Source organism: Priestia megaterium, assembly GCF_009497655.1.
GTDB classification, from domain to species: domain Bacteria; phylum Bacillota; class Bacilli; order Bacillales; family Bacillaceae_H; genus Priestia; species Priestia zanthoxyli.
Genome location: NZ_CP023317.1, coordinates 1,625,249 through 1,740,591, shown reverse-complemented (window position 1 = coordinate 1,740,591; position 115,343 = coordinate 1,625,249). Strand labels below are relative to the sequence as shown.

The 115,343-nt window shown below is 34.7% G+C and carries 129 protein-coding genes and 1 pseudogene (1 of these 130 cut by a window edge); 47 read left to right on the top strand and 83 right to left on the bottom strand.

Annotated features, from left to right (window positions below; translation table 11 throughout):
* Positions 1-266: 266 nt before the first annotated feature.
* Positions 267-476 carry a VanZ family protein gene (locus CEQ83_RS27780; protein ID WP_154991773.1) on the top strand — a complete coding sequence of 70 codons (210 nt, stop codon included), beginning with the start codon at positions 267-269 and terminating at the stop codon, positions 474-476.
* Between the two features lie 619 nt (positions 477-1,095).
* Here CEQ83_RS27780 and CEQ83_RS08720 read toward each other — a convergent pair.
* Positions 1,096-1,599: a DinB family protein gene (locus CEQ83_RS08720; RefSeq protein WP_155017186.1), complete on the bottom strand. Its 504-nt coding sequence runs from the start codon at positions 1,597-1,599 to the stop codon at positions 1,096-1,098.
* A 284-nt stretch (positions 1,600-1,883) separates the two neighbouring features.
* Between CEQ83_RS08720 and CEQ83_RS08715 the strand changes: the two genes are divergently transcribed.
* Together CEQ83_RS08715 and CEQ83_RS08710 are read left to right on the top strand one after the other, a co-directional pair.
* Positions 1,884-2,336: a VOC family protein gene (locus CEQ83_RS08715; RefSeq protein WP_047751219.1), complete on the top strand. Its 453-nt coding sequence runs from the start codon at positions 1,884-1,886 to the stop codon at positions 2,334-2,336.
* A 203-nt stretch (positions 2,337-2,539) separates the two neighbouring features.
* Positions 2,540-3,013 (top strand): hypothetical protein, encoded by a 474-nt coding sequence (locus tag CEQ83_RS08710; RefSeq protein ID WP_028413794.1) that lies wholly within the window; start codon positions 2,540-2,542, stop codon positions 3,011-3,013.
* 349 nt (positions 3,014-3,362) lie between these two features.
* Here the strand turns inward: CEQ83_RS08710 and recA are convergent, their stop codons facing one another.
* Complete coding sequence (recA, locus tag CEQ83_RS08705) at positions 3,363-4,394, bottom strand: recombinase RecA (RefSeq protein WP_154991469.1); 1,032 nt, start codon at positions 4,392-4,394, stop codon at positions 3,363-3,365.
* A 512-nt stretch (positions 4,395-4,906) separates the two neighbouring features.
* Between recA and CEQ83_RS08700 the strand changes: the two genes are divergently transcribed.
* A complete protein-coding gene (locus CEQ83_RS08700) occupies positions 4,907-5,257 on the top strand; it encodes an ASCH domain-containing protein (protein ID WP_033579502.1) in 351 nt (116 codons plus the stop codon).
* An 18-nt stretch (positions 5,258-5,275) separates the two neighbouring features.
* The gene (locus tag CEQ83_RS08695; RefSeq protein WP_028413797.1) at positions 5,276-5,710 is read left to right on the top strand and encodes a DUF2269 family protein; all 435 of its coding nucleotides are present in this window, start codon (positions 5,276-5,278) and stop codon (positions 5,708-5,710) included.
* A gap of 267 nt (positions 5,711-5,977) precedes the next feature.
* Here CEQ83_RS08695 and CEQ83_RS08690 read toward each other — a convergent pair whose 3' ends face one another.
* From CEQ83_RS08690 to CEQ83_RS08680, 3 genes are all read right to left on the bottom strand, one after another.
* Positions 5,978-7,213: an MFS transporter gene (locus CEQ83_RS08690; RefSeq protein WP_372452327.1), complete on the bottom strand. Its 1,236-nt coding sequence runs from the start codon at positions 7,211-7,213 to the stop codon at positions 5,978-5,980.
* A gap of 20 nt (positions 7,214-7,233) precedes the next feature.
* Positions 7,234-8,340 carry a HesA/MoeB/ThiF family protein gene (locus CEQ83_RS08685; RefSeq protein ID WP_033578641.1) on the bottom strand — a complete coding sequence of 369 codons (1,107 nt, stop codon included), beginning with the start codon at positions 8,338-8,340 and terminating at the stop codon, positions 7,234-7,236.
* A 332-nt stretch (positions 8,341-8,672) separates the two neighbouring features.
* The gene (locus CEQ83_RS08680; RefSeq protein ID WP_154991470.1) at positions 8,673-9,584 is read right to left on the bottom strand and encodes a DNA-3-methyladenine glycosylase family protein; all 912 of its coding nucleotides are present in this window, start codon (positions 9,582-9,584) and stop codon (positions 8,673-8,675) included.
* A 160-nt stretch (positions 9,585-9,744) separates the two neighbouring features.
* On the opposite strand from CEQ83_RS08680, the gene CEQ83_RS08675 reads away from it, so the two are divergent.
* The 4 genes from CEQ83_RS08675 to CEQ83_RS08660 all read left to right on the top strand — a co-directional run bounded on the left by CEQ83_RS08675 (position 9,745) and on the right by CEQ83_RS08660 (position 13,417).
* Entirely contained in the window at positions 9,745-10,221 is a 477-nt protein-coding gene (locus CEQ83_RS08675; RefSeq protein ID WP_033578639.1) for a DinB family protein, read from the top strand.
* A gap of 96 nt (positions 10,222-10,317) precedes the next feature.
* Positions 10,318-11,163, top strand: coding sequence for an isocitrate lyase/PEP mutase family protein (locus tag CEQ83_RS08670; RefSeq protein ID WP_033578638.1), 846 nt, complete (start codon positions 10,318-10,320; stop codon positions 11,161-11,163).
* 428 nt (positions 11,164-11,591) lie between these two features.
* A complete protein-coding gene (locus CEQ83_RS08665) occupies positions 11,592-12,446 on the top strand; it encodes a hypothetical protein (RefSeq protein WP_028413803.1) in 855 nt (284 codons plus the stop codon).
* A 737-nt stretch (positions 12,447-13,183) separates the two neighbouring features.
* Complete coding sequence (locus tag CEQ83_RS08660; protein ID WP_028413804.1) at positions 13,184-13,417, top strand: hypothetical protein; 234 nt, start codon at positions 13,184-13,186, stop codon at positions 13,415-13,417.
* 346 nt (positions 13,418-13,763) lie between these two features.
* Here CEQ83_RS08660 and dhaK read toward each other — a convergent pair whose 3' ends face one another.
* Together dhaK and CEQ83_RS08650 are read right to left on the bottom strand one after the other, a co-directional pair.
* On the bottom strand, positions 13,764-15,527 hold the full coding sequence (gene dhaK, locus CEQ83_RS08655; RefSeq protein ID WP_155017185.1) for a dihydroxyacetone kinase subunit DhaK: 1,764 nt from the start codon (positions 15,525-15,527) through the stop codon (positions 13,764-13,766).
* 1 nt (position 15,528) lies between these two features.
* Positions 15,529-16,662 (bottom strand): glycerol dehydrogenase, encoded by a 1,134-nt coding sequence (locus CEQ83_RS08650; protein ID WP_028413806.1) that lies wholly within the window; start codon positions 16,660-16,662, stop codon positions 15,529-15,531.
* 311 nt (positions 16,663-16,973) lie between these two features.
* Between CEQ83_RS08650 and CEQ83_RS08645 the strand changes: the two genes are divergently transcribed.
* Positions 16,974-18,017: a PocR ligand-binding domain-containing protein gene (locus CEQ83_RS08645; RefSeq protein WP_098627273.1), complete on the top strand. Its 1,044-nt coding sequence runs from the start codon at positions 16,974-16,976 to the stop codon at positions 18,015-18,017.
* A 138-nt stretch (positions 18,018-18,155) separates the two neighbouring features.
* Here CEQ83_RS08645 and CEQ83_RS08640 read toward each other — a convergent pair whose 3' ends face one another.
* Entirely contained in the window at positions 18,156-18,962 is an 807-nt protein-coding gene (locus CEQ83_RS08640) for a carbon-nitrogen family hydrolase (RefSeq protein WP_155008675.1), read from the bottom strand.
* Positions 18,963-18,973: 11 nt separating this feature from the next.
* Positions 18,974-19,633, bottom strand: coding sequence for an MBL fold metallo-hydrolase (locus tag CEQ83_RS08635; protein ID WP_098627275.1), 660 nt, complete (start codon positions 19,631-19,633; stop codon positions 18,974-18,976).
* 102 nt (positions 19,634-19,735) lie between these two features.
* On the opposite strand from CEQ83_RS08635, the gene CEQ83_RS08630 reads away from it, so the two are divergent.
* Positions 19,736-20,113, top strand: a complete 378-nt coding sequence (locus CEQ83_RS08630) for a winged helix-turn-helix transcriptional regulator (protein ID WP_047751227.1) — start codon at positions 19,736-19,738, stop codon at positions 20,111-20,113.
* Positions 20,114-20,365: 252 nt separating this feature from the next.
* On the opposite strand, the gene CEQ83_RS08625 is transcribed toward CEQ83_RS08630, so the two are convergent.
* Together CEQ83_RS08625 and CEQ83_RS08620 are read right to left on the bottom strand one after the other, a co-directional pair.
* Complete coding sequence (locus tag CEQ83_RS08625; RefSeq protein ID WP_034264882.1) at positions 20,366-20,800, bottom strand: ArsI/CadI family heavy metal resistance metalloenzyme; 435 nt, start codon at positions 20,798-20,800, stop codon at positions 20,366-20,368.
* 50 nt (positions 20,801-20,850) lie between these two features.
* Entirely contained in the window at positions 20,851-21,180 is a 330-nt protein-coding gene (locus tag CEQ83_RS08620; RefSeq protein ID WP_033578631.1) for an ArsR/SmtB family transcription factor, read from the bottom strand.
* Positions 21,181-21,584: 404 nt separating this feature from the next.
* Here CEQ83_RS08620 and CEQ83_RS08615 point away from each other — a divergent pair, with 404 nt between their 5' ends.
* From CEQ83_RS08615 to arsC, 3 genes are read left to right on the top strand one after another with little or no spacing between them, the layout of a single operon-like run.
* Positions 21,585-21,932, top strand: coding sequence for an ArsR/SmtB family transcription factor (locus CEQ83_RS08615; protein ID WP_014460639.1), 348 nt, complete (start codon positions 21,585-21,587; stop codon positions 21,930-21,932).
* An 18-nt stretch (positions 21,933-21,950) separates the two neighbouring features.
* Positions 21,951-23,249: an arsenical efflux pump membrane protein ArsB gene (locus tag CEQ83_RS08610; RefSeq protein WP_034264885.1), complete on the top strand. Its 1,299-nt coding sequence runs from the start codon at positions 21,951-21,953 to the stop codon at positions 23,247-23,249.
* A 24-nt stretch (positions 23,250-23,273) separates the two neighbouring features.
* Complete coding sequence (arsC, locus tag CEQ83_RS08605; protein WP_049163975.1) at positions 23,274-23,696, top strand: arsenate reductase (thioredoxin); 423 nt, start codon at positions 23,274-23,276, stop codon at positions 23,694-23,696.
* Here arsC and CEQ83_RS08600 read toward each other — a convergent pair.
* Positions 23,669-24,055 carry a DUF1565 domain-containing protein gene (locus CEQ83_RS08600; protein WP_228123040.1) on the bottom strand — a complete coding sequence of 129 codons (387 nt, stop codon included), beginning with the start codon at positions 24,053-24,055 and terminating at the stop codon, positions 23,669-23,671. The two genes, arsC and CEQ83_RS08600, sit on opposite strands and share 28 nt — an antisense overlap.
* A gap of 175 nt (positions 24,056-24,230) precedes the next feature.
* Between CEQ83_RS08600 and speG the strand changes: the two genes are divergently transcribed.
* Positions 24,231-24,755 (top strand): spermidine N1-acetyltransferase, encoded by a 525-nt coding sequence (gene speG, locus CEQ83_RS08595; RefSeq protein WP_028413819.1) that lies wholly within the window; start codon positions 24,231-24,233, stop codon positions 24,753-24,755.
* 260 nt (positions 24,756-25,015) lie between these two features.
* On the opposite strand, the gene CEQ83_RS08590 is transcribed toward speG, so the two are convergent.
* The 5 genes from CEQ83_RS08590 to CEQ83_RS08565 all read right to left on the bottom strand — a co-directional run bounded on the left by CEQ83_RS08590 (position 25,016) and on the right by CEQ83_RS08565 (position 29,433).
* The gene (locus CEQ83_RS08590) at positions 25,016-25,489 is read right to left on the bottom strand and encodes a stress protein (protein ID WP_115653572.1); all 474 of its coding nucleotides are present in this window, start codon (positions 25,487-25,489) and stop codon (positions 25,016-25,018) included.
* 278 nt (positions 25,490-25,767) lie between these two features.
* On the bottom strand, positions 25,768-26,529 hold the full coding sequence (locus CEQ83_RS08580; RefSeq protein WP_155017184.1) for a class I SAM-dependent methyltransferase: 762 nt from the start codon (positions 26,527-26,529) through the stop codon (positions 25,768-25,770).
* Positions 26,530-26,753: 224 nt separating this feature from the next.
* Positions 26,754-27,572 carry a mechanosensitive ion channel family protein gene (locus CEQ83_RS08575; protein WP_042992192.1) on the bottom strand — a complete coding sequence of 273 codons (819 nt, stop codon included), beginning with the start codon at positions 27,570-27,572 and terminating at the stop codon, positions 26,754-26,756.
* 176 nt (positions 27,573-27,748) lie between these two features.
* On the bottom strand, positions 27,749-28,777 hold the full coding sequence (locus tag CEQ83_RS08570; RefSeq protein WP_155017183.1) for a serine hydrolase domain-containing protein: 1,029 nt from the start codon (positions 28,775-28,777) through the stop codon (positions 27,749-27,751).
* 86 nt (positions 28,778-28,863) lie between these two features.
* Positions 28,864-29,433: a MarR family winged helix-turn-helix transcriptional regulator gene (locus tag CEQ83_RS08565; RefSeq protein ID WP_028413823.1), complete on the bottom strand. Its 570-nt coding sequence runs from the start codon at positions 29,431-29,433 to the stop codon at positions 28,864-28,866.
* 243 nt (positions 29,434-29,676) lie between these two features.
* Here CEQ83_RS08565 and lgt point away from each other — a divergent pair, with 243 nt between their 5' ends.
* The 3 genes from lgt to CEQ83_RS08550 all read left to right on the top strand — a co-directional run bounded on the left by lgt (position 29,677) and on the right by CEQ83_RS08550 (position 33,215).
* Entirely contained in the window at positions 29,677-30,492 is an 816-nt protein-coding gene (gene lgt / locus CEQ83_RS08560) for a prolipoprotein diacylglyceryl transferase (protein ID WP_034264911.1), read from the top strand.
* Between the two features lie 245 nt (positions 30,493-30,737).
* Positions 30,738-31,784: a YeiH family protein gene (locus CEQ83_RS08555; RefSeq protein WP_155017182.1), complete on the top strand. Its 1,047-nt coding sequence runs from the start codon at positions 30,738-30,740 to the stop codon at positions 31,782-31,784.
* Positions 31,785-32,255: 471 nt separating this feature from the next.
* Positions 32,256-33,215 carry an aldolase catalytic domain-containing protein gene (locus tag CEQ83_RS08550; RefSeq protein WP_033578621.1) on the top strand — a complete coding sequence of 320 codons (960 nt, stop codon included), beginning with the start codon at positions 32,256-32,258 and terminating at the stop codon, positions 33,213-33,215.
* A 145-nt stretch (positions 33,216-33,360) separates the two neighbouring features.
* Here CEQ83_RS08550 and CEQ83_RS08545 read toward each other — a convergent pair whose 3' ends face one another.
* From CEQ83_RS08545 to CEQ83_RS08515, 7 genes are all read right to left on the bottom strand, one after another.
* A complete protein-coding gene (locus CEQ83_RS08545; protein ID WP_033578620.1) occupies positions 33,361-33,696 on the bottom strand; it encodes a L,D-transpeptidase in 336 nt (111 codons plus the stop codon).
* 74 nt (positions 33,697-33,770) lie between these two features.
* Entirely contained in the window at positions 33,771-35,033 is a 1,263-nt protein-coding gene (locus CEQ83_RS08540) for a glycoside hydrolase family 18 protein (RefSeq protein ID WP_033578619.1), read from the bottom strand.
* Between the two features lie 587 nt (positions 35,034-35,620).
* Positions 35,621-36,052, bottom strand: a complete 432-nt coding sequence (locus CEQ83_RS08535) for an ATP-binding protein (protein WP_033578618.1) — start codon at positions 36,050-36,052, stop codon at positions 35,621-35,623.
* A 117-nt stretch (positions 36,053-36,169) separates the two neighbouring features.
* On the bottom strand, positions 36,170-36,859 hold the full coding sequence (locus CEQ83_RS08530) for a Na-translocating system protein MpsC family protein (protein ID WP_033578617.1): 690 nt from the start codon (positions 36,857-36,859) through the stop codon (positions 36,170-36,172).
* A 139-nt stretch (positions 36,860-36,998) separates the two neighbouring features.
* Positions 36,999-37,214: a hypothetical protein gene (locus tag CEQ83_RS08525; protein ID WP_098999935.1), complete on the bottom strand. Its 216-nt coding sequence runs from the start codon at positions 37,212-37,214 to the stop codon at positions 36,999-37,001.
* A 177-nt stretch (positions 37,215-37,391) separates the two neighbouring features.
* Positions 37,392-38,087, bottom strand: a complete 696-nt coding sequence (locus tag CEQ83_RS08520) for a Na-translocating system protein MpsC family protein (RefSeq protein ID WP_014460656.1) — start codon at positions 38,085-38,087, stop codon at positions 37,392-37,394.
* A 445-nt stretch (positions 38,088-38,532) separates the two neighbouring features.
* Complete coding sequence (locus tag CEQ83_RS08515; RefSeq protein WP_014460657.1) at positions 38,533-38,850, bottom strand: DUF3243 domain-containing protein; 318 nt, start codon at positions 38,848-38,850, stop codon at positions 38,533-38,535.
* 254 nt (positions 38,851-39,104) lie between these two features.
* On the opposite strand from CEQ83_RS08515, the gene CEQ83_RS08510 reads away from it, so the two are divergent.
* Positions 39,105-39,509 (top strand): hypothetical protein, encoded by a 405-nt coding sequence (locus CEQ83_RS08510; RefSeq protein WP_098113362.1) that lies wholly within the window; start codon positions 39,105-39,107, stop codon positions 39,507-39,509.
* Positions 39,510-39,843: 334 nt separating this feature from the next.
* On the opposite strand, the gene CEQ83_RS27000 is transcribed toward CEQ83_RS08510, so the two are convergent.
* Positions 39,844-40,005: a hypothetical protein gene (locus tag CEQ83_RS27000; protein ID WP_194273206.1), complete on the bottom strand. Its 162-nt coding sequence runs from the start codon at positions 40,003-40,005 to the stop codon at positions 39,844-39,846.
* Positions 40,006-40,629: 624 nt separating this feature from the next.
* The gene (locus CEQ83_RS08500) at positions 40,630-42,225 is read right to left on the bottom strand and encodes an acetolactate synthase large subunit (RefSeq protein ID WP_155017181.1); all 1,596 of its coding nucleotides are present in this window, start codon (positions 42,223-42,225) and stop codon (positions 40,630-40,632) included.
* 355 nt (positions 42,226-42,580) lie between these two features.
* Here CEQ83_RS08500 and CEQ83_RS08495 point away from each other — a divergent pair, with 355 nt between their 5' ends.
* The 3 genes from CEQ83_RS08495 to CEQ83_RS08485 all read left to right on the top strand — a co-directional run bounded on the left by CEQ83_RS08495 (position 42,581) and on the right by CEQ83_RS08485 (position 45,274).
* Entirely contained in the window at positions 42,581-43,225 is a 645-nt protein-coding gene (locus CEQ83_RS08495; protein WP_108674578.1) for a glycosyltransferase, read from the top strand.
* A 750-nt stretch (positions 43,226-43,975) separates the two neighbouring features.
* A complete protein-coding gene (locus CEQ83_RS08490) occupies positions 43,976-44,176 on the top strand; it encodes a cold-shock protein (RefSeq protein WP_013056409.1) in 201 nt (66 codons plus the stop codon).
* A gap of 951 nt (positions 44,177-45,127) precedes the next feature.
* A complete protein-coding gene (locus CEQ83_RS08485) occupies positions 45,128-45,274 on the top strand; it encodes a BH0509 family protein (RefSeq protein WP_014460666.1) in 147 nt (48 codons plus the stop codon).
* An 81-nt stretch (positions 45,275-45,355) separates the two neighbouring features.
* Here CEQ83_RS08485 and CEQ83_RS08480 read toward each other — a convergent pair whose 3' ends face one another.
* Together CEQ83_RS08480 and CEQ83_RS08475 are read right to left on the bottom strand one after the other, a co-directional pair.
* The gene (locus CEQ83_RS08480; protein WP_033578610.1) at positions 45,356-45,874 is read right to left on the bottom strand and encodes a hypothetical protein; all 519 of its coding nucleotides are present in this window, start codon (positions 45,872-45,874) and stop codon (positions 45,356-45,358) included.
* Positions 45,875-45,989: 115 nt separating this feature from the next.
* Entirely contained in the window at positions 45,990-46,877 is an 888-nt protein-coding gene (locus CEQ83_RS08475) for a LysR family transcriptional regulator (RefSeq protein ID WP_155017180.1), read from the bottom strand.
* A 188-nt stretch (positions 46,878-47,065) separates the two neighbouring features.
* On the opposite strand from CEQ83_RS08475, the gene CEQ83_RS08470 reads away from it, so the two are divergent.
* The 3 genes from CEQ83_RS08470 (at position 47,066) to CEQ83_RS08460 (ending at position 48,385) form a co-directional block, all read left to right on the top strand.
* Entirely contained in the window at positions 47,066-47,404 is a 339-nt protein-coding gene (locus CEQ83_RS08470) for a DMT family transporter (protein ID WP_154972788.1), read from the top strand.
* Entirely contained in the window at positions 47,404-47,715 is a 312-nt protein-coding gene (locus tag CEQ83_RS08465; protein WP_154972787.1) for a DMT family transporter, read from the top strand. Before CEQ83_RS08470 ends, CEQ83_RS08465 begins: the two co-directional genes overlap by 1 nt.
* 172 nt (positions 47,716-47,887) lie before the next feature.
* Positions 47,888-48,385, top strand: coding sequence for a DinB family protein (locus CEQ83_RS08460; RefSeq protein WP_033578599.1), 498 nt, complete (start codon positions 47,888-47,890; stop codon positions 48,383-48,385).
* Between the two features lie 84 nt (positions 48,386-48,469).
* Here the strand turns inward: CEQ83_RS08460 and CEQ83_RS27385 are convergent.
* Both CEQ83_RS27385 and CEQ83_RS08450 read right to left on the bottom strand, forming a co-directional pair.
* Positions 48,470-48,692 (bottom strand): annotated as a pseudogene (locus tag CEQ83_RS27385) (cysteine hydrolase); the annotation flags it as partial.
* A complete protein-coding gene (locus CEQ83_RS08450) occupies positions 48,693-48,893 on the bottom strand; it encodes a DUF1272 domain-containing protein (RefSeq protein WP_028413848.1) in 201 nt (66 codons plus the stop codon). It abuts the pseudogene before it with no gap.
* 144 nt (positions 48,894-49,037) lie between these two features.
* On the opposite strand from CEQ83_RS08450, the gene CEQ83_RS08445 reads away from it, so the two are divergent.
* Positions 49,038-49,460 (top strand): Lrp/AsnC family transcriptional regulator, encoded by a 423-nt coding sequence (locus tag CEQ83_RS08445; protein WP_155017179.1) that lies wholly within the window; start codon positions 49,038-49,040, stop codon positions 49,458-49,460.
* A 19-nt stretch (positions 49,461-49,479) separates the two neighbouring features.
* Positions 49,480-49,791, top strand: coding sequence for a hypothetical protein (locus CEQ83_RS08440; protein ID WP_155017178.1), 312 nt, complete (start codon positions 49,480-49,482; stop codon positions 49,789-49,791).
* Between the two features lie 1,180 nt (positions 49,792-50,971).
* Here the strand turns inward: CEQ83_RS08440 and CEQ83_RS08435 are convergent.
* From CEQ83_RS08435 to CEQ83_RS08400, 8 genes are all read right to left on the bottom strand, one after another.
* The gene (locus tag CEQ83_RS08435) at positions 50,972-51,865 is read right to left on the bottom strand and encodes an ROK family protein (protein WP_155017177.1); all 894 of its coding nucleotides are present in this window, start codon (positions 51,863-51,865) and stop codon (positions 50,972-50,974) included.
* Positions 51,866-51,977: 112 nt separating this feature from the next.
* Positions 51,978-53,306, bottom strand: a complete 1,329-nt coding sequence (locus CEQ83_RS08430) for a PTS sugar transporter subunit IIC (RefSeq protein ID WP_098627288.1) — start codon at positions 53,304-53,306, stop codon at positions 51,978-51,980.
* A gap of 12 nt (positions 53,307-53,318) precedes the next feature.
* Positions 53,319-54,725 (bottom strand): GH1 family beta-glucosidase, encoded by a 1,407-nt coding sequence (locus tag CEQ83_RS08425; protein WP_155017176.1) that lies wholly within the window; start codon positions 54,723-54,725, stop codon positions 53,319-53,321.
* Positions 54,726-54,739: 14 nt separating this feature from the next.
* A complete protein-coding gene (locus tag CEQ83_RS08420) occupies positions 54,740-55,048 on the bottom strand; it encodes a PTS sugar transporter subunit IIB (protein ID WP_014460687.1) in 309 nt (102 codons plus the stop codon).
* A gap of 1 nt (position 55,049) precedes the next feature.
* Positions 55,050-55,391 carry a PTS lactose/cellobiose transporter subunit IIA gene (locus tag CEQ83_RS08415; protein ID WP_014460688.1) on the bottom strand — a complete coding sequence of 114 codons (342 nt, stop codon included), beginning with the start codon at positions 55,389-55,391 and terminating at the stop codon, positions 55,050-55,052.
* A gap of 142 nt (positions 55,392-55,533) precedes the next feature.
* Positions 55,534-56,247: a GntR family transcriptional regulator gene (locus CEQ83_RS08410; protein WP_155017175.1), complete on the bottom strand. Its 714-nt coding sequence runs from the start codon at positions 56,245-56,247 to the stop codon at positions 55,534-55,536.
* 658 nt (positions 56,248-56,905) lie between these two features.
* Positions 56,906-57,679: a TerC family protein gene (locus CEQ83_RS08405; RefSeq protein WP_033578590.1), complete on the bottom strand. Its 774-nt coding sequence runs from the start codon at positions 57,677-57,679 to the stop codon at positions 56,906-56,908.
* A 383-nt stretch (positions 57,680-58,062) separates the two neighbouring features.
* On the bottom strand, positions 58,063-58,683 hold the full coding sequence (locus CEQ83_RS08400; RefSeq protein ID WP_155017174.1) for a TetR/AcrR family transcriptional regulator: 621 nt from the start codon (positions 58,681-58,683) through the stop codon (positions 58,063-58,065).
* 136 nt (positions 58,684-58,819) lie between these two features.
* Between CEQ83_RS08400 and CEQ83_RS08395 the strand changes: the two genes are divergently transcribed.
* Positions 58,820-61,042: an MMPL family transporter gene (locus tag CEQ83_RS08395; protein ID WP_155017173.1), complete on the top strand. Its 2,223-nt coding sequence runs from the start codon at positions 58,820-58,822 to the stop codon at positions 61,040-61,042.
* A 106-nt stretch (positions 61,043-61,148) separates the two neighbouring features.
* Here CEQ83_RS08395 and CEQ83_RS08390 read toward each other — a convergent pair whose 3' ends face one another.
* The 3 genes from CEQ83_RS08390 to CEQ83_RS08380 all read right to left on the bottom strand — a co-directional run bounded on the left by CEQ83_RS08390 (position 61,149) and on the right by CEQ83_RS08380 (position 61,836).
* The gene (locus tag CEQ83_RS08390; RefSeq protein ID WP_098113365.1) at positions 61,149-61,385 is read right to left on the bottom strand and encodes a hypothetical protein; all 237 of its coding nucleotides are present in this window, start codon (positions 61,383-61,385) and stop codon (positions 61,149-61,151) included.
* 68 nt (positions 61,386-61,453) lie between these two features.
* Positions 61,454-61,645 (bottom strand): hypothetical protein, encoded by a 192-nt coding sequence (locus CEQ83_RS08385; protein ID WP_033578587.1) that lies wholly within the window; start codon positions 61,643-61,645, stop codon positions 61,454-61,456.
* A 53-nt stretch (positions 61,646-61,698) separates the two neighbouring features.
* The gene (locus tag CEQ83_RS08380; RefSeq protein WP_155017172.1) at positions 61,699-61,836 is read right to left on the bottom strand and encodes a hypothetical protein; all 138 of its coding nucleotides are present in this window, start codon (positions 61,834-61,836) and stop codon (positions 61,699-61,701) included.
* A gap of 502 nt (positions 61,837-62,338) precedes the next feature.
* Here CEQ83_RS08380 and CEQ83_RS08375 point away from each other — a divergent pair.
* Positions 62,339-62,560: a hypothetical protein gene (locus CEQ83_RS08375; RefSeq protein WP_155017171.1), complete on the top strand. Its 222-nt coding sequence runs from the start codon at positions 62,339-62,341 to the stop codon at positions 62,558-62,560.
* A 79-nt stretch (positions 62,561-62,639) separates the two neighbouring features.
* Here CEQ83_RS08375 and CEQ83_RS08370 read toward each other — a convergent pair whose 3' ends face one another.
* Entirely contained in the window at positions 62,640-64,136 is a 1,497-nt protein-coding gene (locus tag CEQ83_RS08370; protein WP_155017170.1) for a class I adenylate-forming enzyme family protein, read from the bottom strand.
* A 441-nt stretch (positions 64,137-64,577) separates the two neighbouring features.
* Between CEQ83_RS08370 and cax the strand changes: the two genes are divergently transcribed.
* On the top strand, positions 64,578-65,621 hold the full coding sequence (gene cax / locus CEQ83_RS08365) for a calcium/proton exchanger (protein ID WP_028413861.1): 1,044 nt from the start codon (positions 64,578-64,580) through the stop codon (positions 65,619-65,621).
* 366 nt (positions 65,622-65,987) lie between these two features.
* Positions 65,988-67,502, top strand: coding sequence for an arylsulfotransferase family protein (locus tag CEQ83_RS08360; RefSeq protein WP_098627292.1), 1,515 nt, complete (start codon positions 65,988-65,990; stop codon positions 67,500-67,502).
* 110 nt (positions 67,503-67,612) lie between these two features.
* Here CEQ83_RS08360 and CEQ83_RS08355 read toward each other — a convergent pair whose 3' ends face one another.
* From CEQ83_RS08355 to CEQ83_RS08340, 4 genes are all read right to left on the bottom strand, one after another.
* On the bottom strand, positions 67,613-68,011 hold the full coding sequence (locus CEQ83_RS08355) for a hypothetical protein (RefSeq protein WP_049163928.1): 399 nt from the start codon (positions 68,009-68,011) through the stop codon (positions 67,613-67,615).
* 295 nt (positions 68,012-68,306) lie between these two features.
* A complete protein-coding gene (locus tag CEQ83_RS08350; RefSeq protein ID WP_014460704.1) occupies positions 68,307-68,489 on the bottom strand; it encodes a hypothetical protein in 183 nt (60 codons plus the stop codon).
* A gap of 164 nt (positions 68,490-68,653) precedes the next feature.
* Positions 68,654-69,142 (bottom strand): DUF6518 family protein, encoded by a 489-nt coding sequence (locus CEQ83_RS08345; RefSeq protein WP_034265031.1) that lies wholly within the window; start codon positions 69,140-69,142, stop codon positions 68,654-68,656.
* Between the two features lie 163 nt (positions 69,143-69,305).
* Positions 69,306-69,893 carry an NDxxF motif lipoprotein gene (locus tag CEQ83_RS08340; protein ID WP_165573362.1) on the bottom strand — a complete coding sequence of 196 codons (588 nt, stop codon included), beginning with the start codon at positions 69,891-69,893 and terminating at the stop codon, positions 69,306-69,308.
* 192 nt (positions 69,894-70,085) lie between these two features.
* On the opposite strand from CEQ83_RS08340, the gene CEQ83_RS08335 reads away from it, so the two are divergent.
* The 4 genes from CEQ83_RS08335 to CEQ83_RS08320 all read left to right on the top strand — a co-directional run bounded on the left by CEQ83_RS08335 (position 70,086) and on the right by CEQ83_RS08320 (position 75,331).
* Positions 70,086-70,979 (top strand): AraC family transcriptional regulator, encoded by an 894-nt coding sequence (locus CEQ83_RS08335; RefSeq protein ID WP_098999978.1) that lies wholly within the window; start codon positions 70,086-70,088, stop codon positions 70,977-70,979.
* A gap of 502 nt (positions 70,980-71,481) precedes the next feature.
* Positions 71,482-72,984, top strand: coding sequence for a spore germination protein (locus CEQ83_RS08330; RefSeq protein WP_098999979.1), 1,503 nt, complete (start codon positions 71,482-71,484; stop codon positions 72,982-72,984).
* 30 nt (positions 72,985-73,014) lie between these two features.
* Positions 73,015-74,208: a Ger(x)C family spore germination protein gene (locus CEQ83_RS08325; RefSeq protein ID WP_154972776.1), complete on the top strand. Its 1,194-nt coding sequence runs from the start codon at positions 73,015-73,017 to the stop codon at positions 74,206-74,208.
* Positions 74,209-74,227: 19 nt separating this feature from the next.
* A complete protein-coding gene (locus CEQ83_RS08320; protein ID WP_098999982.1) occupies positions 74,228-75,331 on the top strand; it encodes a GerAB/ArcD/ProY family transporter in 1,104 nt (367 codons plus the stop codon).
* A gap of 9 nt (positions 75,332-75,340) precedes the next feature.
* Here CEQ83_RS08320 and CEQ83_RS27380 read toward each other — a convergent pair whose 3' ends face one another.
* From CEQ83_RS27380 to CEQ83_RS08305, 4 genes are all read right to left on the bottom strand, one after another.
* Complete coding sequence (locus CEQ83_RS27380) at positions 75,341-75,553, bottom strand: YczF family membrane protein (RefSeq protein WP_223546499.1); 213 nt, start codon at positions 75,551-75,553, stop codon at positions 75,341-75,343.
* A gap of 694 nt (positions 75,554-76,247) precedes the next feature.
* Positions 76,248-76,370 carry a hypothetical protein gene (locus tag CEQ83_RS27570; RefSeq protein ID WP_255293454.1) on the bottom strand — a complete coding sequence of 41 codons (123 nt, stop codon included), beginning with the start codon at positions 76,368-76,370 and terminating at the stop codon, positions 76,248-76,250.
* 307 nt (positions 76,371-76,677) lie between these two features.
* On the bottom strand, positions 76,678-77,376 hold the full coding sequence (locus tag CEQ83_RS08310; protein WP_098999984.1) for a polysaccharide deacetylase family protein: 699 nt from the start codon (positions 77,374-77,376) through the stop codon (positions 76,678-76,680).
* Between the two features lies 1 nt (position 77,377).
* Positions 77,378-78,580, bottom strand: coding sequence for an MGDG synthase family glycosyltransferase (locus CEQ83_RS08305; protein ID WP_155017168.1), 1,203 nt, complete (start codon positions 78,578-78,580; stop codon positions 77,378-77,380).
* 472 nt (positions 78,581-79,052) lie between these two features.
* Here CEQ83_RS08305 and CEQ83_RS08300 point away from each other — a divergent pair, with 472 nt between their 5' ends.
* A complete protein-coding gene (locus CEQ83_RS08300; RefSeq protein ID WP_165573360.1) occupies positions 79,053-80,345 on the top strand; it encodes a VTT domain-containing protein in 1,293 nt (430 codons plus the stop codon).
* A 137-nt stretch (positions 80,346-80,482) separates the two neighbouring features.
* Here CEQ83_RS08300 and CEQ83_RS08295 read toward each other — a convergent pair whose 3' ends face one another.
* From CEQ83_RS08295 to CEQ83_RS08275, 5 genes are all read right to left on the bottom strand, one after another.
* Positions 80,483-80,716 carry a hypothetical protein gene (locus tag CEQ83_RS08295; RefSeq protein ID WP_099330817.1) on the bottom strand — a complete coding sequence of 78 codons (234 nt, stop codon included), beginning with the start codon at positions 80,714-80,716 and terminating at the stop codon, positions 80,483-80,485.
* 435 nt (positions 80,717-81,151) lie between these two features.
* Positions 81,152-81,610, bottom strand: a complete 459-nt coding sequence (locus CEQ83_RS08290; RefSeq protein ID WP_033578571.1) for a GNAT family N-acetyltransferase — start codon at positions 81,608-81,610, stop codon at positions 81,152-81,154.
* Between the two features lie 22 nt (positions 81,611-81,632).
* The gene (locus tag CEQ83_RS08285) at positions 81,633-82,424 is read right to left on the bottom strand and encodes a phosphotransferase (protein ID WP_098999989.1); all 792 of its coding nucleotides are present in this window, start codon (positions 82,422-82,424) and stop codon (positions 81,633-81,635) included.
* Between the two features lie 236 nt (positions 82,425-82,660).
* Positions 82,661-83,437 carry an SDR family oxidoreductase gene (locus tag CEQ83_RS08280; RefSeq protein WP_014460718.1) on the bottom strand — a complete coding sequence of 259 codons (777 nt, stop codon included), beginning with the start codon at positions 83,435-83,437 and terminating at the stop codon, positions 82,661-82,663.
* A gap of 138 nt (positions 83,438-83,575) precedes the next feature.
* Entirely contained in the window at positions 83,576-84,052 is a 477-nt protein-coding gene (locus tag CEQ83_RS08275) for a hypothetical protein (RefSeq protein ID WP_099330815.1), read from the bottom strand.
* A 279-nt stretch (positions 84,053-84,331) separates the two neighbouring features.
* On the opposite strand from CEQ83_RS08275, the gene CEQ83_RS08270 reads away from it, so the two are divergent.
* Complete coding sequence (locus CEQ83_RS08270; RefSeq protein WP_099330814.1) at positions 84,332-85,171, top strand: alpha/beta fold macrolide esterase; 840 nt, start codon at positions 84,332-84,334, stop codon at positions 85,169-85,171.
* A 230-nt stretch (positions 85,172-85,401) separates the two neighbouring features.
* Positions 85,402-85,989, top strand: coding sequence for a DUF4825 domain-containing protein (locus CEQ83_RS08265; protein ID WP_155008556.1), 588 nt, complete (start codon positions 85,402-85,404; stop codon positions 85,987-85,989).
* An 87-nt stretch (positions 85,990-86,076) separates the two neighbouring features.
* Here the strand turns inward: CEQ83_RS08265 and CEQ83_RS08260 are convergent, their stop codons facing one another.
* The 7 genes from CEQ83_RS08260 to CEQ83_RS08230 all read right to left on the bottom strand — a co-directional run bounded on the left by CEQ83_RS08260 (position 86,077) and on the right by CEQ83_RS08230 (position 92,092).
* On the bottom strand, positions 86,077-86,766 hold the full coding sequence (locus CEQ83_RS08260; protein WP_154989153.1) for an alpha/beta fold hydrolase: 690 nt from the start codon (positions 86,764-86,766) through the stop codon (positions 86,077-86,079).
* 165 nt (positions 86,767-86,931) lie between these two features.
* Positions 86,932-87,855 (bottom strand): LysR family transcriptional regulator, encoded by a 924-nt coding sequence (locus tag CEQ83_RS08255; protein ID WP_176551744.1) that lies wholly within the window; start codon positions 87,853-87,855, stop codon positions 86,932-86,934.
* Positions 87,856-88,601: 746 nt separating this feature from the next.
* On the bottom strand, positions 88,602-88,979 hold the full coding sequence (locus tag CEQ83_RS08250) for a hypothetical protein (RefSeq protein WP_098113384.1): 378 nt from the start codon (positions 88,977-88,979) through the stop codon (positions 88,602-88,604).
* A 17-nt stretch (positions 88,980-88,996) separates the two neighbouring features.
* Positions 88,997-90,178: an Alp7A family actin-like protein gene (locus CEQ83_RS08245; RefSeq protein WP_014460729.1), complete on the bottom strand. Its 1,182-nt coding sequence runs from the start codon at positions 90,176-90,178 to the stop codon at positions 88,997-88,999.
* Positions 90,179-90,625: 447 nt separating this feature from the next.
* Positions 90,626-90,979 (bottom strand): hypothetical protein, encoded by a 354-nt coding sequence (locus CEQ83_RS08240; protein ID WP_028413878.1) that lies wholly within the window; start codon positions 90,977-90,979, stop codon positions 90,626-90,628.
* 364 nt (positions 90,980-91,343) lie between these two features.
* Positions 91,344-91,574 carry a DUF3923 family protein gene (locus tag CEQ83_RS08235; RefSeq protein WP_028413879.1) on the bottom strand — a complete coding sequence of 77 codons (231 nt, stop codon included), beginning with the start codon at positions 91,572-91,574 and terminating at the stop codon, positions 91,344-91,346.
* 212 nt (positions 91,575-91,786) lie between these two features.
* Positions 91,787-92,092: a hypothetical protein gene (locus CEQ83_RS08230; protein WP_154989155.1), complete on the bottom strand. Its 306-nt coding sequence runs from the start codon at positions 92,090-92,092 to the stop codon at positions 91,787-91,789.
* Positions 92,093-92,356: 264 nt separating this feature from the next.
* On the opposite strand from CEQ83_RS08230, the gene CEQ83_RS08225 reads away from it, so the two are divergent.
* Entirely contained in the window at positions 92,357-92,893 is a 537-nt protein-coding gene (locus tag CEQ83_RS08225; RefSeq protein WP_028413882.1) for a GNAT family N-acetyltransferase, read from the top strand.
* 97 nt (positions 92,894-92,990) lie between these two features.
* Here the strand turns inward: CEQ83_RS08225 and CEQ83_RS08220 are convergent, their stop codons facing one another.
* Positions 92,991-93,494, bottom strand: a complete 504-nt coding sequence (locus CEQ83_RS08220) for a DinB family protein (protein ID WP_155017167.1) — start codon at positions 93,492-93,494, stop codon at positions 92,991-92,993.
* A gap of 98 nt (positions 93,495-93,592) precedes the next feature.
* Here CEQ83_RS08220 and CEQ83_RS08215 point away from each other — a divergent pair, with 98 nt between their 5' ends.
* Together CEQ83_RS08215 and CEQ83_RS08210 are read left to right on the top strand one after the other, a co-directional pair.
* On the top strand, positions 93,593-94,006 hold the full coding sequence (locus tag CEQ83_RS08215; RefSeq protein WP_028413884.1) for a hypothetical protein: 414 nt from the start codon (positions 93,593-93,595) through the stop codon (positions 94,004-94,006).
* Positions 94,007-94,304: 298 nt separating this feature from the next.
* A complete protein-coding gene (locus CEQ83_RS08210) occupies positions 94,305-94,913 on the top strand; it encodes a DUF998 domain-containing protein (protein ID WP_194273208.1) in 609 nt (202 codons plus the stop codon).
* 110 nt (positions 94,914-95,023) lie between these two features.
* Here the strand turns inward: CEQ83_RS08210 and CEQ83_RS08205 are convergent, their stop codons facing one another.
* Positions 95,024-95,620 (bottom strand): YdcF family protein, encoded by a 597-nt coding sequence (locus CEQ83_RS08205; RefSeq protein ID WP_155017166.1) that lies wholly within the window; start codon positions 95,618-95,620, stop codon positions 95,024-95,026.
* Positions 95,621-95,765: 145 nt separating this feature from the next.
* Entirely contained in the window at positions 95,766-96,677 is a 912-nt protein-coding gene (locus tag CEQ83_RS08200; RefSeq protein ID WP_028413887.1) for a C40 family peptidase, read from the bottom strand.
* Positions 96,678-96,988: 311 nt separating this feature from the next.
* On the opposite strand from CEQ83_RS08200, the gene CEQ83_RS08195 reads away from it, so the two are divergent.
* Entirely contained in the window at positions 96,989-97,486 is a 498-nt protein-coding gene (locus CEQ83_RS08195) for a DUF2062 domain-containing protein (protein ID WP_155017165.1), read from the top strand.
* Between the two features lie 349 nt (positions 97,487-97,835).
* Here CEQ83_RS08195 and CEQ83_RS08190 read toward each other — a convergent pair whose 3' ends face one another.
* Positions 97,836-98,219: a YkvA family protein gene (locus tag CEQ83_RS08190; RefSeq protein ID WP_028413889.1), complete on the bottom strand. Its 384-nt coding sequence runs from the start codon at positions 98,217-98,219 to the stop codon at positions 97,836-97,838.
* 231 nt (positions 98,220-98,450) lie between these two features.
* Here CEQ83_RS08190 and CEQ83_RS08185 point away from each other — a divergent pair, with 231 nt between their 5' ends.
* Positions 98,451-99,341: a cation diffusion facilitator family transporter gene (locus tag CEQ83_RS08185; RefSeq protein ID WP_028413890.1), complete on the top strand. Its 891-nt coding sequence runs from the start codon at positions 98,451-98,453 to the stop codon at positions 99,339-99,341.
* A gap of 211 nt (positions 99,342-99,552) precedes the next feature.
* Here the strand turns inward: CEQ83_RS08185 and CEQ83_RS08180 are convergent, their stop codons facing one another.
* Positions 99,553-99,990, bottom strand: coding sequence for an NUDIX hydrolase (locus CEQ83_RS08180; protein ID WP_028413891.1), 438 nt, complete (start codon positions 99,988-99,990; stop codon positions 99,553-99,555).
* A 226-nt stretch (positions 99,991-100,216) separates the two neighbouring features.
* Between CEQ83_RS08180 and CEQ83_RS08175 the strand changes: the two genes are divergently transcribed.
* Positions 100,217-100,498: a YesK family protein gene (locus tag CEQ83_RS08175; RefSeq protein ID WP_028413892.1), complete on the top strand. Its 282-nt coding sequence runs from the start codon at positions 100,217-100,219 to the stop codon at positions 100,496-100,498.
* Between the two features lie 25 nt (positions 100,499-100,523).
* Here the strand turns inward: CEQ83_RS08175 and CEQ83_RS08170 are convergent, their stop codons facing one another.
* The 12 genes from CEQ83_RS08170 to CEQ83_RS08110 all read right to left on the bottom strand — a co-directional run bounded on the left by CEQ83_RS08170 (position 100,524) and on the right by CEQ83_RS08110 (position 111,070).
* Positions 100,524-100,808, bottom strand: a complete 285-nt coding sequence (locus tag CEQ83_RS08170; RefSeq protein WP_028413893.1) for a hypothetical protein — start codon at positions 100,806-100,808, stop codon at positions 100,524-100,526.
* A 302-nt stretch (positions 100,809-101,110) separates the two neighbouring features.
* Positions 101,111-102,457: an MFS transporter gene (locus CEQ83_RS08165; protein WP_028413894.1), complete on the bottom strand. Its 1,347-nt coding sequence runs from the start codon at positions 102,455-102,457 to the stop codon at positions 101,111-101,113.
* A gap of 16 nt (positions 102,458-102,473) precedes the next feature.
* Positions 102,474-103,049 (bottom strand): TetR/AcrR family transcriptional regulator, encoded by a 576-nt coding sequence (locus CEQ83_RS08160; RefSeq protein ID WP_228123039.1) that lies wholly within the window; start codon positions 103,047-103,049, stop codon positions 102,474-102,476.
* A 101-nt stretch (positions 103,050-103,150) separates the two neighbouring features.
* Entirely contained in the window at positions 103,151-105,664 is a 2,514-nt protein-coding gene (locus tag CEQ83_RS08155; RefSeq protein WP_028413896.1) for a PEP/pyruvate-binding domain-containing protein, read from the bottom strand.
* A 780-nt stretch (positions 105,665-106,444) separates the two neighbouring features.
* Complete coding sequence (locus CEQ83_RS08150; RefSeq protein ID WP_028413897.1) at positions 106,445-107,116, bottom strand: HAD family hydrolase; 672 nt, start codon at positions 107,114-107,116, stop codon at positions 106,445-106,447.
* 392 nt (positions 107,117-107,508) lie between these two features.
* Positions 107,509-107,724, bottom strand: a complete 216-nt coding sequence (locus tag CEQ83_RS08140; protein WP_099000008.1) for a DUF6366 family protein — start codon at positions 107,722-107,724, stop codon at positions 107,509-107,511.
* Between the two features lie 718 nt (positions 107,725-108,442).
* Positions 108,443-108,742 (bottom strand): hypothetical protein, encoded by a 300-nt coding sequence (locus CEQ83_RS08135; protein WP_098113397.1) that lies wholly within the window; start codon positions 108,740-108,742, stop codon positions 108,443-108,445.
* 82 nt (positions 108,743-108,824) lie between these two features.
* On the bottom strand, positions 108,825-109,349 hold the full coding sequence (locus CEQ83_RS08130) for a hypothetical protein (protein ID WP_098113398.1): 525 nt from the start codon (positions 109,347-109,349) through the stop codon (positions 108,825-108,827).
* A gap of 56 nt (positions 109,350-109,405) precedes the next feature.
* A complete protein-coding gene (locus CEQ83_RS08125) occupies positions 109,406-109,600 on the bottom strand; it encodes a hypothetical protein (RefSeq protein ID WP_141483546.1) in 195 nt (64 codons plus the stop codon).
* Between the two features lie 377 nt (positions 109,601-109,977).
* The gene (locus CEQ83_RS08120) at positions 109,978-110,172 is read right to left on the bottom strand and encodes a DUF6980 family protein (RefSeq protein WP_194273205.1); all 195 of its coding nucleotides are present in this window, start codon (positions 110,170-110,172) and stop codon (positions 109,978-109,980) included.
* A 25-nt stretch (positions 110,173-110,197) separates the two neighbouring features.
* Positions 110,198-110,560: a hypothetical protein gene (locus CEQ83_RS08115; protein WP_028413904.1), complete on the bottom strand. Its 363-nt coding sequence runs from the start codon at positions 110,558-110,560 to the stop codon at positions 110,198-110,200.
* Positions 110,561-110,605: 45 nt separating this feature from the next.
* Entirely contained in the window at positions 110,606-111,070 is a 465-nt protein-coding gene (locus CEQ83_RS08110; RefSeq protein WP_099000012.1) for a hypothetical protein, read from the bottom strand.
* A 236-nt stretch (positions 111,071-111,306) separates the two neighbouring features.
* On the opposite strand from CEQ83_RS08110, the gene CEQ83_RS08105 reads away from it, so the two are divergent.
* The gene (locus CEQ83_RS08105; protein WP_013056341.1) at positions 111,307-111,501 is read left to right on the top strand and encodes a hypothetical protein; all 195 of its coding nucleotides are present in this window, start codon (positions 111,307-111,309) and stop codon (positions 111,499-111,501) included.
* 121 nt (positions 111,502-111,622) lie between these two features.
* Here CEQ83_RS08105 and CEQ83_RS08100 read toward each other — a convergent pair whose 3' ends face one another.
* Positions 111,623-112,291, bottom strand: coding sequence for a type 1 glutamine amidotransferase domain-containing protein (locus tag CEQ83_RS08100; RefSeq protein WP_028413906.1), 669 nt, complete (start codon positions 112,289-112,291; stop codon positions 111,623-111,625).
* A 317-nt stretch (positions 112,292-112,608) separates the two neighbouring features.
* On the opposite strand from CEQ83_RS08100, the gene CEQ83_RS08095 reads away from it, so the two are divergent.
* Positions 112,609-113,190, top strand: a complete 582-nt coding sequence (locus CEQ83_RS08095) for a DUF2087 domain-containing protein (protein ID WP_028413907.1) — start codon at positions 112,609-112,611, stop codon at positions 113,188-113,190.
* Positions 113,191-113,485: 295 nt separating this feature from the next.
* Here CEQ83_RS08095 and CEQ83_RS08090 read toward each other — a convergent pair whose 3' ends face one another.
* Both CEQ83_RS08090 and CEQ83_RS08085 read right to left on the bottom strand, forming a co-directional pair.
* Positions 113,486-114,013: a spermidine/spermine N(1)-acetyltransferase gene (locus tag CEQ83_RS08090; protein ID WP_099000014.1), complete on the bottom strand. Its 528-nt coding sequence runs from the start codon at positions 114,011-114,013 to the stop codon at positions 113,486-113,488.
* A 19-nt stretch (positions 114,014-114,032) separates the two neighbouring features.
* Entirely contained in the window at positions 114,033-114,485 is a 453-nt protein-coding gene (locus CEQ83_RS08085; RefSeq protein WP_013056339.1) for a MarR family winged helix-turn-helix transcriptional regulator, read from the bottom strand.
* A 113-nt stretch (positions 114,486-114,598) separates the two neighbouring features.
* On the opposite strand from CEQ83_RS08085, the gene CEQ83_RS08080 reads away from it, so the two are divergent.
* Entirely contained in the window at positions 114,599-115,246 is a 648-nt protein-coding gene (locus CEQ83_RS08080) for a YczE/YyaS/YitT family protein (RefSeq protein ID WP_099330796.1), read from the top strand.
* A gap of 86 nt (positions 115,247-115,332) precedes the next feature.
* On the opposite strand, the gene CEQ83_RS08075 is transcribed toward CEQ83_RS08080, so the two are convergent.
* Positions 115,333-115,343, bottom strand: the 3' portion of a protein-coding gene (locus CEQ83_RS08075; RefSeq protein ID WP_099330795.1) for a class I SAM-dependent methyltransferase. 754 nt of this gene lie beyond the right edge of the window; 11 of the gene's 765 nt are visible here — the last part of the coding sequence; its start codon lies off the right edge, out of view; the stop codon is at positions 115,333-115,335.

Below are 115,343 nucleotides of genomic sequence, written 5' to 3'. Positions count from 1 at the left end.
TTTGGCTTGTTTCCACATGTAAGTTAGCACCCTCTATACTGTGTTCTTATGCTAATGTATTCTCTACTTTAGCTGTTATATCATGAGCAGCGTCTACTCCCAAGATGGAATTTGCGAGAATGGAGATATCTACTACAGGACTCCATAATGTTTCCTCTCTTTTATCCTAACAAAGCAAGTTCAAGTGGGTCTATAGCAACCTTTTTGAAGGATTCTATAAAAATAAACCCCTATCAAGAAAGTTTCGTTAAGTAAAAAAAGTAACAATCTTAGATTTATCTGTTACATGTTTAATTGAATTTATTCAATATTTCATGGGACGTAGCTTAGATATAGACGATGTTCTACTTAATATGTTTGGAACAGTTATAAGTTATGTGGTTCTTTTAATAAATAAGCAAGCCAGTAAAATAAAAAAGGGCGACTATATAGATAGATGCTCTTTTTGTTCCAATAAGCTGGTTGATGGTAACTAAGTATATAATTTATAAAACAGAACAACCTCCTGTACAGGAGGTTGTTCTGTTGGGAATACGTTATTAGTCTGGCCAGATTTGTAGATTCATATACATATAACTTTAAAAATAAACATTGTGATGACTCTGTTTTTAAAAAGCAACCTTACTTAAGTTTTTTTAGTTAAGTAATTGATAAAGTATTTTATTTATTTTTTATTTTTTACTATTTACACTTAGTGACGACAAAATAGTTCTTTTTCTACAAATTTTCCCAACTTAATATTACTAAATACCACTGAATTTAACGCTCATTCCGTTATCTAGATGAAATAAGAAGATACCTTTTCCTCAGAGTCCATTAGAAGAAATATTTTTTTCATTAAAACCCTCCAACTTATATTTATGGATTTATTTCTCTGAAAAGACAACAACAATAATTTAGTGGATAGCGTAACAACGATGGTTGGTTAAATTTTTGTGATTCTAGCTGTGAACGCCTTCAGCAACACGTTCACCAATATCCAGCACACGCGAGATGTTTTGCACAATTTCAGGAAGCCCGATCACGGCCTCTTGGAACATCCAAATATAAGCCAGGACTGCAAATATGCTCTTCGTGAAATGATTTCTTAATTTATTATTTGAAAGGTTCTTTTTCAGGTAATCCCAATATGTCCGTATTTTTAGGTGTATGCCCTAATAGACGTAACATAACTACAATTTGTCCTTTATGATGTGATTCGTGAGTAATTGAATGGGTAAGCAATTGACGAGGTGTCTTTCTTACAAAACCACTGTTTGCTCTCCAAGCAAGTTCTTTTTCGATAGACTCATCAAATTTATCTGTGAATTGCTCCAATACTTTTTCTACATATCTATCAGCCTGTTGAAAATAATGCTGAATATCGTCTATTTTCATAGTATTAATTACTTCTTTTGTGAATAGTGGTGATGATGTTTCTGAAAGCACAAAAGAACCTAACCAAGCATGGTAGCAACCTGCCACATGAACTAGAGAATCTCTAATATTTTGAAAACCAAATGCAAACTCTTTCGTCAAGTCACCTTCACTCAATTCTCTACACTGCTCTAATAAAGTTTGTCGTGCTAGTTTTACCCATTCATATTCTAGCTTTTCCATAACAATCCCACCTCTCAGACATATAATGAAAAATTATTCTTTACTATACACTCTTTAGAATTATTATTACACCCATTTTTTCATTAATTAGTTAAGTAAATGATAAAGTACTTCGTGTATTAATGACAAATAGATCATTTTTCTACAAAGAATATAAAGTATACAACAAATATGGCCTAGTGACAGGATAGCAATGTTTTGTTTGAAAGGAATTTGTAACTTTTAAATAGAATGATTATGAAAATGGACAGATAATAAAATTTTACACATAAGGAGATAAAACTATGGAAAAAAACAACCTACTAAGAATGGACAATGTCAGCATCGTTGTAGAATCCCTTGATGACGCAATTTCTTTCTTTAAGGAGATTGGCTTGAGTCTCGAAGGGCGGGCCACCGTCGAAGGTCAATGGGGTGGCCGCGTAACGGGATTGGGTTCTCAGCGTGTAGAGATTGCGATGATGGTTACCCCGGATGGTCACAGTCGGATTGAACTTTCGCGATTTCTCAGCCCACCTACTATATCAGATCACCGGAATGCTCCTGTAAACGCTCTCGGCTATCTACGCGTCATGTTCACTGTTGAAGACATTGACGAAATGGTCTCCAGACTTACTAGATATGGCGCTCAGCTCGTTGGCGAAGTGGTTCAGTACGAGGACTCGTATCGTCTCTGCTACATTCGTGGAGTAGAAGGACTTTTAATCGGTTTGGCAGAGCAACTCAGTAACAAATAAGTAAGTGACGTTTTATAAAAGTCTTTACTGAAATGTACGTTTAACCTATCTGAATCTTCAATAGATCGAGATTATTTTCAGGTTTTTTCAAACCTTTATTTTACTTTTTTGTCCCCTATATATACTTAATTATGGAATTTTTGTTTTAATATTCATAAAAAGGGTATTTGTTCTAAGAACCAACTAAAATAGGAGGAGATCAAATGAGAAGAGCGAAACAAGCTGTTGTAGCTTCTGCTGTAGGTTTAGCTATGTTAGCGACGCCATTAGCTCTACCGAATTTAGGAGGTTCTGCTGGCTCCGCAGAAGCTGCAGAAGTTGGAGGAGACGTAGCAATTGATCCAGTAGCCATAGGACAAGCGATTGCAGATGCGGCTAAAACTGCCGACAATCGAAGTGGTTTTGTTAAGGGAGCGATGGAAAAAGCTTTCTTTGAATCGGGTCAGCAGTATAATGTGATAGTAATGAATTTAAGTCAAGGTTATAATTCCGACCAGTTACAAGGTGTACAATATTTTGATACCGTAGATTATGATGGTATCACGTTCGGGGTCTGGATATTTGAAGAAGGAACGTTTATTAATGAAGGCGACGGTGGATATGATAACTGGGCCTTTAGAGGTTGGTTTGAACGTACGGGGGACGATGAGAAAACGGTCAACTTCCATAGACCTTGATCTAATTAAACAGAACCCTATTTAATTAAATAGGGTTCTGTTTGTTTGCTATAAGAATTTTTCTGTTTAAAGAGATTGCAATAAAAAGTCTAGTATAGCGCTTTAGACAACAGTATCTCAATTAGAAATCTTGTTCCTTCCACAGTAGCCCAATTTTTTGTTTTCTCTGCAAAACCTTTTCTAGATAACGTTCCGTTATTTTACGATCACTGTGACCAAGCTCCTTTTGAATTAAGACGATATCAGCTCCCTGTTGGCTACTAAATCGCATAAAATGACCAAAATAATGAAGTGAAATCAGTGAAATGGGTGGGCTTGAAGCTGCCGGGAAAGGCATTTTAAGCTTTTATTAGCTTTCGTTTTCGCTATCGCTATCAATATCATTATCGTTGTCAGTATTACCATATTTAAAATCAATAATGTTTTTTCTAATTTCTTCTCTGATTTCAGGGTTTTCTTTTAAGAAAACCTTAGCGTTTTCTCTTCCCTGTCCTAAACGTTCTCCATTATATGAAAACCAAGATCCAGACTTTTGAACAATATCTACTTCAGAACCAATATCTAAGATTTCTCCTTCTCTTGAGATACCTTCTCCATACATAATATCTACTTCAGCAATGCGGAAAGGAGGTGCCATCTTATTTTTGACTACTTTGATTCTTGTTTTGTTACCAACTATGTCATTTCCCAGTTTAAGTTGTTCAGCGCGGCGAACCTCAAGACGAACGGAAGAATAGAATTTTAGTGCTCTTCCACCTGGCGTTGTTTCCGGATTTCCAAACATAACGCCTACTTTCTCCCTGATTTGATTGATGAAGATAGCAATGGTTTTAGACTTATTAATTGCTCCAGATAGTTTACGAAGGGCTTGAGACATCAAACGAGCTTGTAGACCTACGTGAGAATCTCCCATTTCTCCCTCAATTTCTTTTTGAGGAACTAATGCTGCTACTGAGTCAACAACAATAATATCTACAGCACCACTTCTAACTAATGCTTCAGCAATTTCAAGTGCCTGCTCACCAGTATCTGGTTGAGATAACAGTAACTCATCAATATCTACACCTAGTTTTCTTGCGTAAACTGGATCAAGTGCGTGTTCAGCATCAATAAAGGCAGCTCGACCTCCATTTTTTTGTACTTCTGCAATCGCATGTAAGGAAACTGTTGTTTTACCTGAGCTTTCGGGTCCGTACACTTCCATGATTCTTCCTTTTGGATAACCATTAATCCCAAGAGCGATATCTAAAGCTAATGAACCTGAGCTAGATGCCTCAACTTTTGTATGTGTGCCTTCCCCCATCTTAATAATTGATCCTGTACCGAATTGTTTTTCAATTTGTTTTAGAGCCATATCTAGTGCTGCTTGTTTATCATTCATAATTTAAAACCTCCGATTGTTAGTACGTTTACAGTAAACGACAATGTATGTGGATAAATAATAAGGATTGGCTCAAATGTTTTTGCTCCGTGCGAGAAAATTTTGTGTTTAACTGTCTTGGTTTATTCTGTTGTTCCTTTATTTATCTCTAAACCCTTAATATCGAACAAATGTTCCTGTTGTGTAATCATACAATAAACGCATCTAGTTGTAAAGGAGAAAGTTTTGTACAAACCAGCCAAAGAAATATCTTTTTTGTAAAAAGTAGGTTTATACCTTTAATACTTACAGTTATTGAAACTTCAATCTATAAAATAACCCTTATTATACGCTCAAAAAATAATTCATCCTCTTATATACATTATGTCATGTGCTTAGACTATCCACTAACAAAAGGGATAAATTATAATAGATTTATTAGAGAAATTTTCAACCTAATAAATTCAAATGAAATTCGTTATTAAAAATGTGATACATTAAATAAGAGACAAGAAATGAAAGGAGTTTTTTTAATGAGTAACCATGAAGCACAAAATGAATTGCCACCAAAAACATGTACAATCGATCGACTTGTAACAATGCCGGATGATGTAAATAAAGTAATCAAAGGCAGCAAAACAGCAACTCGCCGAAATGGAAGATATGCTGATGTAGGAGAGATAATGGTTTTAGAAGATCAAAAATTTGTAGTGGAACGAGTTTATTCTCAATCACTAGGTGAATTAACAGATGAAAATGCTCGCCAGGAAGGCTATGCTACAGTAGAGGAATATAAACAATCTATTTTGTCTTATCATCCTGGGATGCCTTGGCTTCCGCAAATGAGGGTATGGGTGCATGAGTTCAGATTAGTTAACGATTGATAGGTAAAAGAAATGGATTTGTTGTACCGTATATTAGTATATATTCATGTTTCTAGTGTCATTTTATCGATTGGTCCTTTTTTTATTCTCTTGCCAATTGTTAAAAAACTACATAGTTCAAGAGAACAAGAAATGAATGCCTATTTGATCACATTTCAATCTGTTGTTAGGCTCGCAAAACATACGGGCCATGTTCTTGTTATCACAGGGATACTCCTCGTTATGTGTGGCCCATGGACGTGGACTACGCCGTGGATTATAATGACACTGATTTTCCTTTTTTGCTCCTTGTTCTTTCTGGCCCGTGCTTTTTCACCAACACTTCGAAAGTACAAGGAGGAAGGACAAAATAAAAAAGAACTGGCAACTAAACTAGAGCGATCTATTTGGATTTATATCATTCTATTAATGACTATGCTTTGGTTTATGGTCGGTAAGCCAACTTTTTGGTGACACCCATCCATTTGTCATCACTAAGAGTAAATAGTTAAACTGATTATTTTCATCAAATACTTTACGTTTTACTTAACATAACTCGTATTTTCGGTATGAAAAAAGATTTTTGCTTGTATATCAGATGCACATTTGGATTAAAAATTAAAAACCCCTATTAACCGTATGTTAAAGGGGTTCTTACTTATTGTTTAAACTCCAAGTATGAAGTTCTTATAGAAGAATACACTAAATATCAATATGTTTCAAGTCAACCCAAGTAATTATCTACTTGTTGCTACTATTAATAGGTTGATCTATAGATTGTTGGGTCTCAAATAGAGAGGTCTTAATGCCGATTAAAGACGCCACAATCGTTAGGATGCCTGCTGAAATAAAAATTAAAGAGACGCTAATATATTCAGCTGCAACACCTGCTAACATTCCACTAATCGGTAAAGCCAAAAAAGCTAACATACGAGTTGAACTAATTACTCTTCCCAATAAGGCTGATGGCACAATCTCTTGCCTAAGGGTAAACCAATTAATTGCTAATAATGTTACCGAACCGACAATTACAATTCTACAGACTATTAACAAAATAACTGCAGTGTTTGAAAAAGTAAGGATAGTTTGACCTAAACCTATTATTACACCACAATAGATAATTATATTTCCCCGTGGTAATTTATTTAGTTTATTTGCAGCATAAATTGCTACAAATGACCCTAAGGTTTGTAGGGAAAATATTAAACCAATATACTGTGCCGATAAATGTAAATTATCCTTTAGATGAAACATAAATAAAGCTTCCATAGCACCATAACCCACATTGATTAAGAATATGAGAATAGTCCCTATCAAAATCTTTTTAGTATTTATAACGTATTTAACTCCTTCAGCTATTGAATTCATTATAGAACTATTAACTGGATTCTGGCTTTTATATTTCTTAGTTATTAAGCCAATGAATATTCCAGAAAGAAAATACGTGAAAAAATTAAAATATAATAAGTTATGAGTTCCAACCAAAGCAATTAAAATGCCTGCTATTGAAGGGCCTGCAAAGGTTGTGATTGTCTCTGATAACTTGAATAAAGAGTTACCCTGTATTAAATTTTCACCTTCTAAAATTTCTGGTATGACTGATTCAAAACTTGGATGATAAAATGCACTCACAGCTGATATTAAAAAAGCTACCACATATACAATCCATATATCTAACACGTTTATTAAAGCTGCAAGAGGTATGATAATAATTAAAATGGCTGATAAAATATCACCTATTAATAAAATGTATTTCTTACTTATACGATCAGCTAAGGCTCCGCCTAACAAACTAAACAATACTTGAGGCGTAATTTCTAAAACAAATGTTAATGCCATTAAACTTGGTGATTTAGTCAAATCATATACTAATAAAGGCAGTGCGATTTGAAAAAAAGACGTGCCCAACTTACTTGTTGTGGCACTTAAAAATAAGCATAAAAAATCTCTGTTCTTTAGTACTTCATAAGATTTCAACATTTACCCCCCCATCATAATTATTTACCTGCTGTTACAGGTGCGGAATGGCAAACTGGACAATCCTCTTTCTTATTCCACTCTGAAATAGGGTAAGTTTGATATGTAAGGAAATTTAATTCCATCATTTTCCCTAATGATGTTGGAGTTTGAATACCTGTTACCAACCCTAAAAATTCATTTACAATAGCACCAGCCAACATAGCTACATTAGGACTAATCGCAGCATTATTTCGTTGAAAATTTATCTGATGCATACTGTCAAGTTGCTTATTAACTATAACATCACTTTCAATTATGGTTTGTTTATGACACTCTACACACCCAGTTTTTCCTGGTAACATAGAATAAAATCTGCCCCTTGTGTTTAGGACTCCACCTGAAACTAACGGCTTTCCTAACTTCACTACTGCTTCATTCACCCAGTCCTGTATATGAAGGGTTGGTTTATCGGCTACACAAATTACATAATCACTACCTTCAATATGTGCCATTACATCTTCAGCACATTCTATACGCTTATTAGTAACGTTTAACTTAACATTAGGATTAAAACGCGATATTCTTTCCTTTGCTAATTCCGTTTTTAACTTATTAATATCTTTTTCAGAATATAACAACTGTCTATTAAAATTGCTTAATTCCAAAGTATCAAAATCCAATGCATTAATGTTATGAAAACCTAATGCAGATAGATGATATAGTATTTGACTACCTAAACCTCCGATTCCGAGCAAAGCAACCTTTGTATTTATGATAGTTTCTTGCACATTGTACTTATTGTCCTCTAAAGACGTAAAAAGCGAAAAATAATTAAGGTTTGCTTTGTATCTTTCGAGTTCATAATCTCCTATAGATTGAGGATTCAAAGAATTATCTTCTAAATATTTCTCTGTATCTAATGCCTTTATCCCTTCCAATACCTCATTTTCTTTTATGTTTGGATACTTTTCTTGGACTAAATGTATTATTTCTTCTATAGAATTTTTTCCGTTAATAAGAGAAATTAAATACTTAATACTTCCACTGGGATCTTCAATAACTCCTGCTACTCCATCTTCTTCACCAATATGGATTTCATCATTTATAAAAAATACAGGGATTGTCTCTTTGAACTTAGGTTTCATTTTCTACATTTCACTCCATTTCTCTTAATTATTGAAATAGGGAACTATCATATGATAGTTCCCTATATTTACAGACTTGAAGTTTAAACAATAAGTAAGTAGTTCACATAATGATAACGTTTTAGCCTGGAATACCGTTTAATACCGCAGCTTTATTAGTTGTTTTCTTAACTTTTACCTTCATAACTAACACCTCCATTTCTTAAAAGATATATTTATAATATTGCATTAAAAAGGCATTTTCAACAATTAAATCCAATTTTTATAATATTCAAACAAAAACAGGTAAATTATACTTTTTTTCGTTTATTTTAAACCGACAAATATTCCATTTATAATATTTTTTCTTGCATGTAAAACCAGCATAGATGAGTAATCCAGGTTTCCGCAGTTTTCCATTGAGTAGATATTTTTCTAACTTGTGATTCTGTTAATAATTCGTTATACTCATAAATCTCTCCTACTACTTTACGTATAATTAAGTCTCCTGCGGGTAGAATGTCTTGACGTCCTATACCTCTCATTAGTATTGACTCTGCCGTCCATTTTCCTATACCTCTATGTTTCATTAAATAGCTACAACCCCCTTCACGATCTAATAAATATAAGCAACTTAAGTCTAGCTCTTCATCTATAATGGCTTTAGTTATTTCATGAATATATTCAGCTTTCCTTTGACTTAGCTTTAAGTCACGAAGTTGGTTTATATTTAACTTCATCACCTTGTGGGGGCATAAATCTGTATAATATTCACAGTTATTAATTATTATTTTAGCTCCTGTTTTTTCTAACAAACTCTTTTTAATCCTATGAGCAACTTTTGCACTAATTTGTTGACCGATGATTGCCCATATGATGGATTCGTAGACACTTCCTAATAAAACAGGTCTAAACCCTTCGTACATTTTTATTAATTTTCCTATCTTAGATTCATTAGCTATAGACTTTTGAGCTTTGTTTATATCTTGTTCCAGACAAAATATTGTGATAATTTTCTCCTTTACTAGTTGAACCTGATTATTCTTAACTTCTTCACCAATAACTTTAACTTCCAAGTACTTACTATCGATTCCTTCGTCCCTAACTAGTACTAGGTACGTTCTTCCCCCTATTATAAAAGCTCTACAATATGTGTTTTCAATAACCTTCTCGATTACAAAAGAGGGCGAGTTTTTTATGTACCTTAAAATTAAATCAAAATTATATATGTTTGGTTTATTAATTCTAATTATTTTTTGTCTCATAACTTCCTCCTAATTTTCAATAAATCTATATTAACAGGCTTTCTTAAAAAATTAATGATTAATCTAAATAAACAGATAATATTTATAAAACCATCCATATTTTTCATTGTAAGACTTTGGATGTGTTATATTTGTAGTAAAACTAAAGGAGTGAGCGAAAATGGATGCAATGAGTTTTATTTTACTAAACTTTGAAGAAGTGAGACGTCGAAGTATAAAAGTATGGATGTCAATACCTCAAGATAGGTTAGACTGGCGCCCTGATCCAGAAGCAATGTCATGTAGGGAGATGATACATCATGTTCTTGAAGGAGAATACCTCTATCATCAAATGTTAGAAAAACCACTTAACCTTTCTCTAACAGAGGAGCATAATCCTTATAAGGCAGTAACATTTAGTTCTGTTGAAGAAGCATTAAAGTTTGCTCAACCATATAGGGAAAAATTTATAGAGTTTTTAGGCCTCCTTAATGAAAAGCAGCTAACAGAGATAAAGATAGACCGATCGGAGATGGGATATATTCGAGAGTTAGGAGATATGTTGTTACGAGTGGCTTATCATGAATCAGTACATACAGGACAACTTTTAGATTATTTAAGAACTGCAAAAGTTAAACGTCCTATAATATGGGATTAAGTTTCTGATTAATCTCCCGTTGTTTTATTTTTCTCTGCTCTAAAGAACGCTCATACAAAGCCATAAAGTTGTTTACTTAAAGGGGGAAGAACCATTGTGAATAATGAAAAGCAGTTACTTAAATTTCAGACGTTTCAACAACTTCACAAAAGACCCTATACTTTTGTATTGCCTAATGCTTGGGATGTTATCAGTGCTAAAATTTTTGAGAAAAATGGGTTTCCAGCTATTGCAACAACCAGTGCTGGCATAGCAATGTCTTTAGGATATAATGATGGTGAAAAAATCCCTTTTGAACAAATGTTAGAAGCTGTTAAGAGAATTATTAATTCCGTCAATATTCCTGTCAGTGTAGACCTAGAGTCTGGCTATGGCAGGTCTACTAATGAAGTGGTAGATAATACAAGACAAATTATTTTAGCAGGAGGAATTGGTATAAACCTAGAAGATGGGACGGGAGATTTAGATAGTCCTATTTTAGATGTTTCGTTGCAAGTAGAAAAAATATCTGAAATTAGATTACTATCCAAATCGTTAAAAGCCCCATTATTTATTAATGCGCGTACTGATTTGTACTGGTTAAATACAGGAAATCCGGATCTAAGACTTCAAGAAGCCATCAATAGGGGAAAAGCATATCAAAAGGCTGGAGCAGATTGTATTTTTATTCCTGGGCTATATGACATGGAATCCATTAAAAAAGTTCGACAAGAACTATCTTGTCCCATTAATCTTTTGTCTGGGCCAAACTTGCCTTCTATTAATACATTATCGCAAGTTGGTATTGAAAGATTAAGTACTGGATCCGCCCCTTTTAGAGCAACTGCTACATTATTACAAAGAATTACTGAAGATATCCTTTGTGATAATAATTTTCAACGATTAATGAATGATAATATGAGTTATGATGCGATAACAGAACTAATTGGGACTCCTGAATAGAATTTATCAAATTATATTTAGCTTGCCTTTATAGAACTGGTAGGACTACTGAAATATACAGTAGTTCTTTTGCTGTTTGAACTATATTTAAACAGTTACCATAAAACGTTTTATAGATTGTTGATATAACAACTATTTTCTTTCAGGTGATTGAAGATATGATGTATAAAAAGCTCCCCTTTTATACATGTGCTCGTCATGGAAAAGATAGTCGTTATCGTATAAATATGTTATCATTTATCTAAAGTTATAGAGTTATCTCAAAAAGCAACCTCACTCGAATGCCATTAAAGACTGAGGTTGCTTTTTCTTTTTTAAATAAAATTAAAATAATTGTGTTAACTCAAAAGGTAAGTTAGTTGAATAAAATTATTAATTTACTATCTAAGTAGTAACCGCGTTTTTATTCTACAAGGAGGCCTAGAATGATGAATCTAATCGATAAGAAAGTTACACACAAGCATTTTGGAACAGGTACTATAGTTAAATATAATGATTCTAGCATTGAAATAAATTTCGCATCAGAAAACAAAAAATTTGTTTTCCCCGATGTATTTGGAAAGCACCTAAAACTGCATGATAAAAGTGTTGCTCATTCCCTGGAAAAAATTTTAGAAGAAAAGGAAACGGAACGAAAAGAGGAAGAATGGAAGAAGGAAGAAGAAAAAAAATTACAGCGAAAAAATCAGGAACTTCGCTGGGGACATGAAAAACTTATGAAAAACCATAAACTTCATCCCGAATCACAAATGGTTTTTTGGTGCGACACAGAAGAACAGAATAGTTCTTTTTCAGAGTGGACGGTTTTTTCAGGCGTAATAAAAAGTGGTAATTACAAGGGGAAGCCAACCAAACCCACCCGCCTACATCAAAATAGCGCTGTCTTGTTAACAGCAATAGATTCCAGTATGCCTGAAAAAGACAGACGCATCTTAGGTGTCTATATGGTCAATGAAAATTTTATCGGTAAGCTTTGCGAAGATGGATATATTCCTGCTCATTCAACGTACAGACTCCAACTTACAGAACAAGAATCCAATCAGATGCTTTTCTGGAAATATTATATAAACGAAAAGAACTCCCAAAAAATGGTGTGGAATACAGGTAAATACCGTTATTTTGATAATTCATGGATGGCTCAAATTTTGCTTGATATAGTTTCATTGAAAAGTGACTCAAACGAACGAGAGCAGGCACAGCAATTTTTTGAACATTTTTGCAAAATGAATTTGATAACGGATCAAGATTTACCAAAGCCTAATGGCGCATTAATGCGTATTTAGACGTTAGCCCACAGGTAATTAATTAAGAATGAAAAAAGACAGGCGCACTTTTCTGACCCATTGCTAATGACGAACAGTGCCAGGCTCTGTTTGCCAATAAAAGCGTAAATAAAGAATCTACTGCTACGTGTAAAGTAAAACAAGCAGGCTCTTAATAATTAAGAATCTGCTTGTTCTGCTCTACATAAGGACTATCAGTAAGTTATTTTATTTTTTTCTAAACAGGTACATATCTAACAACATATCAACAAGCAATAAATTAAGCTAGTACGTTTATTTTAATATACAGTTGAGCTAGATAGAATATCTTTATGAAAACGTACTGTTTCAGAACTATAGGCAGTCATATTTAGTACACTTTTTATAGAATATGATATGAGGACTACCCCATCTTTCAGTGTACTCACCCAACAAGGATGAAAGGGTATTAAAAAATAAAATTGCTTATCAAGTTTTTCTAAAACAAATGGTGCTGGGGGAGCTTTTTATTTGTGCTACAATTCTTAGAAAGAAGTATTTGATATTATTAAACACGCTAGTTACAGCAATTATAGGAGGTATTCATTTTTAAAACTTTTGTAAAATTATCCACTTGAGAGAAAGCAGACAAAGAAAATATAAATCATATTATACATAGCTTTTCCTTTTCTATTATCTTCCTTACCCTACTCCTAGTTACTGAAACCTTCCCTTAAAAAACAAAGAACAGCTAATATTTTTAAATAAGGAGTTTTTAAATGAGTAATTATGAAAAAACTAAGAATAACAAAAATATAATTTTAGGTATTATATATGCTCTAATTGTAATATCTGTATATGCATTTAACTTACATCTACAGATAGCTTTGTCTATACTTACTCTTGTCATAATATTTGAACTTGTAACTTCAATAAAAGAAGATGACAAAGCTAAAAATGTTATAAACATTATTACCATATGTTTATTTATACTTGGAATTGTTTTTCTCTAACTAGTACTTACTAATAGCTAACAATATAAAAAGAGCAAAGGCTTCTTATAAATGAAGAAGCCTTTGCTCTTTTTATATCTTTCCCACTCTTTTTCTAGACGGTTAGTATGCTTTTGAATATCGCTAACATGTTTTAATTTAAGATTAAGGTTGCCTGATATAGATAGTCAGCAACAGTATACTTTTACGGGCTTTTTTTTGAGATAAGAAAACTATCATTTTCCAGTTTAAGTAAGTTGAAGCTCGTCCTTAGTGAACCATAAAAAATCCCCACTAAATATAGTGTAGCCCTCACTCTCAAAGAGTAATTTCTTTACACTATACTTAGAGGAGATAATACCAAATTTTACTGTTTTTCTTGCATTACGTGAGCTACTTCAGTAAAAATTACACCTAAGCCATGTGCACCTGCGTCCGGATAACCAAGGCTTCTTTCTCCAACCGTACCAGCACGCCCCATACGTGCAACAATCTGTTCAGTTGATTTTGCTCCTTCAACAGCAGCTTCTGCTGCTTTGACAAGCGCATGTTTCAAGCTTTCACCTTCAGCAGCACTTGACGTTAACGTATCTGCATAAGGTACTAAGGCATCAATTAAAGTTTTATCTCCCACAACAGCTCCACGTCCAAAAGAACGTTCTCCTGTTGCTTGAATTCCTTTTACAGACGCTTGGATCATTTCAGCAAATTCTGTTAAAGTCAGTTCGGTTTTAGATTCAGTGTTCTTTCCAGCCGCACGAAATGCTGATCCCCAAATAGGCCCTGATGCCCCGCCACAGTGCTCCATGATAACAATGGAACATGCCTCTAAGAAGTTGCCAATATCATTTGATTTATTTTCTAGAATTTCGTGCCATTCAGCTTTCAATTGTTTGAATCCTTTAGCAACACTCATACCAAAGTCTCCGTCACCAGCATGGGAATCTAATTCACAAAACGGTATTTCATTTCTAATAATACATTCACTCATTTGGTCTACCATAAAAATAATATTATTCAACGTCAATCGATTTTCCGTTACTACGGAATATTCTTTGTTGGTTTGCACCTCATAAGACACTTTCGGGGCCTCTACGCTACCGATGATTTCATCATAAGTGACAGCTGGTACTTCACCTTTAAGTTTTAGCGCAGGAGTATCGCACTCTTCAGATAGAAGACTCTTTAAGTTTTCATCTAATTTCATAATTGAAATAGAAGCACCGGCCATATCAATGGCTGTCATATAGTTTCCGACAAACGTTCTTGCAATCGTTACTTTTCTACGTGACAGTTCACGAATGACAGAATGATTTAATAAATACAGTTCTTGAAGAGGTGTGTTTCCAAATCCATTAATTAGGACAGCCACTTCTCCTTTTCCATCTTCTATCCCTATTTCTTTTAATAATGCCGTTACCATGCGCTCTGCAAGTTCGTCTGCTGAAATAATTTTTTCACGACGGATACCAGGTTCTCCATGAATGCCAACGCCAAATTCCATCTCATCTTCTGCAATCTCAAAAGTAGGAGTTCCTTTAGCAGGAACTGTACAAGAAGTTAGTCCAATACCAATGCTTTTAACATTCGCAATAGCATTTTCTGCTGCCTCTTTCACTTTTGGTAGATCATATCCGCGTTCTGCTGCAGCACCTGCTATTTTATGGACAAGAACAGTACCAGCCACTCCACGTCTTCCAACTGTATATAAGCTGTCCTGTACAGCAATATCATCATCTACTTTTACATAATCCACTTGAATTCCATCTTCTTCTGCTAGATAAGCCGCATTCTTGAAATTCATCATGTCACCACTGTAGTTCTTAATCACGAGTAGAGTTCCCTTATCGCTAGCTGTTTCTTTAATGGCTTGATAAATCTGTATTTGAGAAGGTGAGGCAAATACATCTCCACAAACTGCTGCATCTAACATGCCCTTCCCGACATATCCAGCGTGAGCAGGTTCATGTCCACTGCCGCCCCCGCTAATTATGCTTACTTTATTTTTATTAATTTGCTCTTTTTTAATGACTTTATATTTTTCAATTAAATTCAGTTCCGGATGTGCTAGAACCATTCCTTTACACATCTCAAGTACGACATTTTCTGGTTTATTAATAATTTTTTTCATCTTATATTAACCTCTTCTTATAATCATTTCCAATTTGATCTGCTGCAAGAATAGCTGCAGCTACTGACTCTGGAGTAACAGGGAATGGCATAGAATAAATAGATTCCTCTGGAATACAAGCTTTGTTAGCTACTTCCATTAACTCTTCTTGTGTAATTTGTTCTACTCCAATATCAGCAAGACAAACTGGGAGTCCTACTGCTAAACAGAAATCTAACACTTCTTCTATTTCCTCAGTTGGCGCATTTTCCAATACCAATTGTGCTAATGTACCAAAAGCTACTTTTTCACCGTGGAAGTAGTGATGCGCACTTTCTAAAAGAGTAAGCCCATCATGAATGGCATGTGCTCCAGCTAATCCACCACTTTCGAATCCTAACCCTGATAATAAAATATTAGCTTCAATAATGTTTTCTAAGGCCGGAGTAACAACATTATGATCGCTTGCTGCTTTTGCTTTAACCCCGTCCTCTAATAGAGTGTTGTAGCAATGTTCTGCTAAAACTAACGCTGCATTTGTACCTTTTGCTGGTGCACATACGTCCTCACGCACTCCACAAGGTAATCCAGCATTTACATTAGAGAAAGAACGTGCTGTTGCTCTTGCTTCGAAATAAGTGGATAACGCATCCCCCATACCAGATACTAAGAATCTAGTAGGTGCATTAGCAATGACTGTTGTATCAATTAATACAACACTTGGGCTTTGCTTAAAGTATGCGTAATCATCAAAAGCACCCTCTGGTGTGTAGATAACTGCGGAATGACTTGTAGGTGCATCCGTAGCAGCAATTGTTGGGACGATAATTAACCCTTCTCCCTCTGCTACACATTTTGCCGTATCAATTGCCTTACCACCACCTAAACCAATTGTACAATCACAGTTGTTTTCTTTTGCTATTTCCTGCAATCTAGAAATTTCTGGTCTGGAGCACTCGCCATTGAATCCGCCTTCAAAAAATGTAATACCATATTTTTCTGCTGTTGCATCTAATTTGCCTTGTACACGTTTAATATCTTCAGGATGTGCTATTAAAAGTGCAGAGGTACCAAATGTTTTCACAAAATAACCTAAATTTAAAATTTCATCTTCACCTTGAATGTATTTTGAAGGACTAATAAATGCTTTTCTCATAAATAAAACCTCCTAATTAACTTTGTAATCCCTTACAATCGAAATTTTACTATCTTTTGTGTAAGATTACATTAGTCTTAAATGACGAGTTTTTACAACTTTTTATCGTATTTTTTTGCTCTCTTCATTTAATATGGTATTATTATGACATTATTTCAGGTGAAAATACTACTAAGTTCACGTTGAAAAGAGGTTACCTTTATCGCTGAACACTCTTTTATTTTACAAACTCAGGAATAAAATAAAGGTATTCTCAAGTAGGTAATACAAACTACCACACGGGAAGTAGAAGCAAGGGAGATAAAACATTATTGAAAACTACTTACATGAATTTAGATAAAATACTAGATTTAAAGAAATGGCGAAATCTTCAAGATTCACTTGCGTTTGTTACAAAATTAGCGATTGTTACGGTTAACTATAAAGGAGTGCCCATTTCTCAACACAGTGGTGTACGTCCATTTTGTGAGACTATGCGTAAAAATCCTGATACGGCAAAACTTTGTGAAAAGTGCGATGCGCGGGGAGGATTGGAGGCAGTTAGAACCAATGCTCCTTATATCTATTTATGCCACTGGAATATTGTCGATATTGCCATTCCCATTATAATTGATGATAAATATGTAGGCGCTATCATGGCGGGAGAAGTAAAAATTGAGGATGGTGACAAACATCCTCAATTGGAACAAATGCTTACTGTTCCATCAAAGGGATTTGAACAGAAGTTAAATAATAATGAGGAAATACAGCGTCTATATGATTCTATTCCTACTCTATCCTATACAGAAATTAACGAAGCTGCTCAAATGTTATATAGGCTTTGTAACTACATTGTAGAGGAAGCTATGAATAAAAATTTGATTTTAGAAGTATATGAAAAGATGGCTCCAGTAAAAGAAGACGTTTCTACTGAAGATATTTCTTACGGTTATTCTCTAGATAATATTCAAAATATAAAAAAGGAATTAGCCAACACAGTTACTAATGCTTATGTAAAAACGTCTATTAACGATCACTTAGTTTGTAAAAACAAAGTATTACAGCCAGCCTTTGACTACATTTATAAACATAAAAGAGAAAAAATATCTCAGCAAAAGATGGCTGATTTATGTCACATTAGCACAGGTTATTTCAGCCGTATATTTACCAAAGAAACGGGTATGAATTTTTCTGTTTTTATTTCGCTCAAAAAAATAGAGTGGTCCAAGCAATTATTAGAAGAAACGGATTTGTCTATTGCACAGATTAGCGATGAATTAGGTTTTAATGATCCTGGATATTACATCAAGACATTTAAAAAATATGAAAATATAACTCCTAACGTCTATCGGAAATATTATCAAGAAAAGATGTAGAGTTTTCAGTCCTGACGTAAGAAACATATAACTTTTCCATACTGATACTAGTATTCTAAAAAGGGTGCTTTTCAGTATGGAAAAGCAATGAGACACAGTCATGTGCTGGCCTTTACGCTATAAATAATATATAAATCTCTATTCCGCATGCTTATAAACATTGGGTCTCAGGCCCTCAAATATTGGGATGTTTTTTTGTTGTTCTGTAACTTTCTGTATATGAATTTCTGCTGTTATGATTTCTTCTTTGTCTCTCCCCTCTTCTATAATGTTTCCATTTGGATCGATGACCATTGAATGTCCAGCGTATGTGTTGCCGACATGATTTTTATGATTCACATTCCCCACGCTGTTACATGCAATGACGTATACACCATTTTCTATAGCTCGTGCTTTCAATAGTGTTTTCCAATGGTCTATATTTTTAGTAGTCCATTGTGCAACGTAGAATACAATTTTTGCACCTTGAGAAGCCGGAAAGCGTGTGATTTCTGGAAAACGTAAATCGTAACATATAATTTGACTAGTTTTGATACCGTTAATTTTGAATACTTCCGGTACTTCATCTCCACCTGTTAAATAATGATGTTCATCTAACATCGGCACGAGATGTATCTTATCTTTTTGGTAGAGCAGTTCGCCCGTTTTTGATACTGCAAAGGCTGTATTATAAATATTTCCATTCCTTTTATTCGAAACTGAACCTGCAATGATATTCACTCGATGTTTAGTTGCTAAACTTTGGATAAATGGAAAAGCCCTCTTTAAATCAATGTCTGCTTTTTCTGCTACATTTTTTAAATCATAACCCGTATTCCACATTTCAGGTATTACAACAATTTCCGTATCTATATCCAGCTTTTCTGCAAATAAGGATACAATACGGTTTTCGTTTTGCTTAACTTCTCCTTCAATAATCTCCATTTGAAATAATTGTATTTTCATGTTTTTCCCTCTTATTCATAGATAAATTTATAAATAGAATATAAATCATTGCTGTATTTGACATCTTCGCCATGTGAAGAAGAAATAATAGAGGGTTTAATTTTATCTATAATTCGCCCTCTATTAATATTTTCATCCATATCAACTGTGAACTTTCGAATCGGTGGATGTAAGGATTCGGTATTAGAAAAGAATAAGTCTCCAATTAGCAGCACATTGTCCTCTTTATGATGGTATATGACATGTCCTGGGGTATGTCCGGGTGTTAGATATACGTCTACGGGTAACGTTTTAATGATATTGTCACTTAAACCTTCAACTTGATGTTCTACGCCTGTTGTTTCTTTTTCTGCCTTGTTTGGATACGGTTTTTCGCCATTGATAAAAGGCGTTTCAATTTCGTGTGCGTAAATAGGAATATTTAAATGATCTTTTAAATACTTGGCACCATTAATGTGATCCAAATGGCCATGTGTCAGCAAGATACTCTTGGGAATACCTAAAGATTTTGCTGCATTCAACTGCGCATATGCATAGTCTTCCATTCCGGTATCGATGAGATAAACATCCTCACCATCCACTATGTACCATGTATTGATCTTAACTCGGATACCAACGACGGTTTCATAAGTGAGTCTATAAACATGTTCAGAGATTTGAACAAATTCCAATTCATACACCTTCTTCTGATTTATTTGATATCATAAGTGTAATCAGAAAAAATAGGAGTAACAAGAAGGCACAAATTTGTTACTCCCCATTGAGGTGAGGAAATGTCAGAGTTTAAAAGCGATCAATACGGCCCTTGTACGTTAACTGTAAAGCAAGCCTGTCCAATTGAATTAGCGATGCACATTATGGGCGGTAAATGGAAAGGCATTATTTTGTCTTTGTTATCAAAGTCACCTATGTATTATAATGCAATGCGCCGTGAAATACCGGGTATTACTCAGCGCATTCTTACACTCCAGCTTCGCGATATGGAAAAAGACGGATTAATAGAAAGAGAAGAAACAAACGATAACCCTAAAAGAGTTTTATATTATTTAACAGAGCTTGGAGAAAGTTTTATCCCAATACTTAAATCTTTAGAGAAATGGGGCAATGCTTACATAAGCAAGCAGGAAGAAGGAATAAAAGAGTCTCAATAATTAAGGGTAATCCCTCACTTTATTCCTTTAACATTTAACATACAATCAAACCTATTGTTCATATAAGCATTCATTTCTATCTATTCTAATCAAGTTTTGGCATAGGAACGAGTTCTAATTATAAGCAAGAAAATATATATGCTTACAGTTAGCTGTCTTAACAAGAAAACTCCCCTAAACATAATCGATTTTATGTTAAATAAAAAAGACAGAAAGAGTCTACTTCTTCCTGTCTTTTTTGTCATTTAAGCATCAGCAACATGAGTTGCTTGCAGGTGACTTTTCATTCACTCCAACGCTATCCTCAGTCTTATGAACCTCACTATCAGATTTCGTATAAAAAAACTCCCACTCGTTCCCGTCAGGATCTGTTACCCAAAACTTATCTTGCACAGCATAGCAGCAGGTCGTATCTATTTCTTCACGAGCAAAGAACCCCTCTTTTTCTAGTCGTGATTTATGAGAATGAATCTCCTCAGGAGTTTCTACTTGGAAGCCGAAATGATTCACTTGATTACCTTTTACATCGTCACGTACGTTCAAGGTGAAATTTAATCCGGGTTCATCTAACAAGAATTTAGCGTAATCTACTTTCGTTTTTACAGGTCGAACGCCAAATACCTTTTGATAAAACTTAATGGACGCCTCTAGATTCGTTACATTAATTCCTACGTGAACATATTTCATTTACACTTCCTCCTTCGCATGCTAAATAATATTATTTGGAATGTAGTAAATTAAGAGCATGGGCCGCTTTTACTTGTATCTTTTCTAAACAAGCAGCATAGTTCTTCTGATAAGAGGTGGTTCACCTCTTTATCATTTAAATCATAATAACTCCATGTCCCTTTTGTTTCTTTTGTGATGAGGTTTGCTTCTAATAAAATCTTTAAGTGGTAGGAAAGTTTAGATTGAGACATCCCAAAGAATTCAGTTAGATCACATACGCATGTCTGTCCTCGCTGGCAGAGCTCATACATAATTTCTAATCTCTTTTGATCAGCAAGAGCTTTAAATTTTTGTTCGTACTGTTTAAATGGGTGCTTTCCTTCCTTGACTGTTTCCATTGTCATTCTCCTTCATCAATTTTTTTTGATTTAAAGTTCGAAGCTCTCGGCAGCTTTTTTAAAGTTACTGTATGTAGTTTCCCCTCTTAACGTAGGATCTTGATGAAAAAAACGCTGAAAGATTAGACTTTGTGCTTCCTTATAGTTCATCCCTTGAGTGTTCATAACTAAATGAAAATAGGCTCGAAAGTACGTAACCGATAAGTTTCCAGAGTTGTTGACTCTCACTGCTTTTCCCCTCACTTTTATAAATCAATTTTTTTTGATGTATTCATCATATCTGGAAAATTTAGATAAATCAAGACATTAATCAAATTTTTTTGTTTAATAGTAGTGTATATTTTTGTTGAATGTATAATCAAATACTTATATAATTATATTTGGAAATAAGGAGGTGAGTTGGATTGGATGTAAAAGTACAAATAGAAATGGAGAAAGCAGCACAGATACTGAAGCTGCTTGGCGATAAGACAAGATTATCTATGATGAAACTGCTCCAAAATAACGAGTGCTGTGTTTGTGAGCTAGTCGAAATTTATAAAGCAAGTCAACCGGCTATTAGCCAACACTTGCGTAAATTAAGAGATATCGAACTTGTAAAGGAAAGACGACAAGGACATTGGATTTTCTATTCATTAAATAAAGAAAACGGCTATTATCAGTTTGTCCTTAATATACTTGAATCTTTACCAAGCGAAGATGGACGATTAAAAGAACTAGAAAAGCAAGGATTACGCATTAGTTGTTGCTAATAGTAGGAGGTTTGTAAAATGGTATCAGTTATAGTAGCCTCCCTCATCTTCTTAGTGACATTGATTTTTGTCATTTGGCAGCCAAAGAACTTGTCTATTGGTTGGTCAGCGTGTGGAGGCGCAGTTTTAGCTCTTTTAGCAGGTGTGGTTGATTTCCATGACGTGCTGGATGTAACTCAAATTGTATGGAACGCAACGTTAACGTTTATTGCAGTTATTATTATTTCTTTAATTTTAGATGAAATTGGATTTTTTGAGTGGGCAGCGTTACATATGGCACGAGCTGCAGGAGGTAATGGCGTTCGCATGTTTGTATATGTATCCCTCCTAGGAGCTGTAGTAGCCGCATTATTCGCTAATGATGGGGCAGCCTTAATTCTAACACCTATCGTACTTGCTATGGTGCGGGCACTCAAATTTGAAGATAAAATGGTCTTTCCTTTTATTATCGCCAGTGGATTCATTGCGGATACAACATCGTTACCTCTTGTAGTAAGTAACTTGGTCAACATTGTATCAGCTGATTTCTTTGGTATTCGTTTTTCTGAATTTGCCTCACGCATGATTGTGCCAGATTTATTTTCACTTTTGGCAAGTATTACTGTCTTGTATTTGTATTTTCGTAAAAGCATCCCTAAGAAATACAATCTAGATGATTTACAGAAACCTGTTGAGGCCATTAAAGACATGAAAATGTTCCGTTTATCAGGAATCGTTTTATTTATTTTAGTTCTTGGTTACTTTATTGGTGAGTTCTTCAATGTTCCAGTTTCTATTATCGCAGGTATTATTGCCATTTTATTCTTAGGAATAGCAAGAAAAAGCCCGGCTGTTCACACGAGAAAAGTGTTAGCAGGAGCTCCGTGGGCGATTGTTTTCTTTTCGATTGGTATGTATGTTGTTGTGTATGGATTACGCAATGTGGGGCTAACTGAAGTACTAGCAAGCCTTATTCAAACAACCGCTGATCAAGGATTATTTGCAGCAACCATTGGTATGGGATTTATTGCAGCCATTCTCTCATCGATTATGAACAACATGCCAACCGTGATGATTGATGCTTTGGCCATTGATGCAACTTCTGCAACAGGTACGATTAAAGAAGCTCTGATTTATGCAAATGTCATTGGTTCGGATCTAGGACCAAAGATTACACCTATTGGCTCTCTAGCGACGCTCTTATGGCTTCATGTTCTCTCGACAAAAGGAGTTAAGATTTCTTGGGGAACTTATTTTAAAACAGGTATTATCTTAACCATCCCAACATTGTTTATTACACTTGTTGGTTTATATATTTGGTTATCAATTATTTCTTAACACATCATAAAGGAGATTTTACACATGTCTAAAAAAACACTTTATTTCTTATGTACAGGTAACTCTTGCCGTAGCCAAATGGCTGAAGGATGGGCAAAAAAATATCTAAATAACAATGAATGGGATGTACGCAGTGCAGGATTAGAAGCTCATGGATTAAATCCTAACGCTGTAAAAGCAATGAAAGAAGCTGGTGTTGATATTTCAAACCAAACATCTGATATTATTGATCCTGAAATTTTAAATAATGCAGATTTAGTGGTTACATTATGTGGCCATGCAGCTGATCATTGCCCCGTAACACCTCCTCATGTGAAGCGTGAACACTGGGGATTTGATGATCCTGCAAAAGCAGAAGGAACAGATGAAGAGAAATGGGCATTCTTTCAACGTGTCCGTGATGAAATTGGTGAGCGTATTCAGCGTTTTGCCGAAACAGGTAAATAATTAATTAAGAAGCAGTCTATTTGTGTAGACTGCTTTATTTTTTCTCCACTAATAAGGGGCTTTTCACTTTTATAGTTCCTGAAAATAATAGGCTCTTGTTTAGTACCTGAACGGCTAATAATTAATTGTTCGTAATAAATGCCACCTCTGATGTAAACCGTAGTTCCGGGTGGAGCTGCTTCACTTGCCTTTCTTAATGTTCTAAAAGGTTTGCTTTTAGTACCTAAGTTTTTGTCGTCCCCTGTAGGAGAAACGTAGATCTCATGATGTATAGGTTCTACTGAAGGCTGATTAGCTGCCTCAACCCTTTGGTTTATACAACACAGTAAAATAATAAAAATACCAACTGCTTTTTTCATAAGATACTCCTTAAAGTTAATGAGTTTCACTTACAAGATGTTTAAATTATACTATTGCTCTTTTAATAAATATGTAAAACATCGCACTATGTCTTGTTATTTTTTAAAACTACAGCAACTTTTACATTTAAAACGGAAAGTGCTAAAGTAATGCTAGAATATGGAGGTTTGAGAAATGAATAAGGAACTTAAGTTACGTCCTTTGGAAAGAGAAGATTTAAAATTTGTCCATGAACTCAATAATGATGCAAATATTATGTCTTATTGGTTTGAAGAGCCTTATGAAGCTTTTGTAGAGCTACAGGACTTATATGATAAACATATTCACGATCAAGGTGAGCGTCGGTTCATACTAGAAAAGGACGGGGATATGCTTGGATTAGTGGAATTGGTCGAAATTGATTATATTCATCGTAGAGCAGAGTTTCAAATTATTATTGACCCTACATATCAAGGTCATGGTTACGCCATGGTTGCCACAAATCTAGCAATGAATTATGCCTTTTCGGTATTGAATATGCATAAACTTTACTTAATTGTAGACAAGGAAAACGAAAAAGCAATTCATATCTATAAGAAGGTCGGTTTTTCTATCGAAGGTGAGTTAAAAGATGAATTTTTTGTCGATGGAAGCTATCATAACGCTATAAGAATGTGTATGTTTCAAAAAGAATATTTACAAACCAAAAGTAAAAACTAAGGTTGAATTAGTATAAGTTTCCTGCTCACTAAAAGAGAAAAAAGAATGAGATCGGGCTTCTGTTAATGCAAAGAGAAAAACTCCTGTTCAGACGCAACAGGAGTTTTTCTCTTTTTAAGCTGTAGATGATATACAAATTTCTATTCTGCATGCTTATAAACATCCGGTCTCAGGCTTTCAAATATTGAGAAGAGCCTTTACCATGGCGGTAAAGGCTCTTCATATGCTCTTCCCTGATGGGAGTCTTATGTTATCTTTAGTTAAGGTCTATGAAAATTGACTGTTTTCTCGTCATCTCCTGTGCGTTCAAACCAGCCTCTGAAGGCCCAGTTATCATAACCTCCATCACCTTCATTAATAAATGTTCCTTCTTCAAATATCCAGACTCCATACGTAATACCATCATAATCTACGGTATCAAAATACTGAACACCTTGTAATTGATCTGAATTATAACTTTGACTCAAATTCATGACCATTACATTATATTGTTGACCCGATTCAAAAAACGCTTTTTCCATTGCTCCCTTGACGAACCCACTTCGATTGTCGGCTGTTTTAGCCGCATCTGCAATCGCTTGTCCTATGGCTACGGGATCAACTGTTACGTCTCCTCCAACTTCTGCAGCTTCTGCGGAACCTGCAGAACCTCCTAAGTTCGGTAGAGCTAATGGCGTCGCTAACACAGCTAAACCTACGGCAGAAGCTACAACAGCTTGTTTCGCTTTTCTCATTTGATCTCCTCCTATTTTTAGGTGATTCTTAGAACATTTACCCTTTTTTTTCACATTAAGACAAAAAATACTGTAATTAAGAATAGGAGGTAGACCATTTCATTCTTTTGAAGCATCTGTTCAACCAAACATAAGCTGATAAGTTTCTTTCTAAAGGCTCTCCCACTTTTTCTGCCATTTCTCTCGGTGAACATGGCATCTTATTTTTGAGCCATTATTCTACTATGACGCCGTATTGGAAAAAGTTGAGGTAGCTCATTCAATATGATAACCCACTATTATTTAATGGATTTAGTTGCAATATAACAAGGCATATATTCAGTGATTTTCCCCTTGTGATGATGATCTTCATAAAGGTCTTGTAAGGTGAATCCAGCTTTTAGTTGTCCGCCAATTTGAGTTTCTAATGAATGGCTAAACTGTACACCGCCATTTTTTATAAGTTCTTCATCATTTTCTACGGTGTTTTTAGTTCCATCATAAGGTAATTTATTAACCACTTGTAATGCTTTTTCATCTTCTCCAAATAAATAAAGAGCAGGATTTGCAAAGCCAGATAGCAGAACGCCACCTTTTTTTAGAACTCTAAAACATTCTTGCCAAACGTGTTCCACATCTTGAATATAGCAGTTTGATACAGGGTTAAAAATCATATCGAACGTCTCATCTTCAAAGGGAAATGTCTTACTCATATCCCCTTTAACTATTTCAATAGAATAGCCTTCTCTAGTGGACACCATTTTTTCTAATTCTAATTGCTTATCAGAGTAGTCAAAAACCGTAACTTCCGCATGTTGGGCTGCAAAGACTGGGCACTGCTGTCCTCCTCCGCTAGCAAGTCCCAATATTTTTGCTTTTTTAAATGGAATAAACCAGTTATGCGGAACAGGCTTACAAGGTGTTAAGTAGATATCAAACTTACCTTGAGTTGCATCTACAAAATCTTGATGATTAATAGCTAATGACCATTCTCCTCCCGCTGAAGCCCATTCATCCCACATTTTGGAGTTAATTTTTGTATAATTAGATTTTTGCGCCATAGTTAATCCCCCTTTACCTTTTTACGTTATTTGTTTAATTTTACCATGTTACTAGAAGAATTTAGATGTACTAATTAATTTGTTCTGTTTCAGAGAATTAATCTTTACTGGAGAAGTACTTAATAGATATTTTTAAAAATAAAAAACACCCTTTTGAAAAATCACAAGGGTGTTTTTATCCTACATATAAAAGCTTGTATATAAACAAGGTACGAGTTTTATTTTTAATGGCTTGTCTCGAAGCTTTCAGCCATCATTAGGTCATTTTTGTAGGCAGCCATTGCGAGTTCATATCGCACCTTTTGGCTCGCTTCTACAAAATCAGCTTCCTTCACAAGGCCTGATAATGAATATTGGTGACCTTTAAAACCTACGTTCAGTTCAGTAATTTGATTGAATTGAAAGCCCTCTATAGGAATTCCATTCATATCTTTCAACAAATATTGACCATATTTTTCGTTACATGTTTGTGCTACCTTCTCCATTACTTTGAAGGCATCGTCCGGGTTTTGCCTGTAGTTGAGAATAAGACTTTCATTTACCCGGCGTCTTCCTCGGGTTCCATTCTGAAGTTCCGTAATGTTGCTATATGAGACGGTATAGAGGTAGCCGTCATATTGACGAATCTTTAAGTAGCGCATTGTAATTTCTTCTATTTTCCCTTGACGGTTTCCGTTAAGAATAACATAATCTCCGTGGTGGATCTGGCGTTCAAACAAGTAAGTCAGTCCCATTATATAATCACGGATGATATGCTGGAGGATTATTGCCAGGGCACTGGCCAACACTACCGAACTAGTGAGAATCTTTCCGAAGTCAAAGAAATGGCTAAGCACATAAATAAAGAAAAAAGCCAGCCCCAATACTCTTGTGACCTGATTAGAAAAGTGCATGAGCGTCTCTTCTCGTTTTTCATCTAAAAAGCTCGTTTTATCAAAGAAAAGCTTAATGAATTTGCGAATAAAATAAACGATAAGTACAATCAGCAGCCCTACCGTTAAAACCTTTACTGGAAACTGCTGGAAAAATTCAGTGAAAACCACCTTACCCACTCCTTATTTCTAACACTATACCAAAAAAATGTACGGAAAGACAAAAATCTTCTATTGCTTGCAAACCTTAATGATAATAGCACGGTTTCCTCAAAAAAAGAAGCATATTCTATGCTTCTTGAAGGTCGGTCATATTCGGCCATATTCTTTCAAATTGTCTTCCATCCTTATATATCTTTTGACTTTTGCAGGCTTTCTAATAAAGACCTCCCTATATGTTCATCATTATTTCTACCTAGTTTATAATTAGCTAAAACGACGGACGCAACTTTCTTTTCTTTATCAATTCCTAAAAATGAGCTGAAGCATCCGGTTCCACCGCCGTGCAATACCACATTATTGTTTTTCTTTAAAAGCAACCATCCAAGACCCATATCAAACTTCTTTGTTCCATTGGCGTATTTTTCATGACAAAAAGACAGATATGGTTTATCTTCATCCATATTTATTTTTGCGTATTTAAGTAAATCATCAGCGGTTGAGGATACTGCGCCCGCAGGTGATATAAAATTCCCCTTGTCCCACTGCCAGTTGCCACAATCATTATTTTTGCGGTCATAGCCATGTAGATTATCGTTTGAAGCGCCTAAACAAGTATCCTTTAGTCCAAGCTCATTAAGAAGAAAGTCATTCATAGTATCCCAATACCCCTTGCCCGATATCATTCCCAACACGTATCCAATAAGGGATATACCGAAATTGGAATACTTCCATGAATAATCTACTTCTTTTAATTTACTTTTTTCGATCAGCATCTTCATTTTGTTAAAATCCATATGTAACGGATTATTTTTATTCAAATCACTTCCGCCAAAAATCAAATTAAAAATTATTTTAAAATATTCCCGTTTATTTAAAGGTAAGCTTCCCGAATATCCAGAAGAGTGAGTAGCGAGGCGGAGCAATGTAGGATAATACGTGTCTTCCTTAAGTTCTTTTATGTACTTTCGTATAGAATCGTTTAGTGTCAACTTGTTTTCAGATATGTATTTTGATAGCAGCGATATAGTAAAAGTCTTAGTAATAGAACCAATTTCATAATGATATTTTTTGGATGAGTCAATTTCACCGCTTTCATTATAAATTTTGATAACATATTGGTTGTCCGTTAAATAGCCAACGGTTAATTTCAAATTCTTTTTTCCTCTACAGGTCTTGTTAATTAATCGTACTGTTTCATCACTGATTTCAAACATAATGAGTGCTCTCCCTTATCCTTTATTTCGAAAATCATTAAAAGGATTGATATGCTTCAAAGTAAAGTAGCCTATCAAATTTATTTTTATAAGTTCTTTTTTATATTATCAATTGCTTGAACTCTTCGACTTTCAAGCTCCCTTATCACTCTCAACTGTAATTCATTGTGATCTTCATCCATTTTGATGTTGCCTTCTTCTTCAAATCCATCATGTTCTTCCCCGTCAAAGCTATAAAGTTTCTTTAAAAGCTTCCACATTATTTCCAACTCTTCGGTTGAAAACTTTTTAAAAAGGTCTTCCAAAAAGAAAATTCCTTTTTCTGAAACAACAAGCAGCGCTTCTTTTCCCTCTTTGGTGATTTTTACGTTAACTGCACGTTTATCTTTACTGCTAGGAACCACGTCAACATACCCCTTTTTTTCCATAATGGTAATTAACTGCTTGACGCTTTGTTTTGTGGTTCCTAATTTTCTAGCAATATTATTTAACGTTGTTTCATCTTCAGGTAAATGAGCAATTGCCACCATCGCCATATGCTGTCTTGATGTTAAGAGCTCAAGAGACTGATCTCCTTTCACCTGGACTTTATTTGCCAGAGAAAATAAGGTAGCGTAAGTTTGCTGCATTAAAAAAAGATCTTTATAAATATCCATATTAACCCTCCATTTTAGACAATATATTGTCTAAAATAATAGTATATTTTGTTAATTAAGTCAATGTACTGTTTATTTTAATTTTGACTATTCTGTTACACTAAAGCAGGCAAAGAAATAGTGGCCTTTCGTAAGCAAAAGTTGTCCTTTCTATATCTAATTAGATATACTAAAAAGGCACTCTAATTTAATATCACTCTAAAAAAATGTAAGAAAACCGATATGAAGTAAAGGAGAAAAAACATGAACCAACACACACAACCTTTAAACCCTATCGCCTTCCACCTTGGTCCACTTGAGGTCCATTGGTATGGAATTATTATAGGGATAGGAGCTTTTTTAGGCTTTTTGTTAGCCTCGAAAGAAGGAAAGAAACGAGGTATCTCTTCAGAAACCATCTCTGATTTACTTCTGCTAGCACTACCCATTGCTATCGTTACTGCTCGAATTTACTACGTACTTTTTGAATGGAGTTACTATAAAGACCACCCAGGCGAAATTATAGCAATTTGGCATGGAGGCATAGCTATTCACGGTGGAATTATTGGATCTGTATTAACAGCTATATGGTTTTGCAGAAAAAAGAATCTTTCTTTTTGGAAAATGGCTGATGTTTTAGCTCCTAGCTTATTATTAGGCCAAGCTATTGGCCGGTGGGGAAACTTTATGAATCAAGAAGCACATGGCGGACCTGTTACACGTCAGTTTTTAGAAACTTTACATTTACCTGATTTTATTGTTAATCAAATGTATATCAATGGAACTTATTATCATCCTACATTCCTTTATGAATCCCTTTGGAACATAATAGGTGTTCTTGTCTTGATCGTACTAAGAAAATCTTTGTTAAAAAGAGGCGAAGTCTTTCTTACTTACCTACTATGGTATTCGATAGGACGATTTTTTATAGAGGGATTGCGTACAGATAGCTTAATGCTAACTTCTCATATCAGAATAGCTCAGCTCGTTTCTTTCCTTTGCGTGCTAGGCAGTTTGATCCTGCTATGGTATAGACGTAAAAAAGGCTTAGCAACTAGTAAGACTGTATCTCTCTCATAAGCACATATGTTTTTGTATGAATGATTTTTTAAAGAATTAAACGATAAAAACATACAAAAGGAGCAAATTGATTTTCAGTAACTCTGAAGATCAACTTGCTCTTTTTTTGTTTCACTTATTAATATTTTTAATCTTAATCATGATTTATATGTATTTTACTAATAATAAAGTGTCTTTTATAGTTAAATCATACACTTCTTGTGTGAAGCCGCGCTTGATAAGAATTCATATTGGAGATGAAATGTATGATAAATATAAATAAAGCCCAAAAGCGGACTGTATTCTTACGAACAAATACCCGGACGTCATTTAATATTTCCTTATGGGCTGGAGGAATTGCTTTTACTTTTCTTTTTGCTTTACTTGCTTATGGATTAGCAAAAGTCCCGGGGTTTAATCATATCGGTCCACTAGCCTGTTCAATTATAATGGCAGTCATTTATCGTCAAATTTGGGGATACCCTGAAAAAATAAGATTTGGAATTGAATTTTCTTCTAAAAAGCTGTTACGTTATGCGATTGTTTTATATGGACTAAAGCTTAATATTGATGTTGTTATTCATCAAGGGCTAGGACTGCTACTTCGCGATGTGGGAACGGCTGTATTTGCGATTGTTTTAACAATTCTTCTAGGCAAATGGATGAAGGCTGATCGTGGTTTATCTCTTCTTTTAGGAATAGGAACAGGAATATGCGGTGCGGCAGCTATTGCAGCTGTTTCTCCGATTGTAAAAGCAAAAGAAGAAGATACAGCTATCGGAGCTGGTGTTATCGCTTTAGTGGGAACTCTATTTGCCATTGGATATACCATTTTAAGACCCTATATACATTTAACGAATATCCAATATGGAATTTGGTCAGGCGTTGGCCTCCATGAAATTGCCCATGTAGCTCTAGCTGCAGCACCAGCTGGACGCGACGCCCTAGCTATTGGCCTGTTGGCTAAGTTAGGCAGAGTGCTTTTACTTGTGCCATTAAGCTTTATCTTAATGTACTGGATGAAGCGAACAGGAAAAATGGAAAAGGATACGAAGATTGAATTTCCTTGGTTTTTAATAGGTTTTATCATCATGAGTATTTTTGGAAGTTATGTCGTAGGCAAGCACCTTATCATACCTAAAACGATCATGAATGATATTTCAACTCTAACCACGTTTCTTTTAACAATGGCTATGGTCAGCTTAGGGTTAAATGTAAGTATGAAGGCTCTTCGAACAAAAGCATTAAAGCCATTGATTGCGATGTTTATTACTTCTATACTCTTATCATTTCTTACATTTTGGACAATGTAAAGACCAGTAAATTAAAATGATTAAGTAACAGCTAATACTTCGTATACAACTGTTAATGTGAAAAAATCTTTTATTTCTCAGGTTTTAAATATCTTTCCAAATTTATGGATTAATTATAGAGAAATCTAAACCTATACTAGATACTAATGGCAGTTCCTCTCCTTAATAAACGGTTTCAATTAAAAAACACCCTTTATTGCAGTAAGTAGTGATGTAATAAAGGGTGTGTTTGTATATACTAGGGGTTGTAGTGCTGAACTTGGTGTTGTTTTAAGAGCATCAAGCGGATGAAAAGACAAAGCATCTTCTACCCATGGAATACAGTAAAGCATAGACACATTTAGAAAATACATTGACGCCTTTGAATCAGTCATGGTATAAACACAATAGGAGAGTTTAGTGCTTAAAAGCATAAAAGCGATAAAGTTTAAAAAAATACATAAATAGACGACATAGGAGGAAATAAATATCATGGGACATAATAGCAAAATTATAGACTGTACCATTCGTGACGGAGGTTTAATTAATAATTGGGATTTTAGCGTTGAATTTGTGCAAGACTTATATAACGGCCTAAGCGCAGCCGGCGTTGAATATATGGAGATCGGTTATAAAAATTCACCTAAGCTTCTTCAAGCAACTGAGCCCAACCCATGGAGATTTCTTGACGATAACTTTCTCAAAGAAATTATCCCTGAGAAAAAGTTCACGAAGCTATCTGCTTTAGTAGATATCGGGCGTGTAGATCCGAATGACATCCTGCCGCGTGAGCAAAGTATGTTAGATATGATTCGAGTGGCATGCTATATTCGCGAAGTAGATAAAGGCTTAGAGCTTATAAAAATGTTCCACGATTTAGGCTATGAGACTTCACTTAACATTATGGCACTATCTAGCGTACCGGAAAATCAGCTTATTGAAGCATTTGAAATGGTAAAGAAAAGCCCCGTAGATGTTGTGTATATTGTTGACTCCTTTGGAAGCCTAGACCCTGCCGATATCGAGCATCAAGTGAAAAAGTTCCAAGCCATGATTCCTAGCAAGCAGCTTGGGATCCATACGCATAACAACATGCAACTAGCTTTTGCTAATACATTAACTGCGATGCGTAATGGCGTTACATTCCTTGATTCATCTGTTTATGGTATGGGCCGTGCAGCTGGTAACTGTAACACAGAGCTGCTTGTTAGCTACATACCAAAACCAAGTTATGAGATGAAGCCGATTCTCGGCGTAATTGAAAAGCATATGCTTGAAATGCGTCAAAAGTGGGAATGGGGCTATATCATCCCTTACATGATTTCTGGTGTGCTGAATGAACATCCACGTGTAGCTATGGCTTACCGTGATAGCGAGGATCGTGACAAATTCGTAGATTTTTATGACAAAGTAACGTCTCCAGAAGTTACTACGTCTCCAGCATCAAAATAAGTTAAAATACTAAAAGTACCTCTGTTAACCGGGGTGCTTTTTTGTATTACATAAAAACCCATGATTGTATAGCATATCCTTAAACTTTGATACCCTCGATCTCGATAATTAACTAAATGTAAACAGTTGTGCTCTTCTTAAACTATTATTTATGTATATAAACTGGCGTTCCAATGGGAACTGCAGAGGAAAGTTCTAGAATATCTTCATTATCCATTCGGACACATCCATGTGACATATCTCTGCCAATAGAGGCTGGATCATTAGTCCCGTGTATTCCATATGTAGGCTTTGATAGTCCCATCCATAAGGGGCCAAATACAGCTGGAGGGGTCGTATCTTTATTAATGATTTTAAATTTCCCAATTGGAGTTGGAGTGATCATTTTCCCTACAGCAATAGGATATGTCTTTACTAATTTAGCTCCATCATATAGTTTTAATTGATGCTGCTTTATTGAGACATCTATCCTTTTTGCCATAGAAGAACCCCCCACCCTCTTATAATTTACTATACATAAAATTTTCTAGATTAATCCATAATGGCTGCTGCTATTTATACTGTTCTAATAGTAAAGAATTTCTTTAAAAGCCAAGGTCCTGGCGTAAACCCAAGCGTTAATTGCCAAGCACCTATTGCTTGCAAGCCGAATTGACGAACTAACACCATTTTTTCACTCATGCTTCTTACATCTTCAAACCATACTTCATGCATCTGCCCCGCTTGATCTTTATACCGAAAAAATGGAGATTTGTACTCCTTTGAATATTGAATGGGAGACTGATATCTCATCGCTGTTTTGATCGCATTTTGATTGGATATAGCGGGTGCTACCGTGCCGGGCTTGTAAGGAATTGACCAATTGTATCCATACAAAGGAACGCCAATGATGAGTTTTCTTCGCGGAACACTTTTTATCGCAAATTCTACTGTTCTCTTTACTTCAGTAATAGGTGCAACAGGACCAGGGTCGCTGCCTGCATGGTGCCAGTCATATGCCATTATGAACATAAAGTTAACAACCGCACCTATTCCTCCGTAATCATATCCTTTTAACCAAGGGATATCTTCGCTTGTCTTGGCTGGAACCGCTATTGTCAGCACATAGTCTGCAGGTTTTAAACGTTCACTCAGTTGACGTAAAAATCCGGTAAAAAGGTCTCTGTCTTCGGTCTTCACACGTTCAAAATCAATATTTACCCCTCCGTATCCTTTTCTAGATACTAAATCAAAGATATTATCGACAAGATTTTTTCGTGCCGGAGGATTATTTAAAACTTGATGGGCAAGATCAGAACTAAACCCTTCAGAAGTTAGATTAGTAATCGTAACTAGCGGTGTAACGCGATTTTTCCAAGTCGTTTCAATCGCTACTAAATCGTTTAAATTATTTATAATATCTCCATTGCTGCCAAAATGATATTCAAAGATAGAAATGGAAGAGGAATACGTTGCAAAATCACTGATTAACTCGCGATCTGCTTCTGGATTTCGAACGGCATAGTATTCTAGTGTCCCTGCAATATAGTCTGATATGTTAGGAATGTTTATTTTCATTCCGACTTGCAAGTAGTTATACGAGACTGAAGGATTAGCCCTTTTCAATTGCTCCAAGGACACGTACGCTTTTTTAGCAATACCTTTCATCGTATCACCAGGTTGAACTGTGTATACATATAGGGCTATGAGCAAGGCTTGACCGGGAACAATATTTGCTTCTTCTAACCCATTCACGCTCCTAAGCTGTGCAACGGAATAACCATATCTTCTGCTTATTGAAGATAACGTATCACCAGGCTGAACTATATGAACAAACATGTTTTCTCCTCCTATGTACTCTTTATCTATTTACGTTTTATTCCGCACCAAGTTTAAAAAAGCCATTCAATAAATGTATATGAGTATTGTTTGTTTATATAACTGAGTTAAGTAAGGGGTAACCTCTTTACACACTCTCCCTCTATTACGTCCCTAATACGGGTAGAAATGTTCCAGAGATGATCTCAAAATCTATGTATCATAAATGTATGTTTTTGGTGTACTTGAAACAGGCTGTTTTTTGTCAGATAGGATTATATTAAGAAATAAAAAGAGCAAGCTCTCTATCATGAGAGCTTGCTCCTTCCATTTAACGATTAAATGGAATTGCTCATAATTTCCCACACCTTTTTCTCATGTTTTTAAGCCTCTTGTGATTACTGCAGAGAAAAATTTTTGTCCTACGGCTAAGAGTTAATAGAGGAGAAGCACATGCTGAAGGCACCAACTCAAGCATGTGAAATATCTTAACCGTATCCTAGAGCAGGATCATCAGGGGATGATATTTTTAGAAGCTATCTCCTATTTAATAAAGGAGTTTTTTGTAAAGAGGAAGTCAGTTCTTAACCTTTTACCTTGTGTTTCTTTTATTTATTTCTTTTTTTCCATTTTATAACCTCGATGTTAACGCCATGATCTTCTTGAGATGATATGGTGAATTCGTCCATTAATTTTTTTACCCCTGATAAACCAACGCCTAATCCCCCTGACGTTGTATAGCCACTTTCTAGCGCTTGTTGAATATTTTTAATGCCTGGTCCTTTATCTATAGCTATTATTTTGAGTCCTATTTCAAGTTGATTCTCTATTATTTCCATTATAATTTTTCCCGTCGTGGCATATTTATATATATTTCTGGACAATTCTGAAATAGTCGTAATAATTCGGGCTTGATCAAGTGTGCTGAAGCCTAAGCAGTTAGAGAACATCCGTCCTTTCTGACGCGCTTCTACTATATCCACTTCAGTGTGTATCTCAACAGTTAAAGGTTCCTTTCCTTCATCCGATTGAAATAGCATCATTATCACCACTTTCTTTATTTTAATAGGAGGGGAAAAACAATAGGCCAAAAAGAAAGGTTAGATAACCTTTCTTTTTGGCCTACATCTAGTTCAGTGCCTAGCTTATCAGTGCCGTTATGAAGTTGGGTTTAAAATCAGAAGAATTGTACTTTTATCTTTATGAAAATCCCATGCGACTAGTATATCTGTTACCTTTGAATCTAAAATTACTTCTAATGATTGGCTATGCTCATGAAGTAGCCTTTTTTCGAGATTTCTTTTAGCCAATGTAAGGTTTTCTTCAAACCCTAATTGAACTAATTCTTTCTCTACATTTACCATAATACCTTCCCTGATTATAAGGAGTGTTCTCTGATCTAATAAATAAGAAGAAACATCTTGAGGAAGTTTTTCTGCTTTTTGAGTCACTTCCTCAACTTCTTTATGCAGCAATTTCTGATTTTTATAGGAATGGTTGACTATGTTATTTTTATCAGAATGGATCATGATAAACATGCCAGACTGCAGCTCTAAATTCCAATCATAATAAAATTCTTCAATATCTAAATGTATATTTAATTGGATATATCCTTTTATCTCTTCAATTAAAGTCTCCATCAACAAATCACGTGTTTTTTGAACATAGATAACTTGTCCCTTGTCTAGCAAAGCCTTTTCTAAAGGTAATAAAAAGGCTTTAAAATAAACGGTTATAAAAGGAGGAGAAATGACGGTGAATACACCTCCAGGACCTCTTCCAAAATTTTCACGAAGTAACCTTCCCATATAACTACTTAATTCTTTTTCCAGTTTCGTTTTATCCATAGATGGTGCACCTAGTTTCTAGTTTCATAAGGTATACTATTCGTGATGTTTTATGAAAACTCCTTCTTCATCATAAGATCATTTTAGGTAATAAGAATTCACTTTCTATAAAATGTAAACTAGTCATACTAGTACATTTTTAATAGATTGGTTTCTGTTTACCTTTGTATTTTCTATGTTTAAAGATTCTTCTTTTATTTGAAATTCCAATTTTACTTCCGTAGATAATGGTACTTAAAAGTATTATATCCTTGCTAATTTCTTCTTTGTAAAATTCATTGTCATACTTTTTGTAATCCTGCAACAATCGACGAAGCTCTTTTATAAACAATACAATCTCATGATTATCAGCCATACCGACCAAATCCTTTCTGTTGGCACATCCTATTTTCAGATGCTATTTTAGGGGATTATTCCGTTACAAAAGGACTTACTCTTTTGAAACAACAAAAATAAGCCGAAAAAGAAAAGGTATGAGCTTTTCTTCCTCGGCTTATGTTTGGCACAATGTGTCCAATTCATTACTGCCTCATTAATTTTTTGGTTTTAAGATAAGAGTAATAATGCTATTATCCTTTTCAAAATCCCAATCCACAAAAATATCAAGAATGTCTGCATTTAATATCTCATCATAGTCATCGTTTTGTCGTAAGATTCCTTTTTCCAAAGGGCGTTTAGAGATGCGTAAGGTGTCATCAAAACCCAACGAAATTAGCTGCTTTTCAATAGCCACCAGTATTCCTTCTCTTACGATGACCAATGTACGATCACTTAATTTATACGAAGAGATTTTCTCAGGCCCTTTTTGTGCAATTTCACTCATCTTTATAATCCGATCATGAATTGCTTGTTTTCCTGGGTAAGGGTCACCCTCAGTCAAATCGGCTTTCAAATCGTCCAGACAAACTCCCACAAAAATTCCGGAGTGATGATCTAAATTCCAATCATAATATAAGTGCTGGATGTCAAGGTCTGTAATCCCTTTAATTTGACCAGTGATTTGAGGTTCAAGAGTCTTTACCAAAAGCTCTCTTGTAGTCATAACCTGAAGTTCTTCATTCTGGTTTAACAGTACTTGTTCCATCGGCGATACAAAGCCACTGACATAAATAACAACATAAGGTTCATAAATCGTAACATGAACAGCCTCGGGGCCTTTTCCAAAGTTATCTCGTAACAATTTGCCCAAGTTATTCGCCAATTTTGTTTGCTGAGCCTTAATATCCATATTTCTTCATCCTTTATTAAGAAAGAAGCATCATATCTTCTTTCCATCATTTTATTGTACCATTACGAACGAATAATTTAAATATGCAGAATAAATAAAAAATAATTTGTTACTTCATGTTTAACCGAATTATAAACGTTCAAAACCTCTTCTTTCTATTGCTTGGTACGTATTTTGAATGTCACCGAAAAATACGAATCCGTTGGATTCGTATTGATGTTTTCAATGAAGTGAGTTATAGCATGTAGTCAAATTATTGTTGGGGAAATATAGCTTTATCTTTTAATTGATGCATCGCAGGGACATATTAAAAAATAAACAGAGGTGCAGCATGAAAGAGAAAAAAAAGCCACTTATTTTACGCAAGTGGCTCGTTGCTATGTGGATTGAATTCACTTGAACCTCTAATAAATAATGGGAAAACGTAATCTATAATCGATTTAGATTATTCTTTGACTAATTTAACAAGCATATGAGCAAGATGATGTTGTTCTTCCTCGTTTCCAACTTTCCATAACTCATGTAACAAGTATTGCTCTTCATTTTGTGGCTCCTCATGGGTTGCGAGATAGTCAGCTATTTTTTTAGCTGCTAGAGCTAGTTGATTATCATTTAACCCTAGTTTCTCACCTTTTGTGACTTTATCCCCTAAGTAACTTTTAAATTCGTTAAAACTGGAAAGGATGTTGTCTTTCTTCTCTTGACTCATTTCATTTAGTTTATCCTCTACTTTATTCTCAACGGTTTCAGTATTATTGTTCATTTTTCATTCTCCTTCCAATTAGGTATCAATGTTCTTATATGGTAAATCCCCCATTTACAGGTATATAAACATTTCGCAGCCTATTCATATATTAAGTAGAATAATAGTAAACCTTGAATAAAACTCGAGTATTTGTAATAAAGTTTAGTGAAACACCTTTTTGATAACAGGATGTATTTCTTAGGATGTTAACAACCTAGGTTAGTTCCACAAAACTTAACGGGTTATTTAGATGAGGAACGGAGTGAATACAAATGAGTTTAGCTACTTATATAGGTTCGAACGTAGAATTACCTATTAATAAGGAATTAGATAATTTAGTTACTATTGGGAATTGCTTTTCAGATGAAAGAAATCGATTGAACATAAAGAAACACCAATTTACTACCCTTTATGTTTATGAAGTTGCAAGTGACTGGGGAATTGAGATTACGGAATATATGAATAAGAGCAGGCGCAAAGAATCAAAAGAGAAACTAATTGCACTATGCAAATTGATGGACCGCTATCTTAAGTCAGGAGACTTTTTTGAATTGTATAGTTGTTGGGTAGGAGAAGAAGCTGAAGAACCAGAGAGGAAATTAACGTTAAACATCCATTACTTTGACATCGACGACATTGACATGCCAGAAAAAACATTAGTTAGAATTGAAAAATGAGTTTGCCCTATTATTATGGTGAAATTACCCTTATATAGTATACATAAAAACAGAAAAACTCCCCTAATACCTTAAGGGAGTTTTTCTGTTTAGTTAAATATTAAGGGTGTAATTGCTTGTTACTTACATATCATTTAATATTTTTGTAGATATTTATTATAACCTATCAAATGATTTCGGGAAAGCAAAAATGAAAGCGATTACTTTTAATTTAAAATAATAAATGAAATATAACTGTCTTTTTATGAGATGTATTTTGGTTCTGGAAAAATACAGTGCTTAAGCTTATATGCTCTAAATTTCTCCTTATCTATTAATAGATAAGGGGAAATTTTTATTCTTTATCGTTTCCTGGCACAGCATTAGAAACTATAGAAGTGTCTCCAGTATAATACTCATGGGGATAAGGATCAGAAGGCTTTGTTGCAAACTCTTTCTCAAGATCAGCTAATTCCTCTGATACCTGTTCTAAATCATTTGATTGATTATCACTCATATAAAACTCCTCCTTTTAATTAAACAATGTTCATCGCGCATTAAGGATACGTTTTTTCATAATGTGGATATACATGCTGTTTTTATTCTATACTTGCCTGTGCCTTTTCTTCATTTAGTATATATTTCAAATTAATATTTATTACTTTTTATAGGAATTTTCATTAGTCCATTATCTACCGCACCCATTCTTTTTTGTTTTATACTTTCGCTTCCTCTAGGGTTTCTTACCTATACACTAACAAATCTGCTTCTTCTGATTATCCAGCCAAGTGAACTTATTATTTTTCCTTTTACAACCGGAATATTGGGAATGGGCATAGGCGCCGCTTTTTACATTTTTAACAAGAGATTGTACATTGTTATAAGTGGCGCCACTCTATTAACTGTTGGGATTATTACCTTATTGTACGGTTTCAAATTCCCAGTACTAGGTCCTGCGATTCCCAATAATTTTTCTCTTTCTACTACTGGTTTAATTTTTGTATTTACTTTTCTTTATAGTTGGATTTGGGTTGAAATGAGCCTAGCTTATTTTAAAAAATTAAAAACATTTATTTCCTAGTGAATCTACAGATTAATCTCTTAACAGAGATAACTCGTTAAGATAATGGAGAAATCGCAATCAGCTTTTTAAAAGAACGTCAATTAGGACAATCTCATCTGAATTTTTTAAGGCTCTTTTTATTATATTTTCAAATTCGACTAAACTATTTGCCCGTTCTCCTTTAATTCCAAAGCTAGTTGCCAATTGGACAAAATTTGGGTTTGTAAAAGTTACTCCATAGCTCTTACCAAACTTTTTGTTCATCATTTCCTGCTCTATTTTTAATGTAGAGTCGTTTAAGACAATAATAATGAATGAAAGCCCTAAGCGCTTTGCCGTCTCTATTTCTGCAAAATTCATTAAAGCTCCTCCATCTCCAGTAATACAAATAACTGAATCATTAGGGCAGGCTAGTTTAGCTCCAATTGAGCCTGGTAAAGCAATACCCATGGAAGCTAGACCATTTGATATAATGAACTTGTTAGCGTTTTTGGGTTGATAAGTTCGAGCTATAGATACTTTATGAGCTCCCACATCTGAAATCACAATTGTTTCCTCTGAAGAGAGCTTGTCGATACTATGCAAGATATTCTCGATTGTCAAATGAAGTAAATTGCTGTCTATCTTTTTCTCTTCAATATGATAGGATTGCTTAATTTGTTTCTGGAGATTACCAGAAGGAATCCACGGTTTAGAAGGAATATCCAGCTGATTGAATACCCGTAAAGTCTGCTTTATATCTCCAACCAATTCGACTTCTACAGGATAATATTCATCTATTTCTGCTGGTAAGGTATCTATATGTAAAATTGGTGTTTTTTCCGTGTTCCATTCTTTGGGTAACTTTTCGACAAAATCAAACCCAATTACAATAAGCAGATCAGCTTCCTTTAAGCCTGCGAGCACTTCATCTTTCTCATTAAATCCAAACGTAAAGAAATTTTGTGGATGATCTTTTGATAACACACCTTTAGCCATATAACTATGGGTAACCGGTGATTGAAGACGTTCAATAAATAGTTGAAGCTCATCCACGGCTTCCTGTCTAACAACGCCGTTACCGATAATAACAAAAGGTCTCTCATACTGCCTAATAAGAGTATTGGCAGCCTGAATTGACTCCATGATAGGTATACTTACGGGTATAGATGTAGGTGAAATAGGTTTGATGGGAACGATTTGAGTTGCTAAGTCTTCTGGCAATTCTACTACTATGGGTCCTGGCTTTTCCATTTGTGCAATTTTAAATGCTTTTCGAATAATCTCAGGAAGCGTTTGTGCATCTTTTATTTGAACACGCCACTTCGTTGCTGGTTCTACCATTTTAATAATGTCCATATATTGATGTGACTCTTTATGCTGTCTCCCCAAAACAGCCTGTCCCGTTAATGCTACAACAGGAGAGTGGTCTAGCTTTGCACTAGATATACCTGTCAATAAATTAGTAGCTCCTGGTCCTAATGTTGATAAACATACCCCTACTTTGTTTGTTAACCTTCCGTATACATCTGCCATGAAAGCAGCTCCTTGTTCATGCCGCACATTCACGAATTGAATCTGTTTAGAGTTGGATAAAGAATCAATAAAATCCAACGTCTCTTTACCAGGTATTCCGAAAATATATTCAACTCCCTCATTTTCTAAACATTGAACAAGTGTATCCGTCACTTTCATATTGTTCGACCTCTCTTTAGATAGTATTCTGACAAGCTTATGTGAAAGAAATAGCTCATTAATTCTTATCTCGTCTTTTCTCGTTTTAACTAACCGAAACCCTAAATGTATGGAATGAAATCATACTCACTAACTATTGTTTATAGTGTTACCATTAGGTTCTTATGTTAAATACATTTTTTAGATAATGTATAAATAATTGGATGAGTCAACCTTTCATCCGTGTGAACTGATTGGGAGTGTGACAATACTCTATAAAGAATTATTATGAGAAAGTAACATTTTAAGGAATGTAAAAAATCCCATATACAAATAATAAGCCGAATACTCGTATAAATTGGAAGGAGCGGCTTTTATGAAAAGATTATTATGGGTAGGATTTATTGTGTTATTTTCGCTAAACATGCTGGTTGAACCAAGTAGTGCTCGTGCTGAAGCACCAGAACATCGTGTTAGTCAATCTCAGGTAACGTTTGAAAATGAATTCAGAAGACTTTGGATGGATCATGTATTGTGGACAAGTAATTATATTACAAGTGCAACAACAGCAGGATCAGAAGACCAAAAACAGGTGTTGGCAAGGTTATTAAAAAATCAGGAAGATATCGGGAATGCTGTGAAGCCGATATACGGAGAAAAAGCTGGGAACAAACTTACGGCTTTGCTTAAGGAACATATTGTGATTGCTGGCAAAATTGTAGATGCAGCTAAAACGGGAAAGAAAGCCTTGGTGAATCAATTAAACAAAGAATGGTATCGAAATGCTGATGATATAGCAGCGTTCCTTAGCCAGGCTAACCCTTATTTAAAAAATGAAGACTTAAAGAAATTACTGTATATGCATCTAAAATTGGTGACAAATGATTTATCTGCAAGCTTAGAAAAAGATTGGGAAGCAAGAATCGTTGCAATTGATGAAGGAATCTCACATATCGTCTTAATGGCAGATACTATATCTGCGGGAGTTGTGAAACAGTTTCCAGAGAAATTCAATAAATAATCTTAATAATCTCCAATAGAATGCTAGAAATTATTTGAAATTCCTTCATAAGAAACTGCACCTGTAAGAACTCTTTTGATTGATGCCTCTAGGAGACCTTATGTTCACTAAAAAGGTACATGTAGATATTCTGCATAAATCGTCATACCAAAAAAAGGTTTATTAAACTTAAACACTGGGTATTATCAAATCAAGACGATGTGTTAAGAGTACCGCCCGTGCATAGGGTGTGTCCTTCTCTATTCTATAAAAAATGGCGCCTCCAACGGCGTCATTTTTTATTTGTAAACAAGTTTAAGGATGCTTCATGCGAAGGTTGGATTTATATGAAAAGGTACATAAATTCTTATCTAATAGAATCTATTTTTACACCACTATTCAAAAAGATTTTGAGTGAACTTCCCTTTCTTTTGGGCAGACGGGTCCCCGTGTGCTCTCTCATCTAATTTAGTTCATATTTATGAATAAAATGCCCATAATGAGTATGTGGGCATTGGTTGATCTTTGACTTCTATCATTTCGATGTTTAGAAGATCACTTATAAATATTTTGAGGTTTTTGCATATGAACCTCATTATGATGTAGATCGTCATACCCCAATCACCTTTTTAGTGAAGTGAGTATTGATAAAGAAAGTTAGAAAGATCACATTAATTTAAGTTTAAGATGTCTCTATTGGGATAATATAATAAATAAGCTAGATTTAATGATAATCTGGTTTATTTTCTACATTCTAGGAGGCAACAAAAAATGGAACACGGTAAAGTGAAATGGTTTAATGCTGACAAAGGTTTTGGATTTATCGAGCGTGAAGGTGGAGAAGATGTATTTGTTCACTTCTCAGCTATTCAAGGTGAAGGCTTTAAATCCTTGGATGAAGGTCAAGAAGTGACTTTTGATATCGAACAGGGGCAACGCGGACCACAAGCGACAAACGTAAATAAAGCATAAAAACCATACTAAAAAGCAGACTCTATTTTCAGAGTCTGTTTTTATTTAAAAAGATTTTTATATCAAAACTTATTTATCAATAATTATAGTTCGTGTTTTTTTAATTCTTCTTCAAAGAAAAAGGTACTTGGATATTTGTCGACTGTATAAGAGTATCTTTTCATGTTTTTTACATAATGATTTTTTAAGATTGTTACTGATTCATTCGATACTCTTATAGTTACTATTTCTCCATTACTAAATATTTTCTCACTCATAGCCCTTATCCTTTTTTGCACCTGTGTAAATTACATACAAAATAATAAGCGTATTAAGAAACCTGCTGTTTTTGTGTATATAAAATTTTTCATAAAATTGATATCTTGGGCATAATACAGGATAGACACTTGGTAGAGGGGCGATTATTTGAGGCTGAAGGATGGAAACTTTTATACAGATAGTAGAACCAATAAGGTATATAGATTAAATGAAGATGACAAGGGAAGCTGGTACCTGAGTACACGTGATGATGAAGATCATCATCAAATGTCAAAAACCTCGGGGCGTAACATGATGAAATTGATAAAGAGTTTTTATACCAAAGTGAACGACAGTTGAAAATTTATCACTCTGCAAAACAACATAAAAAAATAAAGCTAGCTTAACCCAGCTAGCTTTATTTTTAGTTTATAGAGCTAGTTATCATAATGTTTTTTTAGGAATTAAGCAACGATACGAACAAAAATTTTTAACCTGGCCGTTGGCAATCACCTATTATTTAATTTCGATTGCAGAAGCCTTGTTGTCCCAATCCGACGCCATAATACCATTTCTATATTGTTTTTTGAAAAATCATCTATAATTGATATTGTTTTAATCTCATATTGAGATATATAATAAAAATAAGAAAAAAGAAAACGCTTTCTAAATTTAAATACATTGTTACTTTTCAAACTATAAGGAGGATTTAAAATGAGCCAAGTGGAAAGAAATTCTAAAGTGCAGAAATTAGTTGAGTATAAAAAATTCAATGAAGAAGAAGTTTTAAAAATGACAGATCCGCAGGTTGAATATTATCACTGGCTCTATTTTGATGATTCCGCTTATGATTATATGTAACTCAACTATAAAATAAGAAAAAAGCACAAAAACGTTTGGTTCCAACGGGTTTGTGCTTTTTTCGTTTCTTTAATTATACGATTACTCGTTTTCAATACCTTTTCCTGTGACAACAAAGTGAGGGCTGTCTTCCTTTCGGTTGAAAAGTCTCCAGAACTCACTATACTCATCGTCTTCTGATGTATCCGGAAATCCCTCCACTAAATAACCTTGAGATAAAAAGATCTTTAGCCCTCCTACTTCATCCGAGTCAACTCTTTCAACAATCGTGTGTTCGTTTATACCTTCTATAAAAGATTCAATTCGTTCATCGAATCGATTATTTCCCTGGACATCCCATTCAAAGTACTCATTTTCATCATCCAATCCTGTTCTTGGAGAATAGAAATCCCGTGAGGCTACTACAATTTTATTACCTTTGACAATACGCCATGAACATTGAATATGTAAAGCGTATTCAGCTACCTCTTCCGTTTTCCCCCTTCTGGTTACTAAAATTTTTTCTCCAAATCCTAGCCAAAACAAATTTGAGGCTCTCCCCGCGCATCTTACATTTAAGCCCACTAATTTGTCTAATTTTGATATAGTTGCTTTTCTCATGCTTTTCTCCTTTTATTTGCAGCTAAAGCTCACTTTTACTGCTCAAATTAATACCTGGTATATTCATACTAAACATAAGCTACATAAAAAAGCTCTTTGTGAAAACACCGTCTGTTTATTTCTGCTTTTTCCCTTCTCTTACTTCGCTGATTGTCTTTATAAACTCACGCTCAGTTACTCCTAGATAGGAGTCGGAACGACGAACATATACAATCCTAAGGTTTCTATAAGGCCCAGGTATTGAAAAGAGCTGTACTAACCCTTCCCTCTCATATCTCTCCGCTAATGACCGGGCTATAAGTGTCACACCAAGACCAGAAACTACTGTCCCCATAATCGTTTCAAGTGTAGCAAATTCCATAATTTTCGGCGATACGATTTGTTCGTCTTTTAACCATCGCTGTAGTCTTTCTCTATATTGGCAGCCTTCATTAAATAAAATGAATGGTAGGTGCAGTAACTCTCTGGCAGACTGAATCTGCTTCTTCCCTTTTTCATTTGCACTGCATACAAGTACAATTTCTTCATCAAAAGCCGGAATTTGATCAAGCATTGACACATTTACTGGTTCTGCTACAAATGCCCCGTCTAGCTGGAACTTAAGAACTTTCTCTATTAATTGTGTACTTACTCCTGATACTAGAGAAATATCCACATTTTTGTGCTTATTATGATAGGAAGAAATGATTTCAGGAAAGCCTACTACCGTTTCAACTAATCCAATACATAATGATCCAACAAGGTTACGCTCATCTTGAAATGCTTTCTGTATTTCATCCATTAGCCTCATCATTTGTTCTCCGTACGTTAAAAGTTTTCGACCTTCTACATTTAATGTCATTCCGCGTCTGTGACGATGAAACAATGGGTGTCCAATTTTTCGTTCAAGAGATCGAATACGTGCTGTTACATTTGGTTGGACGTAACCTAGCTTATCAGCAGCAAGACTTACACTTCCGTATTCTGCCACAGCTATAAATATACGTATATCTTCTACTTCCATAAACATCCTCCTTTCTACTTACGTTCATTCATTTAGGTATTAATGATAATGATATCTACAATCATTTATCATTATTTTACAAGATATCAAGCTCTAGATAAAATAATGACATCCGAGTGCTACTGCAATTATTTAGTAGCCATTACGTAAAGTTCTTAAAATGAGGTGACTAAAAGGAGGAAATCTGATTGTTTTATTTACTATTGTTTCTTGCCATCATCTTGGAGGTAATCGCAGTATTTTTTCTTAATCTTACAAATGGATTCACAAACTTTGTTCCGACTGTTTTAGCCATACTATTTTATTGTTCTTCGATTGCTGCTTATATGGTCCTTAACGCCAAAGGTGAAGTAGGAGTAGCAAGTGCTTTATATGCAGGAGGAGCAACCGTACTTGTTGTTGTCACAGGTATTATTTTTTTTGATGAAACTATTTCCTTATCTAAAATCTTAGGAGTTTCTCTTATCGTAATTGGTGCAGTTTCTCTTAACATTAAAGGAAGTTCTAAAGAAAGAAGGGCAGCGTAATGGGATACGTATTTTTAACGATTGGCTTAGTTTTAGGCATTGCAGGGCAAATGTGTGTAAAACTATCTAAAGGCTTTAGACAAACTGTTCCCACGATAGGCGCATTCTTGCTGTTCATTGCCTGTATTTATTTTATTTCTCTAACGACACACTATTTTGAAATGGGTATTGTTTTTGCTATATGGGCAGGGCTAACGATTGCTAGTACAACGCTGTTAGGTATTTATATATTTAAGGAATCAAAAAACAAAAGAAAGATTATCTCCGTTACTCTTATTATTACCGGTGTTATTGTACTAAAGGCTTTTTAACACACAAAGATGTTTAACCGAAAATCTCTTGTTCTTATATTGGGCATTTACTCTTCAACTAGTATTTAGTAAGGGTTTTCATATTTCCGAAATCGCGGAAGTACATATATTAAACTGATTTGTGTTAGACTGTTACAAGCTTAATACTTTGAAAAGAAAGGTCTGAAAAAACATGACACAAACGAATACAGCATTTCGCGATGCGCTTATCAAATCACTCAGAGGTGAAAGAGGTCATCTTCCAACAATTAATGCAATAACCGATATTAATATGGAACTTGCTTCACATAAACAAAAGGAATTACCTTACTCTATTTATCAATTAGTGAAGCATATGAGCTATTGGCAAGACTTTTTACTTGCTCTTGCTAAAGGAGAAAACCCTGAGAGACCGAAAAGTGTAAGTGAAAGCTGGCCTGAACATCCTGCTCCGGTTGATGAGGAAGAATGGCAAAAGACGATCCAGCATTTTTGTGATGGAATTGACGAAGCTTGTCACTTAGCTGAGACATTATCAATCGAAGAACCTCTGGATGCTTGGCCAAGTGAAACCCCAGGGGGATTACTGCGTAATATTGCTTCTCACAACAGCTATCATCTAGGTGAAATTGTCATTATGAGAAGATTAAACGGAGCATGGCCACCGCCAACGGGAGGCTTTCCTGCTTAGATTGAGACATAATGCAGAAATAAAGCTCTAAAAAGCGTCCATTAAACACTTTTAGAGCTTTATTTTAGTTGTGTACTATTACCTTTATGAATAAAGTGTGGGACAAAACAAGTCTTCCTCTGCATTTCTGACAATTGAAAAGTGTGCAACGTTGTAATGACCATGTAAAGTTTCCTTATAATGCTTTATGATTTGTTCAGCACTTAAAACCATTACTGTCCATTGTTGAATGTCCATCACCCACTAATGTCACATCCACCCCATTGATTGTAGCTGTTCTGACTTCACTATCTATACAGTGTTGTGTCTAAATCAATGAGCAACTTAGCGGATTTTCTTGCCCCCTTGGTCTCTTGACCAGCTCCCCTTCACAGTTAGGACAAATATACATCGCACTTTCACTACATTTATCACAGAATGTACATTCATGTGTACAGATATAAGCAACAGAGCTATTATGGAGTTTCTTATTGCACTTTTCGCATGTATTTCTCATTTCTAAAGCCATTAAATCCCTCCTTTTGATATAATTAAATTGTATTGTATAAATTTCTATTTTCACATATCTATTTTATTGTATTACTAATTAATAGCTTTAATATTGACGAAAAATTCATTATTTTAATTTATAATTTAAAGCGGGGTATGTTTTATGGATGAAATTGATAAAAATATATTACTACATCTACAAGAGAATGCTCGTTTGTCCGTTACACAGTTGGGAAAGCTGGTTGGTTTATCCACCCCTGCTGTTAATGAAAGAGTAAAAAAACTTGAAGAGAAAAACATAATAGATGGATATAGAGCAATAATTAACCCTGAAAATTTCAACAAACCTGTAACTGCTTTTATTTTATTTAGCAATACAAAATGCAAGCAATTCGTAGAATATTGTAAAGAACACCCTGAGGTTATTGAATGTCATCGTTTGGCGGGTCAATACAACTATCTAGTAAAGGTTTTAACTCACTCCGTTCAATCTCTTGAAACATTTATTGATGAATCTATGGCTTTTGGAGAGCCATCTACATTGATTAAACTTTCATCACCAGTTGTCTATAAAGCAATAAAATAGAAAGGGAGAAATATCCAATATGAAAAAGCGGATTTTGAGTTGGAGCATTCTTGTTGGGGTTATTATTATTGTAGCTATTGGCATACCAAGGATAACAGCTAATGAAGCAAGCGCTTTAGGTTCATCAGAAGAAAAAAAGAAAGTAGAAGAACTCGAAGAAAATTTCCGAAAGTGGTCACTTGAACCACTGGATAAGTTTATGGTGCAAAGTTACCAAGCAAAGCCGAATGGACATCAGTGGAATAGTGTGAAACAAAAATCAATTAAAAATTACCGTGTCACATATTACACGTTTTTTGGATTTCGTTACATGGAAGCAGAAGTTAGTTGAATCTAAGATTATGCCACATGCCCGTTTTTTCTTAATCATGATCAATTCGATGTTATATAGATATAAAAAATAAACGTACAAAAAAAGGTAATGCAACATGCACTACCTTTTTTGTATTGTAATTGTTCTCTAAAACATATGAAATTATTTTAAAATGATCAATATTATAGATTAAAAGGATTTTATTACCTTTTATGGTATACTCAAACCTGAACTATTCTTAAGGAGTGAACGAATTGGAAGTGAATAACCAAACTCAAATGAGAACAGTTATTGAGTAGATGTCTAATGCAAATACCAATTTTAGAAAAGGTGATGTGTGTAGATGAGTCAAAGATATGTTCAGCATCGTTTATTTCCTTACTTATTGGCCGTATTTTCCGTATATTTACTTATCAGTAAAAGTAGCTTTATACCATGGTCCATCCTTGCATTTATAGTAGTTAGCACAAGCGTAATAGATAAAAGATATAAGTCTTCAGAAAACACTAAGAGATATATTTTTGCGAATAAGAGACTAGATTTTGTGTACAGACTTTTTTTATCTATCAGTGTTTTATTTATTATGATGAATCTACTTGTCTTAAAATTAGGTACAATATCTGTACTATATGTTCTTCTTCTACTATTTTTGACATCCATATTACTGTTCACTAGTCATATGGAATAATACGCTGTCTGTAGAATAACGAATGGTGGAGTTTTATCAATTAGAGAGGAGCATAAAATTGCAATCAACTTTTCAAATAAGATTTAAAGACATACTACTCATTATTCTAACCTTATTACTTGTCATCTCCGTATTAGTAAATTGCGCTAGTTATTTTAATAGCAAGCAAATCGAAAGCATCAGTTCACAATGTTACGATAAAGGCGGAGAAGTCATACTTGAGATACATAACCCTTTTACCAATGATTATTCTTTTATGTGTAGGTAGGCGTTATCTATCTACTCCAGTGTTTTTTCATAAATGCAGGGACATTTTCATTTTGCATTTTAACGAACGGTCTTTGCAAAAATAAATAAGCGCAGCTGCTTACTTCAGCTACGCTTATTTATTTAAATCTTTATGTTGATATTGACCTATAAACCACTCAATTCTCTACCTATACCTTATCTAGATCTAGATGAAAATCTCTTCATTATGGTCTGTACATGCCATAGCTCTACTGTTTAGTCTCAAATTAACTCCAACGTTTTTCGAGACGCAATATGATGGTAAACTGCACCAATCATACCTGATTGATTTCCAAAACTAGTAGATCTGATAACAGCACAGAATGCTGGATCAATTTCTAAGATTCTCTGTTTTAATTCGTTTATGAATGTTTTTCTTGAAGTAATTCCTCCCCCGATATAAAAAGTAGGAAGAGCAAACACATAATATAAGTTTAAGATGTTCATTGCCAATCCACTATATAAGTCACTAACCAGAAGCGATGCCACTTCTTCCCCTTGGTCGTAAGCTTCAAAGATTTGTTCACCTGAGACATTTTGAAAAGGTATATTCATACACTCTGCATATTTTTGGCGAATAACCGCCAGCGTAGCTGTTTTGTTAAATTTATGATTTTCTGCACTATCACTCGTAACGTGTTCACTGAACATATGTCCAAACTCACCAGATTGGTTACGTCTCCCTCTATAAAGAGCGTCGTTCAAATAAATTGCGCCTCCAATTCCTGTTCCAATAGTTAGACAAAGAAAGTCAGTCTCTTCTTTTGCACTTCCTTTCCATTTTTCTGCTAGAGCTACACAATTCGCATCGTTTTCTGCACTTATTTCCAAATCAGGAAATTGTTCTTTAAAATATGCAAAGATATTGAACCCATTAAAATCTTCAATAGCACCGCCCATTTCAATAAAACCTGTATTAGGATTAATAAAACCAGGTATGCTTAGAGCTAGCCCTACTACATCAGAATCCATTCGGCTTTCAATTTGAGTAAGAATAGTCTGCCCTTTCCTATTGGCTAGAGGTATTTTTACGGATTCAACAAGATCACCGGAAAGAGAAAATTTCCCCATTTTTAAATCGGTACCACCAATATCACAAGCTAATACAAATTTCATTGTATATCCTACTTTCTTCTTCAAAATATTGACTATAACTTCATTATAAGTGCATAAATAAAGAATTTCCCCCTATAAAAGTATACGGGGGGTAATTCTTTATTTAGTTGTTTTAAGCAATATTACTTTCTGATTGTTTTTTTGCTTCGAGCTCTTCATTGTAAGAAATACTATCTTGCATTCTGACAAAAGGAAGATAAATCATTACTGACATTGCAATGGTTACTATTTGCAATAAAGCCCCTCTCCAGCCGCCAATCAAGAAGCCAGAAACAACCGGCGGTGTGGTCCAAGGAACCTGAAGTGCATTGAAAGGCTCTACCCATCCCCAAATGATAGAGAAGTAAACCATAAATGATGCGATTGCAGGAACAATAATAAAAGGAACAAACATTATTGGGTTAAATACAATTGGCATACCAAAAATGATTGGCTCGTTTATATTGAATAAGCCAGGAGCTAAAGATAATCGACCGAGCTGCTTTAAGTGCGATGATCGGGCCACTATAAGGGCTGCAATAATAAAACCAATGGTAATACCTGATCCCCCTAGTTTCGTAAATACATCCAAGAATTGAATGGTTACAACTTTAGCATTCTCGCCTACAACAAGCTCTTTACCAGAATCCAATATTGCTTGGTTTTGTAGAGCATTGGCTGTTAGAAGCGGTCCCATTACTCCCATAATAATGGCAGCACCATGAATTCCACACCACCAAAGAAGTGACATTAAGACCATGATAAGAACTGCACCAGTAAGCGTGTCCGTCAAATTTTGCACGGGTACTTGCAGCAGTTTATAAACAATTTCAGTGAATGTCTTATTTGCAAAAGCTTGGCATAATCCAAAGACAATGGCAGCTACTGTAATGATGGCAAACCCAGGAATTAGTGCAGAGAACGAGTTTGCAACGCCTGGCGGAACACCTTCTGGCATTTTAATACGAATATCACGCTTAATAAACTGCGAATACACAAAACCAACAAATAGACCAACTACAATCGAGGCTAGTACACCCTGCCCGCCGGTCCAAACTTTGGGAATAACACCTGTGACGGTTTCTCCGCTTTTTGCCAAGACAGAGGACTGAGTGATAATAAGGAAGGCAACTACACCTAAAATACCAGCTGGCGTACCTTCAATTTTTTCGTTCCGGACGTATGAATAAGCGATTCCAAACACACCAATAAGAGCCAGAATATCAAATGTAGAACCGACAACCTGGGTAAGTGGAAGGTTCCACTGTTCTCCAAATAATTTCACCATAGCCTCTTCCCAGCCTGGAATAGGGGCAGCGAGAATTAATAGAAAGAGAGAGCCGATAATTGTCATCGGCATTGTTAAAATAAACCCATCCTTAATTGCAAGTGTTGGTTTTGCATTTGCAAATCGAAGGAAGAACGGGGTGAACTTTTCAAATACACTTTCTAAGCGACCCATAGGGGTACCTCCTTAAAGTTCTTCTGCGCGTGTAGCGATAATATCCTTGTACCAAAAGAATGATTGCTTTCGTTTTCTTGCAAGATTATTTTTGTGATCGACATAAATGAATCCGTATTGTTTTTTATAACCATTTAACCAGCTAAGCAAATCAATGACAGACCATGCAAAGTATCCTGAGACGTTAATTCCTTCCATGACAGCTTTTTTGACAGCGCTTAAATGATTTTCAATATAGTCGATTCGAGGTTGATCATGAATCTCTTCACCAACGATAGGATCTTCATCTCCTAAACCGTTTTCCGTGATATACATTTTGATGTCCCCGTAGCGTTCTTTAAGCATACGCATCCCTTCTAGAAAAGCATCAGGAGCGATTTCCCATCCCCATTTGGTATATACCTTTTCTTCCATCATGACTGTTTTGTATACACCGTCAAATGAAGGATTTCCAGGTTTACCTGTTGAGTTCTCACGTCCACCAGACAATACGAGGGCTGAATCGTTTTTCATTACGCGCTGTGGGCAGTAATAGTTTAATCCGATGAAATCATTCATAGGTGCCGTTCTATGAAGCAAATCCAGTTCCTCTTCTGTCATTTGCGGGAGTAGCCCTTTAGCTTCGAGCTCTTTTATTACATATTGTGGGTAAGCTCCTTTCAAAATTGGATCATAATACCAATGTGTCGAATATGCATTCGCATGTCTTTCTGCAAATTTGTTCTCTTCGTCTTCATCAATGCTAAACGCCGGGTTAAAAACATGAGTAATGCCAATTTCCCCCTCATAGCTTGACTGTTTGAAAAGTTCAACCGCACGGGCATGAGCCACAAACACATTATGTGTCGCCTGAAAGTATGCTTTCGCATCCCCTTCAATTCCTGGTGGATGAGCACCGGTTAAATAGCCTAACGAACAAAAGATAACCGTTTCGTTAAAGGTAATCCAATTCCGTACTCGATCGCCGAATGCTTTAAAACAAACATCAGCAAACGTGACAAATGCATTGGCTGTTTTAGGATTTAGCCAGCCGCCTTCTTCTTCAAGCGTTTGAGGAAGGTCCCAGTGATACAATGTGACGAACGGAACAATTCCGTGTTTTAAACATTCATCAATGACATTATTATAGAATTCCAATCCTTTTTGATTTACTTCACCTGTACCGTTGGGAAGAATACGTGTCCAGGCAATGGAAAACCGATACGATTCCAATCCCATCTCTGCCATAAGTGCGATGTCTTCTTTATATCGGTGATAATGATCAATGGCCACATCACCGTTTGTTCCTTCAAATGTTTTACCGGGAATCTTTGAGAAGACGTCCCAGTTCGAAACCCCTTTACCGTCCTTGTTCCATGCCCCTTCTACTTGATAAGAAGCTGAAGCTGCGCCGAACAAGAAATCTTTTGGCATTTTCAAATCATTCACCCCGTTTATTTATTCGCTAATTTAATCGCGTGTTCAAGTACTTTTGCACCATTCATCATGCCGTAATCCACCGTGTTAATAACATCAATAGCGACACCTTTTGGTTCACAAACAGCTTTTCCTTTGTTTAACAAATACTTTACCTGAGGACCTAATAAAGCAACATCGATATTATCAACATACTTTTCCATCTCTGACTCAGGGTAAGCTGCAATCTCAGCTTCTACACCACGCTCACCAGCAAACGCTTTCATTTTCTCCACTAACATACTTGTTGACATACCTGCTGCACAGAATAATCCAATCTTCACCATATCAATTCATCCCTTTCAATAAGTTAATTTCTTTTTGCATGGTCATCATATGATCCAATAGCTCTTTTACTAAGATCGTGTTCATCAAATGGTCTTGGGCATGAACCATCAATACACCAACCCGTGCCGATTTCCCTTGGGCCTCTAGTGTGACAAATTTTGTTTGAATAGCATGTGCTTCGTTTAAAATTGAATTCGCTTTTGCTACTTCTGCTTCTGCCTCTTCTACTTTGTTTTCTCTGAGCAGATGTAAAGCAGCGTGATAGCTCGCTTTAGCATCACCTGAAAATGCAATTAATCCAAAAATATCTTCAGAGCTAATCTCAATCGATTCTTCAACCATATATGTACACCCTTTCGTAAGTACAAATCTAATTTGTTGGTACAAATTTTATAAATTTATAATAACTTACTCAGATTCATATGTAAACTATTTTTTTTATTTTCAGACAAAAAAAAAAAGAGCCCTGAGCTCTCTTTGCACCTTAACTACCCTTCATATTTGATACTTTTAGCAATTTTACATGTTTGAAGTGATGCACTGACTGTGAATAATCAAAAATAGCACCGTTTATTAAATAAACCGTATTATCTACCACCAAAGCCGGATCATTCTCTTTTAATCCCAATAAATCAGCTTGCTCACACATAAGATAATCGGCACGAATAACACGATCTGCAAAGCCAATTGCTAGTTGCTGGTCATTGCGTAAATATGTATAAATGGATTTTTTTACAATATTTTCATCAAGATATTTAACAAGATTTTTGTTAAAATATGAAGTTTCAATTGAAAATGGATCTCCATCAACATATCTTAGCCTTTTCACATAATAAATAGGTGATCCAATCTTGCATCCCATATTTTGAGCGAGTTCCTCGTCCGCAGTAATTACTTTAAAATCTAGGAGCTTGTTTTCTACAAGACGGTCACTAAAGTCATTGGTAACTCCTTGTAGCTTTTCAAGATTAACGTATCCATTGTTGTGATGATTACGAATAAATGCACCGCTGCCCTGAACTTGATATACATATCCTTTATTTACGAGAATTTCAATTGCTTTTCGTACTGTATTACGGCTCACCTGATACTTTGCTGCATATTCATCTTCAGTCAAAAGTTTATTTGTTTTTTGATAAACATGCTCAGTAATATCAGATTCAATTTGGCCAGCTACTTGCAGATATTTTGGCATCATTCTGTTTTACACCTCTCTATACAAACTAAAAAACTAGGGATTATTATAGCATAAAATACGGAAAGAAATGCTTTTATGAATATACTTGAAAGAAAAAAGCTTTATACCCTTGTTCAATATGAAGATAGCGCTACTACTTATATTACTCCTAAAGTACTGGAGTTGACGTATTGTAAAACATCTAAGATTTTGCAAATCATTATACTTACGGATCAAAAATGAAGTTCGATGGCTTTATCTAATTGCTTTTTTAATACAAGTTAAAGTTAGCTTTAAGTCAAGGTTTCCAAGAATAATTCCAAAAAAAAACGATTTTTCAAATCATAAAAATAAGTCTACACCTTAACCGTACGGACTTAAAGTTAAGTTAATTCATTGTTTTATTTTTTTGGGGGTTCTTGATTTCCTGCTTTACTGATTATCGTAAAGGGAACAAAAATAATAAATAAAATAACTAAGTTCGTTTTCACAATCGTTTCAATTAAAAAGTGCGTTAACCCTGCTTGGGTTAACGCACTTGATCGTTAGGCTTGAAACAGCAAAACTCACTTTTGTATAGAATCTAAACATCCTTTCAAATGCTGAAATAGGGATCCATTTTGACGGGAAGAGTAAGGGTAATTAGTAAATTCAGGGTGCGCATTACGCTCGATTACTTTTAAGCCGATGATTTTTCTGATGACTTATTGCCCGGTGCAAACCAACCCAATAGCGCGATACCAACTAATACCCCATAGAAAATCAGTGTCCAAGCAGTGCTATGAGGGAAATGAGAATCTAAGACCCCGATATCTTTATGTGCAAAAGTAATAACCGCAAGTTTCACACCGACCCAGGCAACAATTGCATATGCTGTCGTTTCTAAGGCAGGTCGCTTTTCGAGAAGTTTTACAAACCAGGTTGCTGCAAACTTGATTAAGATAAGACCTGCAACTCCTCCAAGAACTACAACTGCAAACTGTCCTCCATCCATCCCACCGATTTCTCCAAACTGTGAATCCGGAAGCCCAAGAGCTATGGCCACTGCAGCTAAAATAGAATCTATGGCAAAAGCAAGGTCAGCTAACGCAATTTTCCCCACTGTTGGCCAGAACCCCTTTCCAGCAGACTCCTTCTCATCATCATCATGAATATTCTCATTATGTTTCCCAAACCGCGCCTGAATGACATGCTTCAAACCTAGATACAGGAGATAAACGGCTCCTATGGCCTGTATCCACCAGACGTTGGCGATAAATGAAATGGCAAAAAGAGCTCCAAATCGAAAAATAAATGCCATCAGAATTCCGTAATTAATCGCTCTTTTTTTCTGATCCTCGGGTAAATGCTTGGCTATAACTGCCAGTACAAGAGCATTGTCAGCTGATAATAATCCTTCTAATCCAATTAGAATCAATAATGCCCATACGTATTCGAGCCAAATAGATTCCATCCGCTTCTCCCCTTTCCAAAATGTAAGCTGCTATGCTAAAGGTTTTGTTTACAATAGAATAACCATATATGCTAAAGGCAACCCTAAAAGATAGGATTTTCATTATTTTAACACTAACCTTCTATAAAATACTGCTTTAAATACAAATAAAAACCAAATTATTAAATTTTTACGTTTTTTATCATATAATGTCGCTTTTTTACATGATTAATGAAAACTTCGGGCCAACATCTCTATAAGTTGGATGGTTAATAGGTAATCGCTATTATTTCAGGCTTTTTTTTACAAAGTGCTTGCGACCAATGAAAAGAACGGCTAAAAAATATTCATCAATATTTTTTAGCCGTTCTTTATTTCTTCTTTGTACCATGCAATAAAACGGGTCAATTAGGACTAATCCCTACCCAAAAAAGATCTACTAGAGCCTGAGCCGTTTTTTCAGGGCCTCCTAATTCAGTTATTAATTCTTTTTTATTCCGAATCATTGTGACCATAGAAAATGTATGCGCAAGCAAGCGAGGGCTTGTTACGACAATTTCACCGTTGGTTGCAGCTTGTTTGAATACGTTCTCCAATGCCTGATGTATGGCTTTCTCTGCTTCACGAATTTCATGAATATGATCTTCTGTAAGCGAAGAAGTAGCTTCCTGCAATAATGTTTCAAAATCAATATGCGGTCTCTTTAAGTGATCCAATGTTACCTCGTATAATCTATGTTTCAGCCCTTTGGAATTTTGTAATAATTTCTCTGTCTGTTTTGTAATACGTTGGAACATGCTTGATACCGAAACGGTAAATAAAGTGGCCTTATTTTTAAAGTAGTAGTAAACACTAGCCTTAGTCACATCGCTAGCCTCAGCTACTTGCTCCATTGAGACTCTTTCATATCCATATGCCATAAATAAATGGGCAGCAGTCTTTAAAATTTGCTCTCTTGTTATATTATTTTCAGTTGTTATTTTGGGTCTGCCAGGCTTTTTTTTTGGTGTCTTATCAGTATTCATAAGAGGGCCTCCTTCTAGTTCAAGAAATTGCCACATTTAAACTAGTTGATTAATTAACCTTCTGGTATATATAATTATTGAAGGTTCTATATATATTGTAATAGAAACAAACAGATTTGGAAATGAGGGAGAATTAATGAAAGAATCACCTTTAGCAACATTCAGCCGATTTATGACTGGGAAAGTGAGTCGATGGGTTGTTATTGCCGTATGGATTTTGGCAACTGTAGTCCTCACGATTGCTTGGCCTGCTGTGAATAAGACGGAAGTAAACAATGCACCAAACTTAAGTGAGAATTCACCTTCCGTAGAAGCTGAAAATCTTATAAAGAAAGAATTCCCTAATTCATCAGGGGTTCCTGCCTTACTTACATGGCACAAAGAATCAGGTTTGAATAATGATGATCTAAAATCTATTCAGCAAATGGCGGCGGATTTAGAAAAGAAACCATTAGAAGCACAAACGTCTACTCCGCCTTTGCATAAATTACCGTTAGCAGCTCTGCAAAAGATGGTTTCGAAAGACGGAACAACTCTTGTACAGCCTATTTTCTTTGAAGAAAACGTTGAAACGGATGTACTAGAAAAAAACCTAGATACGATTAAAAAACAAGTAAAAGAGAATGTTTCATACGATTCTTTTGCGACGGATATCGATGAAAAAGATAAGCTAAGCACGCGCGTTACAGGACCTGTAGGAATTCAAGTAGATGCAACCAGCCTATTTGAAGGAGCAGACGTTTCCTTACTAATCGCGACAGTTTTATTAGTCTTAATTTTACTTCTTGTAATTTATCGTTCCCCAATTTTAGCGATTATTCCTTTGATCGGTGTAGGTTTTGCCTATGGGGTGCTGAGTCCAATTCTCGGTATTTTAGCAGATAAAGGATGGATTACGGTCGATTCACAGTCCATATCCATTATGACGGTCTTGTTATTTGGAGCCGGAACAGACTATTGTTTATTTTTAATTTCTCATTATCGCGATGAGCTTCGCAAAGTAAAAGATAAGAGACAAGCACTTATCAACGCCTTTAAAGGTGCTTCAGGTGCTATAGCGATGAGTGGCTTTACGGTTGTCATCTCTCTTTTAGCTTTAATCGTGGCAAAGTACGGGGCTTACCACCGTTTTGCAATCCCGTTTAGTTTATCTATTCTGGTTATGGGATTAGCGAGCTTAACTCTTATTCCTGCCCTGCTTGCAGTTATGGGAAGAGGTTCTTTTTATCCTTTTGTTCCTCGCACTCCCGAAATGGAAGAAGAATTGGCGAAAAAGAAAGGAAAACCGGTGCGTGACCGAAAAGAGAAAAACCGTTTCGGGAATTGGATCGGTAATGTGGTTACGACTAAACCATGGACAATCATTGTAGCTTGTCTAGTCTTTTTTGGAGCTTTATCCATATACTCTAGTCAAATCAAGTACACGTATGATTTATTGTCTTCTTTCCCTGAAGATATGCCTTCTCGTGAAGGATTTACGATTATCTCTGACGCTTACTCTCCTGGTGAACTAGCACCAGCACAAGTAGTAATTGATACAGAAGGAAAATCGGTAAATCTAGAAAAAGAGTTAAAGAAAAACGATCTTATTAGTACCGTTTCTGCACCTCAAAGCGGTAAAAGTAATAAGGATTTAAAGGTATATGACGTCACGTTTAATGTAAATCCATATAGTATAACAGCTATGGAGGCTATTCCAGACTTGAAAGATGCAGCCGAAAAGGCACTGTCACAGTCCGGAGTTTCCTCAGTAAAATCCAAAGTATGGATTGGCGGTCAAACAGCGACGCAATATGACACGATGACTGTTAGTGATAAAGACAACAGTATTATTGTCCCGTTAATTATTATTTTTATATCGCTGCTGCTAGTGGCTTACTTGCGTTCTATTGTAGCTATGCTTTATTTAGTGGGAACCGTTATCCTCTCTTACAGTGCAGCTTTAGGCTTAGGCTGGCTCATCATCCACAATATCATGGGAGCAGATGCTATCCAAGGAGCGATTCCTTTATACGCATTTGTATTCTTAGTGGCGCTTGGTGAGGATTATAATATTTTTATGATCTCAAGCATCTGGCAGAAAAAGAAATACATGCCGTTAAAACAAGCGATTAAAGAAGGCGTAAGTGAAACAAGCGGTGTTATCACATCAGCTGGAATTATTTTAGCTGCTACATTCGCGGTTCTAGCAACACTGCCTATTCAAGTTCTGGTTCAGTTCGGAATTATCACGGCTTTAGGTGTTCTGTTAGATACATTTATTGTGCGACCATTCCTTGTACCTGCGATCACTACGGTTTTAGGAAGATTTGCTTTCTGGCCAGGTAAAGCTGAAGTGGTATCAGAAAAAGAGAATTAAGTAGTAAAAAAAAGGTGTTTTATAATTGATTTACTATATGGCTTCTATGAATGTAAAACCAAGAAAAAAGCAAAGAGAATATTAATATTCTCTTTGCTTTTTTAATTTACTTCCATCTGTGCTCTTCTTTATCTGTTAGCTTTACGATAAACGGAAATAAACCAATAAGAGATATAGCAACAATCCCACTTAAATAACCTAGCCCCATTAAAGGACCAGCACCTTTAATGGAGATAAATTGTCTGGTATGGCATTTAGGACACTTCTTTCCTTTCTTAGAAAACCCAAGTAACCATACATTTTTAGCGTTCCATTTGTAATTGCAATGATTGCAACAAGCCATATATACTCTACCTTTCTTGTCTTATGCTTTTATTTGTTTTTATGTAATTTTTGAGCGGAATTATAATGTTAGTTCATATTAGTCTGATGATGATTAAAAGTCATATTTATAATTTCTCCAAGCAACAGTCCTACAGCTGCTACTGGTATAAACACTTTAAACATACTAATAGAAACATCTAAGCCTAAAATCAGTAAAAGAAAATAACCAAATAAGAATCCTGTACAAATAAATGAATATTTTTTTATCAATTTTCTCAAAAAAACACCTCTTTTGCTTGAATACTCCATTCACATCTTTATGTATAAAAGGATCATCTATTCTTTCCAAAATGTTTATTTTGTTTTTTAACTTGAACGACTTTATAAATAAACAAACCTAAAGAAACCATTAAAATTAACCAAAAGATTTGAAAAGCTACGTCCGCCCAATTAACACTTGATATATCCATATTATCGCCTCCTATATCTTTTACGAACTAATTTCATAAAAGTTCCATATTTGTATTATTTATTGTGTTTTCTAAGTGATATTCTCACTTGCACTTTAGAACCTCCTATAATCAGTCTTAACTTTAAATGTATTAAAAAAGGGGAATACACTTTGTAAAAAGGTGTGATTTTATTAACTTTTTACGTATTACCACAACGGCTGTTGTTCTTTCTTTTTTTGGTGTGATATTCAGAATCGTTTACGGCCAAATAATTGGGGAAAAAGATTTTCAATTAGAAAGTCTCATTGGTCTCTTCGTTGGTTTTTTTGTGAGTATTTTTTTCATTTATTGTTTTAATGATTATTGTAAAAAGAAAAAACATAATTAATTCACTAATTAGCAAACGAAGCACTCAATGCAAATTTTAATAATCTAGAATGGCTTTCCGCACAACTTTCATAAAAGCAGCTATTTAGGATAAATTATTACTGAAGAAACATATGCTACTGGAGGTCGTAACTTGTTAATAGGTGAGATTGTTCAAAAGCTAAATAATGGTGCTTCTTATGAAGATATTGCTTCTTCCATTAAAATTAGTGTAGATATCTTGAAAGATGATTTAAAGAAATTCGGATTTCATTACGATAATAAAGAAAGAAATCTCGTATTTACAGGATACGAATCTGAATATGAAAATACACTTTGTATTTGTTACTCTGATATCAGGAAACTTTCTACTTAACATTTTTGCGTTAAAATGATTTCGCTTCTATTAAATTATAAAAGCGCGGGCTGCATTCAGCCCGCGCTTTTAACCCTCTTCATTTTAGTTCTCTTTTTAACACTTTACCGAGCTGATTTTTAGGGAGTTGATCAATAAAATAAACTTCCGGAACTTTGTAACTTGCTAGACGATCACTACAATAATTTAGAATGTCTTCTTTTGTTAAAGAAGAATGAGGATCCTTTACTACATAAGCTCTAGGTTTTTCTCCATAAACAGGATCTTCTACTCCTACTACAGCAGCTTCTATAACCGTGCCTATTTGCTCAATGATTTCTTCGACCTGATCAGGATAGATATTATCGCCGCCATATACAATAACGTCTTTATAGCGTCCCATAATATATAAAAAGCCGTCTTGATCTATCTTTCCAGCGTCCCCCATATAGAACCAGCCGTCTCGAAGCACTTTATCAGTTGCCTCTTGATTATGCCAATAGCCTTTAAAGCAATAGGGACTTTTTATAATAATTTCTCCAACTTCTCCTGTTTTTACTTCTTTTCCTGATTCGGGATCAATAATTTTCACTTCTACACCGGAAAGAGGCTTACCCGCCGATTCAATTTTTTCATTTCCCATATCCGGTGTCCATACACTCACTGTCCATGCTTCTGTACTTCCATACCCTTGTATCATGCTAATGCCTAATTTATCATATTCCTTAATAAGATAAGCAGGAACTTTTGCTCCTCCTGCAATAGCAACCTTTAGTGAAGATTTCTTTGGCCCTGCATTTTTCACTACTTCGAGCATCTGCATATACGTAGAGGGAAACGCTAACATCATAGTGATCTTATGAGTTTCAATCGTTTCCCAAATGATTTCTGGTGTAGGATCTGACAACAGAAACAACCCCATTCCGTTGGAAACAGATTTTAAAATATTGTTAATAGAACTCATATGATAAAAAGGATGCGAGGCAAGAAATCGACCATCCTCTTCATAGTCTATTCGTTGACTCGATGGTTGTATATAAGAATACACGTGACCATGCTCAATCATACAGCCCTTTGCATTGCCAGTTGTTCCAGAAGTAAAAAGAAGCATCGCAATGTCATCTTGAGAGACCTGTATATTTGGGTTTAGTATAGAATACGCAGAAAAAATGTCATTATATTCTTCAACTGTCTCCACACTATTTTCTCTTCCTACTTGTAAAGTAATAACGTCATTTAATATTTCAGAATCAAAAGGAATAACCTCATGAAATTTTTGGTCGTAGAAAATAACTTTAGGTTGTGCACTGTCTAAAATATCGATAATTTCGTACTTCGTCAGCTGCCAGCTAATAGGAACCGCTACGGCTCCAATTCTTAATGCAGCTAGCAGAATGGTAGGAAACGGATGATTATTTTGACATAGAATTGCAATTCGATCTCCTTTTTTAACATTATGGCTTAACAGGTAATGAGCCAGCTGATTGACACGTTCATTATATTCTTTAAATGTATGGAAAGATGTACTCCAAATTAAAGCCTCTTTTTCAGCAGATTGTTTAGCTCTTTGTTCTAATAGTTCTCCAAGTGTATACATGATAGCTCTCTCCTTTAATGATAATGACCAGTTTGAATCATATTTAAATGGTGCTTCATTCTAATTATTTTTAACTCTATAAACTACATTACCCAAACTTAACGTTAACGCAAACGTCAATTATAGACGTTTGAAAAATTCATATCTTTTGAACATATAAAAGATACATATTAGTTATTCAGAAAAGACTATTCAGTATACTTTGAAGCTTATGCTGAGGAGTTCATAGCGCTTTATCTTGTAAGGTTCTTTTCTTTTTTTAACTTTAGTCTCCTTTTGTAGCAGCTATTACGTATGTTCTCTTTCTATGCATCGAGTTAATTGCTAGTTGCACTCTCCATGTGAATAACAAAAGTCTTAAGAGTTATATTAATAAAAACGCTAAGATAATATAGAGCTTCTCTTCTTGCTATAGGATCTATAATGACCATGGAGGAAAATATGAATAAAGTCTTTTTTATTTTTATGATTATTGGTGTACCTCTTTCAATTATTGGCAGCATGTTTAATTGGAATTATATTTTCATGTTTTTTATTTATTGCGTGACATTAATTAGTTTGGCTAATTACATTAGACGTTCCACTGAAAGCCTTAGCGTTGTAGTAGGTCCAACAGCAGGCGGATTACTGAATGCTACGTTTGGCAACGCTGCGGAAATTATTATTTCATTTTTTGCATTAAGTAAAGGATTAAATACAATCGTCATTTCCTCAATTACGGGAGCAGTTCTTGTTAATCTTCTTTTTGCCAGTGGAATATCCATGATCGTTGGAGGTATTCGATTTAAAAAGCAAAAATTTAGTGTGTTTAAAACACGACATAATACCTCCCTCTTAATGTTTGCTATTATCGTAACTTTTGTATTGCCATTTATCTTTGCAAAACGCTTGGATGATAAAGATATGCAGGTTCTATCCACTTCTTTTGCTATTGTGATGTTGACCATTTACCTGCTTGCTCTTCTTTTTAAACTTGTCACACATAAAGGGATTTTTACCGGAAACGCAGAAGAAAATGGAGAGGAACCAGAATGGGGAAAAAAGAAAGCAATCGTTGTGCTTGGACTGGCCACAATTGTACTAGCTTATATTAGTGAGAAACTTGTTGGCACCATTGAGCCAGTAGGTGATGCCTTAGGCTGGAGTCACGTTTTTATTGGAATTATTGTTGTGGCCATAGTGGGAAGTGCTGCAGAGTACGTGTCAGCAATTGCCATGGCCTATAATAACAGAATGGACGTAATGGTGGAGATCTCCATTGGTTCAACCGTCCAAACGGCCATGTTTGTTGCTCCTATACTTGTTCTGTTCTCATACTTGTATGATTTCTTGCCTCTTGTGTTTAATACAGCGGAAATGATTGCGATGATTCTTGCCGCTCTCATGACGGTGACCGTTGTGAACGATGGTGATTCCAACTGGTTTGAAGGTGTTTTACTTGTTGGTACCTACATTGCGATAGGCTTTAGTTTTTACCTTTTATAGAATTTTTTCAAGAAAAAGATGAAAATTTCAGCTTACATAAAGACAAAGCTTAATCATCTTTTTAAATCTTGACGAATAATATATACACAAAAATTTGCTTTTCTTTTGCATGGTTTTCAACTTTAAACACAATTAAAGTATTGCTGTATTGATAATATATAATCGTATATGAACAAGAAAAACGGGCTCTTATCTGCTAAGAGCTCGTTTTTTATATTTATTTTATCTACCTTACATATAACCGTTTCAAATAAACAAAAGACACCAGTAAACCTAAAATGTATGTACATATTTTGAAGCGAATGACATATTAATAGCTCAAGAGACAGTGTTTACTAATAAAAGTTAGAGGAGATGAGAGTGAGAATGGATAAGTTTAATTCACAATCATCCACTGATCATCCAAACCCGCAAGTATGGAATTTTGTTTCGGCTCCTAATTTACATCCCATGAAGGTTACCATTAATACTAATAAGCCTGGAACAGCTCCCGGCCTATTATTTGTTGCACCCTATACGGTATATGGAGCAGCGATGATTGGACAGACCGGCGCACTAATTATGGATCAGACGGGTAATCCAGTGTGGTTTAGACCGCTTGCTAGTAGGTATATCCAAAATACAGACTTTCGAGTACAAATATACTGCGGGAACCCTGTTCTTACGATGTGGCAAGGGACAATTTCAGGAACTCAAACTTCAGACCCTAACCTTCCAGTAGGTGAACCTGAGCCTGGTGCTTATTTTCAAATTATCAATCAGCATTATGAGGTCATTAAAAAGTTATTTGCTAAAAAAGGGTTTACCTCTGATTTGCACGAGTTTACAATTACCAAACGGAATACGGCTTTGTTTACAGCCGTAAAACAAATACCCGCAGATTTATCTAAGTATGGAGGGCCATTACATGGGTATTTTAGTAATTACTCTATTCAAGAAGTAGACATTGAGACGGGAGAGCTTCTTTTCTTTTGGGATGTACTTAAACATATTAATCCAGCTGATTCGATGGTACCTGCTTCATCCGCAACAAGCTCTAACAATATATGGGATTGTTACCACGTAAATTCAGTCGAAGAAGGTCCAAACAATACACTTTTAGTGAGCATGCGTAGTATGTGGGCTATTTATAATATTGACAAAGAAACGGGAAAGGTAATTTGGAAACTTGGTGGAAAGCAAAGTGATTTTAGGCTTGGACCGAACGCTAAATTTTCTTGGCAGCATGATGCGCGCTACAGGTCCGAAAACAGGATAAGCTTGTTTGACAATGCCTGCTGTGCTTCTCCTGATTCTCCACCTCAAGGGCAAGCGCGTGGTTTAATTCTTCACTTAGATTATAAACACAAGGTTGCAAATGTAGATCGAACATATTATCATGACCCTGCTTTATATGTTCCAAGTCAAGGAAATGCGCAAAAGCTTTCCAATGGAAATCAACTCATTGGGTGGGGACAAGAACCGTACCTTTCGGAATTTAGGAACGCTGGCAATACACGGAGAAACCCTTCATTTAATTTGTTATATGATATGCAGTATCCAAATCAGAATCTTTCGTATCGAGCCTTTAAAAATAAGTGGGTAGGTCTCCCACTTTATCCGCCTAGCATAACTGTAGACTTATTGCCCGACGGTGAAGCTACAGTTTACGCATCATGGAATGGTTCAACAGAAACAGTCGCTTGGCAGGTACTGGCGGGACCAACACCTTTTAAATTGTCAGTAGTGGTATTTAGTACCCCTCGTACTGGATTTGAAACAGATATTCATGCTGAGGCAGGTGGTCCCTATTTTCAAGTCAAAGCATTAGATTCATGCGGGAACGTCATTGGTACATCACCAACTACTTACGTGAAAATAAGACGAAATAGACGAAAGTGAGCATTAATAATCCTCTATTAGATTTTTAAAAATGTTCGTATAGTGCCCCTACTCTGATGACCTGGGGGAATACTTGATATAGATGAGTATGGGGTACTTTTTCTCTCGAATTACTTACCTTTTAAAACAACATCTTCTGATTTGTCATTCCATTTAGCAGTTAAAATCAAATGTTTAGATTTCATTATACCTTCACTAGCGTCAACCTTTACTTTCTCTTTAAAATTCCCTTCTTCATTTAACCTTGCGTCTCTCACTGCAATTCCATTTTGATTATTTGAAGTGTCTAAATTAATTCCAAAATCCCCTACGTTTTCTACCTTACTACCTAGATAATTTAAGTTAATTTGAGCTGTTTCTTTACTATTTTCAACGGGATATAACGTAATAGTAGCTGACCAGCTTTGAGTTTCACCTGAAAACTCTAAAGGATCCTCAACTTTACTTTGACATCCAACTAATGAAACAAAAAAGAAAAGACTAAATAAAGCAATACAAAACTTTCTCATCCTCGTCCTCCATGTAAACAGTATAATGTCATTTTTACTAACTTATATTGTATTAAACTATATATTTTTAGTTAACGCCGCATAGAATATTATCTAGTAAAGAACATATGTAAGATCTTTTTTAAAAACTGATCGTAGATTTTGAAAGATGCGCTAAATGCGGAACGTTTCTTTTCACTTTCCATTATAATTTTATCCCCTTTTATCCTCAGGCATATTCTATATAAAGCAAATTGCCGTTAGTTTAAACAATGAAAGGTCTCCCAGAAATAATTCTGAGAGACTAGTAAAAAAATTAACCTGTGAAAAAACTTACAACACCTATCAGCACAAAAAATATGAGAATTGCAGATAAAATGAGTACAACTGTAAAGATAGGTTTATACTTTGCTCTATTTTCTTGATTACTTATCTTATTATGTAAATCATCTAATTTTCTTTCAATTTCATCCAGACGTTTTTCAGTGTTAATATCCATCACCTCCTACCTTTTATACGAATTACTCCTCTAAAAGTTTCCCAATTACTGTATTTTAAAGAATATATATGTAAAAAACACTTTAAATTGTATGTATAGTTAGTTACCAAAATCTTCTTTTCCCATAGTAAACGTTCATTAAAAAACAAAAATCTTAATCTAAATCAAAAGTGAAAGGGACTTACTTGTTTGATAATAAACGAAATAATAAACGAAACAGCAATTGTTGCCGCTAGCTGCTTTGGAGTTTTGTAAAAGACTACGCATAAAACAGCATACATAATGAATTCTTCAATATAGTTTACATGTATATAAAATATTCCAACCGCTAAAGAAAGACTTAACAATAACCCCATAGGCAAAGCTGGTAATATCCAAGCTAGACGTAAATTATTTTTAGCCATCCATACAATAGCTGCTAGAAACGGAGACGCTATTGCGATACTTCCCCACAGTAAAAAATAACTAGTTGGAAAAAATCCAAATAAAAAAGCGGAATATATATAATAGCCTGTTAGCATTCCTATAAAGAACATGAATGTATTAAGAGCCGCACTAATTTTGGTTTTACTATACGCAGCTATAAGGGTAGCAATCAGTATCCAAATCCCTGTCCTCGAACACAAACCTCCAAAATATGGCAGGATGTTCATCCGCCAACTTCCATCAACACCTGCAACAGTATCTAAATATTTGGCTGCTATCCCCAAAGCTGTACCGAAGACTAAATAGATAATAGAAAATGCAAGTTTGTTTGTAGACTTAACTATTCCAATAGTAAACTCCCCCTAACCAAAGAAAATCTATTAAAATGTTTTAACTCTTTCGTCCAAAAGCTTTTGTATCAATATTTTTGTCATCTAGGAAACTCTCTATCTTTATCTGCTCTCTTCCATTTACACTTTTATTTTTATTCATAAGTGACTCAATTTCTGTTTCAGAAAAATCTCCTTCACTCATATGCTCAACCATGTCATCGATTGCTTGATCCAGTTCATCCAAAATTTGATTGGAACCCATAATATAGCGGCTAATTCTCTCTGAATCTTTTTTATATCCTTCTGGTAAAGTATTTTGCGAAATATAGGTGGAAAAGTTATGATCATTTGCTTTCACCAGGTCTTTTAACTGTTCAAATTTTTTCGTTTGAGCTTTATTTAATTTTTGATCGGACTCCATCATTTCTTCAAATTGATCACCGGTATTGGATAGATCCTCGTTAGTATCTAAGTATGTCTTTATACTTTCTTTCATTTCTTTTTCATCAATTAAGGCATTATTTTTCGATGAACTAAATATGGAAGTTGGTAATACAATTTTTCCACTAGCTTCTTTTGTACTTTCCTGATAAGAACAAGCGCCTAATAAAAAAATAATTATTAAGCTAAAACAAAGTTTTTTCAATTCAAACGCTCCCTTTAACAATGTATTTTTTCCATTAATTTACACAGAAAATTTTAACATTAAAATCCTCTTAGGACTATACATCTAGAGGCGTATATTGGAAAAGTCCCCCCACCTAATTAAATATAGCAAAAAATGTTAAGAACAAAGATTTGTTTGCTGTTATAGTGAACGTAAGGTAGGTGAATGTAAATGAATTATGTAACTTGTATACAGAGAACGCTGGATTACATTGAGGAGAATTTGGAGACACAAATCACTTTAGAAAAGTTAGCAGAAATTGCCTGTTTTTCTCCTTTTCATTATCACCGTGTCTTCCAAGCCATGGTTGGAGAATCAGTGATGGATTATGTGAGGAAACGAAGACTTACGCGCGCAGCAGAACGCTTATTTTTCACAGATGAAAAAGTCATTGATATCGCACTTGATGTTGGTTTCCACTATCAAGAGTCTTTTAACAGAGCGTTCAAAAAATTTTATGATGTTTCACCGAAACAATACCGTAACGCAAGAAGAATATCTGGACCGCTGCGAGGAAAAGCCTACCTAAATACTGCAATTTTGTCAGGAGGAAATAAGATGGAACCAAAACTAGTCACTAAACCTGCTTTTTATGTCATTGGATATGAGCTAAAAACAAAGAACGAGGGTGGCCAGAATAATAAAGACATTCCTGAATTTTGGCAACAGTACATGCAAAATGGATTAGGCTCTAGAATACCCCATCCCATAAACAAAAACGTGGAGCTTGGTATTTGCACTGACTTTAATCCTGAAACGGGTGAGTTTGTTTATGTAATTGGTATGGAAGTTGAGAAAGACACTCCAGCACCTGAAGGAACAGTTTACAAAAGCTTCCCTGAACTAGAATATGCCGTATTTACTACACCAAAATCAAATGAAGAATCTTTTACTTCTTCCATTCAGTCCACGTGGAATTATGTTTTTACAGAATGGTTCCCTGAATCGGGTTATGAACACTACGGATCAATGGAATTTGAACTGTACGACAAAAGATGTTATGGCTCAGAAAATAAAGAGATTGACATCTACATTCCGGTAAAAAAACAGGCTGTTAAGGCGTAAAAGAGAAAAGCATTCCAAGTAGAAATTCACTTATAATGCTGAACATATTCCTATACAAAAGCCCAATCTCTAAGCACTTATATTTAAGAGAGGGCTTTTTATTCTTTTGCATTGGGAATTTTGGAATCAGCCAATTTGAATATTCCCTTCATTTTTAGTTATCATAATGTACGATATCGGCAATAAAAACATCAGATATACAGAGAAATACGATGTGCTTTTCTCTCCAATTACTTAATTCTTAAAACAATATCTTCTGATCTGTCACTGGATATAAGGTAATACTAGCTAACCCGCTTTGATCTTCTTCTAAAAACTCTAAAGAATCCTCGGCTTTATTTTGACATTCAACTAATACGACAAAAAAGAAAACAAAATTAGATACATTTACTATCACTTTATTTTATGTATTTTCCTCACGTGCATATTTTTTACATTTTATAGGAATGATAACGTTACTCGTTGTATAACAAATATTCACTCATATAAAAGGTGGTAAAACGTGCGACAAAGATATCTTCTGAAAAGCTCTAATAAAGAAAAGACAACAGATTGTTCAGCAACTCCCTTATATGATGATGTAAATAAAAATATAGAGAGACTATTGAACGAATTAGGAAATAGCTCCGATGTATTGGTTCGAATGGTTGAGTCTCCGTATCAAAACACGTTAAAAGCAGCCGTTATTCACCTTGACGGATTAGCAGATGAAAACATTATAAATGAGAATATCATGACTCCTCTTATTCAGTGGCTTAAGGAAAGTAATCAAGTAGTAACCGCCAAAGAGATAGAAGCACAAATACCCCAGATGTTAACTGTATCTCAATTGACTATAAAAGAGAATTGGCATGAATTTATGTCAGCCGTTTTAACTGGTGATACAGTCATACTACTGAATGGAAGTTCTAGAATTTTCATTGGCAATACAAAAAAACTTCAGTCCCGCGCAGTAACAGAACCAACCAGTCAAACGGTTGTTAGAGGACCTAAAGATAGTTTCACAGAGAATTTAAGGACGAATACTTCTTTAATACGAGCTAGAATTCAGGATTCTAATTTACGCTTAGACAGCATGAAAATTGGAAGCGTAACCCAAACAGATATAGGGATCATGTATATTCAAGGGAATGCAGATGAACGTATTGTAGAGGAAGTCAAAGAACGTTTAAAAGAGATTAAGGTAGATGGGGTCCTCGAGTCGAACTATATTGAGGAATTTATCCGGGATGATAGGACGACTATTTTTCCACTTCTATTAAATACGGAACGACCTGATGCCGTTGTAGGAAATTTATTAGAAGGTCGAATTGCTATTATTGTACAAGGAACACCTTTTGTATTAATCGCACCTGCTATTTTTTCTCAATTTTTTCAGTCTCCCGAAGATTATTATCAAAATTATTATATTGCTTCCTTTTTAAGGATACTAAGATTTGGTTCTTTTTTTCTGTCTATGTATGCGTCTGCTATCTATTTAGCATTGATTACGCATCATCAGGGACTTATTCCAAACACATTAATGGTCAGTTTAATGGCGCAAAGAGAAAGAGTTCCTTTTCCAGCAATTGTAGAAATGGTAGTGATGGAATTAGCTTTTGAGATGTTGCGAGAAGCAGGAATCCGAATGCCTAGAGCAATCGGACCAGCAGTCTCAATCGTAGGAGCGCTGATTTTAGGACAAGCAGCTGTAGAAGCAGGTTTTGTATCGGCGGCTGTTGTGATCATTGTTGCTATTTCTGCCATCAGCAATTTTACACTGCCATCTACTAGCATTGTCAATGCGGCCCGTGGTTTTCGGTTTATCTTGATTCTAATTTCAGCATTTATTGGCTTATATGGAATTTTGCTTATGACCTTATGTATATGGCTTCATATAAGTAGTCTAAGATCTTTCGGTATCCCCTACTTTTCACCTTTTGCTCCCTTTGATTTTAAAAAGCAAAAGGATACTTTAGTTCGATTCTCTTTACCATCTCTGTTGAAAAAACATCAAAATAAATAGACGTCATATAAAGATGAATGAGGATAGAAAATGAAAACTTATCTTTCGCTTTTATGGATCGCTGCCATTTGTTTATGCGTTTCAGGATGTTCGAATTACCGAGAATTAAACCAAATAGGAGTTATTATAGGATTGGGAATTGATAAGAATGAAAATTTGGAACAACCTTATAAAGTAACCTATCAGGTCATTAACCCAAGTGGTTTGTCACAAGGCAGTTCGTCGGGAGGACAAGGTCTTCCTGTCATTAACTATACAGTAACGGCCAAAACGTTAGTGGAAGCATTAAAAAAAGCCTCTGTCGTCATCCCAAGAGAACATATTACTTCTCATCTTTCGCTTATCGTTGTAGGTGAAAAGTTAGCAAGAAATGACCTTAGCTCATTATTTGATGCCTTGGATCGAGGCAAGCAAGCTCGTACAAGTATTCCAGTTTTTATTGCACGTGATGGAACTGCTGAGAAATTGCTTGGTGTGATTGAACCTTTCGAGGTTACTCCAGTCAAAAGTATCCTAAGTACAACCCAGAACAATCAAAAAATGTACGGAATAGTTAGTAATGTACAAGCATATGAAGTTATTTCTATGCTTTTGAGTGAGGGAAAAGACCTATCTCTTCCTGGAATCACCATTAACAAACCCTCTCAGAAGTCAGAAGAAGCAGGCAATTTAGAGAATACCAGCCCAAGCGCTATGCAGGTAAAAGGATTAGCTATGTTTAGAAAAGGGAAATTAGTTCAATGGCTGGATGGGGATGAAGCTCGATCTGTTCAACTTGCTACGTCTAAAGTGAAGAGCACGGCCCTTGTTTTCCCTTGTAATATAAATGAGAATATCACAGTTACGACGACCGGAATAAAAAGTCAAATAAAGACAAAAATCCGCCATGGACAACCTTTTATTCATACAGATTTGAATGTGATGGGAGAAATTACGGAAACATCATGCCAGAAAGATTTAAGCAACCCTAAGGTCTTAAAAGAGTTGGAAAAAGAAGTCCAAAATGAACTGCAAAAGGAAATTACAAAGACTATTACCATCGCACAAAAAGAAAAGGCAGATATATTTGGCTTTGGTGATAGCTTATCTCGAACCAACCCTAGTTATTGGCGTCAGCATAAACAGAATTGGAAGAATCTATTTTCAAGTGCGAAGGTATCGATGAATGTGAACGTCAGTATCGTAAATACCGGAATGCGTACAAATCCTTATGAGGTAAATTAGATGAGGAGCTGAAAAAGCGTTGACTAAAATAAAAATCGATGGATTTCAATTATTTTGTATGATGTTTATCTTTATATTGGGCAGTACGTTACTTTTAGATATAGGAAAGGCTGCTAGGCAAGATGCATGGATAGTCCCCCTTTTGGCTACTTTTTTTGGGTGTGTACTGTATTTAGTCTATATCTCCTTATATAAGAGATACCCTAATATGCCTTTGACTGGCTATCTCATTAAAATCTGGGGTAAATACGTAGGCGGTGCTATTAGCTTTTGCTATATTATATATTTTGTTTATATTGCTTCTAGAGTACTACGTGATTTTGAAGAATTACTAATTAGTTCTTCTTACTATGTTACATCGATTATTACGCTGGGCATATGTATGACCTTTGTGTTAATTTATAGTATTTACTTAGGAATAGAAGCATTCGCACGAGTTACATGCTTATGTTTTGTTGTTATTTTACTGACTCTTTTTATATTAAATGTTTTGTATGTAGTAGGAGGCTATATCAAGGTGGAAAACCTTCAACCCGTATTAGCAAATGGATGGGGAAACATAGGGAAAGAGTTAGTCCCTCTTGGTATTACTGTGCCTTTCGGGGAATTGATTACCTTTACTATGATTCTTCCTTATTTGAATAAAAAAAGTCAGGCTGCAGCAATTGGACTATCCGCCATTATAACAGGAGGAATTGTCTTAACCATTAATTCGATTATTCTTTTGTGTGTACTCGGACCAGAGACTGTTTTAAGATCCTCTTTCCCGGCTCTTACAGCTGTGAGTTACATTAACATAGCTAGTTTTATTCAAAGGCTGGATACCTTTATTCTTATTCTCATGGTCATTTTAGGTTTTGTTAAAATAACCATCTATTTCTTTTGTGCAGTGATTGGCGCGGCTGATTTGTTTCGAATGAAATCTTCTGTTACAAACATTTATTTAATTGGCGGTGTTATTTTTTTCTCCTCACTGATGATTGCTCCTAGTTACCAAGCTCATATAAATGAAGGACTCAAAATTGTTCCTTATTTATTGCACCTCCCTTTTCATATAGCAATTCCCATCTTATTGCTGATTACAGCATATATAAAACAAAAAATAAAGCCTGCCCTTTCATGACAAGGGAGGCTATTGTTTTTTTAACACAGGAAAAATGCTAACAGTAACGAACAACAAAGCAAATAAAATAATCAAAAAATAATCTTCCCCACGTGCAATTATAAAATATTGTTTTATATTATAAAGCGATTGAAACATATAGTTTCCCTGAAAAGCGTCAATGAACGCAATAAGAACATAAGCACCCAACGTAATACATAAGGATGGAATTATTTTAGCCATTATATCAGCCTCACCTTTTTCTTTTAAATTGCGGTAAATACTATAAAAATATACAAGGCGTCCATGAGATTTAATACTATTTATTAAATAATTGATCTTCTGCAAAGCAATCTGTTATAAAAACCTTACATAACAAGAATTGTGGACAATGATTTCCAAGGAGCTTTGTTCATTCTAATGCACGGTTCTATTTTTATAAACTCTTGAGAAATAGTACAAGCCAAGCAGAAGTAATCCTACATTTGTATAAACATAAAAGATAAATCCATACCAAACATTCTTTTGAGCCAATGAATCAAAAACGTAGTGCAATAAGTGGTATAGCGCTACATAGATTAAACAAAGACTCCAGAAAATATTTTCTTCTCTAGAATAAATCTCTCTTAGTAATAAAAGAATGATCCACCAAAACACAAGTATGGATAATGTACTGAGTAAGTTAATTGGATAAGTCTTATAGTAAAAAGAATACGCGCTGCTATAAAATAAAAGCATCGATAGTAACAACATGAATAGTGGCTTTCTAGAGTGTTTATTGGTGATAAAAAAGTACAAGCCAATTAAAATGGCCATAAAAAAATAAATGTAATTCAACAAATTCTCCATCTCAAACCTCAACATTTTTATAATTTAATACTATGATATTTACGTTTCTCATAAAATCTTTTATGTAGTGGGTCAAAAACACAGCATCTTATGCTTCCTTGCCTCTTTTATGTGTACAATACCCAAAGATAGCAATTCCAAAAGAAACTCCAAAAGCGGTTGAAAATGCTGTTAAAAGATCAGAATTAGAGGTAAACAGAATATTAATCATTAAGTTTCCTCCGAAGAAGATTAAAAAATATACAAAGAATTTCAAAATAACTTTTTTCAAGAACTACCCTACTTTCATAGATGTCGTTTAAATTGACTGCTGATTCAACACAGATTTTAAAAACCACGAAATTATAAATATATCCAATATAAGATTATATTACCATATATTTTTACTGGCCATAAAAAAGAACCTCTTTAAAATAGAGGTTCTTTTTTATAACAGATAAGATATTTAGTTACGGTAATGACAAGAATTAAAATGTCATTCGCAAGTTTTAATTTAATAAAGATAGTTCTCTTACTACCTATAGCTTCTCTACCAATTCATCAACACGGACACAAGTGAATCCTTTTGTTTTCACTGTTTTTAATACATCTCTTAACGCATTAATTGTGTTTCTCGGAGCTTCAGATTCCGCCCCGAGCGTATCTCCGCAGTCGTGCAGCAAAATGACGTCCCCGCCTTTTATATTGGCTAGGCGTTGTTTAATCTTTTCGCTTCCGCCAGAGGTTCGCCAATCTTCCGCCATGATTGACCATAGAATAATCTTATATTTACCTCTTCTAATAAAATCGAAAAGGTTGAGCATTCCCCAAGGCGGGCGATAATAAATAGGTGTGACTCCAGTGATAGATTTAATTACCTTGGCTGTATTCTTAAGTCCTTTTCGAACTTTCCAAGGCGACATAAACCAGTTGGAGTGATGTGCGTAGTTATGAATTCCGATTAAGTGGCCTTCATTATGCATGCGCTGAATTAGTTCAGGATACTTTTCTGCTTTGGTACCAACCACAAAAAAGGTTGCCTTCACTTCATTTTTCTTCAGTAAATCAAGAAGTATCGGGGTATAAACAGGATTCGGACCATCATCAAACGTAAAAGCAATTTTGGATAAATCCCTTCCTCTTTTAATTACGTTCACTCCTAGGCTACGTGATAGGAAATACGGAATAACGGTGTATAACAAAATAAAAAAAATAATAGCAGAAATCATAAAGCCCATACTATATACTCACCTCTATCTCTTCTTGCTTTTGTATCGTTCTACCACTTGTTGCGTTGAGTAATGAACCGCGTCTTGCTTCTCCGACAATGACACGGAGAGCGTCTATGGATGATGTTTTAGTTTGGTATTTTTTCATTCTTTGTTTCATCCAGCTTAAAGGTGCTGAATAGTGGACCAGATTTTCGACCCGCGCAATCAACTCTTCTTCTGTTTTTACAGAAAGTGCGAATCCTGAACGACATAAATACTCTGCATTGTCTTCTTCTTGTCCTGGTAACGAATGATAAAGCAGTATTGGTAAACCCATCGCCATTGCCTCAGAGGTTGTCACTCCCCCCGGCTTGCTGATCATTAAATCTGAAATAGCCATTAATTCTTCAATACTTTCACAGTATCCCAAAATTCTCACGTCATGCTTTGAGTCTTTTAATTCCCACTCTAATTGTGTTTTTAACTTCTTGTTTTTACCGCATACTATAAAAAGTTGAATCGGTGTAGAGATGGACTCTAAGGCCTTAAAGGTTGAAATCCCTTTTCCAAAAAATCCGTCGCCCCCTCCCATGATAAGCAAGGTGAACATATTTGGATTGATCATATATTTATCTAAGAGAAGATCCTTTGGAAGAACATCTATAAATCTTTTCCGTACAGGTATTCCAGTGTTTTTAATTTTATCTGCCTCTACCCCTAACGCAATTAATTGATCACGCAATCGCGCAGACCCTACCACATATTGATCTGTAGAGCGATGAATCCAATAAGAATGATCCGTATAATCTGTGATGATGGTTACCGCTGGAATATCAATTAACCCTTGCTCTTTTAATTTCGATATAATTCCTGCAGCAAATGGGTAGGTACTAACCACTACTTTCGGTTTTATTTCCTGTATGATTTTAAGCACGGTTTGCATTCCTGACAAAAAGATCGAATTTAACTTAACAGAAAAAGAACTTTTCACACGAGTTTTTTCATACAAAAAGCTATACACTTGTGGAAACTTCTTAATTCCTTTTTTATAAATATAATGGCTGATTGGATAAAGGTTGGGATGAACCCACTCCATAATGTCAATGGTAATAGGCTCAACATCAGCAACCATATTACTTACTGCTTCACTTATCGCATTTGCCACTTGTTTATGTCCTTCTCCAAACGTAGCGGAAAGAATTAAGTATTTATCCTGTTCACGATTATTCATGATTTTTCCCTCCTTGTAGTTTGTATGCTTTTGCTATGGGGTAAAACTGAGACTTTTCAGCACATCTTTTTGTTCTTTTGTTTAGGCGATTAAATAATTGCTCTGCTGATAAAAGAGTAAGCATGATAAAAAATCAATACCGGGTATTTAGCCTTTTTGGTAGTGCATCTTTTCTTTTTTTTCGTTACATAGATTGTTTGGGAACTCCTTACACTATTTATTAGAAAAACAAACAGTCTTAAGTTGAGCTTTCAAATAGCACATTTTCAGTCTACGTTTTGTAATTAAAAATAGGCTAAAAATAACATTAAAAATTAATGAAAAATCCAGTTTTTTTAATAAATAGTGCTACATTAAAAAAATCAAAGGTGAAATTAACCTTTTCCCTCCTCTTATTTTCAATCAAATCCAAGCATATTTGAGTTATTCGCCGTGCTTTAGGCAAATACATATTATGAAAGAAGGACAAACCATGGATTTTATCACATCTTATATAAATCAATACGGATATATCGTGCTGTTTCTGGCATTGATGCTGGAACTTCTTGCTCTTCCTCTTCCAGGGGAGCTGCTCATGGGCTACGCTGGGGTTCTTGCTTTTCAAGGACATTTAAGCTGGGTGGGAAGTATCCTGGTGGCTGGTATGGGGAGTATGGTTGGAATGACCATAGCTTACGGGGTAGGCTATAAGTTAGGGACTCCTTTTTTTGATAAATACGGAAAAGCCCTTCATATGGGGCCAGAGCGAATTGAAAGAATGTCAAAATGGTTTAGTGTACATGGAAACAAGCTGTTGATTATTGCTTATTTCCTCCCGGTTATTAGACATATTACAGGATATTTTTCAGGAATTACTCGGCTTCCCTTTCGTACGTATGCACTGTACGCCTATAGTGGCTCATTTCTTTGGGTCACCACATTTATTACTCTAGGAAAGTTATTAGGACCTCAGTGGGAACAGTTTCATCATGCTATCAAGAAGTATTTTGTCATTGGGATGATTGTAGCTGTATGTTTGTTCGTTGCTATTTACATTTATAAAAAGTTCAAAGTAACGATTAAAAAGATAGCAGTTAATTGCCTCAAGTGGATAGTAAACGTATTTCATACGCGGAAACGGGCAGGTCTTGTTTTTATATTTACAGCATTAGTTACATTAGGATTTATTCTGCTTATGATTGGAATGACGCAAGACTTTATCGCAAACGAGTTTGGGGATTTTAACAAATTAACGAGTTTATTAATAACAGCCCTTTTTAATAAAGATTGGAATGTACCAATGCGGGTATTTTTCATGCTAGGATCTAGGAAAGTTCTGGTAGCATTGATTTTCTTTACACTTGTATGGATTTTATGGAAAGGCAGAGATAAAAAAATTGAATTGTTATCTCTGGTAGTTGCTGCAGGCGGCGGAGAACTATACGAAGAAAGCCTGAGACGAATGTTCCACCATTTCTCCCCTATTAGAAAATCGTTGATAGAACAGCTTTCATACACCTTTCCAAGCGAGCAGTCTTTAATGGCTTTTGTTATTTATGGGTTTGCTGTATTTATGCTGGTTCGACACTCTAAAAGGTTATGGATTCCTACATTAGCACCAATAGCGGCCATTCTTATTTTATTGCTTATTGCGATTAGTCGTTTGTATCTGAGTATCCAATATCCCAGCGACATTGCAGCAGGATATGTATTTGGAGGAGTATGGCTAGGGTTAAACGTTTTACTTCTTGAAACCTTCCGTCTTATGAAAGGTATTAATCTATAAGTGATACTGTAAAAAAATTCATTTGTGATGTTTCCCATGAGAAAAAACACCTCCAAGTGATTGTTCGGTACTCCATACCCAGTTATCAGCTTGAAAGTGTTTTTTTATTTATATAAAATCAGAGCCTGTCCAAATTATTAGAAATTACGTTTTCTTAATCTGCGAACGCTGATACTTTCTAAACTAGTCGTATTTCTATTACCTGAATTATCTTCCCATACTAAGAATCCGCCTTCTGCTCGAATAAACGTACCATTTCCATCAAGCTGTCTCCCAGCAGAAAAAACTTGAATTTTATCTCCTCTTCGAAAATTATCTACTATAGAGCGAGATTGAGATGTACGACGATCTCCACTACGACGTCTTGGCATAATTTCACCTCCTTATACATTTATAGTACACACTATAAAAAAAGCAAAAATTGGCATAAGCAAAGCGCGTAAAAGTATAAAAATATTTTATAAAATAAAAATTTGGCTATACCTGTCTTTAGTATTTCTGCAAGGTTTCTTACATTTATCCACAGTCCCATGAGACCTCTGAATCTCTTTCATCTTGTAACGTGACCTAGATTCAGTGAGTATAAAATACATAAGGGATGTTTAAGGTGTTTGATGTATATAGTCTGAGAAGTCTTCTTTTAGACATAAAAAAAGAATCCTCCATGAAAAAGAGGATTCAACAGGGTAAGTAAGAAAAAGAAATATACATGCATGTTCCTGGGGGGGGCTACGCTTGTATAATCAACTTATACCCGCTATTCACTGATTGAAACAGCTAAAAACATTTTATAAAAAAATTGATAGTTAACCTATTAAATTAGCCCTATAGATTCTTGAACTACTCCCCCACGGATGATAACCATCGCCTATATATGAAAAGTCATACTTTTCATAGTATCCAACGTAGTCGGTGCATAAATAAAGATTATCAAATCCGGCATTTTTCGTATCTTCTTTCAGCTTTAAAAGAAGTTGCTCACCTAAGGATTTACCTCGATAACTTTCTTCAATGTAAAGAGAACACACCCAGGGCCATAAATCCATTCGACTTATAAAATCGTTGGTGATAAGCCCTGCGCAGCCGATAATTCCTCCTTCGTCTTCTAACAGGTACCAGACTGGAAGACAACTATTTGTGTTTAAGCTATGTATAATACAGTCTTCGTAAAGCTTTAAATTCTCTTTACTCGCCCACTTACGCTGAGTATATTCAATAGCTTTGTCTTTGTACTCTACCTGTTCTCTAATATTAATAATTCGCATGACAAGGGCTCCTCTATTAAAATTAAATCCATTCTTTTGTATGTTCATAAATGAATTTGATATCGTTTTGATAATGCTCAAGATGCCCTTCGTCTATCATTTTTTGAAACGCAATATCACCTTCACTAGCTTTTCTTGTAATTGTTTTACATAACCCCTCTAATCGCAGCAATACCATTTCCAAATAACCTTCTTGTAATTCTTCGCCATAAGATTCAAAAAATAATTTCACTCTTCGCTTTCTATCTTGAGCATGCTGTGATGAATTATAATGAATTTTCTCACCTGTTTCTGAAAGATAAAATCTACTCAAAGGGACGCACGTGTAAAGAGTATAAGCTATGTCCCAAAGCCTTGGCCCAGGTGCAGCAACATCAAAATCAATAATTCCTATTGGTCTCTCATCATTAAAAACAATGTTGTATATAGCAAAATCATTATGACATAGTATTTCAAATGGTTTAGGAGTGTTATCTATTGATTTCCAGCTATCATCAAATGAAAAATCGCTCACTGAATCATGATAAAGACGAAGCATTTTCCCTATTTCTATCAAAACATCATCGGACCACATATATTGCTTTAAAGGATAATTACCAGCTTCACCTTCAATAAATGACAAGACCTCTCTCCTTTTTTCGTCAATACCTAAAAATTTTGGTGCATAACTAAACCCTTTGTTTTCTAAATGCTTTAATATTCTATGAATTTTATGACTACCTGATTTTAATTCTCGTCGTACAGTATTTCCCGAACGATAAACGTTAGAGACATTCCCTCCTGTTAGTACTTCTTCTTCCTCAAAGCCTGACATATACATATTCCCCCTGAATATACCCGATTTGTCGTCAATAAGTGAAAGTGATAAAGCATTCACCATAATGAGATACCTTATTTTACTATTGATTTAGAAAAGCCCGTACTTTTCCCTTCATAGCCCATTAATGTTACTTTACATTATAAAAAAAGAATCTTCATTTGAAGATCCTTTCAGCTACTTGTTCCATATAAAAATCCGCTAAAAGATTGAAAGACCGCTACTATGTTAAATCACCAAAAGCCACCGTCTGAGTGGATAATTTGTCCGGTAATCCATTCCGCTTCTTCACTTGCTAAAAAGATAATTAATTTGGCGGCATCTCGAGGCTCACCGAGTCGACCCATTGGGAACTTAGGCAGTAAATCTTCCTTTAACTCACTGCTCATCCAGCCAGTGTTAGTTGGTCCAGGATCTACAGCATTAACAGTAATTTTAAGAGGTGCTAATTCAATAGCAACTGATTTAGTAAATGTAGAAACGGCACCTTTGGTGGCAACATAAGCCAAATTTCCAGGCTCAGGTGACTTATCTTGACCTGATACCATATTAATAATTCGACCGCCATGTTTGCCTTCGATTAGACGTGCAAACTCAACAGTTAAAAGACATGTCCCTCTAACATTCACGTCATAATGAGCGTCGAGAACATCAGCATCTATAGAACGAAAATCCACGTCCACAGAATGTGTTGCATTATTTACAAGGATTGATGGAGAACCCAGTTTGGTTTGAACTGTATCAAGCAGCTTTATTGGTGCATCGGGCTGTGATAAATCCAATGCCATCGATTCACATCGTACTCCCAGACTGCGAATCTCCTCCATAAGATGCTTCGACCAATTAGCATCATCTTCATTAAAATAAGTCATCGAATGATCATACTTTGACCAATGGGTAAAAAAGATATCTGCCCCTTCTCTAGCTAACTCCCGACATATTTCAGTACCAATACCCTGCGCTCGACTAGCACCAGTAACAATCGCAACTTTATTTATTAACCGCTTCATAAAGCATCTCCTCATGGGAACGATGAATTCATATGCTTACCAGTAGCACACGAATTCAGCAATCCTGTATATGTATATTAATCTATCAAGTTTTAATGAATGAAAAAGGTAATCAAAGTTTAAATGGTATTACACTGTCTATATTCCGCACTCATAAACAGAAAATGAGACGCCTTCTCCGTAGCCATCTTTTACTTCATGAACAGTAAGGTTGTTAAATCCATTAGAGCTAAGGATACTTTCAAATTCTTCTGAACTATAAAGTCGAAGAGGAAAATCCATTATCTCCACCTTTTTTGTCTGATTTCCTTGAAGTAGCTCATATTTTATCTTAGTATTCAAAGAGCTCGCTTTTCTATCGTAGAAGCTTTTTTTGTAAACGACGATGATTTCTTTATTAAAAGATACTCTATTTGTTTCAGTCCAATCTACTAGTTCTTCAATTTCACTTTTTTTCTTTATAATCGTTAAAAGTATTTTCCCACACATCGGTTCTAATACTTTCATATTTTGGTCTTTTACAAAGGAAAGATAAAACTCCAGCTCTTTTCTCTCTGCAACGGATTTATCAACTTCGTATAACCTTGTGCAAAGCTCTCCATAGTAATCATTCATTCTCGTTTTCACCTCACATGATTAGTCTTCCATACGTGCATTCAACTTTCCTGCTCTATTCTAGTCAATATAGAACTTATTACAGATAGTAAACTCTCGGTCTCTAACAGTTTATGCTCGTCCTCTTCCCTTAGTTTTGGTTATATTTCACTTTTTGGTAAAGAGATAGGCAAAATAATCGATTCCCTAAATAAAATTCAAAAAGGAAATAACCTCATTTTAGAGAACTGAATAAAGAGCTGCTTTTCATTTCTCTAACACTTAAGAGGAGGTACACAAATGAATGAACAAATACTAAAAATAGATAACGTAGAGATTTGCACAGAAAGCTTTGGAAACCCCGAAAATTCTGCTGTACTTTTAATAATGGGAGCAATGTCCTCGTTAGATTGGTGGGATGAAGACTTCTGTCTTCGTCTTGCTGATAGGGAGAGATTTGTTATTCGTTACGACCATCGTGATTTAGGCCGCTCTACCACTTATCCACCCGGAACTTCTAACTATACAATAACGGATATGGCTGACGATGCAATTGGCGTTTTAGATGCTTACTCTATCGAAAAAGCTCATATTGTTGGAATGTCTTTGGGCGGGATGATAGGACAGATTCTTGCTCTTAGATATCCCGAACGCATAGACTCTCTTACTTTAATTGCATCAAGCGTTTTTGGAACGGAGGCGGAAAAATTGCCTCCAATGGATCAGCGCATACTTGATTATCATACAAAAAGCACTTCCATAGACTGGTCAAAACATGAGGAAACCGTTCCCTATCTTGCAGGTGGATGGAAAACGTTAAGTGGAACAAAACCTTATGAAGAGGAAAGGATGTATAAGCTAGCAAAAAGAGAAGCTGCCCGGGCCAAACAGCTGCCGAGTAGATTTAACCATGCTTTGCTTCAAGGAGGAGGCCAATATTATGACAGGTCGAGTGAAATTAGTATACCTACATTGATCATTCATGGAACAGAAGATCCGGCACTCCCATACGAACATGGACTTGCTCTTGCAAAAGCTATTTCTCATGCTAAATTAATAGCTCTTGAAGGTACAGGACATGAAGTTCATAGCGAGGACTGGGAACAAATTATCAAATCAATTGTAAGGATTAGCTCTTAAAAGCAAAACACGAGAAATGAAGACTTCAAAGCGCTTTTTCAAGAAAGCTTTGGGGTCTTTTCATGTTTCAAAGTTCCTTCCTTCTACTGACAGTAGACAAAACATCCCCTACAGCAAAGGTTATTCTGTACAAAAGTACCTACATCTTTTCAAAACATCATATTTACGATACACTGATAATTCGTGAAAAATCCACATAAGGGTATTATAGTAATAAAATGGAGGTTTTTATGAAATATTTTAAGGTGCTTTTTTGTTTAATCTTATTACTCCTTGTAGGCATAGCCGGCTGTTCTTCAAAAGAAGAAGTCACAAGTATTAACACTGTTGATGTACAAAAGCTTAAAGAGCATAGCGGAACTTATGTCGGAGATAATTCTAACGTTTCAGCTATCGTAAGAGCATTGCCTGGAGGAGAAACGTTTAAAGAAATCGATTTACATAATAAAACACCAAAAATAATTTATGGTACTAAAGAGGGCTCTTTATCTGAAGATGAAACGTTAAAATATTGGTTTGACGGTAAGAATACGCTAGAGAAAAACTTTCTTTATAATGCTATTTATTTAGCAATATTAGTGCCTAATGCTCAAGGTTACAGTTTTAAAGTAGACAATCAAAAATTCTCAGTATCTAGAGAAGAAATGGAACAGTTTATTTCTGGCAACATTAAAACTTTACCGGATAGTAATAAATTATTTGATAAAGAAAAAGCACAGCAATTTATAGATGATAATAAAGAAAAGATAAATAAAACAGTTAAATCGGCAGCTATTCGAGAAAAATTTTTTAAGAATGTTCCTATCGTAAAAGAATAAGACCAAATAACGAGCCTTAAGTAAGGCTCGTTATTTGGTGTCTATTCACTTAAATAATCTTTTAAATTAAATAAAAGCTCCAGAAAGTCACGAATCAAGGAAATCTTTCACAGCAGTTAAGAACGCTGATAAATTCTCTGTATGCACCTCATGTCCAGCTCCTTCTATCGTCACTAACTTGCAATCTGGAATACGTTTAGAAACTTCCTGCAACTTATCTTGAGGGATATGGCTAGATCCTCCTCCTATGATGAGAGTAGGTGCAATTATCTCTGTAAGACTTCCCCACCATTTAGGCTTCGGGTTGTTCAACTGTTGAAGAATTGAAGGTACAACCTCCCAGTCAAATGGTAGAGAGCCAGGAGGTTTAGAAGGAATTTCGAACTTCTCTCCTGTAAAAGGTGGAGGTGTATCTTCAACAATTAACCGTTTTACCCTTGATGGAAATGTCTCGGAAAAAAGGTAGGAGACGGTGCCACCCATAGAGTGACCCATTAACGTAAAGCGCTCTAATTTCAGCGCATTTACAAACTGAAGCAAGTCATCACACATAAGTTCAAACGTATACGTGCCGGCTCTCTCACTTCCACCGTGTCCTCTTTGATCTAAAGCTAAAAACCGGTATTCCTTTCCTAATGCAGCCGCTACTTCGTCCCACGATTCTGCACTCATTCCTAAAGCGTGAAGTGCAACAATGACAGGTGCTGAAGCTTCGCCCGCCTCTCGATATTGAAATGTTAAACCATTTAGTTTAATTTGATTTACTCGCATTTTCAAATTAGATCAACTCCTAACTCAGATTTCACCAATTAAAATCTAGTTTATTAATGTTCATCTATATATTAGTGAAGGAATGAAGATTTCCTTCACCTCTTATCTTATTGGGAAAGATATCAGATTATTTTATGTATCCTGTGTAATTCTTTAGTCGGCATAATGTACCTAGAGTTTTTCACTTTCGGTACCTATATAATTTAAACCAAAAGTACTGCAAGCCAATTGAATAAACGATTGTAAAGGAAGAGACATAAATTTATCTTTATGCCAAAACATTTGTGTATAAAGGGTCGTATCCACTTTAGTACAAGCCAATTCTTTTAATATTCCTTTCTCAAGCTCTCCTTTTACCACTACTTCAGGCAATATCGCAATACCTAAATCCAACATCACACATTGCTTAATAGCTTCCACACTTGCAAATTCGAATTTAGTGGATGTACAAATACCCGCCTCACGAAACAAGTTTTCCAACACTACGCGATATGAACAACCTGATTCGGTATACAAGAGAGTCTCATTTTCAAGCTCTTCTAAGTAGATATCCGTTTTATCAGCTAAAGGATGCTGAGGAGAAGCAACAATTTTTAAGTCTTCTGCAACAAGACATTGTGTATGTAGATTTGCATCATGATGCTGAATAGGCTCCATTGTAAAGGCGATATCAAGAGTGCCGTCTAGTAGCTGCGCTCTTGTTTGTTCTTGAGAATAAATAGGTTTAAAAATCATTTTAACCTTAGGAAATTGATCCTTAAACTCTTTTAATATGGGAGGCAATCTATAGGTACACTGGCTTTCAGAAGATCCAATAATAAGCGTACCCGAAGGCTCCTCCACTCCACTTACAGCGTTTTTTGCTTCCTTAGTCAATTGAATCATTTTATCTGCGTATCTTTTAAATTCTCTACCTGCCTCTGTTAAAACCAAGCGTTTCCCAAGACGTTCAAATAAAGGCGTTTCAAGTTCATTTTCAAGAGCTTTTATTTGTGCGGTAACGCTTGATTGAGCAAAATTCAAAATTTTAGCCGTATATGTAAAATTTAAATTTTCTGCAGCTGTTTTAAATGTAATCAGTTGTTTTATTTCCATTTCCCTCACCTCTATGTAATCGGATATTCCGATTGATTCAATCGGAATATTCATCTGTAACGATCGTTAATTTCATTATAAAATATGGTAAATCAAACCACAACATACTAAATACAAAGTGATAAGGGGAAATCATAATGAATATAAAAAAAGAAAATACAAAGGAATCGATGAGTTTAACACAAAAAGATACGAGTAAAAAAGATTTCAAATACTACTGGAATGAAATTATTCGAGCGCTTATCGTGACTAAATAATTAGAGCCAATCAATTATATGTTGCTTAAAAAAGCTATATAAATTAAATTCACGTACAAGCGTTTCAATGTAAAAACAATAGCCCGCTAATTCTGAATACCTTCAGAGTTAGCAAGCTATTAATCTAATAAATTTATAGTCATGTTTATTCGTTTGAATCCAACCTAAACTCCGCAATGTCCTTGTCATCTTGGGAGACGATAAGCGTACCTTTTATCTAACACTTCATGGTGTGATTGAGCTTCGATATGGTATTTAGAATACCTAAACTTAATTATTAATGTTCTTGAGACAAAGCAAAATTAGAATAAATAAAAGTACTCGTGCTAATTATTATTATCCATAAATAAGCTGTTTCCTCCCATTTTTTTAGGTTTAACACGTTTTTTGTACATATGATAATGTATCAAAAACGAATAGACATATTGAAAACAAAAAAGCTACTGGTATGTGGGACAGTCTCGTCCCACATACTAGTAGCTTTTTTAATTAAAAATCGTTGTATTCCTCTAAATCATCATCATCTAATGACCCAGATAATTGCTCTAGATCTGCAACCTTACCTTCTTTGAAGGTTTGGTGGCTTTCTGAAGGCTTCTCTTCTATCTCCTCTTGTTTACTCACAAACCCGTTGGACTGAGCTAATTTCTTTAATTCCCGTAGTTCGGAATTGATATGTTCAAGAAGTTCTTCTGTTCTGTGTCCTGCTTCTACTTGATTGGAAGATGAACTATGAAGGTCACGAACAATTAGAGATGAAATATAGTCCCCTAATTTTCGAGACTTTGCATATTTTGCAAGTATATCATAGACTTCATCACTCAACTGATTAGTTTTAATCGTAAAGGCGTTTTGACGCTCTGACATGGTTATCACCTACGCTGTTAGGATTTAACGGCTTTCTTCTCGGCTTGTTTCTTTTGAAGGTACCCCATGCTTCGGATTTCTAAGCCGAATAAATTTAAGTGACGGCTATCCTCAGGCACTTTATGATATTTCTCTGTGCGTTCTTCGCCAATTTTTTCACGCATGCTATTCATAATCGCTACTTCTAGTGTAGGAGCGACACCGCCACTATATACATATTTTCGGATTTTATTTGCTGGTGGTGGGGCGACATCATTTAACTTAGCTAGTAAGATCTCTACATAATCTCTTAGAGAAGATTTGATTTGAGCTGTTAAATCAATGGATTCACCTGTGTTTTCATTTTTTAGTTCAAACTTTTGTTTGCTGTAGTTATCTAAAATAAATTGATCAAAAGCGCGTAAATCGGTAAACAACTCTGGGAATTTCTCTTTTCGTAACTTATCGATATGTGCTAAGTAGGGAATACCCTCGATACTTTGGAACGATTCACGACTGTTCGCAGCCTTCAACCCTTCAGGTAAGATTACAACATCAATGGATCCTCCACCGATATCGATCATTACGGTTTCACATTCCACATATTCATTAGCATCTTCACGGTCTTGAAGCGTTAGGTCTTTCTTTAACGCAAAACGTGCGATTTCACCTTCCTTTAAACAAACACTTTCTTCCACAGATACTTTTAATTCTTTTTCAAATCCTGGGGTATGGATATAAAAAGTGTGATCACCAACAAAGCGATTTGCCATAGCCTTTTGCGCTTCACCAAACGTACTTTCTTTTTTTAGTAACCAAATTGGTAACATTGTAGAGAAATAGTCAATTTGGATGTTGTTGTCCTTTTGATCTTTTGTGTGTAACGCGTGGTAGTATGCAACGGCAGCTAAAAATGTTACGTATGGAATATGACTTGTAATTTTATTATGTAAACGATTGATATGATTGTTTGCTAATTGTTGGCTGGCGGCAATGTCACCCACTAAGAAATAACGTTCTTTTTCTTCCTCTCCAATGGTTGTAGATAATAAGATACGCTTTTTAAATTCCTCTGGTGCTGTAACAGCATCTGTGAAGAATGAATCAGCAGCTTCTTTTTGGAGTTCTACTACGTTGGTTTGGAAATCAAATAGATATCCATCTATGATATTCATATCGACTGAGTTCCCACAGTCTTTATTAAAACGTGAAATTTTCATCTCTATACACCTCTTTTTTTAGTTGAACTTCTGTTGAACTTATTATACAAAAGAAAAGGTAGATTTTCAATCCTTCAGTTCAACTGATTTATCATCAAAAACTTACACATATCAACATTTTTTTTATCTAGTTGAACTTATTTCCGGATTAGAAAAACAGTGTCAGGAAAGTTCTTTTTCGGGAATAAGAAAGTCGGAAGTAGAGATTCTGGTGAAAAAAGAGGTTGAGACAAAAGTATTTTAGATGAAGTAAAAAACGAGCTATTGATCAAGCGATTAGTAGTTTGTTTTTTTATTAAGCTAAACGCAGACTTCATTTGTTTAGGTCTTTCTAGCAGTTGATTGAAGGGGAAGACAAATACTCCTGGTGGAAAAGCGGAATGTATCAAGATAATATTTATATTCGTTAAGAGACTTAAAATCTTGTTTGACAATATTAGATAATACTCACCTTTTTTGAACTACCTTTTTCATTAATTGACTTTTATGATCTTTGTCTTTAACTATAATATAATTCTCTGTTCCTTTTACTGAATAGATTTCTGAACCAACTGTAAAATAGTTTGATTGATTATTACCCGCGGGCATTTTAGTTGCTTTGGTTTCCTTTTCTATTGTCCCTATTTGGTCTCCTATTTCTTGTGTTTGATCTAATTTATCTTCTGTTCCGTTATATTCCTTGTTTTCAACTACAACAATGATAGCAGAAGAACTCTCTGTATTCGTCCCTAAACTTTCTTGATTACATGCAGTTAGAACGATTAAATAAACTACTGACAGAAAACTAAGTGTTCTCTTCATAATAAGTGGCCTCCAGAGATCATTTATTTTCCTTACCCTTTAATTAAAATTGACATTAGAGGATATACCAAGTTCAGTGACTTATCACAATGTATTCGAAAATAAAAAATCTTAAAAGGTCTATTAAACAAATTTCTCATGATCCTCAACATAAAAATCTACATAACCGCAGCTGGAACAAACATAAGGTATTAACTCACTATAATTATGATTATTAGTTAATACGCTGCTTGGCGTTTTATTTACACCTAAACTTCCAGGTGATGATTGAATACGAGCTTTGGTTAAAGTTGAATTACATTTAGAGCACTTTTTGCTGTACATACATATCACTCCCTCTATTTCATAACATCATTTCTATTTTCTACAGTACACGCTTGTTAGCTTTAAAATTGAAAATTAGCCATATAACTTGAATAATCAAAGGGAAAATAAATGCAATCAATAAAACAATAAATGCCAACAATTTCAGCTCTAGTGTTTGGGTAACACCCGCTCCATCCACTTCTCTTGTCCAGACAACAGCTGTTCCTACGACGAAAAGTATGATCCAAATTATATTAGCTATCCACCAGGAAATCCATCGTCTTTTCACATCATCACTCCTTTCAATTTAAGCTGCATCTTTCTTTATTAATTCCCAGATAAGAGCAATGGTAGAAATAGCTCCACCTACCGCAAAGAGATAAGAAGAAAACGGTATTGTTTCATGTATGAATAAACCTCTTACTCCATAGAAACACAGGATAATAGTGCTGATTAAACCAATCATAAGCCGAATATTTTTATTAATTGTTTTCTCCCCCTTTAGGCTTCTCTTTGCACCTGATCCTTTATCATAAGTCCAAATAAAGCGAAGAAGTTCAACACAATCAGCAATCCATAATAAAAGCCAAGCCCTTCAAAAAATAAAGAAAGAATGGGAAATATTATAGTTTCAAAGCCAAACAACATAATAATAAGTCCAATTCCTTTAGCGAGCTGCTTTTCATCCTTAGGTGTAAATATCTTTCCATATCCAGCAATAAAATTAGTACTACCTTTTTTCCATACACGTTTCCCACTATAAATGATTAAACAGCTTACTAGACTTATAAATAATAATTTCAACACCAGACATTACACCTTCTTTACATACTTCAATTTAACATATATAGTGTATTTTACCATAATCAATAAACAAATATTATGTATTAAAGGTGGACTCACAAAATACAACACTGTAAAATATATACATACTAATTTTGGAGGTTTTTGTTTGTTAAACTTATGCTTAGAGCTGGGTGAGTAAGCTTCCTTAATGAATGTGTGCATAAAGGAAGCCCCATTTATGGAGTATAAAAAGCGGTAATTTAGCAAGTTGATAGGAGACTCTAAATGGATATCTTAATTAAACAAGAACTCACTGAAGAATATAATGAAACTGAAAAAGTTGTGAAAAGCGCTTTTTTAAATGAAGAATACAGCGATAAGAAAGAACATTTACTTGTGAAACGAATTAGGAAGTCAGATGAATTTATTCCTGAACTTTCACTAGTCGCATTAAATCCGAATGCAGCAGATATTATAGGCCATATTCTTCTATCTAAAATAACAATTATAGATGGTGATAACGCTACCGTTTCTTTAGCACTTGCTCCAGTTTCAGTTGCACCTCAGTATCAAAAACAAGGAGCTGGGAGCCAACTAATACACGCTGCGTTAAAACGCGCAAAAGAGCTTGGTTATCATTCAGTAATTGTTTTAGGGCACAAAGATTACTATCCTAAGTTTGGATTTAAACCAGCTAGCTCATGGAATATATATGCTCCATTTGACGTGCCTGAAGAATTTTTTATGGCCATAGAGTTAACAGAAGGATCTCTAAAAAATGTGCAAGGTGTTGTACATTACTCAAAATCTTTTTCAGAGTAAGCACTAAATGATTAATTAGGTTTTACGTAAAGGCTGCCTGGAAAATAATTTTATAGTATTTTCTATGGGCAGCCTCTTTTTTATTTACCTGATATTATTAAAGCGGTGGATTTTCCACACCTAAATGAACCCAATCTTCTTTTGGAGGCCCATAAACTCCAGCAGGTTTTAGGCCTGCTTGACGCATAAGAATGGTAATTTGACCTCGGTGATGAACAATATGCTTGATTAGTCCCATTAAGATTGTGGCATTTGATTGGGTTCTTCCGAACACTTCTTGCGTGTGTTCTAAAGATTCGTCTGTCCATTGCTGTTCGATAATTTTAGCAGCATGAGAACTTACATTTTTAAAGGTTATAGCGATTTCCTGTGCTGAAGATGGAACGCTTGCTGTACTTTCAATTCTGTCTATGCTTAATCCAAACTCAGTTAGGTAATCTGGAATATTTGTTGTAAAATGCCAAGCAATTCTCCCTAACGTACGCCCTTCAGGGTACACTTGTTGCTTCAACGAATCATCTGTCAAGCTATCCAAAACTTTTTGAGTCAGCATGGCTTCGTTGTTCCATTCTTTGATAAAATCTGAAATGGTATTATACATATAAAAGACCTCCCAATATAAATCTAATCTAAATCAATAACTAAATAATATCATAGAAGAAAAATAAGTTGGCTTATTTACTAAAGGAAGGAGACTTTATGTTATTTAAAGCTACCGCTCAAAAAACTGTTGTTTATCCTTTATTACTTTTAAATACTTTATTACTCATTCAAGCAGTTCGACATAAAGAACTTGCCTTTTTACACCTTTTGGCTATCCTTTGCTTGTTTCTTTCCCTTTTTCTCCGATATGAATTTCAGATAGACAGAGATACTTTAACCTATAGAATATATATATTATGGTTCAAAGTATATGAAAAAACAGTTAAACCAGGGGACATTAAAAAAATCGTATTTAAACGCTTAAGTTGGAAAACAAAATTGGCAGTGGTCAAAGTAGAAAACGGGTGGAATATGCGAATAGCATTATTTAATCCACCAAATGTTTTTAAGGAATTAGAAACATTTGCACATGAATATGATATAGATATAAAAAAAACATCAGATTATTAAATTCTAGAGAAAACATCTTGAATGTCACTGCGTTTTGGATACCTTAACTTTACGTATATTTTATAAAAAGACCGCATAATCAGCAGTTATTCATTTCTAATTAAGCAGCTTTTGGACCTCTTTACCGCTACAAAACATTGGTAAAGAGGCCTTTTCCTAAGCCCTCAAAGTTTAAACACTTTGCCCTCCTTACTCACATCAACCTCAAGCCCTATTTAAAAATAGACTCCAAGACCATTTGATTTAACATTATTTGGATGTATAATTCGGGTATAAAGCTTTTTAAGAGGTGATAATTCTGTATATATCAAAAAAGGTTGGCATTTTAAGCTGGTTTGCTACTTGCTTGTATTTTTTAGTTGAACCTTTCTTTATTTTGACTTCAACTGCTCCCTACAGTTTTTTACATCACGCAATGAGTGATCTTGGTGTAACTTCTTGTGGAAACTACACCTATTCAATTGCACCTCATGAAATTTGCTCTCCTCACCATTTCTGGATGAACGTATTGTTTATTATAAACGGATTAACACTTTCAATTGGTGTTCTGTACATTTCACAAAACCTAAAGAAAACGAGAAAAAGCCAACTAGCAACAGCTTTTATTCTTATATTAGCTTTAGGTAATATTGTTTCAGGCTTTATCCCGGCTGATATTAATTTATTTTGGCATTCAATACTTGCTCAGCTTGGCATGGTTACTGTTTTAGCTGGTCTTTGGATGTATGCATCATCTTTAAGCAGCGGCAAGTATTGGACTTATGGCTGCTTAGTCTCCTTACTAGTCATCCTTATACTCATTATGCTTGTATTTTTTGTTCCTATGCCTACCGGTCTGCTGCAAAGGTTATTCTATTTAGTAATCTTTATATGGGGCACCGTGCTTTCCTTTATGTTAAACAAATAATCCACTATCACTCCGTTTCATATGAGCTTACAAGACTATGTTAAACTAGCCGGAATTTCAAATAGCAAAAAGTCCATAGAGGCATTCCCTATGGACTTTTTGCTATTTTGTTAAATAAATTCTCTTAATAATTCTTTAGATTTCTTTCCGCTAAAACCAAAATAATTGCCAATAAGTTTGACGTATTCTGTGTAAGTAACTTTTCTATTTAAAGCAGTTTCCCACCATCTCTGTGGATTATAATAACGACTTCCACTAGAACAATAGGTTAATTGTATTTGGGTATCCTCAAATTCTTTATTAAAGTTTTTTTCTACCCTTTTCATATGATAGTTTGAAGAAACAACGATAGCGGATTGAAAGTGATAATTCATCATTAGCTTTTTTGTAAATTTAGCATTTTCCGTAGTACTTGTAGCGTGATTTTCTAATATAATTGAATCCTTAGGTATTCCAGAGTCTTTGGCTTGATGATAAAAATTATTCTCTTGGCCATTCGAAAGGATTAAATGAGCCGCATAGCCTTTTTTATATAATTCAATTCCTTTCTCCAGTCGATCATTATCACCACTTAACACAATAATCACGTCAGATTTTACAGGCTTTTCGTTTACCACAAGCTCTTTCCCGGCAAACAGAAAAAAAATAATCCCTAATCCTAGCAGAAATATACTAATTTTTATCCTTTTACCTTTAATTTTTTGCATATAGACCCTCATTTAAAAAGTTCACTTCATATCGTATCATAAAGCTCAATATTCATAAAAATAAAAAGGTAACCTTCAAAAAATTTTAATTCTTACCCCTTGTTCTAAGCCTTTTCGTTCTTGCTAACTAGTACTTTTTAGTTTATTAGAGAATAGACTTACTTCCTAAATAACGAGGTGCCCAGTAAGAATTGCTTAACGATGCAATAGTTACACCAGTTGAACTTCCAGCATGAATAAACTGCCCGTTTCCAATATAAATTCCAGCGTGTGAAGGACCTCCAGTAGTATCGAAGAATACGATATCTCCAATATTCGGAGTAGATGTACTTTTTCCTGACTGATACAAGGTGGCTACTGTTCGCGGTACAGTTACTCCACCTCCATTTTTAAATACATAATAAATGAAACCACTGCAATCGAAACCATTTGGAGAAGTTCCGCCCCAAACATATGGCACCCCTATGAATTTTTTAGAATAAGCCACAATATCACTAGCTGTCGCTTGCGTTGAACTATTAACAGTTGAAGAACCAGTGGCGCTAGTAGATGCGTTATTTAAGGCATTTAAAGTAGCTGGACCTACTATTCCATCCACAGCTAAGCCATGATCCCGTTGGAAATTCATAACGGCAGTTTGAGTAATTGTGCCAAAATATCCTGTTGGTGTGGCGTTAAAGTAACCTTTTTCCTTTAACAGCTGCTGTACTTTTTCAACTTCATTACTAGTCATTCCATATTTCAGAAGTGTACTGCTTGTAACCGCACTTGTTGAATTAGCTATTAACGCTTGATATGTATTAGGTCCCACCATTCCATCAGCGGTTAAACTATGAGAACGCTGAAAGCTTAGAACTGAATCTTTTGTAATTGAACCAAAATAGGCAGTCGAAGTAGCTGAAAATATGCCCTTCTGTCTTAAAACATCCTGTAATTCTTTTACGTCTGGATCTGTCATACCTTCTTTTAATAGCTTGTCCCCTAAAGCTGCATGGCTTATTGTTGGTAAAACAATCAATGATGAGCATAAAGCTAATGAAGAAATTATCTTTTTCACTAAGTATATCCCCCGATGTTATATTTTTCTTGTTCTTGACTATAAAATTTTAGCAGGGAGAAATAGAAAAGAAACAACCTATTTGTGAATTTTTCGTGACAATTCTAAAAATCACTTGATTTATTAGGAGGTAATTATTTGTTTTGTCATATAAAGTATAAATATACTTATAATGGTTAAAGTTACTATTCTTTGACCTTACTGTTTTACGTATATACCGCTAAATCTTTCATACAATAAAGCACCTTTTTATAATTGTGAACATAAAAAAGAAAAATAGAGGCTGCATGGTAAAGGATAGGGGGAATAATGTGAGCAAAATAGCGGGTTTGAAGCGCCGGTTTAAATACTTACTTATTAAACTATTACGATTAAAAGATCATTCACATAAAGTTGCGCTAGGTTTTAGTCTAGGTTCTGTTGTGAACTTTGTTCCTACCTTTGGATTTGGCCTTATACTATCCGTAGGTTTAGCTAAATTATGTAAAGGAAACAGCATAGCAGGACTCATTGGTGGAATGTTTTTTATGCGGGCCTTTCCGTTGATGTTTTACTTGAATACAGTAGTTGGAGGATATATATTCCCAATCGATCTTGATCAAACTTTACTTCAGAATACAGATGAAGATTTAGATAATCGACTAGAACTAGGAGCAAAAGTAGGAAAGAATTTTTTAACAGGCATGATTCTTAACAGCTTCTTATTTGGAAGTATACTCTATATTGCTAGCTACTATATTATAAATCAGTACAGAGGCTTTCTCTTACACTACATCTCTAAAAAGTGGATAGTAAAAAAACCGTACTAAACAAATGGATTATTAGCTTGATTTCAACCTTTATTTCTAATTGTAAATCAATCTAATTTATATAAAAATATAACCATTAACGAACATTTCTTCAAAAGGCATAGAGGTACCTTAGCCCATAATTGATAACTATGGGTATCAATTATGGGCTAAGGTACAATCTTTGTTTCTGTTTTAAGATAAATATGGAGAAAATACATTGAAAGAGAGCTCTGTCTATTTTTTTCTTGAATATCAATTTGCTACATGTGTTCTAATGTACTCCTTTCAATTGTATATATCATTTACCATTTTTTATCATAACGATCGATAGTAAACCTAATATATTTTTTTCTTTGTAAGAGTACATTCAGTTTAAAAACTTAAAAACAGTAAAACAGCTCCACGTAAAAATAAGTAGCCATACTATGATAATAATTGAACCCACAACCCAATTTTTAGGTTTTTCATTTTGAATGAGCTCTTCTGCTTTTATTGTGCAGTCCTCTATTACATTTTTAGGTATCATCTTTAAAGCAAGCATAATTCCTAAAGGAACAATGATTATATCGTCAATATAGCCTAAAACCGGTATAAAATCAGGAATTAAATCGATTGGACTGAAGGCATATGCAACCACACAAGCAGTAAATACTTTGGTATACCAAGATACTCGGTTATCTTTATAAGCTAAGTATAAGATAAATAGCTGCTTTTTTAACTTTTTAGCCCACAACTTTAATTGGTTAAGCATGTTTCCTATTCTCCTTTTAGTAGGGTTTTTAAAAAAGTATATCAGGAGATGGATACTTTTATTTTGCAACTCAATAAAACATTGCATTTATCATTAATTCGGCGAGAATTTGGCTTAGCGACACTATTTTTAACTTCCCTAATTTATTGAAAAATGGTAAAAAACGTTGCTGTAGACCCACATGCAATTCGCTTGATATCATTAATTCATCTCTTATAGGTGGTGAATTTATTGAATTCTTCAAAAATTGCTTTTCTTTCTGTTATGAGTAACTCTCTTCTGGTTGTCTTAAAAATAGTTGTAGGCGTCTTTACAGGTTCAGTTGCAGTTATATCAGAAGGTATTCATTCGTCTCTAGACTTAGCAGCTTCCTTGATTGCCTTTTTCTCTGTTCGAATATCTAAAAAGCCGGCTGACAAGATCCACCGATATGGACACGGAAAGGTAGAAAATATCTCTGGAACCATTGAAACATTATTAATCTTTGTAGCAGGTATTTGGATTATCTACGAATGTATTCACAAACTCATGAACCCCGAACCAATTAAACTTCCTTTCTTAGGGATTCTTGTTATGCTGTTTGGGGCAGTAATTAATTTTATTGTCTCAAAAATCGTTCATAAAACAGCTAAAGAAACAAAATCCATGGCGATGAAATCAAATGCTCTTCACTTGCTGACAGACGTTTATACTTCACTTGGTGTGGCTATAAGTTTATTCCTTGTAAATCTCACTGGGTGGTATGTTTTAGATCCGATTATTGGAATTGTGCTAGCCATCTATATCATTATTGAGGCCTATAAATTAATGAAAGAATCATTTCCTCCTTTATTGGATGCCAGTCTATCGGAAGATGAAGAACGGGTTATCTTAAACATTATTAATTCCCACAAACAAGAGTTTATCGAATACCATAACTTTCGTACAAGACGGTCTGGTCCAAGCGAATGGATTGACTTTCATTTAGTAGTTCCATCATATTACAACATTCACAAAGCGCATGATCTATGCGACAGAATTGAGCAAGATATTCTTCGCAAATTTCCCGATTCAGAGGTGTTAATACACCCAGAACCTGAGAGTGAACGTAAAAAAACTAGTCACGTTGAAGATTACACGTGAAAAGAGTAAAAGAGAGTGTAGAAATAAAGATAGATTAATAAGTGTCATAGGCATACTGGCTATTGGCACCTACATAAAAACTATTCCTATAAAAAACCTAAACAAAAGGCCCCATAAATAAGTAGGTGCTTTTGTTTAGGTTCCATAAATCACGTACCACAATCACCTATTAATTTTTAGTCTCTATAGTATCTTATTAGTAAATTTAAAGCTATACGAATAACTGATTAATGTAATCATCTTGATTTGCTGCTAGTTTTGGAACAGCTCCAACAGGAACCCAATAATAGGAAAAGATTAATCCTGCATCTTCCCCTTCAGAATTCACTTTATATTCCCACCGTTCTGCCGTTTCTTTTTGAACTTCTAACTGAAAAACATGTCGTTCATGATACTGACTTTTACCTTCATGATGATATACGTATGTTTTTATTTTGTTCACCGATAAAAACTCCATTAACCCAGACTCTTCTTTGACCTCTCTATATAAAGCTTCTTCAATTGTTTCTCCTTCCTCTACAGTACCGGCTGGAACTTGAACTCCTGCTTCTGGATAATCTCTATGTTCGCAAACTAGTAACTCTGTATAGGGATCATTGAATCTAGTTATGTAAGCCATAACTTTTATTATAGTGGTCTTATTCTTCACATTCTCTTCCTCCTTTAATAGATACTAATTAAGAAACTTCTTTTTCAACAAACTTCTTTGGTAAATTACACATACATATGTTGGGTTGGTATAAACTCGCTTTTAAAATCTATGAGATAGACAGGCTATGATTTATTTCCAATCGTTGTTTCTAGATTCAAAAAAACATTTATCTATATGTAAATTTATGGTAATGTTTATATCATATAGCTCAAGGAGGTTAAAAATGGCTATAATGTACTTGATTGTTATAACTACAGTTGCTTGCTCACTTTTATTTTCATATAAATTGGGTAGAACCACATCCTCTTTAAAATATATAATACCTTTAATTGTAGGAATGATTAGTCTAAGTGTTGTTATCATAAGCTACTTTTACGGAGGATTAACTGGTATGGGAATTGGAGTAGTTAATTTTGCTATTTTTATAGGATCCATTATATCTATAATCATCATATCGTTAAGTGAGCTAATAAGAAGTAAAGAAAGCCCTATGAATAAATCTTAGAGCTTTCTTTGCTTTCTAAATAGATTTATTCATATTGTTTGTCCTTCTTAAAAATACCTATCAGAAGAGTAACGACTCCGATTAAAAAGAAAAGCGGTAATAATAACATCATTAATCCCACGGCAGCAAAACCATTTCCTTGATTAATACCAAACAGAATAGAAACAATCCATGAAAAGAATGGAGTTATTATTAATATAATAGTCGTTCCCCACACTATATATTTTCTTTTAGCTGACTTTCCTTGGCTTAGTCCACTCGCAAACATAAGACCTAATACTAAAACAGTTAATGCGATTCCTATTGCCATTTCATCCCCGGCTTTCTCATAAGGAAAAGGTTCTATCTTTCAACCTAGCCCCCGCTTTTTTAGCTCTAGTGCTACTATAAATATACTTGTAATGACAAGTAAGATTAACCCTTCTCCCATCGTGATTGAACTTTTTATCTGTATATCCCTTTAGCTAAATATTACCATTAAAAAAAGCAATTCACAGAAATTTAGTCAAAAAATAAGTAATGCTCCTATTTCAGAAGCATTACTTATCTTTATAGATTAATTAGTAAATCGTATATATAACCAACAGCTTTATAAAATTTATAAAAAAACGACTATGCTTTTGCACTAGAATTATTGCTGCTTATCATGTCTTGGCTGCCAGATTTAATGCTCCTAGCTACTAGTAAACCTACTACCCCTGATATCCCTAAAATAATAAAGATGTAGTTATAGCTTGTAACAAGAGCAATAAGCGTGGACGAAATAATACTTCCGAAATAACGAAACGTTGAATAAATGCCAGAGGCTGTACCAGATTGCTCTTTGCTTACCGAGTCTAGAGAGGCAACCTGCATGCTTGTTAAACCTATTCCGGTCGAAAAACCTCCAATAATTAAAGCCACTATAAGAAAAAGAATAGATCCAACGTTCTCTAAAGATAGAAAAAGAATAGTAGAGACAATGATCATAGCAAAAGAAAATCCAATCACTTTTTTAGAACTAAACTTATTGTTTAACAATCCTCCTATCCAGCCGCTTAAAGACATTGAAATCGAAAAAACCGATAAAACAATACCCGTTTGTGCTGTAGATAAGTGAAATTGAGCCTTCATTAACAGCGGCATAATTAATAAAATCACATACATAACAAAATTGCTAAGCATAATAGACAAATTAGCGCTTGTAAAGGTGGCATTTTTAAACAAAGAAAAATTGATAATCGGGTTTTCTGCCGTATTTTCTCTTTTGATAAACAAGAATGAAGATAAAACAAATACTAATCCCATTATTAAAGCCTTAGTAATTTCCATACCGTGTGTTAATAAAATCAATAAGGAAATACTAATGGCTAAATAGATGGAACCTTGAATATCTAAAGTACTTGCTTGTTTTTTTACATTAGATTTAGGAATCATAACTATACCACTGATCAAAGCTAAGAAAAGAAAAGGAACGTTCACCCAGAATATAGCTTCCAAGTTGAAGTTTTCAAGCAATACAGACCCTAGCAATGGTCCAATTGCAGCACCCAATCCCATTCCCATTCCAAATACACCTAAAATTTTAGGAAGCCGCTCTTTTGGCACCACATATCTAATGATGGCTATCGTGTTAGGGGTGAGTAAAGCTCCTCCTACTGCCTGCAGTGATCGAAAAATAATAAGGGAAATGAGATTAGTTGAAAATATACATCCTAAAGATGCTATAAGAAAGAACACTACGCCACATAAATAGATATTTCTGTTTCCATACAAATCTCCTAGCTTTCCAGCGATAGGCTGAGTAACAGCCATTACAATCAAATAAATAGTTACTACCCACGAAATATTTGCAAGTGGTTCATTAAAATGAGCTGATATAGTTGATAGAGCAACGGCAATCATGGTTGAATTAATTGGTACAAGAAATGTCCCAATTAGTAATGAAATAATCAAGATAAGCTCTTTATGTTTACCCAAACATTACTGCCTCCTTTTAGTGGAGAGAAATTCCTTTTATAAACGTGTTTATACTGTTTTTTATCATATCTTGATAATCCGCATGTAAGGCTTTGTCTCCAAAATTTAGTTTATACATAAAATATCCCCAATACGTACTTAGGAAAATCTCTGCTTGTGTGCAGCAATCTAATTCTTTGATAGATCCTTTCCTTTGCATTTCTTCAAAGTATTCTTTTAATATTTTTTTCGTATCATTAATTTTTTTTATAATTTCCTCGTGCGCCTGTGAGAAAATTAAAGGGTCTTTTAAAGCAATTGAAATCATGTCTCGGTTATTATCAAAGTCTTTTAGTAACAGGTAACCGAAATTCGTCAAATCTTTTTTAAGCTCCCATTCAATTGATTTATCAAAAATCTCAAGTGAAAAGCTTGTTGTTTTGACAATAGCTTGAATAATGCCTTCTTTATTGCCAAAGTGGCGAAAAACCGTCAATTCATTAACGCCAGCTTGTTCTGCAATTTCTCTAGTGGTAGTACCTTTATAGCCTTTTTCTTTAAGCAGTTCTATTGTAGCTTTTGTTATCTTCTTTTTGGTTTCATCTTTTTTCATGTTAATCATCCTTTATGCTTCCTGAATGTAAGTATTTACTTTCCATTAGGCAGTATATAAAGGAAAAAGAGCTGTTGTCAAATGGAAGCGAAGAGAATTATTTAGTCATTTAAAAGCGTGACAATTCCATTCGTACCATCGACCATAACCATATCGCCATCTTTTAGCTTATCCGTACTTATTTTCGTACCAACTACTGCAGGAATTTCATATTCACGTGCAATTATTGCCGAGTGAGAAAGAATACCTCCAGCGTCGGTGATAACAGCTCCCGCAGTCTGAAATAAAGTAGTCCAAAGTGGAGTAGTGGTCTTGCATACTAAAACATCACCTTTTTCCAGCTTAGAAAAGTCTTTCGTATTTGAAATGACTGTTACTTTTCCCGTATAGATTCCTGAAGAAGAGGCTAACCCTTTGATACAATGTTCACTGTTCGCGTCATCTTCCTCAATAGCTCCCATATATTTCTCAGCTTCTTTCAGCTGAGCTGCTTCAGGGACGCCGAAGTATCTAGGTAAATTAGACGTTTGCTCATGTTCTGCGTGTTCTTTTTTACGTTTCTCAATTAATTGGGTCATGTCTACTGGATTTTCTAAAAGAGACTCTAGCTCATCAAGATATAAGAAGAAAATATCTTCTTTCACTAGAAAAACGTGATGATGTACTAGTAAATTACCTAGCTTAAGTAGGAACAAACGAGCTTTTGCATCCAACATTGCATCGATATAAAAATGATGATCATCTCTTATAACGGACGCATCTAATGCCCACTGATAATATTTTTTAAATTCTTCTTTGTGTTTGCTATCCGCTATCTGTTCCAGGAATTCATTATAGTTCTGTTCACGTTTCTTGACCGTCTGTTTGAAATTCTCATCAAAGTTGTAATTGTCTTTAACATATCCTTGAATAATCGATAATGCGTGAAGAGGATTCTCTAGCCAAGTTTCTCCTACAAAATCATGACTTACAACATTTCGATATCCATACTGTTTTAGAAAAGTATCTACTTCAGCCATAAAGCTTTTTGCTGCTTTATTTCCCTCTAATTTCTTTAATAAAGTTTCTGTGCATTCTTCTTGAAAAATTTCAGTAAGTTCACTATCTCTTTTCACTGTTAAAGCAAGTCTAGAAAGCTGTTGATCCGTTTCCAACGATTTGTTCATTTTTCCGGTCAATAGCTCATAAACATCATGTCCGGATTTTTTATTTGTAAGGTTTTTATAGTACTCTTCAACTATAGTATTTAAAGACATTTGAGGCATAACAATATCAAAGTGCAGATCATATGCCATTTTATAAAAATCAGCTAAACTTTGAAGAATCTCTTTTCCTCTCTGAAGGGTTAGATTTTCATAGGTGAAACTATTTAATTTGTTATAGTAAGGCAAGAATTGTTCCGTAATCATTTGATTCATTCGTTTTGTTAGGATTGGATAAATACTTTCCATCAATTCTTTATTTTCTTGGAATCTTTTATTAGAATCTCCTTTAAAAGGCTCCATTTTTGTATAGATATGACCTTTATAAAGTTTTAAATTAAGTCTATTAAACATAAACTTTAGTTTTTTAAAACTAGCAGCTGTTCCTTCAGAAAATGCCGGAATAATAAATGAAGCGTACAAAGGACTAACAGCATGAGAAAAACTTGTGTCATTTAAAATCCAAAACTCTTCCATATCGTCGAAACTTAAAGATATATCTTTTTGGAAAGGAGTTAATTCTTTGGCCTCTGTTAATGTGGTAATCGCTCTTGCCTGTAATAGATATACTTGATTGTCTTGAACCCCAAACTCTATGTCTACGGGATGTTGGTAAAGAGCTTCTACTTCTTTTGTTATTTCGGCCAATTCAATGATTTTCTCGTCTGTTAAGCAAAACCTTTGCTGCTCATCTTCCGTTGTTTCGATTTCTTCAACGCCTTCAGCAAGTGGAATTATTTTTACTTCCTTTAGACCCTTTTCTTTCTCTATTTTAAAAGTTTGCTTATTAACTAGGTAAACATCAGGTGTTACTAAGCCCGATACAATGGCTTCTCCTAATCCATAGCTGGCATTAATCATCATTTCTTTTGTATTATGAGTGACAGGATTTTGACTGAATATCACTCCCGATGTTTCGGACTCAATTAACCCTTGAACAACAACTGCCATTGAAACTTCGTCAAAATTAGCATACATATTTTGAGTATATTGTTCGACTCTTTCAGTAAAAAATGAGGCCCAGCACGCTTTCACTTTACTCAAAAAATCCTCGGTACTTTTCACATTAAGATAGGTTTCATACTGGCCAGCAAAAGATGCACCTTCTAAATCTTCAGCACTAGATGATGAACGAACAGCTACCGATGTATAAGAGCACTTTAGGTTCCGAAATGCCTCTATGAGATCTGATTCAATTTCAATAGGAATTTCCCCGTGTAAAATTCTCTCGTGTATATTATCCGTTTGACGATCAATCCCGTTCCATTCGATATATCGCTTTAAAGCTTCCGTTTGAATAACAAACCCATCTGGAATCGGTAAATTTTTTCTTTTCATTTTTATAAGGTTTAAAGCTTTTGCTCCAACTCGTTCATTCGCCTCGTCCACCTTTTGAAAACTTAAGCTATACATTAAAAATATTCATCCTCCCACAAACTAATTTTAAAAATGTAAGTAATTACTTACTTTATATTTATTTTAATTCTTTTAAATTTTTATGGTCAATAAAAAATGGTAAAATATTTAAAAAATGCATATTTAGTTGTGCTTTATTTTAATTTCACTTAAATAATATTCCTCTTTTTTATTACATTTTTTAACTTTTATTAGTCTTTTTTATTATAAAGTCTAAATAGTTAATCAATTAAAAAGTTACTAAAAGAAATGCAAAAAACCCCATCTAAATTAAGATGGAGGTTTTCCTCTTTTACAGTTGGGTTAACCATTATCTCTGAGTGCTTACAAGCTTCCACTGGCTGAGTGACAATTTTATCTTATATCCTCTAATATATAAGTGAGCGCTATCAGATTTACGAATCATATGTGAAGTCATAATCCAAACTCTCCCTTCTTATAAAACTATTTTGGAAATCTTAACCTAAGCATAGCTCAGTATTGTAAACCATTTATTAATGACAAGAAAAGATTATGTAAACATTTTAAATTACAGGGGAACCGCTCATTACTTATGTTTCAACTTCAGTAGATTTAGGTCTATATATGTGTGAGTTCATTGACGGAGCAGAAACTGCAGTGAAGATTTAAAAAATCAAGTGGATTCCAATACTGTAAGGTAAACGAAAAGGATAGCCCTTTAAAGACCTATCCTTTTACATGCATATAAAAAATTTATTTTCTTAATAAAATTGAGACATTACCCATCTATAATGGTTATGTACGAGGATCAGTCTATTAAACTGACAAGCTACTATTTATGTTGGATACAATCCTTTTTAACTCCATTAAATCATCTATTACCACATCAGCCTGTGCAAGCTCAGCTTCTTGAGCAAAATCAAAATTGCACCCCACTGCCATTAAACCATTATCCCTTGCAGCATTGATATCCGATAGACGGTCTCCCACTACTGCTGCGTGCTTTACATCGTATTTCTTTATAATCGTTTTGACTAAATCTCCTTTATCGAGCGTTTGGATTTGTTGAATACTAAATGTTTCTGTTACCCACTTATCCAAATCGTAATGGTCTACAATCGCTTCTAAATATTCCTTCAAACCGTTACTTGCTATGTAAATGGAGCAATTATTTTCTTTTAGATAGCTAAAGACCTCTTTTACATTAGGATATAAAGCGCCTTTGCCTTTTTTTATATTCTCAACTAAGCTTTTCAAAAAATAGTCATTCGTATACTTTCTTATTTCACCTGAATGAGTAGGTAATAAAGCTTCCCATACTTTGGGTAACGGTACACCCATGATTTCACGATACTTATCAACAGGAGTACTAGTATTCCACTGGTTGAGTGTACGCAAATGGTTAAAGGTATCATCAAGTGATAATTCTAAAATTTTATCTGTTTGAAACAGCGTTCCATCCATATCAAAGATTAGTGATTGCAACATTAAGTATCTCCCTCTTTCAACAGTATTTAATACGTATCTATATACAATACCATAAAAAGGAAGATGTAATTTATTAAAAATAGTAATCACTATTCTCAGCACAAAAAGAGCACCTACTTATTTATAGGCACTCTTCTTAACTTTACATACTTTGTTTGAAATAATAAATGAAAAAGTGGCCGCTATAATCGAACTTAAAAATGGATAATTAACAGAAAAAATACTGACCGTTGAGCTACTCAAGTGCTGTGAAGTCTCAGGTACATATGTAAGTGTAAGAAATAGACCAGAAACAATTTGAAAAGCAAATAGCAATAATATAAAACTACCAATAAACACTGTATAGTTTTTCAAAAAAGCGCCTCCAGTACTCTTAATTTATAAACCTGATATTATTTTAAAAATAGTGACGCAACGATAAAACCTATAATCATTACAGTAATAAGTACACCAAGACCCTTCCATCCTAAGCTGCCTGCTAAACCAGATAAGTTTCCAGCTTCATTTCTATTAAATGCATCGTTCATATTCCCAGCTGGATTTCTTTTTACCTCTTCGTGTTTTAATCTCTCTCTTCTTCTTTCAGGTGTTTCTTTATCTTCGCTCATTGTCACACCACCATTTTTAAAACATTATAACATATTATGGTTAAAATATAAATTAATGGTTTTTTTAGAAACAAAGAAAGAAACCTATAGTGACAGATCTCTTTTCCTCAACTAACTGTACACATTTCTTTTTTTAATAAGTATGAAACAACGCTTTTTAATGAAAAAGTATACAGCTCTAGTTAATATAATTACTATTACAAACACCTACATCAAAGAGATCCTCTTTATTTAAGGGGATCTCTTTAATAGCCTTATACTAGATACACATTCTTGAAGTTTTTTTGTGTAAGCTTATTTATTTAAAACCTCTTCTTTTATAATTGCTTTTTCATAGATCAATGGTTTAGTTCCTGCTCCTGGTAAAAGATAAATAAAAACAGTAAACATAAGTTGGAGGATTGAAACGACGGTTAAAAATAGAAAAAGACGTTCCTTATTCTTAAACCATATTACTAAACATAAAACTACAGATATTAACGACAAAAACAAAAAAAGAAAAAAGCTATATAAATAAGAAACACCGTAACGATACGAAATATTTAAAAAGAAGAATACTATGTAGAGAAGTATAAAAGTTGACGGTACTACTTTAATAAAGTTGCTCAATAGAAAAATCCTTTCCCTTTATTTGTTGTAGATTGGTCGCCCTAACACTCAATTTACATAAAAGAGCAAATATTGAAAGTTACAGCAAACATGATTATATTTATTTACTTCAATTTTTATCTCTCATTTTCTTTCTTTGAAAAATGAAACTAGCTATAAATAAAAAGCCCAATAATATCGTTAAATAGAAGGTTACAGAATCACCTGAACGATTAAATTCATCTACAATGATGCCTTCTTGAAACAATAAGGCTGCTGCAATTATTAAAAAGAAAAAAGAATTGACGATTACATAACTACTTGCTTTGACTTTATTTCTCAAGAAAATTATATACACCAAATTGCATACTGAAAAAACTGCGATCAGGTAATAAATAGGCCTTAATAATGTAAATGTTTCCCCAAGCATCAGTATATTCTCCTCTATTACTATTATTTGAAATTTACTAGTCAATATATTTCATTTTGCAAATAAATGATTATTACTCATCTTAATTATTTATTTTTTGAAACAAAATTCCTCCAACTTTACTATTATCATCTAAAGAAAACTCAATGTTGAGTTTATGAATTTTATCAAAATACCCTATTATTGTTGCTCCGGTATCTTCTCTTTCGTAATAATTTTCTCCATATGCCCTAATGACATCTTTTTTGCTGTCACCAGTATGTATGCCCTTTTCCGTACCATACTTGCTGCTAATAAAGTCATACCTACTGACTTTATTATCTACAATTTTAAATTCAACATCATACTTTTCTGTACTTTCTCCGTAAATGTAGGTAGTATACGGAGGTTTCTCCGTAACCTCTATAAATTTTGGTTTCTTCTTCAAACCAATTGCTACGTCATATTTAGAACTTCCTATTGATACTGACTTAACGTTTTCTGATTGAAGGTTTGTGCTTTTGGTGCTTGAATAGTATTTTTCTTTAGGTGTAGAAGATGGATCACAGCTTGCTAATAATAGTAAAACGAATGGAAAAATAAACAAAAAATAATTCTTAATGCGCACTGTTAGACTCCTTTATATCGTTTGTTTTTACTCTGACTCTCAGCATTTTTAATCTATTAACTATTTTTCTTTTGCATATATAAGTCAATCGAATAGAAAACACTAACTGCAAAGTAATACATGGCAAGTATAGCTAACGTCTCATAGACAGATTCCGCAGCGCTATTTTTCACAAAAGAAAAAACAGTACGCACTACAAAGAAAACGATAGGATAGATGATAAATAGAGAATTAAATTTACGATTGACCACAACAATTAGTTCCTTTTTTTGGATATTTATGATTATTATAACATATATTTTTCTTTTTTATTTCTCTCCTACATATTCAATAAGTTTTTCGTTTACATAACACCGTTTATCAACAGGACTAAATCAAAAGAAAATCTTATTAGTAGGTCTTATTTTGATTATCTATTCTTTTTGACTTCTTATCTAAGATGAATTTTAGATGGCTACTAAAGATGAATAAACCGCAGATAACCATCAACCAGCGCGTAATCCCTTGATGTATAGGATCAAAAAGGTTTAATAGAGCTATTCCTAATCCTGATAACATAGCTAGATAACGAAAAATCAAGCCCCATCCCCCATTCCAGAAATGAAGAGGATCCCCCTTCATACTTAAGTTAAAGCTTCTTATCACACCATGGACGAAATGAAATTCCAATAGTGGATGCACCACCATCATGGATAATTAAACCGTATTCCTTATTTGTTTTATCAAATAAGATAAGATTATCTGGACAATCAAACGGATCACTGTGAATATCACACGTAAAGTTCGCATGATAATTCATATAATCGCAGCAATGCTTTTTCATTCGTTTTCTCCTTACTATATCGTCATTATTGCTTTTCTCGGTAAGCTGAACAGTGGTCATCTGAAATACGATAATTTTCCTTACCGGTTGGGGCTGCTACCTCAACTAATTTATGTCCCAACCAGTCCCACACAGCTACTGTATGCAAAGATACCCATTTCAGATCTCCTCTAGCAAGACGAAAAGAATCATACCAGTTTTCAGTCGTTACTAATAGATTTTTATAAGTAAGTTCCTTTTTCCTTAAGTGTTTGATTTCCAACATGAAATCTAACATATTTTCTTCCTTAGGCACTTGAATAATTCGCGCTATAAATGTTCCGTTAGGATTTTTTTTCGTTTTATAAACTTTTTCCCTTTCTATTTCTAACTCTGGACGACCCCTCATCTTCCTTCCCCCTGTGTGCTAACACATAATCTCTATGCTAAAAGGTTATAGCTGTTTCAGTATTTCTTCTATCTTCTCTTCAATATCAGCTTCTAAATAATTTTTTGACAAATCGTACAAAGTGCCTGACCCTTTAAAATACCCACCAAAGTAATACCACAACTGGATGTAATAAACGGATGCATCTTCTTCATCTGTAAACCCATCAAAGTTTATTGCCACTTGGGAACGATATTCTTTTTCTAAACACTGCTCCGAACTTAGATTTGGCAGTTGGTCGCCATCAATATCTCGACACACCCATATTTTTAAGTTCTGCTTACCATCATGTTCAAATTTATTTCTATATTTGTGCTGAAGACTTTTGCTGTATGCCTCTCCTACTTCTTCCAACTTCACTATCTCTCTTTTTAAAGTCTCATTTATTTCACTCTCAGGGACTAAAATGTATTTGTCATTTGTTTCCTGATCCTGTTTATCCATAAATAGCTTTTTCAATTTATCAAACAAGCTTTTCCCACCTATCTAAAAAAAGAATATAAGCATGTTAAATTCCACAAAAGAAAGCTCATTTCCTTCTCTGAACTGCGTTTAGTCGTCATAACTAATATGATATCAACTACTTCCTTACGTGTGGAATCTTTTACGAGAGTGCTGATTTTCTGACATACTTGTAATTCGATATTTTTTACAGTGAATACATATGTTAAAGTGTATAGTAGTGGAATGAAAGGAGTAACGACAACATGGCTCAACGAATCGTCAATATGTTTTTATCTGTTTTAGCTGCTTATGGAACGTTAATTCTAACGAAACACATGAGTATTGCAGATAATATTTTTGTGACACAGATTGTTCGTCTGATCATTTGTATTGTGGCTGTTATCATTGTGACAGGAATTACTACATACATTTTCAGAAATAAATCTTCTAATAAATAAAAGGGCAGCTATTTAGATAGCCGCCCTTTTTGTTTTCCTTAATTCTCATTTTATTTCACCCTAAAGAAATGGGGATGTCTCAAACACTCATGAGACATCCCCATTAAGGTTATACATACTTTTACGCGTTTAAAGCACGCACAAATTCTTTTGCTAGGCTGATTGTAGACTGCGGATTTTGTCCTGTTAAAAGCTTTCCGTCTACTTCAATATGATCGCTCCAATTATCTTTTGCAATAAACTCGGCGCCTAGCTCACGAAGCTTTGTTTCAAGAAGAAACGGCATGTATTTATCTAACGTTGTATCTTTCTCTTCTGAATCAGTAAACGCTGTAATACGTTTTCCTTTTACAATCGGCTCACCATTTTTAAGCTTTCCGCCTACAAGAGCTGCCGGTCCGTGGCATACCGCTGCAATTAGCTTGTCGTCTTCAGCAAATTCTGTTAGCAAACGATGTAAGTGCGTATCGTCTGGAAAGTCAAACATTGTTCCGTGCCCTCCAGGTACAAACATACCTGCAAATTCTTGTGAACTTACTTCAGCTAATGATTTTGTATTCTCTAAAAGTTTTCCTGCTTCTTTGTCTTCGTCCGTTACATCATCTGTTAAGCTGTTAGGATCCACAGGTGATTTTCCGCCTTTTGGACTTGCTACGACTACTTCGTATCCTTCTTTTTTAAATTCTAAATATGCTTCAGAGAATTCTGTAAGCCAAATTCCAGCAAGCTCTCCATTTTCCATCGTATGTCCATTTGTAACAACCATTAAAACTTTTGAATTTCCTGCCATGATTTACTCATTCCTTTTTCATTTATTATTTACATACATGTATCATTAATAATTCATTTATCTCTTTGAATATGTTCCCCGGTATTATTTGATGAAAACATGGTAACTTTTTCTTACTAATAAAAAGAACAGGTGAAAATAATAGTTGAATTATATAGAGAAGCAGGATTTTTTTTACACTTTAAAGATTAGACGGAGCCGATTTTTTATATGCAGTGTGACAAGTCTTCACTTTAAATATTTTTTTGACATATACATCCAATTCGATTAATATCAAATTAGATGTATATCGAATTAGAGGGAGAAGGTATTAAGCTATGCAATTAGATAAGTTGGTTAATTATCATAAAGCCGTTGGTGATCCTACCAGGATTAGAATTATTTCACTATTAAAAAAAGGGCCTCTTCACGGGCAAGCAATTGCTTATAAGCTGGGGTTGCAACCTTCAACTATTACTCATCATATTTCAAAGCTAAGAGATGTAGGAATTGTTTATCAAAGAAGACAAGGAAACATTATTTATTTTTATCTAGACCTTGAAAGACTTGAATATAACTCGAAGGCTATTTTAAGTATTGGAGAGGATTCGATGGAAAATCAAGACAACCATTTACAGGATAAAGACAAATTATCTATTGTTAAAAACTTTATAAATAGTGACGGTACTTTAAAAATTATTCCAAGTCAAAGAAAGAAAAAGAACGTAATATTAGCCTATTTAATACGTGATTTACAGCACGGAAAAACGTATCCAGAAAAAGAATTAAATGAACATATTAAAAAATATCATGAAGATTATGCAACGATTCGCAGAGAGTTAATTATGCAGCATTTTATGTATAGGCAAAATGGAGAATACGAGTTAAATCCGAAAGAGATGTGGCCCGTTATTTATTAAAGTGGACGTAAAAACGTTCATTTTTCAAGCCTTCTAATTCGATATATGTCTAATTAGTTTGTGTTGTTTCAAATAGAATTAAAGTAAAAATGTAATTTCCAAAATGAAAGAAGCCAACATTTTGGTAAGCATGTGACATTAATTTTATTCTCCTATGTGTTGGCACAGCAACCATATTAGTTTGCTTACTGCTTCCCCTAAAAGCATCTGCTTTGAAGAAAAGCATAAAGTCTCTGTATGCAATAAGGATTATCCTCTACCAGTTAAATTAGTGAATAATCCTTATTTTTTAAAACTATAAAAAAAGTGTTTTAACCATGATGAGATCTATTTGTTCTTCGTCTCCCATATAAAATGAGTGAGATCCAATTTGAACAAATCCCTGTTTCTTGTAAAAAGCAATCGCATTTTTATTTTTTTCCCATACCCCTAACCAAATTTTCTTTTTATTAAATGTCGTTGCTATCTCTACTGCTTTATTAAATAAATGTTTACCAAGTCCTTGTTTTTGAAAGCTGTTACCTATATAAATTCTTTCAATTTCAAGCGCTTCTTCCCCCATCTCTTCAGACTGAGCGTCATTCATATTAACCTTTAAATAACCTGCAATTTCATGATTAACATACATAAAAAAGAATTGCGAAGACGTATTGGATAGTTCTTTTTCTAGCTGTTCGACTGTAAATGCTTTTTCTAAATAAGCTGTCATATTTTCTTGTGAATTCTGATCTTTAAATGTCTCATAAAACGTTTTATAGCTAACGTCTTGAAGATCATATACATCTTCAAGAATACACTTTTTTATATGCATCATCACTGACATGCCCCTCTCCTTTATATCATCAATAATTTCTCTTGTTTCCTTTTTTGACAAACTCCCAGTCTGTTTCGATATTTTTTCTTACTCTTTGAACTAGTTTAAGAATGGTATCTGCTTCTTCCTGGGTAAAACCTTCTAATGCCACTTTATCCGAATAATCATTTTCTCTTTTTATAAACGGGTATACGTTCTTCCCTTTTTCAGTAGGAAAAAGGTTTTTATTTTTTTTATTATGGAGATCATCTTTCTTTTCAATAAAACCATTCATTTCAAGCTTTTTTATAGCCCGAGCCGCTGTTGTGCGATCTACTTTTATCATTTCAGCTAACTTTTCCTGAATGATTCCTGGATTTTCACATATTCGCACCAAATACAAATACTGCCCTTTTGTCAGGTCATATTCTTTAAATTCTATATTACTAATTGAATCCAATGCTCTTGCTATCATGCCAATTTCACGCAGAATTTCACTCATAAAATATCTCCTTTATACATATTTTTGTTGCAAATACAATAAAAATAATCTACATTTAATGTATCTCAAAATAGTTGCATTTGCAACAAAAAATAACAAAAAGGATGATGACAGTGAAGTATGTTGTTTATGCAGGAGGAATTTTACTATTAACTCTTGGAATTGCTTTGACGATACAATCTAACCTAGGAGCTTCACCTTTTGATGCACTGTTGGTTGGACTGTCACTAAACGTAGGTTTTAGCGTTGGAAGCTGGGAGATTATACTTGCCTGTATTTTAATTTGTGGTAATTCTCTTTTAAGCAAACAAAAGCCAGAAATACTGGGACTGTTAACGGCATTCATAACAGGTCTTGGTATCGATATATGGCTTTTTTTCTTAAAGAATTGGATTACGTTCGAAAGTTGGTACAGCAAAGTATGTTGTTTCGGAATCGGTTTAATCATTATAGGAGTAGGAACCTCAGCCTATTTACATACAAATTTTGCACCTATTCCAATTGACCGCTTAACATTAATCATACAAAAACTAGCTAAAACCAATTTATTTCTTTCAAGAACATTTATTTACCTGACATTCTTACTAGCCGCAATATTTTTAAACGGACCAATTGGTGTTGGAACGTTATTAACCGTGTGTTTAGGCGGCGTGCTGCTTAACTTTTTTATGCCTATTACTAAAAGAGCATTAGACTGCATTTTAACAAACTCTCGTATATCACAAAATCATACTAAAGATCATAAACGCTCCATTACATAACTGAAATAGAACGTTTATGTAAAATCATCATTCACACACAAAAAGCGGATCTCCAGTTAGAGATCCGCCTTCTGTGTGTGATTACTCTATTTTTTTG

Excerpts from the sequence above, each read along its gene's own strand:
- CEQ83_RS08720 (WP_155017186.1), bottom strand. The coding sequence starts at position 1,599 with ATGGAAAAGCTAGAATATGAATGGGTAAAACTAGCACGACAAACTTTA.
- CEQ83_RS08715 (WP_047751219.1), top strand. The coding sequence starts at position 1,884 with ATGGAAAAAAACAACCTACTAAGAATGGACAATGTCAGCATCGTTGTA.
- CEQ83_RS08710 (WP_028413794.1), top strand. The coding sequence starts at position 2,540 with ATGAGAAGAGCGAAACAAGCTGTTGTAGCTTCTGCTGTAGGTTTAGCT.
- recA (WP_154991469.1), bottom strand. The coding sequence starts at position 4,394 with ATGAATGATAAACAAGCAGCACTAGATATGGCTCTAAAACAAATTGAA.
- CEQ83_RS08700 (WP_033579502.1), top strand. The coding sequence starts at position 4,907 with ATGAGTAACCATGAAGCACAAAATGAATTGCCACCAAAAACATGTACA.
- CEQ83_RS08685 (WP_033578641.1), bottom strand. The coding sequence starts at position 8,340 with ATGAAACCTAAGTTCAAAGAGACAATCCCTGTATTTTTTATAAATGAT.
- CEQ83_RS08680 (WP_154991470.1), bottom strand. The coding sequence starts at position 9,584 with ATGAGACAAAAAATAATTAGAATTAATAAACCAAACATATATAATTTT.
- CEQ83_RS08675 (WP_033578639.1), top strand. The coding sequence starts at position 9,745 with ATGGATGCAATGAGTTTTATTTTACTAAACTTTGAAGAAGTGAGACGT.
- CEQ83_RS08665 (WP_028413803.1), top strand. The coding sequence starts at position 11,592 with ATGAATCTAATCGATAAGAAAGTTACACACAAGCATTTTGGAACAGGT.
- CEQ83_RS08660 (WP_028413804.1), top strand. The coding sequence starts at position 13,184 with ATGAGTAATTATGAAAAAACTAAGAATAACAAAAATATAATTTTAGGT.
- dhaK (WP_155017185.1), bottom strand. The coding sequence starts at position 15,527 with ATGAAAAAAATTATTAATAAACCAGAAAATGTCGTACTTGAGATGTGT.
- CEQ83_RS08650 (WP_028413806.1), bottom strand. The coding sequence starts at position 16,662 with ATGAGAAAAGCATTTATTAGTCCTTCAAAATACATTCAAGGTGAAGAT.
- CEQ83_RS08640 (WP_155008675.1), bottom strand. The coding sequence starts at position 18,962 with ATGAAAATACAATTATTTCAAATGGAGATTATTGAAGGAGAAGTTAAG.
- CEQ83_RS08630 (WP_047751227.1), top strand. The coding sequence starts at position 19,736 with ATGTCAGAGTTTAAAAGCGATCAATACGGCCCTTGTACGTTAACTGTA.
- CEQ83_RS08625 (WP_034264882.1), bottom strand. The coding sequence starts at position 20,800 with ATGAAATATGTTCACGTAGGAATTAATGTAACGAATCTAGAGGCGTCC.
- CEQ83_RS08620 (WP_033578631.1), bottom strand. The coding sequence starts at position 21,180 with ATGGAAACAGTCAAGGAAGGAAAGCACCCATTTAAACAGTACGAACAA.
- CEQ83_RS08610 (WP_034264885.1), top strand. The coding sequence starts at position 21,951 with ATGGTATCAGTTATAGTAGCCTCCCTCATCTTCTTAGTGACATTGATT.
- arsC (WP_049163975.1), top strand. The coding sequence starts at position 23,274 with ATGTCTAAAAAAACACTTTATTTCTTATGTACAGGTAACTCTTGCCGT.
- CEQ83_RS08600 (WP_228123040.1), bottom strand. The coding sequence starts at position 24,055 with ATGAAAAAAGCAGTTGGTATTTTTATTATTTTACTGTGTTGTATAAAC.
- speG (WP_028413819.1), top strand. The coding sequence starts at position 24,231 with ATGAATAAGGAACTTAAGTTACGTCCTTTGGAAAGAGAAGATTTAAAA.
- CEQ83_RS08590 (WP_115653572.1), bottom strand. The coding sequence starts at position 25,489 with ATGAGAAAAGCGAAACAAGCTGTTGTAGCTTCTGCCGTAGGTTTAGCT.
- CEQ83_RS08580 (WP_155017184.1), bottom strand. The coding sequence starts at position 26,529 with ATGGCGCAAAAATCTAATTATACAAAAATTAACTCCAAAATGTGGGAT.
- CEQ83_RS08570 (WP_155017183.1), bottom strand. The coding sequence starts at position 28,777 with ATGTTTGAAATCAGTGATGAAACAGTACGATTAATTAACAAGACCTGT.
- CEQ83_RS08565 (WP_028413823.1), bottom strand. The coding sequence starts at position 29,433 with ATGGATATTTATAAAGATCTTTTTTTAATGCAGCAAACTTACGCTACC.
- lgt (WP_034264911.1), top strand. The coding sequence starts at position 29,677 with ATGAACCAACACACACAACCTTTAAACCCTATCGCCTTCCACCTTGGT.
- CEQ83_RS08555 (WP_155017182.1), top strand. The coding sequence starts at position 30,738 with ATGATAAATATAAATAAAGCCCAAAAGCGGACTGTATTCTTACGAACA.
- CEQ83_RS08550 (WP_033578621.1), top strand. The coding sequence starts at position 32,256 with ATGGGACATAATAGCAAAATTATAGACTGTACCATTCGTGACGGAGGT.
- CEQ83_RS08545 (WP_033578620.1), bottom strand. The coding sequence starts at position 33,696 with ATGGCAAAAAGGATAGATGTCTCAATAAAGCAGCATCAATTAAAACTA.
- CEQ83_RS08540 (WP_033578619.1), bottom strand. The coding sequence starts at position 35,033 with ATGTTTGTTCATATAGTTCAGCCTGGTGATACGTTATCTTCAATAAGC.
- CEQ83_RS08535 (WP_033578618.1), bottom strand. The coding sequence starts at position 36,052 with ATGCTATTTCAATCGGATGAAGGAAAGGAACCTTTAACTGTTGAGATA.
- CEQ83_RS08530 (WP_033578617.1), bottom strand. The coding sequence starts at position 36,859 with ATGGATAAAACGAAACTGGAAAAAGAATTAAGTAGTTATATGGGAAGG.
- CEQ83_RS08525 (WP_098999935.1), bottom strand. The coding sequence starts at position 37,214 with ATGGCTGATAATCATGAGATTGTATTGTTTATAAAAGAGCTTCGTCGA.
- CEQ83_RS08520 (WP_014460656.1), bottom strand. The coding sequence starts at position 38,087 with ATGGATATTAAGGCTCAGCAAACAAAATTGGCGAATAACTTGGGCAAA.
- CEQ83_RS08515 (WP_014460657.1), bottom strand. The coding sequence starts at position 38,850 with ATGAACAATAATACTGAAACCGTTGAGAATAAAGTAGAGGATAAACTA.
- CEQ83_RS08510 (WP_098113362.1), top strand. The coding sequence starts at position 39,105 with ATGAGTTTAGCTACTTATATAGGTTCGAACGTAGAATTACCTATTAAT.
- CEQ83_RS27000 (WP_194273206.1), bottom strand. The coding sequence starts at position 40,005 with ATGAGTGATAATCAATCAAATGATTTAGAACAGGTATCAGAGGAATTA.
- CEQ83_RS08500 (WP_155017181.1), bottom strand. The coding sequence starts at position 42,225 with ATGAAAGTGACGGATACACTTGTTCAATGTTTAGAAAATGAGGGAGTT.
- CEQ83_RS08495 (WP_108674578.1), top strand. The coding sequence starts at position 42,581 with ATGAAAAGATTATTATGGGTAGGATTTATTGTGTTATTTTCGCTAAAC.
- CEQ83_RS08490 (WP_013056409.1), top strand. The coding sequence starts at position 43,976 with ATGGAACACGGTAAAGTGAAATGGTTTAATGCTGACAAAGGTTTTGGA.
- CEQ83_RS08485 (WP_014460666.1), top strand. The coding sequence starts at position 45,128 with ATGAGCCAAGTGGAAAGAAATTCTAAAGTGCAGAAATTAGTTGAGTAT.
- CEQ83_RS08480 (WP_033578610.1), bottom strand. The coding sequence starts at position 45,874 with ATGAGAAAAGCAACTATATCAAAATTAGACAAATTAGTGGGCTTAAAT.
- CEQ83_RS08475 (WP_155017180.1), bottom strand. The coding sequence starts at position 46,877 with ATGGAAGTAGAAGATATACGTATATTTATAGCTGTGGCAGAATACGGA.
- CEQ83_RS08465 (WP_154972787.1), top strand. The coding sequence starts at position 47,404 with ATGGGATACGTATTTTTAACGATTGGCTTAGTTTTAGGCATTGCAGGG.
- CEQ83_RS08460 (WP_033578599.1), top strand. The coding sequence starts at position 47,888 with ATGACACAAACGAATACAGCATTTCGCGATGCGCTTATCAAATCACTC.
- CEQ83_RS08450 (WP_028413848.1), bottom strand. The coding sequence starts at position 48,893 with ATGGCTTTAGAAATGAGAAATACATGCGAAAAGTGCAATAAGAAACTC.
- CEQ83_RS08445 (WP_155017179.1), top strand. The coding sequence starts at position 49,038 with ATGGATGAAATTGATAAAAATATATTACTACATCTACAAGAGAATGCT.
- CEQ83_RS08440 (WP_155017178.1), top strand. The coding sequence starts at position 49,480 with ATGAAAAAGCGGATTTTGAGTTGGAGCATTCTTGTTGGGGTTATTATT.
- CEQ83_RS08435 (WP_155017177.1), bottom strand. The coding sequence starts at position 51,865 with ATGAAATTTGTATTAGCTTGTGATATTGGTGGTACCGATTTAAAAATG.
- CEQ83_RS08430 (WP_098627288.1), bottom strand. The coding sequence starts at position 53,306 with ATGGGTCGCTTAGAAAGTGTATTTGAAAAGTTCACCCCGTTCTTCCTT.
- CEQ83_RS08420 (WP_014460687.1), bottom strand. The coding sequence starts at position 55,048 with ATGGTGAAGATTGGATTATTCTGTGCAGCAGGTATGTCAACAAGTATG.
- CEQ83_RS08415 (WP_014460688.1), bottom strand. The coding sequence starts at position 55,391 with ATGGTTGAAGAATCGATTGAGATTAGCTCTGAAGATATTTTTGGATTA.
- CEQ83_RS08410 (WP_155017175.1), bottom strand. The coding sequence starts at position 56,247 with ATGATGCCAAAATATCTGCAAGTAGCTGGCCAAATTGAATCTGATATT.
- CEQ83_RS08405 (WP_033578590.1), bottom strand. The coding sequence starts at position 57,679 with ATGGAATCTATTTGGCTCGAATACGTATGGGCATTATTGATTCTAATT.
- CEQ83_RS08400 (WP_155017174.1), bottom strand. The coding sequence starts at position 58,683 with ATGAATACTGATAAGACACCAAAAAAAAAGCCTGGCAGACCCAAAATA.
- CEQ83_RS08395 (WP_155017173.1), top strand. The coding sequence starts at position 58,820 with ATGAAAGAATCACCTTTAGCAACATTCAGCCGATTTATGACTGGGAAA.
- CEQ83_RS08390 (WP_098113365.1), bottom strand. The coding sequence starts at position 61,385 with ATGGCTTGTTGCAATCATTGCAATTACAAATGGAACGCTAAAAATGTA.
- CEQ83_RS08380 (WP_155017172.1), bottom strand. The coding sequence starts at position 61,836 with ATGGATATATCAAGTGTTAATTGGGCGGACGTAGCTTTTCAAATCTTT.
- CEQ83_RS08370 (WP_155017170.1), bottom strand. The coding sequence starts at position 64,136 with ATGTATACACTTGGAGAACTATTAGAACAAAGAGCTAAACAATCTGCT.
- cax (WP_028413861.1), top strand. The coding sequence starts at position 64,578 with ATGAATAAAGTCTTTTTTATTTTTATGATTATTGGTGTACCTCTTTCA.
- CEQ83_RS08360 (WP_098627292.1), top strand. The coding sequence starts at position 65,988 with ATGGATAAGTTTAATTCACAATCATCCACTGATCATCCAAACCCGCAA.
- CEQ83_RS08355 (WP_049163928.1), bottom strand. The coding sequence starts at position 68,011 with ATGAGAAAGTTTTGTATTGCTTTATTTAGTCTTTTCTTTTTTGTTTCA.
- CEQ83_RS08350 (WP_014460704.1), bottom strand. The coding sequence starts at position 68,489 with ATGGATATTAACACTGAAAAACGTCTGGATGAAATTGAAAGAAAATTA.
- CEQ83_RS08345 (WP_034265031.1), bottom strand. The coding sequence starts at position 69,142 with ATGAACATCCTGCCATATTTTGGAGGTTTGTGTTCGAGGACAGGGATT.
- CEQ83_RS08335 (WP_098999978.1), top strand. The coding sequence starts at position 70,086 with ATGAATTATGTAACTTGTATACAGAGAACGCTGGATTACATTGAGGAG.
- CEQ83_RS08325 (WP_154972776.1), top strand. The coding sequence starts at position 73,015 with ATGAAAACTTATCTTTCGCTTTTATGGATCGCTGCCATTTGTTTATGC.
- CEQ83_RS27380 (WP_223546499.1), bottom strand. The coding sequence starts at position 75,553 with ATGGCTAAAATAATTCCATCCTTATGTATTACGTTGGGTGCTTATGTT.
- CEQ83_RS27570 (WP_255293454.1), bottom strand. The coding sequence starts at position 76,370 with ATGATTAATATTCTGTTTACCTCTAATTCTGATCTTTTAACAGCATTT.
- CEQ83_RS08310 (WP_098999984.1), bottom strand. The coding sequence starts at position 77,376 with ATGGGCTTTATGATTTCTGCTATTATTTTTTTTATTTTGTTATACACC.
- CEQ83_RS08305 (WP_155017168.1), bottom strand. The coding sequence starts at position 78,580 with ATGAATAATCGTGAACAGGATAAATACTTAATTCTTTCCGCTACGTTT.
- CEQ83_RS08300 (WP_165573360.1), top strand. The coding sequence starts at position 79,053 with ATGGATTTTATCACATCTTATATAAATCAATACGGATATATCGTGCTG.
- CEQ83_RS08295 (WP_099330817.1), bottom strand. The coding sequence starts at position 80,716 with ATGCCAAGACGTCGTAGTGGAGATCGTCGTACATCTCAATCTCGCTCT.
- CEQ83_RS08290 (WP_033578571.1), bottom strand. The coding sequence starts at position 81,610 with ATGCGAATTATTAATATTAGAGAACAGGTAGAGTACAAAGACAAAGCT.
- CEQ83_RS08285 (WP_098999989.1), bottom strand. The coding sequence starts at position 82,424 with ATGTCAGGCTTTGAGGAAGAAGAAGTACTAACAGGAGGGAATGTCTCT.
- CEQ83_RS08280 (WP_014460718.1), bottom strand. The coding sequence starts at position 83,437 with ATGAAGCGGTTAATAAATAAAGTTGCGATTGTTACTGGTGCTAGTCGA.
- CEQ83_RS08275 (WP_099330815.1), bottom strand. The coding sequence starts at position 84,052 with ATGAATGATTACTATGGAGAGCTTTGCACAAGGTTATACGAAGTTGAT.
- CEQ83_RS08270 (WP_099330814.1), top strand. The coding sequence starts at position 84,332 with ATGAATGAACAAATACTAAAAATAGATAACGTAGAGATTTGCACAGAA.
- CEQ83_RS08265 (WP_155008556.1), top strand. The coding sequence starts at position 85,402 with ATGAAATATTTTAAGGTGCTTTTTTGTTTAATCTTATTACTCCTTGTA.
- CEQ83_RS08255 (WP_176551744.1), bottom strand. The coding sequence starts at position 87,855 with ATGGAAATAAAACAACTGATTACATTTAAAACAGCTGCAGAAAATTTA.
- CEQ83_RS08250 (WP_098113384.1), bottom strand. The coding sequence starts at position 88,979 with ATGTCAGAGCGTCAAAACGCCTTTACGATTAAAACTAATCAGTTGAGT.
- CEQ83_RS08245 (WP_014460729.1), bottom strand. The coding sequence starts at position 90,178 with ATGAAAATTTCACGTTTTAATAAAGACTGTGGGAACTCAGTCGATATG.
- CEQ83_RS08240 (WP_028413878.1), bottom strand. The coding sequence starts at position 90,979 with ATGAAGAGAACACTTAGTTTTCTGTCAGTAGTTTATTTAATCGTTCTA.
- CEQ83_RS08225 (WP_028413882.1), top strand. The coding sequence starts at position 92,357 with ATGGATATCTTAATTAAACAAGAACTCACTGAAGAATATAATGAAACT.
- CEQ83_RS08220 (WP_155017167.1), bottom strand. The coding sequence starts at position 93,494 with ATGTATAATACCATTTCAGATTTTATCAAAGAATGGAACAACGAAGCC.
- CEQ83_RS08215 (WP_028413884.1), top strand. The coding sequence starts at position 93,593 with ATGTTATTTAAAGCTACCGCTCAAAAAACTGTTGTTTATCCTTTATTA.
- CEQ83_RS08205 (WP_155017166.1), bottom strand. The coding sequence starts at position 95,620 with ATGCAAAAAATTAAAGGTAAAAGGATAAAAATTAGTATATTTCTGCTA.
- CEQ83_RS08190 (WP_028413889.1), bottom strand. The coding sequence starts at position 98,219 with ATGCTTAACCAATTAAAGTTGTGGGCTAAAAAGTTAAAAAAGCAGCTA.
- CEQ83_RS08175 (WP_028413892.1), top strand. The coding sequence starts at position 100,217 with ATGGCTATAATGTACTTGATTGTTATAACTACAGTTGCTTGCTCACTT.
- CEQ83_RS08170 (WP_028413893.1), bottom strand. The coding sequence starts at position 100,808 with ATGGCAATAGGAATCGCATTAACTGTTTTAGTATTAGGTCTTATGTTT.
- CEQ83_RS08160 (WP_228123039.1), bottom strand. The coding sequence starts at position 103,049 with ATGAAAAAAGATGAAACCAAAAAGAAGATAACAAAAGCTACAATAGAA.
- CEQ83_RS08155 (WP_028413896.1), bottom strand. The coding sequence starts at position 105,664 with ATGTATAGCTTAAGTTTTCAAAAGGTGGACGAGGCGAATGAACGAGTT.
- CEQ83_RS08150 (WP_028413897.1), bottom strand. The coding sequence starts at position 107,116 with ATGTTGCAATCACTAATCTTTGATATGGATGGAACGCTGTTTCAAACA.
- CEQ83_RS08140 (WP_099000008.1), bottom strand. The coding sequence starts at position 107,724 with ATGAGCGAAGATAAAGAAACACCTGAAAGAAGAAGAGAGAGATTAAAA.
- CEQ83_RS08135 (WP_098113397.1), bottom strand. The coding sequence starts at position 108,742 with ATGCTTGGGGAAACATTTACATTATTAAGGCCTATTTATTACCTGATC.
- CEQ83_RS08120 (WP_194273205.1), bottom strand. The coding sequence starts at position 110,172 with ATGAAAAAGCATTGCTGCGATTATATGAATTATCATGCGAACTTTACG.
- CEQ83_RS08115 (WP_028413904.1), bottom strand. The coding sequence starts at position 110,560 with ATGAGGGGTCGTCCAGAGTTAGAAATAGAAAGGGAAAAAGTTTATAAA.
- CEQ83_RS08105 (WP_013056341.1), top strand. The coding sequence starts at position 111,307 with ATGGCTCAACGAATCGTCAATATGTTTTTATCTGTTTTAGCTGCTTAT.
- CEQ83_RS08100 (WP_028413906.1), bottom strand. The coding sequence starts at position 112,291 with ATGGCAGGAAATTCAAAAGTTTTAATGGTTGTTACAAATGGACATACG.
- CEQ83_RS08095 (WP_028413907.1), top strand. The coding sequence starts at position 112,609 with ATGCAATTAGATAAGTTGGTTAATTATCATAAAGCCGTTGGTGATCCT.
- CEQ83_RS08090 (WP_099000014.1), bottom strand. The coding sequence starts at position 114,013 with ATGTCAGTGATGATGCATATAAAAAAGTGTATTCTTGAAGATGTATAT.
- CEQ83_RS08085 (WP_013056339.1), bottom strand. The coding sequence starts at position 114,485 with ATGAGTGAAATTCTGCGTGAAATTGGCATGATAGCAAGAGCATTGGAT.